The 115343-nt window shown below is 70.8% G+C and carries 91 protein-coding genes and 1 riboswitch (2 of these 92 cut by a window edge); of the genes, 38 read left to right on the top strand and 53 right to left on the bottom strand.

From position 1 onward, the window contains the following. Positions 1-1639, top strand: the 3' portion of a protein-coding gene (gene icmA, locus AB0E24_RS01025; protein ID WP_359374188.1) for a coenzyme B12-dependent isobutyryl-CoA mutase large subunit. It extends 62 nt beyond the left edge of the window; 1639 of the gene's 1701 nt are visible here — the last part of the coding sequence; its start codon lies beyond the left edge, outside the window; it ends in the stop codon at positions 1637-1639. Here the strand turns inward: icmA and AB0E24_RS01020 are convergent. After that, a complete protein-coding gene (locus AB0E24_RS01020) occupies positions 1615-2292 on the bottom strand; it encodes a TetR/AcrR family transcriptional regulator (RefSeq protein ID WP_069866752.1) in 678 nt (225 codons plus the stop codon). The two genes, icmA and AB0E24_RS01020, sit on opposite strands and share 25 nt — an antisense overlap. Before the next feature lie 138 nt (positions 2293-2430). Between AB0E24_RS01020 and AB0E24_RS01015 the strand changes: the two genes are divergently transcribed. The 4 genes from AB0E24_RS01015 to AB0E24_RS01000 all read left to right on the top strand — a co-directional run bounded on the left by AB0E24_RS01015 (position 2431) and on the right by AB0E24_RS01000 (position 6587). Then, positions 2431-3402 carry a tetratricopeptide repeat protein gene (locus tag AB0E24_RS01015; protein WP_069866750.1) on the top strand — a complete coding sequence of 324 codons (972 nt, stop codon included), beginning with the start codon at positions 2431-2433 and terminating at the stop codon, positions 3400-3402. Between the two features lie 563 nt (positions 3403-3965). Further along, positions 3966-4583, top strand: a complete 618-nt coding sequence (locus AB0E24_RS01010; protein ID WP_069866748.1) for a DUF6230 family protein — start codon at positions 3966-3968, stop codon at positions 4581-4583. A gap of 137 nt (positions 4584-4720) precedes the next feature. Then, positions 4721-5251 carry a DUF6114 domain-containing protein gene (locus AB0E24_RS01005; RefSeq protein ID WP_069866746.1) on the top strand — a complete coding sequence of 177 codons (531 nt, stop codon included), beginning with the start codon at positions 4721-4723 and terminating at the stop codon, positions 5249-5251. Beyond that, positions 5229-6587 (top strand): hydrogenase expression protein HypF, encoded by a 1359-nt coding sequence (locus AB0E24_RS01000; RefSeq protein ID WP_359374183.1) that lies wholly within the window; start codon positions 5229-5231, stop codon positions 6585-6587. Before AB0E24_RS01005 ends, AB0E24_RS01000 begins: the two co-directional genes overlap by 23 nt. A 111-nt stretch (positions 6588-6698) precedes the next feature. Here AB0E24_RS01000 and pyk read toward each other — a convergent pair whose 3' ends face one another. The 3 genes from pyk to pta all read right to left on the bottom strand — a co-directional run bounded on the left by pyk (position 6699) and on the right by pta (position 11446). Further along, positions 6699-8126: a pyruvate kinase gene (gene pyk, locus AB0E24_RS00995; RefSeq protein ID WP_069866742.1), complete on the bottom strand. Its 1428-nt coding sequence runs from the start codon at positions 8124-8126 to the stop codon at positions 6699-6701. Between the two features lie 72 nt (positions 8127-8198). Then, positions 8199-9344, bottom strand: a complete 1146-nt coding sequence (locus tag AB0E24_RS00990) for an acetate kinase (protein ID WP_099014988.1) — start codon at positions 9342-9344, stop codon at positions 8199-8201. Then, a complete protein-coding gene (pta, locus tag AB0E24_RS00985) occupies positions 9341-11446 on the bottom strand; it encodes a phosphate acetyltransferase (protein ID WP_079259026.1) in 2106 nt (701 codons plus the stop codon). The genes AB0E24_RS00990 and pta overlap by 4 nt, the downstream gene beginning before the upstream one ends. A gap of 224 nt (positions 11447-11670) precedes the next feature. On the opposite strand from pta, the gene AB0E24_RS00980 reads away from it, so the two are divergent. From AB0E24_RS00980 to AB0E24_RS00965, 4 genes are all read left to right on the top strand, one after another. Next, positions 11671-12696, top strand: a complete 1026-nt coding sequence (locus AB0E24_RS00980) for an ATP-dependent 6-phosphofructokinase (protein ID WP_069866736.1) — start codon at positions 11671-11673, stop codon at positions 12694-12696. Between the two features lie 244 nt (positions 12697-12940). Beyond that, positions 12941-14161, top strand: coding sequence for a helix-turn-helix transcriptional regulator (locus AB0E24_RS00975; protein WP_359374177.1), 1221 nt, complete (start codon positions 12941-12943; stop codon positions 14159-14161). 91 nt (positions 14162-14252) lie between these two features. After that, positions 14253-15584 (top strand): hypothetical protein, encoded by a 1332-nt coding sequence (locus AB0E24_RS00970; protein WP_359374174.1) that lies wholly within the window; start codon positions 14253-14255, stop codon positions 15582-15584. Next, on the top strand, positions 15575-16738 hold the full coding sequence (locus AB0E24_RS00965; RefSeq protein ID WP_359374171.1) for a hypothetical protein: 1164 nt from the start codon (positions 15575-15577) through the stop codon (positions 16736-16738). The genes AB0E24_RS00970 and AB0E24_RS00965 overlap by 10 nt, the downstream gene beginning before the upstream one ends. Positions 16739-16861: 123 nt before the next feature. Here AB0E24_RS00965 and AB0E24_RS00960 read toward each other — a convergent pair whose 3' ends face one another. The 3 genes from AB0E24_RS00960 to AB0E24_RS00950 all read right to left on the bottom strand — a co-directional run bounded on the left by AB0E24_RS00960 (position 16862) and on the right by AB0E24_RS00950 (position 21369). Next, a complete protein-coding gene (locus AB0E24_RS00960; protein ID WP_371351290.1) occupies positions 16862-17755 on the bottom strand; it encodes a carbohydrate ABC transporter permease in 894 nt (297 codons plus the stop codon). A gap of 130 nt (positions 17756-17885) precedes the next feature. Next, the gene (locus AB0E24_RS00955) at positions 17886-19115 is read right to left on the bottom strand and encodes an LCP family protein (protein WP_359374168.1); all 1230 of its coding nucleotides are present in this window, start codon (positions 19113-19115) and stop codon (positions 17886-17888) included. A 121-nt stretch (positions 19116-19236) separates the two neighbouring features. Next, complete coding sequence (locus AB0E24_RS00950; RefSeq protein WP_359374166.1) at positions 19237-21369, bottom strand: bifunctional polysaccharide deacetylase/glycosyltransferase family 2 protein; 2133 nt, start codon at positions 21367-21369, stop codon at positions 19237-19239. 157 nt (positions 21370-21526) lie between these two features. Here AB0E24_RS00950 and AB0E24_RS00945 point away from each other — a divergent pair, with 157 nt between their 5' ends. Continuing rightward, complete coding sequence (locus AB0E24_RS00945) at positions 21527-22312, top strand: methyltransferase domain-containing protein (RefSeq protein WP_359374163.1); 786 nt, start codon at positions 21527-21529, stop codon at positions 22310-22312. 156 nt (positions 22313-22468) lie between these two features. Continuing rightward, positions 22469-23581 carry an ABC transporter substrate-binding protein gene (locus tag AB0E24_RS00940; RefSeq protein ID WP_359374160.1) on the top strand — a complete coding sequence of 371 codons (1113 nt, stop codon included), beginning with the start codon at positions 22469-22471 and terminating at the stop codon, positions 23579-23581. 80 nt (positions 23582-23661) lie between these two features. On the opposite strand, the gene AB0E24_RS00935 is transcribed toward AB0E24_RS00940, so the two are convergent. Genes AB0E24_RS00935 through AB0E24_RS00925 form a run of 3 tightly spaced genes read right to left on the bottom strand, consistent with a single transcriptional unit; the run spans position 23662 to position 26258 of the window. Continuing rightward, positions 23662-25125, bottom strand: a complete 1464-nt coding sequence (locus tag AB0E24_RS00935; RefSeq protein ID WP_359374158.1) for an FAD-dependent monooxygenase — start codon at positions 25123-25125, stop codon at positions 23662-23664. A gap of 32 nt (positions 25126-25157) precedes the next feature. Next, positions 25158-25766, bottom strand: a complete 609-nt coding sequence (locus AB0E24_RS00930) for an acyl-CoA-like ligand-binding transcription factor (protein WP_359374155.1) — start codon at positions 25764-25766, stop codon at positions 25158-25160. 54 nt (positions 25767-25820) lie between these two features. Further along, the gene (locus AB0E24_RS00925; RefSeq protein ID WP_359374153.1) at positions 25821-26258 is read right to left on the bottom strand and encodes an ATP-binding protein; all 438 of its coding nucleotides are present in this window, start codon (positions 26256-26258) and stop codon (positions 25821-25823) included. Positions 26259-26429: 171 nt separating this feature from the next. On the opposite strand from AB0E24_RS00925, the gene AB0E24_RS00920 reads away from it, so the two are divergent. The 4 genes from AB0E24_RS00920 (at position 26430) to AB0E24_RS00905 (ending at position 29073) form a co-directional block, all read left to right on the top strand. Further along, complete coding sequence (locus tag AB0E24_RS00920; protein WP_359374150.1) at positions 26430-27305, top strand: helix-turn-helix domain-containing protein; 876 nt, start codon at positions 26430-26432, stop codon at positions 27303-27305. A gap of 5 nt (positions 27306-27310) precedes the next feature. Continuing rightward, positions 27311-27517: a DUF397 domain-containing protein gene (locus AB0E24_RS00915; protein WP_079259037.1), complete on the top strand. Its 207-nt coding sequence runs from the start codon at positions 27311-27313 to the stop codon at positions 27515-27517. Positions 27518-27596: 79 nt separating this feature from the next. After that, positions 27597-27818, top strand: a complete 222-nt coding sequence (locus AB0E24_RS00910; protein ID WP_158525936.1) for a hypothetical protein — start codon at positions 27597-27599, stop codon at positions 27816-27818. A gap of 76 nt (positions 27819-27894) precedes the next feature. Continuing rightward, positions 27895-29073, top strand: coding sequence for an RNA polymerase sigma factor (locus AB0E24_RS00905; RefSeq protein WP_359374147.1), 1179 nt, complete (start codon positions 27895-27897; stop codon positions 29071-29073). A 119-nt stretch (positions 29074-29192) separates the two neighbouring features. Here AB0E24_RS00905 and AB0E24_RS00900 read toward each other — a convergent pair whose 3' ends face one another. The 8 genes from AB0E24_RS00900 to AB0E24_RS00865 form a co-directional block, all read right to left on the bottom strand. After that, positions 29193-31394, bottom strand: coding sequence for an ATP-binding protein (locus tag AB0E24_RS00900; RefSeq protein ID WP_359374144.1), 2202 nt, complete (start codon positions 31392-31394; stop codon positions 29193-29195). 237 nt (positions 31395-31631) lie between these two features. Then, on the bottom strand, positions 31632-32255 hold the full coding sequence (locus tag AB0E24_RS00895) for a DUF6879 family protein (RefSeq protein ID WP_359374142.1): 624 nt from the start codon (positions 32253-32255) through the stop codon (positions 31632-31634). Continuing rightward, positions 32248-32514: a hypothetical protein gene (locus AB0E24_RS00890; RefSeq protein WP_079259040.1), complete on the bottom strand. Its 267-nt coding sequence runs from the start codon at positions 32512-32514 to the stop codon at positions 32248-32250. Before AB0E24_RS00890 ends, AB0E24_RS00895 begins: the two co-directional genes overlap by 8 nt. A 150-nt stretch (positions 32515-32664) precedes the next feature. Further along, positions 32665-33582 (bottom strand): carbohydrate ABC transporter permease, encoded by a 918-nt coding sequence (locus AB0E24_RS00885; RefSeq protein WP_079259041.1) that lies wholly within the window; start codon positions 33580-33582, stop codon positions 32665-32667. Positions 33583-33595: 13 nt separating this feature from the next. Next, on the bottom strand, positions 33596-34972 hold the full coding sequence (locus AB0E24_RS00880; protein ID WP_359374137.1) for an extracellular solute-binding protein: 1377 nt from the start codon (positions 34970-34972) through the stop codon (positions 33596-33598). A gap of 153 nt (positions 34973-35125) precedes the next feature. Beyond that, complete coding sequence (locus AB0E24_RS00875; protein WP_359374134.1) at positions 35126-36127, bottom strand: chitinase; 1002 nt, start codon at positions 36125-36127, stop codon at positions 35126-35128. 184 nt (positions 36128-36311) lie between these two features. Further along, positions 36312-37022, bottom strand: coding sequence for a response regulator (locus tag AB0E24_RS00870; RefSeq protein WP_069866701.1), 711 nt, complete (start codon positions 37020-37022; stop codon positions 36312-36314). Positions 37023-37401: 379 nt separating this feature from the next. Then, positions 37402-39024, bottom strand: a complete 1623-nt coding sequence (locus tag AB0E24_RS00865) for a sensor histidine kinase (protein WP_069866921.1) — start codon at positions 39022-39024, stop codon at positions 37402-37404. 163 nt (positions 39025-39187) lie between these two features. Here AB0E24_RS00865 and AB0E24_RS00860 point away from each other — a divergent pair, with 163 nt between their 5' ends. Continuing rightward, entirely contained in the window at positions 39188-40627 is a 1440-nt protein-coding gene (locus AB0E24_RS00860; protein ID WP_069866699.1) for a cation:dicarboxylate symporter family transporter, read from the top strand. Between the two features lie 297 nt (positions 40628-40924). On the opposite strand, the gene AB0E24_RS00855 is transcribed toward AB0E24_RS00860, so the two are convergent. Further along, positions 40925-41119 (bottom strand): hypothetical protein, encoded by a 195-nt coding sequence (locus AB0E24_RS00855; protein ID WP_020868332.1) that lies wholly within the window; start codon positions 41117-41119, stop codon positions 40925-40927. Positions 41120-41374: 255 nt separating this feature from the next. Here AB0E24_RS00855 and AB0E24_RS00850 point away from each other — a divergent pair, with 255 nt between their 5' ends. Further along, positions 41375-44458 (top strand): AfsR/SARP family transcriptional regulator, encoded by a 3084-nt coding sequence (locus tag AB0E24_RS00850; RefSeq protein WP_359374128.1) that lies wholly within the window; start codon positions 41375-41377, stop codon positions 44456-44458. A 57-nt stretch (positions 44459-44515) separates the two neighbouring features. On the opposite strand, the gene glgB is transcribed toward AB0E24_RS00850, so the two are convergent. The 8 genes from glgB to AB0E24_RS00810 all read right to left on the bottom strand — a co-directional run bounded on the left by glgB (position 44516) and on the right by AB0E24_RS00810 (position 58327). Beyond that, on the bottom strand, positions 44516-46708 hold the full coding sequence (glgB, locus tag AB0E24_RS00845; RefSeq protein WP_359374763.1) for a 1,4-alpha-glucan branching enzyme: 2193 nt from the start codon (positions 46706-46708) through the stop codon (positions 44516-44518). A 629-nt stretch (positions 46709-47337) separates the two neighbouring features. Further along, complete coding sequence (locus AB0E24_RS00840; RefSeq protein WP_079259043.1) at positions 47338-48885, bottom strand: maltokinase N-terminal cap-like domain-containing protein; 1548 nt, start codon at positions 48883-48885, stop codon at positions 47338-47340. A gap of 516 nt (positions 48886-49401) precedes the next feature. Further along, entirely contained in the window at positions 49402-51138 is a 1737-nt protein-coding gene (gene treS / locus AB0E24_RS00835; protein WP_079259044.1) for a maltose alpha-D-glucosyltransferase, read from the bottom strand. Further along, positions 51135-53129: an alpha-1,4-glucan--maltose-1-phosphate maltosyltransferase gene (locus AB0E24_RS00830; protein WP_359374124.1), complete on the bottom strand. Its 1995-nt coding sequence runs from the start codon at positions 53127-53129 to the stop codon at positions 51135-51137. Before AB0E24_RS00830 ends, treS begins: the two co-directional genes overlap by 4 nt. Positions 53130-53408: 279 nt before the next feature. Then, a complete protein-coding gene (locus tag AB0E24_RS00825) occupies positions 53409-54644 on the bottom strand; it encodes a S8 family peptidase (protein ID WP_206333349.1) in 1236 nt (411 codons plus the stop codon). 68 nt (positions 54645-54712) lie between these two features. After that, the gene (locus tag AB0E24_RS00820; RefSeq protein ID WP_359374121.1) at positions 54713-55576 is read right to left on the bottom strand and encodes a helix-turn-helix domain-containing protein; all 864 of its coding nucleotides are present in this window, start codon (positions 55574-55576) and stop codon (positions 54713-54715) included. A gap of 94 nt (positions 55577-55670) precedes the next feature. Continuing rightward, positions 55671-56465: a pectate lyase gene (locus AB0E24_RS00815; RefSeq protein WP_069866685.1), complete on the bottom strand. Its 795-nt coding sequence runs from the start codon at positions 56463-56465 to the stop codon at positions 55671-55673. A gap of 26 nt (positions 56466-56491) precedes the next feature. Continuing rightward, a complete protein-coding gene (locus AB0E24_RS00810) occupies positions 56492-58327 on the bottom strand; it encodes a rhamnogalacturonan lyase (RefSeq protein WP_359374762.1) in 1836 nt (611 codons plus the stop codon). 234 nt (positions 58328-58561) lie between these two features. On the opposite strand from AB0E24_RS00810, the gene glgP reads away from it, so the two are divergent. Together glgP and AB0E24_RS00800 are read left to right on the top strand one after the other, a co-directional pair. After that, positions 58562-61240, top strand: coding sequence for an alpha-glucan family phosphorylase (gene glgP, locus AB0E24_RS00805; RefSeq protein WP_359374117.1), 2679 nt, complete (start codon positions 58562-58564; stop codon positions 61238-61240). A 265-nt stretch (positions 61241-61505) separates the two neighbouring features. Continuing rightward, positions 61506-61658, top strand: coding sequence for a hypothetical protein (locus AB0E24_RS00800; RefSeq protein ID WP_167459939.1), 153 nt, complete (start codon positions 61506-61508; stop codon positions 61656-61658). Positions 61659-61908: 250 nt separating this feature from the next. On the opposite strand, the gene AB0E24_RS00795 is transcribed toward AB0E24_RS00800, so the two are convergent. Genes AB0E24_RS00795 through AB0E24_RS00785 form a run of 3 tightly spaced genes read right to left on the bottom strand, consistent with a single transcriptional unit; the run spans position 61909 to position 64073 of the window. Further along, complete coding sequence (locus AB0E24_RS00795) at positions 61909-62649, bottom strand: class I SAM-dependent methyltransferase (protein WP_359374114.1); 741 nt, start codon at positions 62647-62649, stop codon at positions 61909-61911. A 48-nt stretch (positions 62650-62697) separates the two neighbouring features. Further along, entirely contained in the window at positions 62698-63540 is an 843-nt protein-coding gene (relB, locus tag AB0E24_RS00790; RefSeq protein WP_359374111.1) for a type II toxin-antitoxin system RelB family anti-toxin, read from the bottom strand. Between the two features lie 14 nt (positions 63541-63554). After that, positions 63555-64073 (bottom strand): DUF6879 family protein, encoded by a 519-nt coding sequence (locus AB0E24_RS00785; RefSeq protein ID WP_102937239.1) that lies wholly within the window; start codon positions 64071-64073, stop codon positions 63555-63557. A gap of 483 nt (positions 64074-64556) precedes the next feature. On the opposite strand from AB0E24_RS00785, the gene AB0E24_RS00780 reads away from it, so the two are divergent. Then, a complete protein-coding gene (locus AB0E24_RS00780) occupies positions 64557-64838 on the top strand; it encodes a hypothetical protein (RefSeq protein WP_069866673.1) in 282 nt (93 codons plus the stop codon). Positions 64839-65147: 309 nt separating this feature from the next. After that, positions 65148-65597 (top strand): hypothetical protein, encoded by a 450-nt coding sequence (locus AB0E24_RS00775; RefSeq protein ID WP_359374106.1) that lies wholly within the window; start codon positions 65148-65150, stop codon positions 65595-65597. Here the strand turns inward: AB0E24_RS00775 and AB0E24_RS00770 are convergent. Next, on the bottom strand, positions 65566-66096 hold the full coding sequence (locus AB0E24_RS00770; RefSeq protein ID WP_359374103.1) for a hypothetical protein: 531 nt from the start codon (positions 66094-66096) through the stop codon (positions 65566-65568). The two genes, AB0E24_RS00775 and AB0E24_RS00770, sit on opposite strands and share 32 nt — an antisense overlap. A 282-nt stretch (positions 66097-66378) precedes the next feature. On the opposite strand from AB0E24_RS00770, the gene AB0E24_RS00765 reads away from it, so the two are divergent. Together AB0E24_RS00765 and AB0E24_RS00760 are read left to right on the top strand one after the other, a co-directional pair. Further along, on the top strand, positions 66379-66516 hold the full coding sequence (locus AB0E24_RS00765) for a hypothetical protein (protein ID WP_285903937.1): 138 nt from the start codon (positions 66379-66381) through the stop codon (positions 66514-66516). A gap of 198 nt (positions 66517-66714) precedes the next feature. After that, positions 66715-68268: a phosphate ABC transporter substrate-binding protein gene (locus AB0E24_RS00760; protein ID WP_359374099.1), complete on the top strand. Its 1554-nt coding sequence runs from the start codon at positions 66715-66717 to the stop codon at positions 68266-68268. A gap of 88 nt (positions 68269-68356) precedes the next feature. Here the strand turns inward: AB0E24_RS00760 and AB0E24_RS00755 are convergent, their stop codons facing one another. The 5 genes from AB0E24_RS00755 to AB0E24_RS00735 form a co-directional block, all read right to left on the bottom strand. Continuing rightward, positions 68357-70039, bottom strand: a complete 1683-nt coding sequence (locus AB0E24_RS00755) for a M4 family metallopeptidase (protein ID WP_359374096.1) — start codon at positions 70037-70039, stop codon at positions 68357-68359. A gap of 144 nt (positions 70040-70183) precedes the next feature. After that, complete coding sequence (locus tag AB0E24_RS00750; RefSeq protein WP_069866917.1) at positions 70184-71818, bottom strand: M4 family metallopeptidase; 1635 nt, start codon at positions 71816-71818, stop codon at positions 70184-70186. Positions 71819-72119: 301 nt separating this feature from the next. After that, positions 72120-74348 carry a M4 family metallopeptidase gene (locus tag AB0E24_RS00745; protein WP_283888736.1) on the bottom strand — a complete coding sequence of 743 codons (2229 nt, stop codon included), beginning with the start codon at positions 74346-74348 and terminating at the stop codon, positions 72120-72122. Positions 74349-74870: 522 nt separating this feature from the next. Beyond that, positions 74871-75602, bottom strand: coding sequence for a dipeptidase PepE (gene pepE / locus AB0E24_RS00740; RefSeq protein WP_359374093.1), 732 nt, complete (start codon positions 75600-75602; stop codon positions 74871-74873). A 127-nt stretch (positions 75603-75729) separates the two neighbouring features. After that, complete coding sequence (locus tag AB0E24_RS00735; protein ID WP_079259057.1) at positions 75730-76542, bottom strand: IclR family transcriptional regulator; 813 nt, start codon at positions 76540-76542, stop codon at positions 75730-75732. A gap of 178 nt (positions 76543-76720) precedes the next feature. Between AB0E24_RS00735 and AB0E24_RS00730 the strand changes: the two genes are divergently transcribed. The 4 genes from AB0E24_RS00730 (at position 76721) to AB0E24_RS00715 (ending at position 81417) form a co-directional block, all read left to right on the top strand. After that, the gene (locus AB0E24_RS00730; RefSeq protein WP_069866658.1) at positions 76721-77683 is read left to right on the top strand and encodes a DUF1177 domain-containing protein; all 963 of its coding nucleotides are present in this window, start codon (positions 76721-76723) and stop codon (positions 77681-77683) included. Between the two features lie 35 nt (positions 77684-77718). Beyond that, complete coding sequence (locus AB0E24_RS00725; protein ID WP_079259058.1) at positions 77719-79398, top strand: OPT family oligopeptide transporter; 1680 nt, start codon at positions 77719-77721, stop codon at positions 79396-79398. Between the two features lie 178 nt (positions 79399-79576). Next, positions 79577-80353 (top strand): AroM family protein, encoded by a 777-nt coding sequence (locus AB0E24_RS00720; RefSeq protein WP_272482325.1) that lies wholly within the window; start codon positions 79577-79579, stop codon positions 80351-80353. A gap of 395 nt (positions 80354-80748) precedes the next feature. After that, positions 80749-81417 (top strand): aspartate/glutamate racemase family protein, encoded by a 669-nt coding sequence (locus AB0E24_RS00715; RefSeq protein ID WP_359374087.1) that lies wholly within the window; start codon positions 80749-80751, stop codon positions 81415-81417. Positions 81418-81464: 47 nt separating this feature from the next. On the opposite strand, the gene AB0E24_RS00710 is transcribed toward AB0E24_RS00715, so the two are convergent. From AB0E24_RS00710 to glgX, 3 genes are read right to left on the bottom strand one after another with little or no spacing between them, the layout of a single operon-like run. Continuing rightward, entirely contained in the window at positions 81465-83348 is a 1884-nt protein-coding gene (locus tag AB0E24_RS00710; protein WP_099015022.1) for an ABC transporter ATP-binding protein, read from the bottom strand. Continuing rightward, complete coding sequence (locus AB0E24_RS00705; RefSeq protein WP_359374083.1) at positions 83345-85351, bottom strand: ABC transporter ATP-binding protein; 2007 nt, start codon at positions 85349-85351, stop codon at positions 83345-83347. The genes AB0E24_RS00710 and AB0E24_RS00705 overlap by 4 nt, the downstream gene beginning before the upstream one ends. 34 nt (positions 85352-85385) lie before the next feature. Continuing rightward, positions 85386-87764: a glycogen debranching protein GlgX gene (glgX, locus tag AB0E24_RS00700; RefSeq protein WP_430541509.1), complete on the bottom strand. Its 2379-nt coding sequence runs from the start codon at positions 87762-87764 to the stop codon at positions 85386-85388. Positions 87765-88093: 329 nt separating this feature from the next. Between glgX and AB0E24_RS00695 the strand changes: the two genes are divergently transcribed. From AB0E24_RS00695 to AB0E24_RS00675, 5 genes are all read left to right on the top strand, one after another. Further along, positions 88094-89308, top strand: coding sequence for a L,D-transpeptidase (locus AB0E24_RS00695; protein WP_231981282.1), 1215 nt, complete (start codon positions 88094-88096; stop codon positions 89306-89308). 156 nt (positions 89309-89464) lie between these two features. After that, complete coding sequence (locus tag AB0E24_RS00690; protein WP_069866647.1) at positions 89465-90232, top strand: enoyl-CoA hydratase/isomerase family protein; 768 nt, start codon at positions 89465-89467, stop codon at positions 90230-90232. A gap of 277 nt (positions 90233-90509) precedes the next feature. Further along, on the top strand, positions 90510-91013 hold the full coding sequence (locus AB0E24_RS00685) for an ATP-binding protein (RefSeq protein WP_069866645.1): 504 nt from the start codon (positions 90510-90512) through the stop codon (positions 91011-91013). 534 nt (positions 91014-91547) lie between these two features. Next, a complete protein-coding gene (locus tag AB0E24_RS00680; RefSeq protein WP_232639162.1) occupies positions 91548-92174 on the top strand; it encodes an N-acetylmuramoyl-L-alanine amidase in 627 nt (208 codons plus the stop codon). A 207-nt stretch (positions 92175-92381) separates the two neighbouring features. Further along, positions 92382-92612 carry an EF-hand domain-containing protein gene (locus AB0E24_RS00675; RefSeq protein WP_069866641.1) on the top strand — a complete coding sequence of 77 codons (231 nt, stop codon included), beginning with the start codon at positions 92382-92384 and terminating at the stop codon, positions 92610-92612. Between the two features lie 92 nt (positions 92613-92704). On the opposite strand, the gene AB0E24_RS00670 is transcribed toward AB0E24_RS00675, so the two are convergent. The 4 genes from AB0E24_RS00670 to AB0E24_RS00660 form a co-directional block, all read right to left on the bottom strand. After that, on the bottom strand, positions 92705-93013 hold the full coding sequence (locus AB0E24_RS00670; RefSeq protein WP_099015029.1) for a hypothetical protein: 309 nt from the start codon (positions 93011-93013) through the stop codon (positions 92705-92707). A gap of 45 nt (positions 93014-93058) precedes the next feature. Beyond that, positions 93059-93700, bottom strand: coding sequence for a glycoside hydrolase family 25 protein (locus AB0E24_RS00665; RefSeq protein WP_069866637.1), 642 nt, complete (start codon positions 93698-93700; stop codon positions 93059-93061). A 40-nt stretch (positions 93701-93740) separates the two neighbouring features. Then, a complete protein-coding gene (locus tag AB0E24_RS46160; protein WP_443043152.1) occupies positions 93741-93905 on the bottom strand; it encodes a DUF7873 family protein in 165 nt (54 codons plus the stop codon). A 327-nt stretch (positions 93906-94232) separates the two neighbouring features. Continuing rightward, positions 94233-95648: a hypothetical protein gene (locus AB0E24_RS00660; RefSeq protein ID WP_359374076.1), complete on the bottom strand. Its 1416-nt coding sequence runs from the start codon at positions 95646-95648 to the stop codon at positions 94233-94235. A 305-nt stretch (positions 95649-95953) separates the two neighbouring features. Here AB0E24_RS00660 and AB0E24_RS00655 point away from each other — a divergent pair, with 305 nt between their 5' ends. Continuing rightward, the gene (locus AB0E24_RS00655; protein ID WP_359374074.1) at positions 95954-97300 is read left to right on the top strand and encodes a diacylglycerol/lipid kinase family protein; all 1347 of its coding nucleotides are present in this window, start codon (positions 95954-95956) and stop codon (positions 97298-97300) included. A gap of 94 nt (positions 97301-97394) precedes the next feature. Here the strand turns inward: AB0E24_RS00655 and AB0E24_RS00650 are convergent, their stop codons facing one another. The 4 genes from AB0E24_RS00650 to AB0E24_RS00635 all read right to left on the bottom strand — a co-directional run bounded on the left by AB0E24_RS00650 (position 97395) and on the right by AB0E24_RS00635 (position 104464). Beyond that, positions 97395-97850, bottom strand: a complete 456-nt coding sequence (locus tag AB0E24_RS00650; protein WP_283884067.1) for a hypothetical protein — start codon at positions 97848-97850, stop codon at positions 97395-97397. 77 nt (positions 97851-97927) lie between these two features. After that, on the bottom strand, positions 97928-98347 hold the full coding sequence (locus AB0E24_RS00645; RefSeq protein ID WP_359374070.1) for a hypothetical protein: 420 nt from the start codon (positions 98345-98347) through the stop codon (positions 97928-97930). A gap of 5 nt (positions 98348-98352) precedes the next feature. After that, a complete protein-coding gene (locus AB0E24_RS00640; RefSeq protein WP_359374068.1) occupies positions 98353-103563 on the bottom strand; it encodes a DUF6531 domain-containing protein in 5211 nt (1736 codons plus the stop codon). Between the two features lie 178 nt (positions 103564-103741). Then, positions 103742-104464, bottom strand: a complete 723-nt coding sequence (locus AB0E24_RS00635) for a DUF4386 domain-containing protein (protein ID WP_351377180.1) — start codon at positions 104462-104464, stop codon at positions 103742-103744. A gap of 88 nt (positions 104465-104552) precedes the next feature. On the opposite strand from AB0E24_RS00635, the gene AB0E24_RS00630 reads away from it, so the two are divergent. Further along, the gene (locus AB0E24_RS00630; protein WP_250850935.1) at positions 104553-105086 is read left to right on the top strand and encodes a MarR family winged helix-turn-helix transcriptional regulator; all 534 of its coding nucleotides are present in this window, start codon (positions 104553-104555) and stop codon (positions 105084-105086) included. Positions 105087-105196: 110 nt separating this feature from the next. Here AB0E24_RS00630 and AB0E24_RS00625 read toward each other — a convergent pair whose 3' ends face one another. The 6 genes from AB0E24_RS00625 to gcvT form a co-directional block, all read right to left on the bottom strand. Then, complete coding sequence (locus tag AB0E24_RS00625; RefSeq protein ID WP_359374063.1) at positions 105197-106051, bottom strand: RNA polymerase sigma-70 factor; 855 nt, start codon at positions 106049-106051, stop codon at positions 105197-105199. Then, positions 106048-106605, bottom strand: coding sequence for a carboxymuconolactone decarboxylase family protein (locus AB0E24_RS00620; protein WP_079259073.1), 558 nt, complete (start codon positions 106603-106605; stop codon positions 106048-106050). The genes AB0E24_RS00625 and AB0E24_RS00620 overlap by 4 nt, the downstream gene beginning before the upstream one ends. Positions 106606-106752: 147 nt before the next feature. Next, on the bottom strand, positions 106753-108135 hold the full coding sequence (locus tag AB0E24_RS00615) for an L-serine ammonia-lyase (RefSeq protein ID WP_069866621.1): 1383 nt from the start codon (positions 108133-108135) through the stop codon (positions 106753-106755). A 189-nt stretch (positions 108136-108324) separates the two neighbouring features. Next, positions 108325-109590, bottom strand: a complete 1266-nt coding sequence (gene glyA / locus AB0E24_RS00610) for a serine hydroxymethyltransferase (protein WP_069866619.1) — start codon at positions 109588-109590, stop codon at positions 108325-108327. Positions 109591-109615: 25 nt separating this feature from the next. Next, positions 109616-109996: a glycine cleavage system protein GcvH gene (gcvH, locus tag AB0E24_RS00605; protein WP_069866618.1), complete on the bottom strand. Its 381-nt coding sequence runs from the start codon at positions 109994-109996 to the stop codon at positions 109616-109618. A 172-nt stretch (positions 109997-110168) separates the two neighbouring features. Then, positions 110169-111296, bottom strand: coding sequence for a glycine cleavage system aminomethyltransferase GcvT (gene gcvT / locus AB0E24_RS00600; RefSeq protein ID WP_102937219.1), 1128 nt, complete (start codon positions 111294-111296; stop codon positions 110169-110171). Positions 111297-111467: 171 nt separating this feature from the next. Further along, a riboswitch (glycine riboswitch) is annotated at positions 111468-111579 on the bottom strand. A 168-nt stretch (positions 111580-111747) separates the two neighbouring features. Here gcvT and AB0E24_RS00595 point away from each other — a divergent pair. The 4 genes from AB0E24_RS00595 to AB0E24_RS00580 form a co-directional block, all read left to right on the top strand. Continuing rightward, the gene (locus AB0E24_RS00595; RefSeq protein WP_383124994.1) at positions 111748-112446 is read left to right on the top strand and encodes an AAA family ATPase; all 699 of its coding nucleotides are present in this window, start codon (positions 111748-111750) and stop codon (positions 112444-112446) included. Positions 112447-112722: 276 nt separating this feature from the next. Further along, on the top strand, positions 112723-113529 hold the full coding sequence (locus AB0E24_RS00590) for an enhanced serine sensitivity protein SseB (RefSeq protein ID WP_371351254.1): 807 nt from the start codon (positions 112723-112725) through the stop codon (positions 113527-113529). Positions 113530-113640: 111 nt separating this feature from the next. Continuing rightward, positions 113641-114438 carry an enhanced serine sensitivity protein SseB C-terminal domain-containing protein gene (locus AB0E24_RS00585; protein WP_069866612.1) on the top strand — a complete coding sequence of 266 codons (798 nt, stop codon included), beginning with the start codon at positions 113641-113643 and terminating at the stop codon, positions 114436-114438. Between the two features lie 516 nt (positions 114439-114954). Further along, a protein-coding gene (locus tag AB0E24_RS00580; RefSeq protein ID WP_069866610.1) for an ABC transporter permease crosses the window boundary here: on the top strand, positions 114955-115343 show its start. Its footprint extends 616 nt past the window's final position; only the first 389 of its 1005 coding nucleotides appear in the window; it begins with the start codon at positions 114955-114957; its stop codon lies beyond the right edge, outside the window.

Raw genomic sequence — 115343 nt, 5'->3', positions numbered from 1 at the left:
CAAGCGCGACGCGGACTTCAGCACGCTGTCGGGGGACCCCGTCGAGCCGGTCTACGGGCCCGCCCCGGGCGACACCGTGGAGGGGTTCGAGCGGATCGGCTGGCCCGGCGAGTTCCCGTTCACCCGTGGCCTCTACGCCACCGGATACCGGGGCCGGGCCTGGACCATCCGCCAGTTCGCCGGGTTCGGCAATGCCGAGCAGACCAATGAGCGCTACAAGATGATCCTGAAGGCGGGCGGCGGCGGGCTCTCGGTCGCCTTCGACATGCCGACCCTGATGGGCCGCGACTCCGACGACCCGCGCTCGCTCGGCGAGGTCGGCCACTGCGGTGTCGCCATCGACTCCGCCGCCGATATGGAGGTCCTCTTCAAGGACATCCCGCTCGGCGACGTCACCACCTCGATGACCATCAGCGGCCCGGCCGTCCCCGTCTTCTGTATGTACCTGGTCGCCGCCGAGCGCCAGGGCGTGGACATCTCGCGACTCAACGGCACCCTCCAGACGGACATCTTCAAGGAGTACATCGCACAGAAGGAGTGGCTCTTCCCGCCCGAGCCGCATCTGAAGCTCATCGGCGACCTGATGGAGTACTGCTCCGAGGGCATCCCGGCGTACAAGCCGCTGTCCGTCTCCGGCTACCACATCCGCGAGGCCGGTTCGACGGCCGCGCAGGAGCTCGCGTACACCCTCGCCGACGGCTTCGGCTATGTGGAGCTCGGCCTCTCCCGGGGGCTGGACGTCGACACCTTCGCCCCCGGGCTGTCCTTCTTCTTCGACGCGCATGTGGACTTCTTCGAGGAGATCGCCAAGTTCCGCGCCGCCCGCCGGATCTGGGCCCGCTGGATGCGCGATGTCTACGGGGCGACCACCGAGAAGGCGCAGTGGCTGCGGTTCCACACCCAGACCGCCGGGGTCTCGCTCACCGCCCAGCAGCCGTACAACAACGTCGTACGCACCGCGGTGGAGGCCCTCGCGGCCATTCTCGGCGGCACCAACTCCCTGCACACCAACGCCCTGGACGAGACCCTCGCCCTGCCCAGCGAGCAGGCCGCCGAGATCGCCCTGCGCACCCAGCAGGTGCTGATGGAGGAGACCGGGGTCCTCAATGTGGCCGATCCGCTGGGCGGTTCCTGGTACATCGAGGCGCTGACCGACCGGATCGAGGCCGACGCCGAGAAGATCTTCGAGCAGATCAAGGAGCGCGGCCGCCGTACGGTGCCGGCCGGGCAGGAGCCGCGGTGGCCGATCACCGCCGGCATCCTCCAGGGCATCGAGGACGGCTGGTTCACCGGTGAGATCGCCGAATCCGCCTTCCGCTACCAGCGGGCCCTGGAGAAGGGGGACAAGAAGGTCGTCGGCGTCAACTGCCACGAGGGTTCGGTCACCGGCGATCTGGAGATCCTGCGGGTCAGCCATGAGGTCGAGCGCGAGCAGGTGCGGGTGCTGGGCGCCCGTAAGTCCGGCCGCGACGAGGCCGAGATCGCCAAGGGGCTCGAGGCGATGATCGCCGCCGCCCGCGAGGGCTCCAACATGATCGGGCCGATGCTGGCCGCGGTGCGCGCCGAGGCGACGCTCGGCGAGATCTGCGACGCCCTCCGCGACGAATGGGGTGTCTACACGGAGCCGGCCGGCTTCTGAGCCCCCTCCGGGGCGGGTCCGGTGGCCGCCGTGCCGCCGGATTCCGCCCCGGTCAGCCCGTACAGCAGCAGATCCGTGAAGTCCCGCGCCCAGCGCGGGTCCACCGGTTCCGCGCTGACCAGCAGCCGGTGGAGCACCGTCCCGGCCACCGCGTCGAAGATCAGATCCGCGTTGCGGGCGGCCGCCTCCGGGTCCTCCTCGTACGGCAGCTCACCGCGCAGCCGGGCCCGCTCCCGGCCGACCGTGACCAGCCGCTTCTGCCGGTCCACGATGGCCGAGCGCACCCGGCACCGCAGCGCCTCGTCATGCATGGCCTCGGCGATGACGGCCATCAGCGCGGTGCCCGTCTCGGGGCGCTCCAGCAGGGTCCCCAGCCGGATCACCGCGGCCTCCACATCGGCGTGCAGACTGCCGTGGTCGGCCGCTTCCAGATGTTCGTCGAAGACCGCCGCGACCGCGTCCACCACCAGCTCGCACTTGCTCGCCCAGCGGCGGTAGAGCGTGGTCTTGGCGACTCCCGCACGGGCCGCCACATCGCTCAGCGTCAGCTTGGCCCAGCCCAGTTCCATCAGGGCGGCACGCGTGGCGCCCAGGATGGCGCGGTCGGCCTCGGCGCTGCGCGGGCGCCCGGTGCGGCGTGCGGACGGGCTCATGCGCGGCACCCTACCCGCCAGTACCGCACATCGTCCCGGGTGAGTTACGCTACGGCTCGTAGCGTAAGGGTGTGCCACGGCCGGGCCATCGGCCGGTGCGCTTTTCCCTTCGCCGTGGGAAGAGGGGAGGATGGGACCATGCAGCCACGGAACATGTCCATGAGTGGAGTGGTCGACCTCGCCGCGGTGAAGGCGGCCGGAGAAGCGAAGCAGAAGGCGGAGCGGGCACGGGCCGAGGCGGCCCGTACCGGGGGCGGAGTCACGCCCGGCCGTCTGATCTTCAATGTCGACGAGGCGGGTTTTCAGCAGGACGTCCTCCAGCGCTCCACCGAAGTGCCGGTCGTGATCGACTTCTGGGCCGAGTGGTGCGAGCCGTGCAAGCAGCTCGGCCCCGTCCTGGAGCGGCTGGCCACGGAGTACGCGGGGCGGTTCGTCCTCGCGAAGATCGACGTCGACGCCAACCAGATGCTCTTCCAGCAGTTCGGTGTCCAGGGCATCCCCGCGGTCTTCGCGGTGATCGCGGGCCAGCCGGTGCCGCTCTTCCAGGGCGCCGCGCCCGAGGCACAGATCCGCCAGGTGCTGGACCAGCTGATCCAGGCCGCGGAGCAGCAGTTCGGCATCGTGGGTACACCTGTCGAACCGGGCGCCGAGGCCGAGGCCGACGAGCAGGTCGAGCAGGCCGTGCCCGAGTCGCCGCGGGACATCGCGCTCGCCGCGGCCCATCAGGCGCTGGACGCCGGTGACCTGAGCGGTGCGGTGCGCGCGTACCAGAACGTGCTCGCCGACGACCCCGCCGACGAGGAGGCCAGGCTGGGCCTGGCCCAGGCCCAGTTGCTGGAGCGCGTTCAGGGTGTGGACGCCGCCCAGGTGCGCAAGGCGGCCGCGGAGAGCCCCGCCGATGTCAAGGCCCAGATCGCCGCGGCCGACCTCGACCTGGTGGGCGGTCATGTGGAGGACGCCTTCGGGCGGTTGGTGGAGGCGGTGCGCCGTACGGCGGGTGAGGACCGGAACGCGGCCCGCGTTCATCTCCTGAGTCTGTTCGATGTGATCGGCGGTGAGGACCCCCGAGTGGTGGCGGCGCGCGGCGCGTTGGCGCGGGTGCTGTTCTGACCTCCGGCTCCTCAAACAACACAGCGACCGCTCTTTACCAAAACTTGGTAAACGCGGTCGCTGTTACTGCCAGTAAATGCGGACCGGGCCTTTGTCCGGTCTTGGAGTAAATCTCCCTCTCTTTCCGGTCACCGTCCGGCAACCCTGTGTGCCCGATCTCGACCGTCCTGCCGCAGTTCGGTTATCCGTCCGTTACTCGCTAGTAACGAACCCCTTGTGCCCAAGCCGCGAATGGACCACGATCGGCCAAGCTCGGTCCATCCCCCCGGTAGCTCGGCATCCGGTCGGCGCGTCGGTGTGGTTGGGTCCCCACCGGGCAGGTCGGCGGCAGTGGCGCCGACCGTGGACAGGGGGGTCTCTGCCCACAAGGCAGGGCCTGTCCAGGAGGTTGCGCGAGATTGCGTGGCCAGTGGTTGTCGCTCGGGGGTGATCGCCGGTGTTGCGGGTGCGGTGTGCGCCTGTGAGACGTGGGCGCTCTCCTTCCCGAGGACGTAGCACTTCTCCCATCCCAGGTCCGGGGCCTCGCCCCGGCCGGAGATGTACGTCCGAGAAGGAGGAAAGTCATGGAGTCCGTGGCTCGTGGCGGCACCAGATGGAAGCGGTTCGCCGTTGTCATGGTGCCGAGCGTTGCTGCCACGGCCGCGATCGGCGTCGCCCTGTCCCAGGGTGCGCTCGCGGCCTCGTTCAACGTGTCCGGTCAGCAGTTCAAGGTCTCGGTCGACCGGCTCGACGGCACCGGGTTCGCGCAGTACGGCGCGCTTGACACCCAGCACGGGGGCAAGAACGTCCCGGTGGCGGTGTCGGCGTTCAAGAGCGCGAAGCTCAAGGGCCTTTGCCAGTCCGTCGTGATCCCGGTCCCGCTCTTCGGCGATGTGTCGCTGAAGCTGTCGGCCGGCAACGGCAGCAAGCAGGTCGAGGCCAAGAACCTCTTCATCGATCTCGACCAGCTCGATGCGGACGCGACGTTCCGCGGGATCGACATCGGCGTCGCGGCCGGTGACATCAACAAGGGTCCCAGCATCAAGAAGGGCGACAAGGCCGATCCCGGTTCCTTCGCCCAGCAGGCCGATTCCGCGACGCTTGTCGGTGTGAAGCAGACCGCCTGGGCCACCAGCGCGGGCACGTTCAAGCTCTCCGGCCTTTCGATGAAGGTCAGCAAGGGCAAGAACGAGTGCTTCTGATCCGCTGAGCTGAAGGGTGGGGGGCCGCGGCGCTGCCCCTCACCCGGGCATCGACCAGCAGCGCGTATGCGCCACGCTAGTACTGCTGTAGAACAACCGCGATCACACCGATCGCCAGCCCCAGGGAGCTGTTTTCGATGAGTGCCGAGTCGCCGGGGGCGAGTGACCGCATCAGCCGTTGGCGGGAGTCCTTCAGGGCATGGCGCTGGCAGCGCCCGTTCTGGGCCGGGCTGTTGAGCCTGCTGGCGGGTGTACCGATCATGTACTTCCCGTACAACAACGTCAACGCGGGCGGATTCACCATCAACATGTCCACCACCGCCGGATCAGCCTCGCTGATCATCGGGGTGCTGTTGGTGGTCCTGGGCCTGACCATGTGGTTCCAGCCCATGGTGCGGGTGTTCGCCGGAGTCGCCACGATCCTGCTCGGCCTGGTGTCGATCCCCGTCTCGAACATCGGCGGCTTCCTGATGGGATTCCTGCTCGCGCTGTTCGGCGGCGGCATGAGCATCGCCTGGGCACCCGGTGAGGCGCCCTCCGCGCAGCCGGCCCAGGGGCCGGGGGCCGCACCAGAGGACGACGGGAACGGTGAGAGCGTGCCGGAGCCGGCCGGGGCCGGGTCCGCACCGGACCAGGAAGCCAGGAATGGGAGGCACCGTGCGGGGTGAAGACCGACCCGAGCAGCCGGAGGGAGTGAGCCCACGCCGGGTCAGAACCGGGCCGCGGCACGCGGCACCGAAGAAGTCGGTACTCACCCGCCTTCAGGTGCCCGCCGGCAAGGCCATAGCGCTGGCCGCCATGCCGACGGCCGTGCTGATGGGCATGGGGCTCACTCCGCAGCTCGCCTCGGCCAGCCCTAGGCCCGAGGACCGGTACAAGGCCGGGCCGTGTGTGTCCCAGCCGGACGAGGCGGACAAGGAAGACGCCAAGGGCGAGAAGGACGCTTCGGAGTCCAAGCCCGAAGAGAAGGACGCCAAGGACGGCAAGGACGCCGCGGGTTCGAAGGGCTCGTCCGAGAAGGGCTCCAAGGGCTCCGAGGAGTCCTCGGACGGCCAGGGGACGTCCCGGGACGACAAGGCCGCCCCCACGACGTCTCCGTCCGGTTCCCCCTCCGCGCCGTCGTCCGACGCCGGGGAGGAGCCGAAGGAGCCCTCGGCCTCGCCGAGCCCCTCCAAGTCCAAGAACCCCTTGGACCCGCTGGGACTCGGGGACGCGCTCCACGACATCCTCACGCCCGAGGAGAAGGCCGAGCAGGAGTCGGCCGAGCCGAGCGGCTCGCCGAGCCCCTCGTCGAGCGCCTCGCCCAGTTCGTCGCCGTCCCCGTCCCGGTCCTCCGGGTCCAAGTCTTCCGACCAGCCCGCCGATCCGGTCAAGGACACGGTGGACAAGGTGGGCAAGGGCGTCAAGGACACCGTGGACGAGGTGGGCAAGACCGTCGACGACGCCAAGGACAAGGCGGACAAGGCGCTTCCCAAGCCCTCACCGTCCGCCTCGAAGGGCGAGGGCGGCAAGGAGGCGTTCCCCTGCCCGGAGTTCGACGCCGACGCGTACGACAACGCCGAGACCGACCCGACCGCGAACCTGCTGCCCGAGGACCCCTGGACCCTCAAGAGCACGCTGCTCACCCTGCACGGCCTGGACTACGCGGGCATCGTGGAGGTCAAGACGCAGGGCGGGCAGATCAAGAAGGTCCTGAAGTTCACCGCCTCGGCCGTGGACATCAAGGATCTGCACCAGCTGGTGGTGGGCCCGGCCGGGACCACCACACATGTGCAGGCGCGCGAGGGGTCCACCTCGACCATTCGCAACGGCACGGTGACCATGTACACCGAGGAGCTGAAGGGGAACCTTCTGGGGCTCATCCCGATCACCTTCAGCCCCAAGAGCCCGCCGCCGGTGAACATCCCCGAGGTGTTCTTCACCGATGTCACGGTCAAGCAGGCCGGTCAGTTCGGCGGCGATCTGACCGTACCGGGTATGCATCTGTTCAAGACCGGGGAGTGACCCGGGAGCGTACGGACCCGTTCGGGAGCCGCACACCCTCCGCGAGGAGGGAACCGCCTGCGGGCACCGCCTCCATTCGGAGACGGTGCCCGCAGGCGCGTTTCGGCGCTCCTACTGGCTCGCGCCGCCCAGGTGGTGCACCCGGACCATGTTGGTGGTGCCGGGGACGCCGGGCGGCGAACCGGCGGTGATGATCATGGTGTCGCCCTCGGCGTAGCGGCCCAGCTTCGACAGCTCGGCGTCGACCAGGTCGACCATCGCGTCGGTGTGCTCGACATACGGCACCACGAAGGACTCCACGCCCCAGCTCAGCGTGAGCTGGTTGCGGGTGGCCACATCGGTGGTGAAGGCCAGGATCGGCTGCTGGGCGCGGTAGCGGGAGAGCCGGCGGGCGGTGTCGCCGGACTGGGTGAAGGCCACCAGCGACCTGGCGCCCAGGAAGTCGGCGATCTCGGCGGCCGCGCGGGCCACCGAACCGCCCTGGGTGCGCGGCTTCTTGCCGGGCACCAGCGGCTGGAGACCGCGCGAGAGCAGCTCCTGCTCCGCGGCCTGGACGATCCGGGACATCACCTTGACGGTCTCGACCGGGTAGGCGCCGACCGAGGACTCGGCGGAGAGCATCACCGCGTCGGCGCCGTCCAGGATCGCGTTGGCGACGTCGGACGCCTCGGCCCGGGTCGGCCGGGAGTTGGTGATCATCGACTCCATCATCTGGGTCGCGACGATCACCGGCTTGGCGTTGCGGCGGCAGAGCTCGATCAGCCGCTTCTGCACCATCGGGACCTTCTCCAGCGGATACTCCACCGCGAGGTCACCACGGGCCACCATCACCCCGTCGAAGGCCGCGACGACCTCCGTCATATTGGCGACCGCCTGCGGCTTCTCCACCTTGGCGATCACCGGCACCCGGCGGCCCACCTCGTCCATCACCCGGTGGACGTCCCGGACGTCGCCCGCGTCCCGGACGAAGGACAGGGCGACCATGTCGCAGCCCATCCGCAGGGCGAACCTCAGGTCCTCGATGTCCTTCTCGGACAGCGCGGGCACATTGACCGCCGCACCCGGCAGGTTGATCCCCTTGTGGTCGGAGATCACCCCGCCCTCGATGACGATGGTCCGCACCCGGGGGCCCTCGACCGAGGTGACCCGCAGCTCGACATTGCCGTCGTTGATCAGGACCTGGTCGCCCTTGGACACATCGCCCGGCAGACCCTTGTAGGTGGTGCCGCAGATGGTCCGGTCGCCCTCCACGTCCTCGGTGGTGATGACGAACTCATCACCGCGGACCAGCTCCACCGGCCCGTCCTTGAAGGTCTCCAGACGGATCTTGGGGCCCTGGAGGTCGGCGAGGACGCCGACCGCGTGGCCGGTCTCCTCCGATGCCTTGCGGACGCGGTGATACCGCTCCTCGTGCTCCGGGTGGCTTCCGTGGCTCATGTTGAACCGGGCCACGTTCATCCCGGCCTCGATGAGGGACTTCAGCTGGTCGTAGGAGTCGACGGCGGGGCCCAGAGTGCAGACGATTTTGGAACGGCGCATGAGGCAGATCCTATCGGTTTGTTTCGGAGCGGAATATTTCAGTCATGGGCATAGCGGAGCGGATGGCGGAGACTACGCGCTGACCAGGTCGAACGTCTGGCTGGCGATCTCCAGCTCCTCATCGGTGGGCACCACGGCCACCGCGACCCGGCTGGACTCGGTGGAGATCAGCCGTGCCGTGGCGGAGCGCAGTGTGTTGCGGACGCCGTCCACCTCGATGCCCAACGCGGTGAGGCCGCGCATCGACGCCTCCCGCACCGCCGCGGAGTTCTCCCCCACACCGGCGGTGAACGCGATGGCGTCCACCCGTCCGAGCACCGCGGTGTACGCGCCCACATACTTGCGCAGCCGGTGGATGTAGATGTCGAAGGCGAGCTGGGCGGCCTGATCGCCCTCGCCCATCCGGCGGCCGATCTCGCGCATGTCGTTGTCCCCGCACAGCCCGGCCAGCCCGCTGCGCTTGTTGAGCAGCGTGTCGATCTCATCGGTCGACATGCCGCCCACCCGGGACAGATGGAAGATCGCCGCCGGGTCGATATCCCCCGAACGGGTGCCCATCACCAGCCCCTCCAGCGGGGTCAGCCCCATCGAGGTCTCCACACAGCGGCCGCCGCGCACCGCCGAGGCGCTGGCCCCGTTGCCCAGGTGCAGCACGATCGTGTTGACCTCCGCGGGGTCCTTGCCCAGCAGCGCGGCGGTGGCCCGGGAGACATAGGCGTGCGAGGTGCCGTGGAAGCCGTAGCGCCGCACCCCCCAGCGGTCGGCGGTCCGTACGTCGATCGCGTAGCGCGCCGCCGCCTCCGGGATGGTCGAGTGGAACGCGGTGTCGAAGACCGCGACCTGCGGCAGGTCCGGGCGCAGCGAGCGGGCCACCTTGATCCCGGTGACATTGGCCGGGTTGTGCAGCGGGGCCAGCGGGATCAGCTTCTCGATCTCCTCGACCACCTCATCGGTGATCAGGGTCGGCTCGGTGAACCGGGTGCCGCCGTGCACCACCCGGTGGCCGACCGCCGCCAGCTCGGGCGAATCCAGGCCCAGGCCCTTCGCGGCCAGCTCGTCGGCCACCTGCTTGAGGGCCGCCGCATGGTCGGCGACGGGCCCCTCACCGATCCGCTCCACGATGCCGGAGGCCGGACGGGACCCGTCGGCCATGTCCAGCAGCTGGTACTTCACGGACGAGGAGCCGGAGTTGAGGACGAGCACTCGGGAGCCGTTCACGCGGACTGCGCTTTCTGTGTCGGGGACGCCGTTGCGGTGGACTGGGCCTGGATGGCGGTGATCGAGACGGTGTTGACGATGTCCTGTACGAGTGCCCCGCGGGACAGGTCGTTCACCGGCTTGCGCAGACCCTGGAGCACCGGGCCGACCGCGACGGCGCCCGCCGAGCGCTGGACGGCCTTGTAGGTGTTGTTGCCGGTGTTGAGGTCCGGGAAGATCAGCACGGTGGCCTTGCCCGCCACCTCGGACTCGGGCAGCTTGGTCGCCGCGACCGCGGCGTCCACCGCCGCGTCGTACTGGATCGGGCCCTCGACCAGCAGATCGGGGCGGCGCTCGCGGACCAGCTCGGTCGCCTTGCGGACCTTGTCCACATCCGCGCCGGAGCCCGAGGTGCCGGTGGAGTACGACAGCATCGCGATCCTCGGCTCCACCCCGAACCGGGCGGCGGTCGTCGCCGACTGGATGGCGATGTCCGCGAGCTGTTCGGCGCCCGGGTCGGGGTTGACCGCGCAGTCGCCGTACACCAGCACCCGGTCGGCCAGGCACATGAAGAAGACCGAGGAGACGATCTGGGCGCCCGGGGCGGTCTTGATGATCTCGAAGGCGGGCCGGATGGTGGCGGCGGTGGAGTGCACCGCGCCCGAGACCATGCCGTCGGCCAGCCCCTCCTGGACCATCAGGGTGCCGAAGTAGGAGACATCGGCCACCACGTCGTACGCCAGCTCGTAGGAGACGCCCTTGTGGGCGCGGAGCTTGGCGTAGCCCTCGGCGAAGCGCTCCCGCAGCGGCGAGGTCTGCGGATCGATGATCTGGGCCTCGGCGAGCTGGATGCCGAGCTCGGCGGCGCGCTTGCGGATCGCCTCCTCCTCGCCCAGCAGTGTGAGATCACACACATCGCGGCGGAGCAGTACGTCGGCGGCGCGCAGCACCCGCTCCTCGGCGCCCTCGGGCAGCACCACCCGGCGGCGGTCGGACCGGGACCGCTCGATCAGCTCGCGCTCGAACATCATCGGGGTGACCCGGCCGGAGCGGCCCACCGAGATCCGCTCGGTCAGCGCGGCGGTGTCCACATGCCGTTCGAAGAGGCCCAGCGCGGTCTCCGCCTTGCGCGGTGAGCTCGCCGTGAGCTTGCCCTCGATGGCGAACAGCTCGGCCGCGGTCGGGAAGGACCCGCCCGCCACCGACACCACCGGGGTCCCCGGAGCCAGCCGCGAGGCCAGCGCCAGGATGTCCGGACCCGGCCGCTCGGCCAGGGTGAGCAGCACCCCGGCGATCGGCGGGGAGCCCGCGCTGTGCGCCGCGAGCGCGCCGACGATCAGATCCGCGCGGTCCCCGGGCGTCACCACCAGACAGCCCTCGGTCAGCGCGGGCAGGAAGGTCGGCAGCATCGCGCCGCCGAAGACGAAGTCCCGCACATCCCGGGAGAGCCCGGTGTGATCGCCGAGCAGCACCTCGGCGCCCAGGGTGCGGACGATCTGGGAGACGGTGGGCGCCGACAGGGACCCGTCCTCGGGCAGCACATAGCTGGGCACCGGCAGCTTGGCGGCCAGCCGCTCGGCGATGGCCCCGCGGTCCCCGGGCGTCACCCGGTTGACGACCACGGCGACCACATCGCAGCCCTGCGCCTCATAGGCGAGGTAGGCGTTGTGCGCCTCGGCGCCGGCCGATTCCGCGGTCTGCTTCTGGCCGCCGACGACCGCGATCACCGAGGCGCCGAACTCATTGGCCAGCCGCGCGTTCAGCCCCAGCTCGTCGGGGAGGCTGGTGGCCGCGTAGTCGCTGCCCAGCACCAGGACGTAGTCATACGCGTCGGCGACCTCGTGGAAGCGGCCGACCAGCTGCGAGACCAGTTCGTCGGTGCCGCGCTCGGCCTGGAGTGTGGCCGCGTCGTCGTACGTCATACCGAAGACGGACTCCGATGACTGGCCGAGCCGGTAGCGCGCCCGCAGCAGCTCGAAGAGACGGTCGGGATCGTCGTGCACCAGGGGGCGGAAGACGCCGACCCGGTCGACATGGCGGGTCAGGAGCTCCATGACTCCCAGCTCGACGACCTGGCGTCCGTCGCCACGCTCGACCCCCGTCACGTACACGCTGCGTGTCACGCGTGCTCTCCGTTCCTCTGGCGTTCGTTCGTCGGTCGTTGGTCGGTGTTTGCGTTGTGTGCGCATCACGGACACAAATTGGCCACATTGGATGGCCCGGTCCTCTTGACAATACCTGCGACCCTGATTAAGGCGCTTGTCGCTCGGGGGATACAGCACCACCCGGCCCATGAAACAATCGGACTGGCTCACATCTACCCGTAGGGAGCAGGAGACACAGCACGATGCGCATCGGAGTTCTCACCGCAGGCGGCGACTGCCCCGGTCTCAACGCTGTGATCCGGTCGGTGGTGCACCGCGCGGTCGCCGGCCACGGAGACGAGGTGATCGGATTCGAGGACGGTTTCAAGGGGCTCCTCGACGGCCGTCACCGCAAGCTGGACCTCGACGCCGTCAGCGGCATCCTCGCCCGCGGCGGCACCATCCTCGGTTCCTCCCGACTGGAGCGCGCCCGGCTGCGCGAGGCGTGCGAGACCTCGAAGGACCACGCCCGGGACTACGGGATAGATGTGCTGATCCCGATCGGCGGTGAAGGCACGCTCACCGCGGCGCGGATGCTCTCCGACGCGGGGCTGCCGATCGTCGGCGTCCCGAAGACGATCGACAACGACATCTCCTCCACCGACCGCACCTTCGGCTTCGACACCGCCGTCGGCGTCGCCACCGAGGCCATGGACCGGCTCAAGACCACCGCCGAATCCCATCAGCGGGTCATGGTCGTCGAGGTCATGGGGCGCCACGCGGGCTGGATCGCGCTGGAGTCCGGAATGGCGGGCGGCGCCCACGGCATCTGCCTGCCGGAGCGGCCCTTCGAGGTCGACGGGCTGGTGAAGATGGTCGAGGAGCGGTTCGCCCGCGGCAAGAAGTTCGCCGTCATCTGCGTGGCCGAGGGCGCGCATCCGGCCGAGGGCGCCATGGACTACCAGAAGGGCGAGATCGACCAGTACGGCCATGAGCGGTTCACCGGTATCGGCAACCGCCTCGCGGCCGAGCTCGAGCGGCGCCTGGGCAAGGAGGCCCGCCCGGTCATCCTGGGCCATGTGCAGCGCGGTGGCACGCCCACCGCGTACGATCGCGTGCTGGCCACCCGCTTCGGCTGGCACGCCGTCGAGGCGGCGCACCGCGGCGACTTCGGCATGATGACCGCGCTGCGCGGCACCGACATCACGATGGTGCCGATCGCCGAGGCGGTCACCGAGCTCAAGACCGTTCCGGTCGACCGCATGGACGAGGCCGAGTCGGTCTTCTGATCCGGCACGGCCCCGCTCTCCCCTCGCTCTCCGTCTTCTCCGTTCTTCACCGGCCGTGGCGGCCTTGACCATCCCCCCGTGGAAGGTCAAGGCCGCCACGGCCGTATGCCGTTGGCGAGGTTCAGCCTTGAACAGGCGGCCGGAGTGAACAAGGCTGTTCCGTGTCCGGGACATGTTCCGGAGCAGTCCCGGACAGGGCCGGGACACCTGGGTGGGGACACAACGGCGGGGGAGACAACCACAGATGGCCGATGCCGACAGAGCTCCGGATCCACGGCGGGCGCGGAGCGCGAACGAGTTCATCACCGCGCTGCAAGCGCTCAAGGACTGGTCCCGGCTGACCTATCGGGAACTCTCCGCGCGGGCCGACGCGGTGGGGGACGTACTGCCGCGCAGCACGGTCGCCAATATGCTCGGGCGCGCCACGCTGCCCCGCGAGGAGCTGGTCGCGGCCTTCGTGCGGGCCTGCGGTGTGGGACCCGCGGAGCTCACCGTCTGGCTGGCCGTCCGCAAGGACCTCGCGACCCGGGCCGGCGAACCGGGCGCGGGCCCCCTCCCGGACGCCGCCGCGCCGCCCGCCTCCGGCCCTGGCGGGGCGCCGGATGTCGGTCAGGTCGGGTCGTTGGATGTCGGCCAGGTCGGGTCGTTGGATTCGTTGGAGCCGCGCGAGCACGGTGAGCCCGTGTCGGCCGCCGCCTCCGCCTCCCCTACGGCCGAGGCAGGTGCCCGGCGCTCCCGGATGCCGATGCTGAGCGCCGCGCTCGGGCTGACCGTCGTCGTGGCCGCCATCGCGGCGGTGCTCGCCTGGCGGGCGCATGACGGCGGCGGTGGAGGCGGTGAGGGGCGCGGCGGACGGGTCGACAAGGGCGGGTCCGTGGCGGTCTCCCCGGACGGCGCGGCGCCCGCGCCCGGGAAGTACCGGATTCGGGCCGTCCACTCCTCGCTGTGCCTGTCCGAACGCCGCCAGGACAAGACCGCCTGGGTCTATCAGGCGCCGTGCGCGGAGGTCTTCCCCTCGTTCTCGCTCCAGCGCCTGGACGACGGGCTGTGGCGGATCGCCACCCTGCACCCCGAGCACGGCCCCGGCTGCTCCGGGATCATGGGCCAGAGCAAGGCCGAGGGCGCCTGGCTGGGTGACGACTACTGCGAAACCCGGGGCGCGGGCGAGGAGTTCCGGCTGGAGGCCGTCGACCGGCCCGCCGAGGGGTTCCGGCTGCGGCCCGCGCACACCGACGAGTGTCTGGGGCTGCCCGACGGCACGACCCGGCGCTGGGCCCATGTGGTCATGCTGCCGTGCCGGTCCGGCGCCCCGGGGCAGGTCTTCCGCTTCGACCCGGTGGACTCAGGGGCGAAGGAGCGGCCTTCCGGGGCGGAGGAGCGGCCTTCCGGGGCGGAGGAGCGGCCCTCCGGGGCGGAGGAGCGGCCCTCCGGCGGGAGGGAGCGGTCTTCCGGGGCGGAGGGGTAGCCCGCGCCGCCTGGTCCGTTCCGCTCCTCTGGTACTGTCCCCGCCTGATCAAGGGGGAACTGGTCAGGTTATGTGAGGAGTTACGGGCGGGATGCGTGGTTTATGGGGCCGTGTGTGGCAGCGCCGCACGCCCTTTGTCGTACTGATGGCGGTGGTGGGGATCGCGGGAGCCGTCCTCGTGACCGGGGACAGCGGCGGCGGTCATCTCGCCGCCAACCGGGCCCAGTTGCGGAAGGCGTGCGACGGCACCCTGCCGTACCGGGACCTCGAACGGCTGGTGCGTGACGAGCGGCCGGGCGAGCTCGCACAGCACGGCACGGTGCTCGCCCCCGGTCGGCAGAGCCGCTCGCTGCTGGACTGCTCGCTGTCGTGGGGAGACGGCCACGGGGTCACGGTCCACGCCGAGGCGCTGGTCTCCGATGTGCCCCAGCCCGTGCGGACCCGGGACCTCCTGGAACCGGCCGGTGGCCACGGCACGTTCGTGGCGCCGGGCACCACCGGCCAGTACGGCAAGTGGGGAGCCTGGCTGGTGGCCGACTGCCTGGGCGGGCTCGGCGGCCGGGTCCGGCCCACCACCGATCTGTATGTGACGGCCCGGGTGACCGATGGGACTGACAGGGCCGACGGGGCAGATGGGACTGACGGGGCTGATAGGACTGACGGGGCGACGGCGGCGAGTGGCAAACCGGGCCGCGCCACCGCGCTCCTCGGCTTCCGTACCGCCGTTCATGTGGCCAACGCCCTCACCAAGGCCCAGCACTGCGGCTCCGGCCCGCTCATGACGCCGACCGCCGTGCTGGACACGGACGAGACCCACGGCGCGCCCGGCCGGGGCCTGCGCAAATGCGAGTGGATCGACGGCTCCTCGCTCCCCGGTGTCGCCTCCGGCACCTGGACCACCCTCGGCGATCTCCAGGAGTCCACCGGTCTGAGCGCGTGCGCCGGGGAATGGGACGCGGAGAAGAACGCCGGAGAGCGCCCGCGCCCGAAGGAGTGGCAGATCACCGAGGTCGACGCGGCCAGCTGGTCGGGCGTCCTCGGCCGGTCGGCCTACAACTCCTACGAACGCGAGGGCCATGTGCCCGGGTGGGGCGCGCAGCAGGACAAGCGCCCCTCCGAGGCGGACGCGGGCTCCGATACGCGGCAGGAGGACCGCGTCTCCGCCTACTCCGGACGCCCCCAACTCGCCCTGTGGGCACGCTCGGTGTGCGGCGGCCGCACCACCTACCACCGGGTCGCCGTCTTCCCCGAGATCCGGCTCGAGGACGGCGAGACGGCCGTCATCAGCGGCAAGGACCGTGCCAGGCTGTCGACCGCCGCGCGTACGGTCCTCGACCGCTATCTCGACGCCGAGGACGGCTGGCCCGCCTCCGCGGACTGCCGCGACACCACGGTGCTCGGGGAGGTGGAGCAGTGGCACTGACCCGACCCGCCCTCACCCGGCGCCAGGTCCGGGCCCTGGTGGCCGTCGCGGTGGCGCTGGCCACTCTCACCGGGGCGTTCGTCTGGTTCTCGGGCAGCGAGGACCGGGCGCTGGACGGCGCCTGCGACGGGGTGCTCCCCACCGGCGAGGTCCGCGCGCTGCTCGGCGGCGACGAGGCCGGACTGGATGTGACCAACCGCACCGAGGGCACCTTCGGCGGGAAGGCCGCCAAGACCGGGCAGGGCGGCGGCAAGCGGGCCAACACCCTCTCCGTACACTGCCGGATCGCCGCCGAGGGCACCGGCCACATCGCCGTCTCCATCGCGGGCTCGCCCCGCCCCCGCGCCGAGTACGGATACGGTGAGCTCTACACCGCCGTACCCGCCCGGCGCACGCTTCCCGTCCCCCTCGGCCACGGCTGGTCCGGTCTGTTCGCCACCGAGACCGCACGCCTGGACGACGCCGAGGACGGCACGGCCACCACCGCCGTGCTGCTCGACTGCGCCCGGCGCGGCGACAGCCTGCTGATCACCGTCGAGACCGCGCTGCGCGGCGCCACCACCCTCGACGACCCCGCCGTACGCCCCGACTTCGTCCGCACCGCCACGGCCACCGCCGAGGCGGCCAACGACCACTGGGGCTGCGGTGCGCGCCTGGGCAAACCGGTCCGCACGGTCGGCCTGCCGGTGAACGAGGACGAGTACGAGCCGCTGCTCGACGCGGGCGGCACCTGCGCGGCCGTCCCCACCGCCGCGCGCTCGGCCGTCTCCACCGCCCGTGAGACCGCCCGCGACCGCGCACCGCTCGAGAGCTGCGTGCTCGGCACGCGCGACGGCTCACCGCTCTACCGGCTGGAGGCGTACTACGGCCCCTACGCGGAGGACGCCCGCTCCCAGTACACCCGGGACTACGACTACGAGAACGTGACCCCCGCCGAGAAGCCCGCCGGACGGCTCGGCCGCAGCGCCTACTGGGCCGGTGCCACCTGCCCCCACGGCGCCGAGTCCGCCCTCTACCTCATCCGCGCCGACGCCGCCGACGGCGAGACCCGCCGCCGCCCCGACCTCGCCTATGAACGCGCCGCGCTGGCGGCCTTCGCCGCCGCCTCGGCCGAACACCACGGCTGCGCGGCGCCGACGTTGCCCAAGGGCTGAACCACCGGCCGAACGAGGGGTTGTCCGCCGGATCCTGACGCCTGCGGCGGACTGCTCCCCTCCCTGCCCCTGAAGGGGTGGGGAGGGGAAAGACCGGCCGGGCACCCCGTGGGGACCGCGCCGTCATCCCTTGACGGCGCCGCCCAGGGCGAAGCCGCCGCCCAGGCGGCGGGAGATCAGCACATAGAGCAGGAGCACGGGCGTGGAGTAGAGGATCGAGAAGGCGGCCAGCTGGCCGTAGACCACCTGGCCGTAGTTGCCGAAGAAGGTGAAGATCGAGACGGACGCGGGGAGCTGCTCGGGGGAGAGCAGCAGCATGAAGGGGACGAAGAAGTTTCCCCACATCATGATGAAGCTGTAGATCATCACCACTGTGATGCCCGGCCCCATCAAGGGCAGGATGACCCGGGTCAGGCTCTGGAGCCAGGACGCGCCGTCGGTCCACGCCGCCTCCTCCAGGATCACCGGCACACCGTCCATGAAGTTCTTCATCAGCCAGATGGCGAACGGGAGTTGGGAGGCGGCGAGGAAGAGCGCCGTGCCGTACATGGTGTCCACGAGGTCCACCTGGACGAAGAGCCCATAGACCGGAACCATGATCGCGGTGATCGGCAGACAGGTGGTGAAGAGCACCGTCAGCAGATACGGGCGCACGATCCGGGAGCGGAAGCGGGAGAGGGGATACGCGGCGAGGGCCGCGCAGGCGACGGTCAGGACGGTGGCGCCGCCGCACAGGAGCAGGCTGTTGAGCATGGGCGTGAAGGTGATCTCGTCCGTCCACACCGCCGAGAAGTTCTCCATCGTGGGCGAGCCGGGAGCCGAGACCCGCAGGGTGGCGTCGCTGTCGATGGAGGCCAGGACCAGCCAGGCGAGCGGGAGCAGAAACGCGGCCGCGACCACCAGCAGCGCGGCGTCGGCGGCCAGCCGGCGGCGCAGCCGCGGGGACCAGGCGGGCCGGGGGCGGGACTTGGCGGAGCGGGGCCAGGTGCGGGCGGGGCGGGCGGAGAGCGCGGACAACCTCGGACCTCCTCGCGCGCTTGCGAGCGCAGTCGATCAGCGTCCGTCCATGAAACCGGTTGCTATGCGCCTGGGGGAAGACGCGTGCGCGGAAGACGCGTGCGCGGATGGCGTGCGCGCGGTTCGCGCCCTACGGCGTCGGTGGGGTGGGCGTCACCGGCTGGTCGTTCCGCAGCTGGTCGAAGAGGCGCCGCGCCTGAGTCACGTTCCACTGCACGGCGCTGCCCTTGGAGGTCCGGAGGTTGGGGTTGGACACCGGGACGTTGAGCTGTTCGCCGTTGCCCGAGGTGACGCCCTTCACCGCGTCGAACAGGGACATCAGGTCGGGCAGCCCCATGTCCTTGTCCACGATGAGCGTGTCGAGGCCCGCGCGCACCGTCGGGAAGGCCGCGAACGGATTGGCCAGGACGCCCGGAGTGGCGGCCTTGTCGGCGAGCGCGGCCAGGAACTTCTGCTGGTTGCGGGTGCGGCCCAGGTCGCCGTCGGCCTCCTGCTTGCGCTGGCGGACGAACGCGAGCGCCTTGGCGCCGTCGAGCGTGTGGCAGCCCTTTTGCAGGTCCAGCCCGGACTTGGGGTCCTTGATGTTCCGGTCCACGCACATCCGCACCCCGCCGACCGCGTCCACGACGTCCACGAACCCCGAGAAGCCGATCTCCGCGTAGTGGTCGATGCGCAGCCCCGTGTTGCGCTCGATGGCCGCGACGAGCAGATCGGCACCGCCCATCGAATAGGCCGCGTTCAGCTTGTTCAAGGACGGGTTGTAGCGCCTGCCGGTCTCGGGGCGGACGAAACCGGGGATGGTCACCCAGGAGTCGCGCGGCAGGCTCAGCATCGTGGTGCCGCCCGAGCCGGTGTGCAGCACCATCATCGAGTCGGTGCGGCGGCCCTCGGCCGAGCCGGTGCGCAGGTTCTTCCTGGCCCGCTCGGAGAGGCCATCCCGGCTGTCGGAGCCCACGATGAGGTAGTTGGTGCCCTTACCGGCCGGTGGGCGGTCCGGTGACCTGCCGAGGTCGACCTCGCGGTTGAGCTGGGTGTCGGCCCAGACGTAGGCGCTGCCGGAGGCGAGGAGCAGCGCGGAGACCACCACGATGGCCAGCCGGACGATCCGGCGGCGCCGGCTGAGGGGCTCCTTGGGGGCGCGGCGCCGGACGGTGGGGGCGGGGGCCGGGGCGGGTGTGGGCGCACGTGCGGGCGGGGGTGCCGGGGTGCTGGTCTCCTGGCCGGTCCGGTAGGGGGCTGGTCTGGTGGGGACGCCCTGGGTCGTGGACGCGGGGATGCTCTGCGTCTGTGCCGTGGAGATCTCCCAGGCTCGCCCCGACGGCCGGTTCGCGGCGGCCCACCCGTCCAACCGATCGCTCATGGGCGGCAGTCTGCCCAGGGGGCGGAGGGGGCCGCCGTCCGTTCATAGAGGTATGACAACTTCGCCCCGGCGTTGAACGCCGACCCGGTCTCCATCCGTCATGCCGTCACGCCGCCATCCCTCACCGGGATGTCAGGCTCCGGTACGCGGGCGCCTCGCCGAGCGTCTGGGCGGCCGTCCCGGAGCGTCGGCCGCGGTGCCACCGCAGCCGCGTCCCGAGCAGGAGGGCGACCACGGACTGGATGACCACCAGATACATCAGCTGCCGGTAGACGAAGAGCTGGAACGGCAGCGACCACAGTGCCCGTATCCGCTCACCGTCCAGCCGCAGCGCGTATCCGGCGCACGCCGTCTGGACGGCGAGATAGCCGAACCACACCCCGGCCGCCTCCGCCGGGTCCCGGAAGAGTGCCCCGTACAGCGCGAAGAGGTCGATCACGGGCGCCAGCAGCGGCAGCAGCACCTGGAAGAGCGTGAGATAGCTGAGGCCCCGGCGGCCGAACCGCCCCACCGAGCCCAGCGAGATCACCGCGCGGCGGTGCTTCCACATGGCCTGGAGCGTGCCGTAGCCCCAGCGGTAGCGCTGGCGCCACAGCTGGCGCAGGGAGGTGGGCACCTCGGTCCAGGCGATGGCGGTCTCCTCGTAGACCACCCGCCAGCCGGCCCGCCACAGTGCCATCGTGAGGTCGGTGTCCTCGGCGAGGGTGTCCTCGCTGACCCCGCCGACGCCCATCACCGCGTCCCGGCGGAAGGCCCCGATGGCGCCGGGCACGGTCGGCATGCACTCCAGCACCTCGAACATCCGGCGGTCGAGGTTGAACCCGAAGACGTACTCCAGGTGCTGCCACCTGCCCAGCAGACTGCGCCGGTTGCCGACCTTGGTGTTGCCGCTCACCGCGCCGATGGCCGGGTGGGCGAGCGGCTGGATGAGCTGGTGGACGGCGTCGGGTTCGAAGACGGTGTCGGCGTCGACCATCACCACGATGTCGTGGCGGGTGTGCGCCAGGCCGGTGTTGAGGGCTGCGGCCTTGCCCGCGTTGGGCCGGCGGACCACCAGCACCCGCGGGTCGTCGACGCTCGCGGCGATATCGGCCGTCCGGTCCGTCGAGCCGTCGTCGATCACGACGACCTGGAGGCGCTGATGGGTGGAGGCGAGCAGCGAGCGGATGGTGGCCTCGATACCCGCCTCCTCGTTGTACGCGGGGATGAGCACCGTCACCGGCTCGTTCACCTGCCGCAGCCAGGGCGCGCCGGGCCGGAAGCGGGTCAGCCGCCGGACATGGGCGCGGGCGAACAGCACGAGCATCAGCAGCCGCAGCACCCCCAGCGCCCCCGCGATCCCCAGCACCCAGACCATGGTGGACACAAAGCCCCGGCCGATGGCCGCGACCCAGATCAGCGCCTTGCCCTCCCAGCGTTCGAGGCCGGAGACCGGGACGTCGACCGGGGGCACGCCGAGCCCGCCGGTCACGGTGGTGAACTTCCTGGCCCGCGGGTCCTTGAGCAGCTTCTCCGTCTCCTGGTACGCGGTGTCCGTCTGGCTGAACTGCCGGACCACCCCCTGCGAGGGCTTCCGGCCCGACCGGTCGGCGGCGACCAGCGCGTAGCCCTCCGCGGCGACGCGCCGCGCGGCCTGCCACTCGTCGCCGCACAGCGTGTCCACATCGGTGGTCAGCGGCAGCCGCAGCAGCCTCGGCTGGACCCCCACCGAACCCGCGAGCGCCGACTCGGTGAGGGACAGCTCCATCCGGGATCGGGTGGGGGAGGCCGTGCCCATGTCGGCGCCGGTGTAGGTATTCGATCCGATCTCATGGCCCTCGGCGCGGATCCGGCGTACGAGTTCCGGGTGCTGGGCCGCCTTGGCGCCGGAGACGAAGAACGTGGCCCGCGCGTCGTATCGGCGCAGCAGGTCCAGCAGGCGCGGGGTCTGGACCGGATCGGGCCCGCCGTCGTAGGTGAGCGCCACCGTTCCGGCGGGCATGCCCACGGTCCGCACCCGGTCGCCGTTGATCTGCACCACCGGCCCGCCGTCGGCCAGGGCCCGCGGCACCGGGCTGGCGCAGGGCCGCCGTGTCTTCGCCGCGTCGACCTCGTGGTCGGTCCAGCCCTGGAACATCAGCAGGCCGAACATGGCGGGCAGGACGAGGAGCAGGAGCAGCCAGTGCGCGCGCGGGTCACGGGACCGCTTGTGCCGGCCTCCTCGGGTCAGGTGGCTTGGTTCCTGGCGTTTTTTCGACCGGTTGCCCTCAAACATGGTTGGCCGCACCGTAGTTGGGAGGCAGGGAGCGGGGCCGGTGAAGCAGCGGGAATGGATAAGAAATCCCGGGACGCTCCCCGCCGCCTGGCCGGATCGCGTAGTGAGCGCCCGGAAGCGGCCGCCGCCGCGGGGCGGCTCTGCTTGACTGGCGCGCATGAGTTCTGCCGACTCGTCCGTCTTCGAGACCACCAGGCCCGCGTCCGCCGACTACCTCACCCGGCTCGCCGCGAGCGACGCCGGACGCGACTACAAGGGCCGGATGCTGGATGCCCTCGATCTCCGGGCCGGGCTGGCCGTCCTGGACGCGGGGTGCGGCCCCGGCACCGATCTCCCCGCCCTCGCCGAGGCGGTGGCCCCCGGCGGTACGGTCATCGGGGTCGACCGCGATCAGGAGATGCTGGACGGGGCGGCGGCGCGCACCGCCGCGCATCAGTGCGTCGAGCTACGGCGGGGCGATCTCCACGCCCTCCCCCTGGACGACGCCGTGGTGGACCGCGCCCGCACCGACCGGGTGCTCCAGCATGTGGACGATCCGGCGCGGGCCCTCGCCGAGTTCCACCGGGTCCTGCGGCCCGGCGGACGGCTGGTGATGGGCGAGCCCGACTGGGACACCCTTGCCGTCGACCACCCCGACCCGGCGCTCTCCCGTGCCTACACCCGCCACATCACCGAGCGGGTGGTCCGCAACGCCGCCATCGGCCGCCAGCTCGCCCGTCTCGCCACCGGCGCCGGGTTCCGCGTACCGGAGGTCATGCCGGTCACCCAGGTCTTCCGCGATGTCCGCTCGGCGGACCGGGTGTTCGGGTTCGAGCGCACCACCCGTCGCGCCGTCGGGGCCGGGTATCTCACCGAGGCGCAGGCGGCCGAGTGGCTGGATCATCTGGCCCACGGCCCGTTCCTCGCCTCGGCGACGCTGTATGTGGTGGTGGCGGAGGCGTAGCCGACCGTGCCCTCGACGCGGGCCGGTGGGAGCTCGGCGGACGAGTAATCAGTTGCCCGTCGGCGAGGGTGGTGGATGCAATGTCCGGCATCGAGCCGCACAAGGAGTGTCCGGCATCGAGCCGCAGCCGAATCGTCATACGGGGGACGCCCGCGCATGAATACGCCGCCATCGCCACCTGGAGTGGAACGGACCGACGGATCAGCCGTCCGGATCGGCGCTCTCGTTCCGCTGACTCGGCCCGGCTGGGTCGAGGCGGGCCGGCACCTGCTCGCCGGACTCGAGCTGGGCGTGCGCGAGGTCAATGACACCGGCGGGATCGCCGGAAGACCGCTGGAGCTGGTGGTCCGGGACACCGCGGCCGATCCGCGGAGGGCCGCGGCGGCTGTCGATGAAGTGGCCGGACTGGGCGTGGCCGCCCTGGCGGGGGAGTATCACAGCGTCGTCGCTCGTGCCGCCGCCGCCAGGGCCGACGCCCTGGGCCTGCCGTTTCTCTGCTCATCAGCGGTTCTCGACGCGCTCACCGAGCAGCCGACGGAATGGGTCGCGCGGCTCGCCCCGGCGCAGTCCCACGGCTGGCGGATCTACGCGGACTTCCTCCTCGGCGCGGGCCACAGCCGTATCGCCGTGGCGGCCCAGCCGAGTGTCTACTGGGCGTCCGGGACCCGCGTGCTGCGGGACCACCTCGTTCCACGCGGCGGCACCGTCATCGAACTCGACATGGGCGCGCTCAGCCCCACGGCGGTGTGCGATGAACTCGTCGGCCATCGCGCGACTGCCCTCCTTCTGCTGGTCGGCCACCCGGAGCCGGCGGTGCCGATCGTCCGGGCCGTCCGCCGCGATCCGCGTCTCGCCGAGGTCATGATCGGTGCTCCGGCCGGGCAGCCGGAGTTCGCCGGATGGGCGACGTCGCTGGGCGACGACGGCGCCGCGATCCCGTTCCTGCGCTATCTGCCCGAGCGCCTCGGCCCACTCGGCACACGGGTCGGGACGGCCCTGCGCGAGCGGCTGGCCGAAGCGCCCTCCTTCGTCGCCTTCGAGGGCTACGACACGGTGGCCGTCCTCGCCGATGTGCTGCGTTCGCACGGCGTGGACCGGGCGCGTATCGCGGAATCCTGGCCGCGGGTCACGGTCGAGGGCACCCGCGGGCGGATCCGTTTCTCCCGCACACCGGACATCAGCGTGTGGCAGTGGGCTTGGGCGCCGGTCCAGGTCGTTGACCGGGATCCGGCGGAACCCGAGCGCTTTCGGATCCTGCACACCGGCTGAGGGCACACGGAGGTTCCGACCGCCCGGAGCCGTCCGGAGCCGTCCGGAGCCATCCGGAGCCATCCGGAGCCGTCCGAACCTCAGGCGGGCCTGAACCAGGTGGCAAGCGCCTCGTGCAGCCCGTCGCTCGTGGTGCCCTGCCAGGCCACGTAGGCGTCGGGCCGGAGCAGCAGCGCGGTGTCGAGGCCGGGGAAGGTCACGGTGTCGACGTGGGCCGACCAGGGGCCCGGGTCGAGAGTGCCGGTGGGGTCCAGCAGCAGCGTGCGGGCGGTGCGGGTCAGATCGCGCAGACCCGGCAGGTCCGGCGCCCAGTGGCCGACGAGCGGTCCGGTGGCCGGGCCCATGTCGTAGGCGATGTCCGCGCCGGAGAGCATCCGCGCGATGTGCTGCCGTGTCGTGGGCTGGTCGAGCAGTTCGCCGAGCAGTTCGCGCAGCGCTGTCACATCGCCGCCCGGCCGGGTCAGCAGCGACTGCGCCTGGGTGTGCATGGCGACCCGCCGCGCCGCGGGGTGCCGCTCCGAGCCGTACGTGTCCAGCAGCCCCTCCGCCGCGTGGCCGCGCACCTCGGCGGCCAGCTTCCAGCCGAGGTTCACCGCGTCCTGGAGGCCCAGGTTGAGCCCCGGGCCGCCGATCGCCGAGTGCACATGCGCGGCGTCGCCGAGCAGCAGGACACGGCCCGCGCGATACCGCTCGGCGATCCGGGTGTTGCCGCCGAACAGCCGCCTCATCAGATGCGGTCCCGGCCCGGTCGGCGGGCCGAGGGTGATGTCCGCGCCGAGCACCCGGCGGGCGCTGGCCCGCAGTTCGTCCAGCGATGCCTCGCCCTCGGCCGGCTGCCCCCATTCCACGGTGATCAGCTTCGGGTCACCGTCCAGGGACGGCGCCCAGGCGATCAGCCCCCGCTCGGTCCGCAGATGCTGGAACGGCGGTACGACGCCGAAACCGGGCACGGTCAGGCCGCCATCGGCACCGATCGCGTCCGGCGGCACGCTCACATGTCCGGTGCGCGACACCGAGTCGTCCGTCGTCACACCGGGAAACGCGATCCCGGCGAGTTTCCGGACCGCGCTGCGCCCGCCGTCTGCGCCGACCACGAACTCCGCCTCGATCGGGGCCTGTTCGCGCAACTCGACCGTCACCGACTTCTCGCCCTGCGTCAGGCCGACGACCTCGTGGCCACGGCGGATGTCGACGCCCAGCTCGGCGGCGCGCTCGGCGAGCATGCGCTCGATCCGCCGCTGCGGCACCAGGAACGTGTAGAGCGGGTTGTCCGGCAGATCGCCCAGGTGGAGCGGGAACGCGCCGAAGGTGAAACGGTCCGTCGGCTCGGGCGGGGTGGGCGCGGTACCGGGCGCGAGCAGCCGCTCGTACAGCCCGCGCCGGTCGAGCATGCGGATGACCTGGCCCACGAGGCCGTTGGCGCGCTGAGCGTCGTGCGGTTCGGTGAGGCGTTCCAGGACGACCGGGCGCACACCGGCCAGGGCGAGCTCGCAGGCGAGCATCAGCCCGTTGGGCCCCGCGCCCGCGATGACGACGTCAATCATGAATTCCCTTTCGGGGCAGGTTGGTTGAGGGCTTACGGGGTGGACAGCCCCGCCGCGATCCGGGCGAGGGCGTCCGTGATGAGGTCGCGCACCGGAACGCCCGGGTCGGTGCGGAGATGGTGGGCGATGGCGGTGTTGACCGCGCCCATGACCGCGGAGGCGACGAGGTGCGGGTAGAGGTCCCGCTCGGCGTCGCCCCCGGTGCGTTCGGCGACGGCCACGGCGATCTCGGCCTCGGCGACGGCCCCCGCCCGCAGCATCTCGCCCCGCAGGGCGGGCTCCTCCACCATCACCCGCACACCCGCCGTCCACTGCGCCGCGTCGGTGGCGGGCGGATGCGCGATCGCCTCCTCGTCCGGCTCGAACTGCCGCAGCACGGACTGGGTGACCGCGTCCCACAACGGCCCCTCCGGCCGCTCGCGCAGCGACTCCGCGATGCGCAGACAGCGGTCGAGATGGTGGAAGGCGATCGCCTCGGCCTTGCTCGAAAAGTAGTTGTTGAACGTACGCGGCGAGACACCGGCGGCCTCCGCGATGTCCTCCACCTTCACCTTGTCGTACCCACGCTCCACGGCCAGCCGCACCGCGGCCCAACTGAGTGCCGCATGCGTCTGGGCCTTCTTGCGCTCTCGTAGCCCCATGGGCCGAGCGTAACAAAATTTGCGTGCCACGCAAATCTGCGGGTTCCGCAAGTTTTAGGTGGGCGAGGCGGTCAGGTCCAGTTCGGCCCAGATCTCCTTGCCGGTGGTGCGCTCGCGTACGCCCCAGCGGTCCGCGAGGGCGCGGACGATGAGCAGGCCGCGGCCGTGCCTGTCGCGGGGCGATGGGTGGCGGGGCCGGGGGAGTCGCTCGCCCCGGGGGTCGGATACGGCGATGCGCAGACGGGTTTTGGTGAGCGTCAGCTGGACGCGGAAGAGCCGCCCGGGGATGCTGCCGTGCCGCATGGCGTTGGTGGCCAGCTCGGACACGATGAGCGACACATCGTCGGCGAGCGCGGGATGGCCCCAGTCTGCGATCAGCCGCGCGGCGTGCCGGCGGGCCCTGGTCACGCTTATCGCTGTCGGGACGTAGTCGACGCGGCCCTCGTGGACGACGGGGTCCGGGGTCCGGGGGTCTTGGGGCGCGAATGCCATCGCGTACCTCCAGTGGGCAGGGCAGGGCGGAGTGGATCCGCCAACTGACGTCCCTGTGCGAGCGGTTCATCACGGACCGTAGCCTTGTCGCCTTGCGGTGCACAAGTTCCTCTTGGAGGATTTCCCCCGATCTGGTTTGCGGCGGCCGCGCCGGGCGGCCAGACTGTGCGCGTGACGACAAGTCAGCCGATGCAGGGCAATAGCACCTCGACCGTTTTGGGACGCAGGCTCGGTGGTGAGCTGACCAAGCTCCGTACTGCGGCGGGCCTGACGCAGACCCACGCCGCCAAGGTGCTTACCGGTTCCACGACCAAGGTCGCCAAGATGGAGGGCGGCTGGGTCCCGATGCGGGACCCGGACATCCGCGCGCTGTGCGAGCTGTACGGGCTGAGCGACCCAGAGGCGGTGGGCGGGTTGCTGGAGCTGGCTCGGATCGACCGTGAGCGCCGCAAGGCGAAGGGCTGGTGGAACGAGTTCCCGAACCTCGGGGACATGCAGGAATACGTCGCCTTGGAGAACGCGGCCACAGCCATCAAGGCATGGCAACTCACCTTCGTCCCGGGACTCTTGCAGACTCCGGACTACATCCGAGCGCTCCGGAGTGATGCTCCGTCGGCGGGCGGCGACCATGAGGAGTTCGTGGCGGCGAGGCTCGCACGCCAGCGGCGGCTTGATGAGGCTCCGCAGCTCTCACTGCGGGCAGTGGTCTACGAGGCAGCGCTGCGGAACCTCAGCGGTGGCGCGGACGTGATGCGTGGGCAGTTGGCCCATCTGGTCGCCGTGGCCCGGAAGGACAGCGTCAACCTGCGCGTTCTACCGTTCAGCGCGGGGGCCCGCCATGGGATGAACTGCACGTTCAACATCATCTCCTTCGCTGAACCCGGAGCGATGGACGTGGTGTACATGGAGGTTCCGTTCAGGCGGCTCTGGGTCGAAGGCGGAGATGCGGCTGCACAACACGATGAGTTGTTCGAGAGAATCGCCGCGCACGCCCTCGACGAGCACGATTCCCTGGAACTCATCACCAGCCTGAGCGGAGAGCTGTAACCCCGATGCCTGCTTTCGCATTCCGCAAGTCGAGCCACAGCGACCCTGAGCGCGAATGCGTGGAGGTGGCGACGAACGTGCCCGGCGCCGTGGCGGTACGTGATTCCAAGGACCCGGAGGGTCGAATACTCCGGTTCACCCCCGCCGCGTGGCAGACCTTCGCGGCGGCGGTGCGGCGGGGGCCAGACGAAGAAAGTTCGGCGTCGGGGTAACGGATTCGGTGCCCATCGCGCCCGTACCGGTCGTGTGCCGCGTCATCAGGATGCGGCCGTCCGATCGCGAGGCGATGTGATGATCGATCCCTTGTTCCTTCCGGTGCTCGGCGCGGGCTGGTCCGTGCTGGTCCGTTTGGCCGCTGCCGCCGCCGAGGTGTGGGTGTTGCGCGGGCGGGCCCGGCTGACCGCGGCGGCCGCCAGGGCGCCGGAAGGGGTTGAGCTGGGAGGGCGCGGGCGGGACGGCGCGATGTGGTACGTGCGGACGGCCCGGACGGAGGGCGGCGGGCGTGCGCGATAAAGCTGTGGGCGGTCGCCACAGGAGCGGTGGCCTGACGGTGGCTGAGCTGGACCGTGACAACGGGCGGTTTTGGAGGGTGGAGCTTCGCGCCTACGCCAAGCGCCAACTGCGACAACAGGGCGTCCCGTCGGGCCGGTTGGATGCCGACGATGTGGTCCAGTCCACCTGGCTGGAGCTGCACACCGCGAAGGCAGAGATCCGGCGGGCCGATCGGTACGCGTACAGGGTGGCTCGGAACGCGATCCGCAGGGCCGCCCGGGAAGGCCGTCGGACCTCCTCGTCGGCTCTGGCCGCCGCTGACGAGACCGCGCTGAGCGGGGCAGACGCGGCCGCGCGTGAGCAGGAGTGGAACTCCTCCGTCGAGCACCGCGTGTTGCGGCAGGAGACGGCGAGCGAGATCGCCGCGGCCAAGGAGCGGCTGACTCCTTTGCAGCGTGGCGCGGTCGAGGGAACGGTGGAGCACGGGTTGCCGCGCTCCGATGTCGCCGCCGAGCTGCGTGTGCGGACTGGGACGGTGTCGGCCCATCGGGCCCGCGCACTGTCCAAACTCCGCGCCGAGTTGGCAGGGCTCTTCCTGCTGTGGTTGATCTTGCTCGCGTGTGCCGTGTCGATCGCTCTGGTGCATCCACCGGACTCGATGGCCAGTGGGGTGGGCGGACTCGTGGTGTTGATCGTCACCGGCATCGGGAAGCTGGCCCACACGCTGAAGCGAGAGGGCAGGCGGATCAAGACGTACGGGGCGGAATGGTTGGCGGCCGTGACGGCCCTGGGCCTCACCGCATGTGCCGTGGTTGTGATCGTCGTCAGCCGTTCCGCCGACGGCACCCCTGGATTGGATTACGCGTCAGGGGCCAAGCCGACGCTGAGCCGGTCGGACCTGGAGAGTTGCTTGGCAAGGAGCTATCCGCGGTGCCCTGAGAACCAGTGGTGGTGGCGGCTCTCGACCAGTGAGCCGCTGATCACCACGCTCGACCTGGACGGGGCCGGTACTTCCCGGGCCCTGCGTGGCCACCTATGGCTGGACGGCTGCGGCCTCAACGACATCTCCGTACGGTGGTCCATCGTGGCGGGCTCCCGGCAGGTCGTCTCCGGCACCATGACCACCCACAACGCTCTCGAATCCAGGGCGCTGACGGGGAAAGTCCCGCGGCGGGCCCGAGCCCTGACCCTCACCGTGCGGCGCACCGACTCCGATTCCGACTGTCGGGGTGTCTTCACCTGGGACAAGGCCGGCGTGGAGGCAGCGAGACGCTGAGTGAGGATCGCTTGGCGGCGGCGGTGCGGCCGGGTTCAGCGCCCCTGCCGTCTGGGCGGACTTCGGGCTGCCGTTGCTGATGGTCGGCACCCGCCAGGACTGTGAGCAGAGGGCTTGACTTATCGTTGCTCGATTTGGGCGCGCAGACCTTCCGCCCTGGGGTCGTAGTAGCGGGTGAGCAGGCGCAGGGCCTCGGCCCGATGCTGGCGGGATTGGTCGCCGTCGCCTTCGGCGAGGGCAAAGGCCAGGCCGCCGAGAGCCAATGCCTCGTGCCAATGGTCACCGAGTGCGTGGTGGGCCGCCGCTGCACGGCGATGGAACTTGGCAGCTTCGTCCAGGCGGCTCATCGCTCGGTATGTCTCGCCGGTGCCGTGCCAGGCCATGGCTTCGCGGCTGCGGTCGCCGAGGCGGCGGTGGAGCGAAGCCGAGCGTTGGAAGGAGATCAGTGAGTCGGAAAACTCACCAAGGGCTCGCTGAGCGTTGCCCAGTGCGATGAGCCAGTAGCCCTCCAGCACATGGTGCCGCAGGTCCAAAGCGATGTTGACGGCCTCTGAAGCCGTACGCAGTGCCGCATCGAACTCTCCGTGGTCCAGATGGATCGAGCTCAGCAGACGGAGTGCCCTGCCCATATTGGGTCGGTCGTTTCTGGCCCGGTAACCGGCGTACACCAACTCGGCGTTGTGAGCGGCCTCATCGACCCGCCCCGCTTGGTAACAGACATCGGCAAGATTGATCAATGCGATGGACTCCCAATGAGGGAAGCCGAGTTCGCCGAAAGCCGATCGGGCGCGCTGGAAGCACGTCTCGGCATTGGCCAGCTCGCGCAAGCGCAGATGCACCAGGCCCAGCAGGTTCAGGCACTGGGCCTCGCCGTGCCGATCACCCACTTCACGTCGGATCGCCAGTGCGCTCTCGTGGCATTCCCGGCTCTTGATGAGGTCGTTGCCCCTCGTGTAGCTCATGCCCAGGCATTCGAGTAGCCAGGCTTCGCCGAGGGGCTCACCGAGACGGCGTACCGCCTCCAGACCGATCGGAGCCACGGCGAGCCAGTCGTTGACCGAGATGGAGGGGGCCCGCGCGGAGAAGAGAACCGTCGACAGCTGCCAGGCATGCCGGTCCAGACTGGCCGCCCCGGCGGCGCGTACGGCAGCGAGGAGGTTCGCGTGTTCGCGCTCGGACCAATCCACCGCGTGGTCGTACTCGGGGAAGCTGAGTGGCAGCACCCCGGCGGCCGGCGGGGCGAGCGACAGGTGGTCTTCCTCTGGTTCGATCCAGCTCTGAACGGCGTCGGCCGTGTGCACGTACCAGTCCAGGACACGGCACAGAGCCGCTGTGCGGTCCTCTGCGGGCTCCTCCTCCTGTGCCTGCTTGGTGGCGTAGGCACGCAGGAGGTCGTGAAACTCGTACCGGTCCGGTGCGGTCTGCTCCAGCAGATGCGCGCCGACCAGCGTGTCCAGCGCCTGTCGTACCCGGCCCGTGGGGAGTCCGGCGAGTGCGGAGGCCGCGTGCAGGCTGAACTCGGGGCCTGGGTGGATTCCGAGTAGCCGGAAGAGACGGGCAGCAGATGGCGCCAGGGCGCGATAGGACCAGGTGAAGACCGTACGGACGGCTTCGGCTTCGTCCTCATCGCCCGTGCTGAGCACGTCCCACAGGGCGGAATCATCGCGCAGGTCGGTGATCAGGTCGTCCAGCCGCAGGTACGGGTGGGTCGCGGCTCGTTCAGCCGCGATCCGCAGTGCCAGTGGAAGGCAGGCGCAGAGGTGGGCCAACTCGGTCAGCTTCTCCGCGTCGTCCTCCGACCGATAGCCGGCGGTGACCGCTCGCAGCAGGGCCACGGCCTCGGCTTCGGGGAGGGTGCCCAGCGTTATGCGCCGGGCGCCATCTCGTATGGCCAGCCCGGAGAGGCGACTGCGACTGGTCACGACGGCCAAGCTGCCGGTGGAACCCGGCAGTAGCGGGCGGACCTGGCTGACGGTGGCCGCGTTGTCCAGCACCACGAGCATGCGGCGTTCGGCCAGCAGCGAGCGGTAGAGCCCCGCGGCGTCATCGAGGTTGTGCGGAATGGCGTCGGGGCGGACCCCGAGAGCGGTAAGAAATCCGTGTAACACCTGTTGGGCAGTGATCGGTTCGCGAGGGTCGTAGCCGCGCAGGTTGACGTAGAGCTGGCCGTCGGGGAAGCGCTCGCGGACCTGGTGTGCCCAACGCAGTGCGAGCGAGGTCTTACCTGCCCCCGCCGTCCCCGTTATGACATAGACAGAAACGACAAGAGAGCCACCGCGATCGGCGACCATCACAGCGTTCAGCTGGTCCAATTCGTCCACGCGATTGACGAAGCCATGTGGGTCCGCGGGCAGTTGTCGCGGCACTGGAGGGCTCGTGCCACCGCCCTGATGGTGGAAATGGACCCCGCCGTGGACGCTTCTGGCCTGCACCACATCGCGAGACGTCCCGGACAGCTCACTGTGTGTACCATTGCCGGGGTACTCCTGGCCCTGATTCACTTCGGAGTTCTCCCCAGAATCTCAGCCTCGATTGCCGATTGTCCGCTCCGCGGTCTGTCAGTCTCCGGAGGGGGGAGCGAGGTGGGCGACTTCCCGCTCGACATAGGAAGTGATGTCTTCACCGGCGGCGAAGAGGTTGGCGATAAATTTCTCCCACTGCTCAACGGATGCTGGGTCGGTGAACCGGATAGCGCCGCTGGGTGCACTTTCCTCCGTGTACATCACCTGGTAAAGGACATGCCCGCCCAGAACCACCAACTCCGGCAGCGGCCTCTCGCTCTCAAGGTGGCTGACGGCCGCTGCCGGGACGACTCGAACCGGCTCGCCGCTCTCCGACCGTACCCGGAGCGAACGCAACTCCCATTGCAGATATGGTGTGAGCGGCTGCGCCGCGATACGAACGCGACGGAAGACCGAGCCACGGGACGCGGCCTCTTCCGACTCTTCTCGCAGCGCCGGAGCCCGGTCTTTCAAAAGCCGCTGGGCCTCCGCCAGGTCGCCTCGGTGAAATGCGTTCCAGCTCGGGCTGTTGCTCTCTTTGAAATACTGCTTCCGTTCCAGCTTCCAGGAGTCGTGGTTGCGCGTCTGTTCGTAGTGCAGGCCGAAGTCATCCGCATAGTCATTGAGTTCCAGCCAATCGCCCTTCGCCGGGTCGAGAGGGGGAACCGGGATGTCAAGCATCGGGAATATCCTTCTTCGCGTAGCTGAGCACAATGCCGGGGATGACGACCAGCCTTTCCCCTGTGTCCAGCGCGACTCCATCCGGGAGGCGCGTTCGGTAAACCTCAGTAAGGTCTTGGCCGATGACGGCCACGTCACCGTTGGTGAGTCGCCACATATCGGGACAGGTCATCTTGTCGTCGCAGCGGGGATCCCGCTCTTGAGGTGACCGCCCCAGGCGCCTGTCGAATAACGCTGACGGATCCGCCTGCCATGCCATCGTCCACGCTCCCTCCAGCCCTTCGGTGAAAGGCGTATGTGAGCCAGCGTATGGCAGGCCACCTCGTACGCGGGAGGAGCGCGAAGGTCTGTATTGAGTCAGATGATGCGTGGTGACCTGATGATGGGCAAATCGCAACTTTGAGCGGGGTCAGACCTCTTCCTTCATCAGCCGCAGGTACACCACCGAGAACAGGGCCCCCACCAGCAGCAACAGCAGTGCCACCGCCGTGCCGTAGCCGATCAGGGACTTGTTGAACGCCTGGTCGTACATGAAGACCGGGAGCGTCTGGCTGCGGTTTCCCGGGCCGCCTCGGGTCATCGCCCAGATGAGGCCGAACACCGACAGCGTCTGCAAGGTGTTCAGCATCAGATTCGTGCCGATGGAGCGGCGGATCATCGGCAGGGTGATGTGCCAGAAGCGGCGGAGGCCACCGGCGCCGTCGACCTCCGCCGCTTCGGTGATCTCCTTGGGGATCTCGGACAGCGCGGCGGAGTAGACGAGCATCGAGAACGCCGTGCCGCGCCAGACGTTGGCGAAGGACACGGCGAGGATCGGCAGGGTGTAGAGCCAGTTCTGGGACGGCAGGCCCAGCCAGTCCAGCAGTGCGTTGAGCGTGCCCTCGCGGCGGAAGAACGCGTACAGCAGGAAGCCCGCCACGATCTCGGGGACGACCCAGGCCGCGATGACGATCGAGCCGGTGAGCGTCCGTATCGGCCGGGAGGCGCGCTGCATCAGGGCGGCCAGGGCCAGACCGAGGGTGTTCTGGCCGACGATGGAGGAGAGAAGGGTGAAGACGAGGGTGAGGACGACCGCGTTGCGGAAGTCGTCGTCGCCGAAGGCGCGCCGGAAGTTGTCCAGGCCCACGAAGTCCGTGGAGGACGCGCCCGTCAGCTGCATATTGGTGAACGCGATATAGACGCAGTAGGCGATCGGGCCGCCGAGGAAGAGCAGCAGCAGAACGGTGGCGGGGGCGAGCGGGAGCCAGCGCAGGGGGCGGCCGCGACGGGGGCCCGGCCGGGCCGGGGCCTTTGTCGGGGCCGCCGCCACCTTGGTCGCGGTTGCCATCGGCGGCCGGCCCTCAGCCCTGGCCGTCCGCCGCCACGGTGGCGCCGTCGGCGATGGACTTCAGCTGGTCGTCGTACCCCTTCGCGGCCTTCTCCGGTGAGGTGCCACCCGCGGTCGCGGCCTCCATGGCCTCGCCGATCGCCGTGGACACCTGCGGGTAGACGGGGGTGGTCGGGCGGTAGTGGGTGTACTTCACCAGGCCCGTGAAGAAGGTGATCCCGGGCATGGAGGAGGTGTACTTCGGGTCCTGGGCGACGTCCTTGCGGACCGCGATCTGGGCATCGACGATGTCCCAGGTGACCGCGTTGTCCTTGGTCTGGAGCTGCTCGATGAACTTCCAGGCCAGATCGGGGTTCTTGGACTTCGCGCTGATCGCCCACGTCCAGCCGCCGGACATGCTGACCTTGCCGGGCGCCTGCCCGTTCTGGGTGGGCATCGGGGCCTGGCCGAGCGTCTTGGACCACTCGGGCCAGGGCTTGCCGCCGGTCTTCAGCCAGTTCTGGCCGAGCCAGGAGCCGTCGAGGGCGATGGCCAGCTTGCCCTCGGGGAGCCATTCGCTGAAGACGGTGGTGCCGACGTTGGGGTCGAGGGCGTCGGAGATGTCCGGGCCGAGCTTCTCGGAGTAGACGGTCCTGAGGAAGCCGAGCGCGTCGCTGAAGCCCTTGCCGCCGGTGACCCACTTCTTGGCACCGGGGTCGTAGAGCGGGGTCCCGCCCGCCTCGCCCGTGCCGTACAGCAGCATCTCGAAGCCCTGCATCACGGAGGTCTCGCCCGGGGCCTTGCCGGTGTAGACGTTGAGCGGGGTGACGCCGGGGACCATCTTCTTGATCGTGCGCGCCGCCTGGAGGATCTCGTTCCAGTTCTTCGGGGACCAGTCGGCGGGCAGCCCGGCCTTGGCGAAGATCTCCTTGTTGAACCACAGGCCACGGGTGTCGGTGCCGTCCGGGACGCCGTACGTCTTGCCGTCCTCGGCCTTGGCCGCCGCCTTCGCGGTGTCGACGAACTGGTCCCAGGTCTTCCACTTGTCCAGATACTCGTCGAGCGGGCGCAGATAGCCCGCCTTGATATCGGAGTTGACCCGGAAGGTGTCCTCGTAGACCAGATCGGGCGCGGTCTTCGGGGACCGCATCATCTGCTGCACCTTGGTGGCGTAGTCGTTGTCCTGCGCCTGGATCGGGATCAGCTTGACCTTCTTGCCGGGGTTGGCCTTCTCGAACTGCTTCTTGACCTCGGCAAGATGGTTGTCCTTGAAGCGGATCTTGTTGTCGGTGGAGCGGTTGTAGGCGACCTTGACGGTGTCCGGGTCGCTGCCCGAACCGCCACCGCAGGATGTGAGTCCCGCGGTGGCGGCGAGGGTGGCGGCGAGGATCAGTGGGGCGGTGGGGCGCACGGGCACGACCTCCTTGCTGGCCTCTGTGGGCTGCGGGCTGACCGTAAGGTCGGCTTCAACGGAAGGTCAATCCCCGTGACCTGGATGGTCACTTGATCGAGCGGCGCCGCCCGGTGGGGAAGGGGTCGGGCTCAGCCGGTGGCCGTGCCGGTCTCACCCGTTGTAGCCCGCGAGCACCTTGGTGAAGTCGTAGGTGCCCTGGTCGATTCCGCTGCACGCGTCCCCGCCCGTACCGGAGCCGCACTTGCGGTCGCGGTTGAGCGACCAGAAGCTGACACGGGCCAGGTGGTGGCTCTTGGCGTAGGAGACCATGTCCTTGAAGTTGTTCAGGGTTATGGTCTCGCCCTCGACGTCGGTCTTGCCGTTCATCGAGGAGAAGCCGACCTTGCGGTAGGCGGCGTCGGAGGAGAGGCCGTACGCACTGGCCACCGTGTTCTTCAGACCGTCCACCGAGGACTTGGTGGCCGCCGCCATGTCGATGGCGCCCTGGCCGAAGTCGAACGGCATGACCGCCCAGCCGTCCACGTCGATCCCGGCGGTGGCGCCGCGCTTGACCAGGTCCTTGCCGTTGGCGTCGGGGCCGGAGGTGGTCGTGCCGAAGGTGATGTACACCTTGATGCCGCTGTTCTTCTGCTTGACCGTCTTGAGCGCGTCGATCACCCGCTGGCGGACCGTCGCGTTCTCGAACTCGGTCGATTCGATGTCGATGTCGATCGACTTGAGCTGGTAGGCGTCGATGACCTTCTGGTACGCGCCGGCGAGCGCGGAGGCGGACGAGCACTTCTCGCCCAGCTTGTTACCGCTCCAGCCGCCGAACGAGACGGTGACATCGCCGCCCGCGGAGCGGATGGAGTTGATCGTGGACTGGTCGTTGCCGCCGGTGAGCGCGCGGGAGCCGTCCCACTTGGGGTTACAGCCGCCGTCGGAGAGCATGAACGCCATCGTGAACTGGGTGGTGCCGGTCGCCGACATGACGTCCGTGGCGTTGGGCGGGGAGCCCCAACCCAGGTAGAGGTAGGGGCCGTTGAGCCCGCTGGGGGCTGCGGCCGACTGCGGCGCCGCCTGGGCGGTGGCCGCCGCCGTGGTCGCGCCCGCGGCGAGCAGGCCGACGGCGGCGGCGAGGGCGAGCCTGCGGTGAGGCTTGGAGAGAGGCATGGCTGGCTGAGCCTCCTGGGTGGGGGGTGGGAGGAAATCTGGGTTGAGAAGGTGTGAGCGAGGCTGAACCTAGCGAGGCGGCATGGCCGCGACAAGATGTCGGATAGGAAACTTTCCTATCGGGTTCGCCGTCGGCGCCTGGGCGTTGGCCGCTGATGCCTGTTGCGGCGCCTCGGGTCGGCCGCTAATGCCCGCTGAGCCAGCGGTACAGCAGCTCGGGCCGCCCGATCTGCCCGTAGTGCGGGGCGCGGGCGGCGCGCCCGGCCTCCACCAGATGTTCCAGATAGCGGCGGGCGGTGATCCGGGAGATCCCCACGGACTCGGCGGTCGCCGCGGCCGAGATCCCCACCTCCGCCGCGCCGCGCAACGCCTCGGTGACCGCGTGCAGGGTGGCCTGGGTCAGCCCCTTCGGCATCGCCGCCGGCTGCGGTGCCCGCAGCGCGGCCAGCGCCCGGTCCACCTCGTCCTGCCCGCTGGCCTCGCCCGCGGTCGCCCGGAACTCGGCGTAGCGGAGGAGTCGGTCCCGGAGGGTGGAGAAGGTGAACGGTTTCAGCACGTACTGCACGACGCCGAGGGAGACCCCGTCCCGGACCATCGCCAGATCCCGGGCCGAGGTGACCGCGATCACATCGGCCCCGTTCCCGGCCGCGCGCAGCGCCCGTACGAGCTGGAGGCCGTGCCCGTCGGGGAGGTAGAGATCCAGCAGCAGGAGGTCGGCGGGCGTCCGCTCCAGCAGCCGCTGGGCGTCCCCGCCGCTGCGCGCGGTCCCGACGACGGTGAAGCCGGGGACGCGGTCGACATACATCCGGTGCGCGTCCGCCGCGACGGGGTCGTCTTCGACGACGAGAACCCGGATCGCCGCCGGATCCCCCGGTCTCGCCTGCGGCGGGCTCATGGACGGATTCCTCTCGAAATGCGATACGCGCGGAAAGCTCAGGGCTCCAATTTACGGAGGGTAACTGGTGGTGGCCAGATCTCTACGGTGACGATTCCCCTACCGCCGGCGCGGTGGGCGTTTTGCCGCCTGATACGCCGTCCCGGCACGGCCGAGTCCGGCCGCCCGGCGGCGGGCGATGCCCCTGATGACGGGGGCGCCATCCGGCGGGTCCGGCGGTTCCGGTGTGATCTGCTGCCGCTGGTGCCTGGCCGGGTGGGTCGTCCCCGTCGGGGCTCGGACTCCCCGACGCCCATGCTCACGGTTGGCCGGATCCGGCCGCCCGACCACGGGCGGCGCCGCCCGAGGCCGTGCCCGTGCGGGGGTGTCGTCGGGGTGGTCATGGTGTGGGGGTCGGGGTGGTGAGGGGGAGGCGGACGGTGAAGTCGGCGCCGCCGTCTTCCGAGGCCGATACCTCCACCGTGCCCGCGTTCCGGCGGGCCGCCTGCTGGACCAGGGCCAGGCCCAGGCCGCGGCCCGGCGACTTCGTGCTCCAGCCGCGGCGGAAGACGTCCTCGGTCGCCGCCGGGTCGAGTCCGGCGCCGGTGTCCGTGACGCGGAGTGTCAGCTCGCCCGCGTCCGCGCGGGCGGTGACCGTGACCCGGGCGCTGCGGGGGGCCTCGTCGTTGCCGACGCCCTCGGCGGCCGCGTCCGTGGCGTTGTCGATGAGGTTGCCGAGGATGGTCACCAGGTCGCGGGCGGGCAGCCCGGGTGGGAGTACGCCGTCGTCGATGCGGCTGTCGGGGGCGAGGACGAGCTCGACGCCGCGCTCGTTCGCCTGCGCCGCCTTGCCCAGCAGCAGCGCGGCCAGCACTGGTTCGGCGACCGCGCCCACCACCTGGTCGGTGAGCGCCTGGGCCAGCTCCAGATCGGCGGTGGCGAAGTCGACCGCCTCGTCCTCCCGGCCCAGTTCGATCAGGGAGACGACGGCGTGCAGCCGGTTCGCGGCCTCATGGGCCTGGGAGCGCAGCGCCTCGGCGAAGCCGCGCAGCGAGTCCAGCTCGCCCGAGAGCGCCTGGAGCTCGGTGTGGTCGCGCAGGGTGACGACCGTGCCGCGCTGCTCACCGCTGCTCACCGGTGAGGTGTTGACGACCACGACCCGCTCCGCCGTCAGATGCAGCTCGTCCACCCGCGGCTCGGTGGCCAGCAGGGCGCCGGTCAGCGCGGGCGGCAGGCCCAGTTCGGAGACGTCGCGGCCGACGGAGTCCCCGGACAGGCCGAGCAGCTCCCGTCCGCCGTCGTTGATCAGCGCGATCCGCCGCCGCCCGTCGAGCATCAGCAGCCCTTCGCGCACGGCGTGCAGCGCGGCCTCGTGGTAGTCGTGCATCCGGCTCAGCTCGGCCGCGTTCATTCCGTGCGTATGGCGGCGCAGCCGGGCGTTGATGACATACGCGCACAGCCCGCCGAGCGCGAGCGCGGCCGCCGCCACGACGAGCAGCGCGAGCAGTTGGCGGCGCACCTGGGCGCTGATGGTCTCGACCGTGATTCCCGCACTGACCAGCGCGGTGATCCGGCCGCCGGCGCTGTGGTCGCGCACCGGCGCGACCACGCGCACGGAGGAGCCGAGCGTGCCCGTGTAGGTCTCGGCGAAGATCCGGCCGCGCAGCGCGGGCCCGATGTGGCCGAGATAGGTGGCGCCTATCTGGCGCGGATCGGGGTGGGCCCAGCGGACGCCGTGGGTATTCATGATCGTGACGAAGGTGACGCCGGTGTCCCGGCGCACCTTCTCCGCGTACGGCTGGAGCCGGGCGGTGGGGTCCTCGGACCGTACGGCCTCGGCGACCGACGGGGAGTCGGCGACGGCCGCGGCGGTGGCGGTCGCCCGCTGCTGCGCGGCCTCCACCGCCTGCTCGCGGTCGGTGACGTAGGCGAAGACGGCGCATCCGGCCACCAGGGCGGCGACCAGCACGACCTGCATGGCGAACAGCTGGCCGGCCAGGCTCCGGGGGCGGGGGATGCGCATGGCCATCAGTCTGCACACGCATCTTTGTGTGAACGAAATGAACGGAAGGGTGACCCCCGTCACAGCGTGGGGCATAGTCGCCGGGACCGTTCAAGGCGGTGTGCGAGCCGCACACAGTACAGCGCCGGGACAGTTGGACGGCAGAAAAGAAGGAGGCAGCACCGTGGCTGCGGACACCACGCCGCCCGCATCGGGACGTACGGAGCCCGAGCGGACGAAGCCGAAGAAAGAAAGGATTCACTACCTCTACCTCGCCGTGATCGGCGCGGTGGCGCTCGGCATCCTCGTGGGCTTCGCGGCCCCCGATACGGCGGTGGAGCTCAAGCCCATCGGCGAAGGCTTCGTCAACCTGATCAAGATGCTGATCTCGCCGATCATCTTCTGCACGATCGTGCTCGGGGTCGGCTCGGTGCGCAAGGCGGCGAAGGTCGGCGCGGTCGGCGGTCTCGCGCTGGGCTACTTCATGATCATGTCGACCGTGGCCCTCGCCATCGGTCTGGTCGTGGGCAACTTCCTCGAGCCGGGCAGCGGCCTGCACATGAGCCATGAGGCGGCCCAGGCCGGGCAGAGCCAGGCCGACGGCGCCAGCGAGTCCACGGCGGACTTCCTGCTCGGGATCATCCCGGGCACGCTGGTCTCCGCCTTCACCTCGGAGAAGGTGCTCCAGACCCTGTTCGTGGCCCTGCTCGCGGGCTTCGCCCTCCAGGCGATGGGCAAGGCGGGCGAGCCGGTGCTGCGCGGTGTGGGCCACATACAGCAGTTGGTCTTCAAGATCCTGTCGATGGTCATGTGGGCCGCCCCGATCGGTGCCTTCGGCGCGATCGCCGCCGTGGTCGGCGAAACCGGTCTGGACGCGCTCAAGGCGCTCGCGGTCATCATGATCGGCTTCTATGTGACCTGTGCGCTCTTCGTGTTCCTCGTCCTCGGGACGATCCTGCGGCTGGTCGCGGGCGTGAACATCCTGCTGCTGCTGAAGTACCTGGCACGGGAGTTCCTGCTGATCCTGTCGACGTCCTCCTCGGAGTCGGCGCTGCCGCTGCTCATCGCGAAGATGGAGCACGCGGGCGTCAGCAGGCCGGTGGCCGGTATCACCGTCCCCACGGGCTACTCCTTCAACCTGGACGGCACCGCCATCTACCTGACGATGGCCTCGCTGTTCATCGCCGAGGCCATGGGCGACCCGCTCTCCATAGGCCAGCAGATATCCCTCCTCGTCTTCATGATCGTCGCGTCGAAGGGCGCCGCCGGTGTGACCGGCGCGGGCATGGCGACGCTGGCGGGCGGCCTCCAGTCGCACCGGCCGGAACTGGTCGACGGCGTCGGCCTGATCGTCGGCATCGACCGCTTCATGAGCGAGGCCCGCGCCCTCACCAACTTCGCGGGCAACGCGGTCGCCACCGTCCTGGTCGGCACCTGGACGAAGGAGATCGACAAGGAGCGGATGAACGAGGTCCTCGCCGGACGGCTGCCGTTCGACGCGGAGGGCTTCGCCCGCGACGGGGGCGGCCACGGCCCGGCCGCCGACGGCTCCGAGGGGGCCGAGGACAAGTCCCTCCCCGAGCGGCGTGACGGTGACACGGCGAAGGAGCACGCGCCCGCCTGACACCCCACGCGCACCACGGCCCTGCCCTCCTGAATCGGGGCAGGGCCGTTGGCGTGTCACGGACGAGCGCCGACGGGCGGGTTCACGGCGACACGACGTCGGCCAATGTCATGGGCACACGACGACGGCCGTGTCGCGGCCGCACGACGTCAGCCGTGTCGTGGCCGTACGACGACGGCCGTGTCATGGCCACACGCAAATGGCGTCCCGCGTCTTCCCCCCGTTGGAAGACGCGAGACGCCGGCACCGGCCCCGCTGCCGATGCCCCCTTGGTGGTCCTTCGGCGCCGAAGGCGCCTTAGCGCTCGCCGTCCGGTGCGCGGCGCAACTGCTCCGGGAGGGCCGTCCACTCCGGGCCCTCGCGCAGGGGTTTGACCCAGGCGATGTTGCCCCCGGTGTCCACGTAGGCGACCCGGCCCATGGCCTCGCGTTCGAGGTCGTAGACGAGCTCGCCTATCCGAGGTGTGCTGCGTGTTCCTCCAGCGGTGGTCATGAGCCGCCTCCTCGGCACCTCACTGCCATACCGTCCCCCGTTCATCGTCGGAAGAGGGCCCCGGGACCGCGCAGTTCCCGCCGATCGCCGCGAACGACGCGGTGACCGGGGAGAGCTTGTGGTGCCCATGTGACCCTCGATCACCCGTAGGGTCCTACGAGTCGCTGATATCCCGCTGATGCCTCGCTGACCCGAACCCGTGGGTAGGCTTCCAAGTGGTCACAGTGAAATCTCTGGTACCAACGGGGGCAGTGCGTGGATGGGACCGAGTTTCGCCTGTTGGGACCGGTCGGAGTATGGCAGGGCGAACGTCCGCTGGGGCCGACCGCCGCACAACAGCGGTCTGTTCTGGCGATGTTGCTGATGGCCTCCGGCCGGATGGTGTCCGTCGACAGGCTGGTGTTGGCAGTATGGGGCGAAGACCCGCCGGGGTCGGCGCGAAACGCCGTACAGGTACAGATTTCCAAGTTGCGGCGGATCCTTTCCGCCCTGCCCGGGGCCGAGTTGACGACATCGGCGAAGGGCTACTCCCTCACCGTCGCGCGTGAGCAGGTCGATCTCCACCGGTTCCGCGATCTGGTGCGGGCCGCGCGCGAGGCCCCCAAGAACGTCGCGGCCGCCCGGGACCCGGCGGCCGCCGAGGACCACGCCGGGGAACTGCTGCGCTCCGCGCTTCAGTTATGGCGCGGGCCCGCGCTGGCGGATGTCGCGGGCGGCTGGCTTCCCGAGACCCTGGGAACCGGTCTGGAGGAGGAGCGGCGTACGGCGGTCGAGGAGTGCGCCGCGATCGATCTGCGCTCCGGGCGGCATCACGAGGCGGCCGCGGAGCTGTCCGTCCTGGTGGCCGAACACCCTTTGCGGGAGCGCTCGGTGGCGCTGCTGATGGAGGCGCTGCGGCGCTGCGGCCGACGGGCCGACGCGCTCGCGCTGTTCCGCTCCACCCGCCGCAGGTACGTGGAGGAGCTGGGCATCGAACCCGGTGACGAGCTCCAGCGGCTCCACCGGCAGGCGCTCGAGGACAGCCGGGACGGCCGGGAGGGCCTCGACGTCCTGGACGGTCGCGACGGCCGGGCCGGGGACCCGTCGGGCAGGTCCGGCCCGTCCGGCGGGTACGGGAACGCCCCCGCCGCGCCGCCGGCGCCCGACGCCGCACCCCCCGCCGCGGCCCCGGCCCCCGCCGCCGAGGGCGTCCCGGCCCCCGACGAGGCCCCTGGGCCCGCCGCAGGGCTCGTCGACGGACCGGCCGTCGAACCGGTCGCGGGACCCACCCCCGAGCCGGTCTCCGTCGTCACCGCCGTACCGCAGCAACTCCCCTCCGACGTCGCCCACTTCACCGGCCGCGAGCGTGAGCTCGCCGGGCTGGACGCCCTGCTGCGCACGGGCTCGGGCGACGGCGGGAGCGGGGGACGCGCGCCCACGGCCGCGGTGATCGCCGTGATCGCGGGCAGCGGCGGCCTCGGCAAGACGACCCTCGCGGTGCACTGGGCCCACCGCGTCCGCGACCGGTTCCCCGATGGTCAGCTCTATGTGAATCTGCGCGGCTTCGGCCCCACCGACTCGGCCCTGACCGTCCCCGAGGCGGTCCGGAGCTTCCTGGACGCCTTCCAGGTGCCCGCCCACCGGATCCCGGCGACCGTCGAGGCACAGACCGCCCTGTACCGGAGCCTGGTGGCCGACCGCCGGATGCTGATTCTGCTCGACAACGCCCGCGACGCCGAGCAGGCGCGACCCCTGCTGCCCGGCTCTCCCGGCTGTCTGGTGGTGCTGACCAGCCGTAACGAGCTCACCGGCCTGGTCGTCGCCGAACAGGCCCAGCCGCTGCCGCTGGATCTGCTCGACCGCGACGAGGCGCGCGAACTGCTGATCAGCCGGGTCGGCGCCGAGCGGGTGGCCGCCGAGCCCGAGGCGGTGGAGGAGGTGATCACGGTGTGCGCCGGGCTGCCGCTCGCGCTCGCCATCGTGGCCGCCCGCGCCGCCACCCACCCCCGCTTCGGTCTGGAGGCGCTCGCCGCGGAGCTGCGCGACGCCCGCGGCAGCCTCGACGCGTTCGAGGGCGGGGACGCCACCACCGATGTCCGGGCCGTCTTCTCGTGGTCGTACCACACCCTGGGCGGCGACGCCGCCCGGCTGTTCCGGCTGCTGGGCGTCCACGCGGGCCCCGACATCGCGGCTCCCGCGGCCGCCAGCCTGGTGGGGATCCCGGTGCCACAGGCCCGCCGGCTGCTGATCCAGCTCACCCGGGCGCATCTGATCACCGAGCGCGCCCCCGGCCAGTACGGCCTGCACGACCTGCTGCGCGCCTACGCCATGGAGCTCACCCACGCGTACGACACCCGGGAGGAGCGCCGCGCCGCACTGCACCGGGTGCTCGACCACTATCTGCACACCGCCGTGGCCGCCGGGACGGCCTTCACCCCGCACCGGGAGCCGATCGAGGTCAAGCCGGTCCGGCCCGGTGTCGACGTGGGCGAGTTCAGGGGGCACGGACAGGCGCTGCTGTGGTTCATCCTGACCTATCCGGCGCTGATGGCCTCGCTCCAGCAGGCCGCGGAGGCCGGATTCGAGACCCACGCCTGGCAACTGGCCTGGTCGCTCATGGAGTTCCTGGACCAGCGCGGCCACTGGCACGACCAGCGCACCGTGCACCGGATCGCCCTGGGCTCGGCCCACCGCATCCGCGATCTCACCGGCCAGGCCCACTCCTGCCACGGCCTCGGCCTGGCCGATCTGCGGATGGGGCGCTACGACCGGGCCCGCGGCCATCTGGTGCGCGCCATGAACCTGCACCGCGAGACCGGCAGCGCCGTCGGCCAGGCCCTGGCCCATGTCGCGCTCAACCTCGCCAGCGAGCGGGAGGGCCGCCATGACGAGGGGCTGCACCATGCGCTGCGCTCCCTGAAGCTGTACCGGGCGGTCGGCCACCGCAGCGGCGAGGCATACGCCCTGAACAACGTCGGCTGGGCCTACGCCATGCTGGGCGACTACCAGCAGACCCTGGTCCACTGCGAGAAGGCGCTGACCCTGCTGCGCGAGGCGGGGGACCGGCGCGGGGAGTCCGCGGCCTGGGACAGCCTCGGCTACGCCCATCAGCACATCGGCGACCACCAGCAGGCCATCAGCTGCTACCGGCACGCCGTGGAGCTGCGGCGCGGCCGGGGCGAGCGGGTCCGGGAGGCGGAGTCCCTCCACCGGCTCGGCAGCGCACAGCTGGCCGCCGGGGACCGGACCGGGGCCCGCCACAGCTGGCAGCGGGCCCTGACCCGGTTCGACGCCCTCGGCCACCCCGACGCCCACCGGGTCCGCGACGGGCTCGCCCGGCTGGGCGGGCCCGACGGATGAGGGGACGTACGGAACGGGTGGGGCATGTGGAGCAGGCGGACGACCGGGCCGGGCGGCTCAGGCGGGCCGCAGCCAGATCGTGGCCAGCGGTGGCAGCACCGGCAGGATGGAGACCGGCCGCCCGTGCCACCCCGTGGGCTCGGCCTTCAGCGGTTCGGCGTTGACCACACCGCCGCCCCCGTAGCGCCGGTCGTCGGTGTTGAGCACCTCGCGCCACACCGGCACCGACTCCGGTGCCCCGATGCGGTACTCATGCCGGACCACCGGTGAGAAGTTGCTGATGGCGAGCAGCGGTGAGCCCTCGGCGTCGAAGCGGAGGAAGGCGAAGACATTGTCCTCGCGGGCGTCGCCCTCGATCCAGGAGAAGCCCTCGGGGTCGGTGTCCCGCTGCCACAGCGCGGGCGTGGCCGCGTACACCCCGTTGAGGTCGCGGACCAGATCGCGGACGCCCCGGTGGTCGGGCTCGGCGGAGTACGACGGGTCCAGCAGCCACCAATCCGGGCCGTGCGCCTCCGACCACTCCGCGCCCTGGGCGAACTCCTGCCCCATGAAGAGCAGTTGCTTCCCCGGATGGGCCCACATGAAGCCGAGGTACGCGCGGTGGTCGGCGCGCCGCTGCCACCAGTCGCCGGGCATCTTCGACACCAGGGCCCGCTTGCCGTGCACCACCTCGTCGTGCGAGATCGGCAGCACGTAGTTCTCGCTGTACGCGTACACCATCGAGAAGGTCATCTCATGGTGGTGGTGGGCGCGGTGCACCGGCTCATGCGCGAGATAGGCCAGCGAGTCGTGCATCCACCCCATGTTCCACTTCAGCCCGAAGCCCAGGCCGCCGAAGCCGCTGGGGCCCACATGGTGGGTGGCGCGGGTGACCCCGTCCCACGCGGTGGACTCCTCGGCGACGGTGACCACACCCGGGCAGCGGCGGTAGACGGTCGCGTTCATCTCCTGGAGGAAGGCGACCGCGTCCAGGTTCTCCCGGCCGCCGCGGGCGTTGGGCGTCCACTGGCCGGGCTCGCGGGAGTAGTCGAGATAGAGCATGGAGGCGACGGCGTCCACCCGCAGACCGTCGATATGGAACTCCTCGCACCAGTAGACGGCGTTCGCCACCAGGAAGTTGCGCACCTCGTTGCGCCCGTAGTCGAACTCCAGCGTGCCCCAGTCGGGATGCGCGGCCCGCAGCGGGTCCGCGGGCTCGTACAGCGGACGGCCGTCGAACTCCGCCAGCGCCCAGGCGTCCTTGGGGAAGTGCGCGGGCACCCAGTCCACCAGGACCCCGATCCCCGCCTGGTGCAACGCGTCCACCAGGTGCTTGAAGTCGTCCGGGCTGCCCAGCCGGGCCGTGGGCGCGTAGAAACCGGTGACCTGGTAGCCCCAGGAGCCGCCGAAGGGGTGCTCGGCCACCGGCATCAGCTCGACATGGGTGAAGCCGAGGTCCTTGACGTACGCCGGGAGCTGCTCCGCCAGCTGGCGGTAGGTCAGCCCCGGCCGCCAGGACGGCAGATGCACCTCGTAGACGGAGAACGGCAGCTCATGGACGCGCCCACCCTCCCGGCGCGCCATCCACGCGTCGTCGCCCCAGCGGTGGTGCGAGCCATGGACGACGGAGGCGGTGGCGGGCGGGCACTCGGTGCGCCGCGCCATCGGGTCGGCGCGCAGGGAGTGGCCGCCGTCGGGCCGGGCGATCTCGAACTTGTAGAGCGCGCCCTCCCCGACGCCCGGCAGGAACAGCTCCCACACACCGCTGCCGCCCAGCGAGCGCATCGGCAGCGCGGTGCCGTCCCAGTAGCTGAAGTCGCCGGTCAGCCGCACCCCGAGGGCATTGGGCGCCCAGACGGTGAAGCGGGTGCCGGACACGCCCTGATGGGTCATCGGATGCGCGCCGAGCGCCCGCCACAACTCCTCGTGACGGCCCTCGCCGATCAGGTGCAGATCGAGTTCGCCGAGCGCGGGCAGGAAGCGGTACGGGTCGTGCAGCTCCAGCTCCGCGTCCTCGTACGTCACCAGCAGCCGGTAGTCCGGGATCTCCCGCAGCGGCAGCACCCCGGAGAACAGCCCGTCCCCCTCCGCCCGCAGCCGGGCGCGCAGCCCCGCGGCGGCGACGGTCACCGACCGGGCGTACGGGCGCAGGGTCCGGAACAGCACCCCGCCGCGCACCGGGTGGGCGCCGAGCAGGGCGTGCGGGTCGTGGTGCGCCCCGGCCAGCAGCCGCCGCCGCTCGTCGTCCCCCAGCGCGGGCGCGGCCCGCACCCCCCGCTCGTCGTACGCCTCGTCCCGGGGCTCCGCGGGCTCGCCGCCACCGGCCACGGGCCGCCCGGCGACCCGCGAAGGCCCGGCCGCGCCACCGGACTCCTCGTGCCGCTCCCCGTGCCGCTCCTCGTCCACGCGTGGGGCACGCGGCACGGGCGCCGAGCCATACGACACTCGGGCGGGGGCTCGCCGGTCCGGCGCGGGCTCGATGCCCGCCGACTCGACGGACGCGGGGTCCTGGCGGACGGCCGGTGCCGGGGTGTTCTCGGGGCCCGGGTGTGCTGCGCGGGGCTCGGGCCATGGGCGGGGGCGGCCGGGGAGAAACGTGGAGGGGACTGCCGGGGCCGCCGGGGCCGCCGGGCCGGTCGGGGCGCCGGGGGCGGCGGGCGGATGGCCCGGTCCCTTGTCGGACGGGTGCTGGCCGGACGGCGGTCGTGCGGTCACGGGGTGGTCCTCCCGGGGGTGTCGGGGGTCGGGGGTCGGACGGGACAGTCAGAAGCGGGCGAGCGGGTAAGCGGGGAGCGGGCGGGGCGGTGGGGCCGCGGTCCGGGGAGCCGGGGCCCGGGGGAACCCGGTTCGGGGCCGGACCGGCTCCGGGGCACGGTCCGGAGTCGTCCGCGGCCCCTGGGTCAGGCGCGGGGCGCGGCCAGGCGGCGGATGGCGGTCATCGGGACCGAAAGCCAGTCGGGGCGGTGCCGCGCCTCGTACAGCACCTCGTACACGGCCTTGTCGGTCTCATGCGCACGCAGCAGCTCCGGCTCGTCGCGCGGATCGGCGCCGGACGCCTCCGCATAGCCCGCGCAGTACGCGGCGCGGGTGCGGCCGGCCCATTCCTGCGGGCGTTCATGGCGTCCCACGGCCGCCGCGTAGTCGAAGGACCGCAGCATGCCCGCGATGTCGCGCACCGGCGGCTGCGGACGGCGGCGCTCGGCCAGCGGGCGGGACGGCTCGCCCTCGAAGTCGATCAGCGACCACCGCCCGCCTCCGCTCCCGGCCTCGCCGTCGTCCCCGCTCAGCAGCGCCTGCCCCAGGTGCAGATCGCCGTGGATGCGCTGGGCGGGCCAGGTGCGGCCCGCGTGCCCCAGCGCGGCCAGGTCCTCGTACGCGCCGTGCAGCGCCGCGCGGTACGGCTGGAGGGCGGGCACCGCGGCGGCGGCCGAGTCGAGCCGCTCGCTCATGGCCGCGGCGAGGTGTTCGATCTGCGGGCGGCGCAGTACGGAGGTGGGCAGCGCACGGGCCATCGCCAGATGCACCTCGGCGGTCGCGTGCCCCAGCGCGCGGGCGGCGTCGGTGAAGTCGCCCCGGGCGGCGAGGGCGTCCAGCGCGAGCTGCCAGCCGTCCCGGGAACCGGCCAGGAAGGGCTGGAGCACCCCGAGGGTGAAGGGTTCGGGCCGTGGCCCGGCGCCCTCGGCCGGGGGTTCGGCCTCGAACCACGCGGCGGGCGCGGGCACCCGGGCGCAGCCGGTGTGGGCGAGCGCGAGGGGAAGTTCCAGGTCGGGGTTGGTGCCGGGGCTGACCCGTCGGAAGAGCTTGAGAATGTACGTATCGCCGTAGACCACCGAGGAGTTGGACTGCTCGGCGGTCATCACCCGGGGCGTGAGCGCGGAGGGGATCGCGCTGGACGGCTCCCGTACGAAGCGCAGCGGGCCGAGCCGTCCGGGCATCCGCAGCCGCTCCAGCAGCAGGGTGGTGAGCCGGGGGTCGAGCAGCGCCTCGTACACCGTCTGTCCGTCCAGCGGCCCGCCGCTGGGCCTGCCGATGAGCGCGGGGGCGAGCGGCGGCGGAAGGGCGGGGCGCGCCCCGAGCAGGATCTGGTAGCAGTCGCTGGCCGCCGTCCCGCGCCGGTGGCCGCAGCCGGAGCCGTGCCGGTGGCCGGGCGGCTCCGGCTGCTGGGCGCGGATCAGCAGATGGAGCAGACCGGGCGTGGTGCCGCCCGACCGCCACGGCAGCAGCTCGGTCGCGGAGACCAGCGCGAAGCCGGTGACGGGACGGCCCTTGCCCGCGAACCAGCGCTGCCGGGGCAGCCACTCGGCGAGCAGTGGCGCGAGCGAGGCGAGCAGCCCGGACGGGCCCGCGGTGGCGGCCGCGGCCGTGCGGGCGGCCGACGTCGGGGGCTGGTCCCGCGGTACGGCGGTCGGCGGGTGGTGTGCCCCCCGGGAGAGCGGAGCTTCCGGCATGGCGTCGCGTCCTTTCCCCGGGCACACGACAGATCAGGGCAAAGTGTCCCGGATTGCGGCATTGACTGTGCGACGGTGCGGGACGTGTCGGGCGAGGATCGTCCGTACGGCGAGCTCGGTGTACGCGATCCGGTCCGCCGGAGGCGGATGTGAGTATCAGGGTGCCCATGACGGGGGGTCGAAAACGCCCGTACGCGCCCGAGATGGGCGCGTACGGAGGGGCTGCCCGGAGCGGGGGCCGTGCGCCGGCCGAAACCACACGGCGGACGTGGCGCCTGCGGCGGGCTGTTCCCCTACCCGCCCCTTCCCGAACCATGGGGCTCCGCCCCTGGACCCCGGACGCCCTTCGGGCGTGTCCTCAATCTCCCCCAGCTACCGCTGGGAGGTGCCCCCCCTGACGGGCTGAAAATCAGCCCCTCCGGCGATTGAGGAGCGGGGTCTGGGGCGGAGCCCCCCACGCGGCGGAGCCGCATATCGTCAGGTGTCGGGAAGGGGCGGGGAGGGGAAAGGCATCGCTCAGTCGACCCAGTGCCCCACCGCTTCGCTGCGCCGCAGCCGGAACCAGTAGAAGCCGTGCCCGGCCAGGGTCAGCAGATACGGCAGCTCGCCGATGGCCGGGAAGCGGACCCCGCCGATCAGCTCGACCGGATGGCGCCCGGCGAAGGACTGGAGATCGAGCTCGGTGGGCTGGGCGAAGCGCGAGAAGTTGTTCACGCACAGCACCAGGTCGTCCTCGCCGTCCCGGGTGGAGGGGGCCTCGCGGAGGAAGGCGAGGACGGCCGGGTTGGAGGACGGCAGCTCGGTGTAGGAGCCGAGCCCGAAGGCGGGGTTCTGCTTACGGATCTCGATCATCCGGCGGGTCCAGTGCAGCAGCGAGGACGGGCTGCTCATGGCCGCCTCGACATTGGTGACCTGATAGCCGTAGACCGGGTCCATGATGGTCGGCAGGAACAGCCGCCCCGGATCGCAGGAGGAGAAGCCCGCGTTGCGGTCGGGGGTCCACTGCATGGGGGTGCGCACGGCGTCGCGGTCGCCGAGCCAGATGTTGTCGCCCATGCCGATCTCGTCGCCGTAGTACAGGATCGGCGAACCGGGCAGCGACAGCAGCAGCGCGGTGAACAGCTCGATCTGATTGCGGTCGTTGTCCAGCAGGGGCGCCAGCCGTCTGCGGATGCCGATGTTGGCCCGCATCCTGGGGTCCTTGGCGTACTCCGCGTACATGTAGTCGCGCTCTTCGTCGGTGACCATCTCGAGCGTCAGCTCGTCGTGGTTGCGCAGGAAGATGCCCCACTGGCAGCCGGAGGGGATAGCGGGGGTCTTGGCGAGGATCTCCGAGACCGGATAGCGGGACTCGCGCCGCACCGCCATGAAGATGCGCGGCATCACCGGGAAGTGGAAGGCCATATGGCATTCGTCGCCGCCCGCCTCGTAGTCGCCGAAGTAGTCGACGACGTCTTCCGGCCATTGATTGGCCTCGGCCAGCAGCACGGTGTCCGGGTAGTGGGCGTCGATCTCGGCCCGCACGCGCTTGAGCAGCTGATGGGTGCGCGGGAGGTTCTCGCAGTTGGTGCCCTCCTCGGCATACAGATATGGGACGGCGTCGAGCCGGAATCCGTCGATGCCCAGGTCCAGCCAGAAGCGCAGGGCGGCCAGTACCTCCTCCTGGACGGCCGGGTTCTCGAAGTTGAGGTCCGGCTGGTGCGAGAAGAAGCGGTGCCAGTAGTACTGCTTGCGTACTGGATCAAAGGTCCAGTTGGACGCCTCGGTGTCGACGAAGATGATCCGCGCGTCCTGGTACTGCTTGTCGTCGTCGGCCCAGACGTAGTAGTCGCCGTACGGTCCGTCCGGGTCGCCGCGGGACTCCTGGAACCACGGGTGCTGATCACTCGTGTGGTTCATGACAAAGTCAATGATCACGCGCATCCCGCGCTGATGAGCGGCGTCGACGAACTCCACGAAGTCCGCGAGGTCCCCGAACTCCGGCAGTACGGCGGTGTAGTCCGAGACGTCGTAGCCGCCGTCGCGCAGCGGTGAGGCGAAGAACGGGGGCAGCCACAGGCAGTCCACGCCCAGCCACTGCAAATAGTCCAGCTTGGCCGTCAGGCCCTTGAGGTCGCCGACGCCGTCGCCGTTGCTGTCCTGGAAGGAGCGGACCAGGACCTCGTAGAAGACCGCGCGCTTGAACCAGTCGGGATCGCGGTCGCCCGCGGGCGTGTCCTCGAAGGTGTCCGGTACGGGCTCGTTGACGATCATGTTGTGGGTGACCCTCCGATCGGTGAGGACGGTCGCAGGGACAGCACATGTGCCGGAGCCATATCCCGCCCCGGCTCCAGGCGCACGTAGTTGTCCCTGCCCCAGTGATAGGTCTCGCCGGTGAGCTCGTCGCGCACCGGGACGGACTCATGCCACTCGAGGCCGAGTTCCGGCATGTTCAACGAGACCGTGGCCTCCTGGGTGTGGTGAGGGTCGAGGTTGACGACCGTGACCACACACGAGTCGCCCGCACGCTTGGAGTAGACGATGACGGAATCGTTGTCGGCGTGGTGGAATCTGAGGTTGCGCAGCCGGCGCAGGGCGGGATGGCGGCGGCGCACCCGGTTCAGCCGGGTGAGCAGCGGGGTGATCGATCTGCCGTCGCGCTCGGCGGCCGCCCAGTCGCGCGGCCGCAGCTGGTACTTCTCCGAGTCCAGGTACTCCTCGCTGCCGGGGCGTACCGGGGTGTTCTCGCACAGCTCGTAGCCCGCGTAGACGCCCCAGGAGGGGGAGAGGGTGGCGGCGAGCACGGCGCGCACCGCGAAGGCGGGCCGGCCGCCCTCCTGGAGGTAGGCGTGCAGGATGTCGGGGGTGTTGACGAAGAAGTTGGGCCGCATCCAGGCGGCCGCGTCCCCGGACAGCCCGGTGAGGTAGTCGGTGAGCTCCTGCTTGGTGTTCCGCCAGGTGAAGTAGGTGTACGACTGGTGGAAGCCGACCGCGCCGAGGGTGTTCAGCATCGCCGGGCGGGTGAACGCCTCGGAGAGGAAGAGCACATCGGGGGCGGTGCGGTGGATGTCGCCGAGCACCTTCTCCCAGAAGACCACCGGTTTGGTGTGCGGATTGTCCACCCGGAAGATCCGCACCCCGTGCGCCATCCAGAAGCGCAGCACCCGCTCGGTCTCCCGGACCAGACCGTGGAAGTCCCGGTCGAAGGCGAGCGGATAGATGTCCTGGTACTTCTTGGGCGGGTTCTCGGCGTACGCGATGGTGCCGTCGGCGCGCTGGTGGAACCACTCGGGGTGCTGGGCGACCCAGGGGTGGTCCGGTGAGCACTGGAGCGCGAAGTCCAGCGCGACCTCCATGCGCAGCTCACGGGCGCGCGCCACGAAGTGGTCGAAGTCCTCCAGGGTGCCGAGGTCGGGGTGGATCGCGTCGTGGCCGCCGTCGGCCGAGCCGATGGCCCAGGGCGAGCCCACGTCGAAGGGGCCCGCGGAGAGGGTGTTGTTGGGGCCCTTGCGGAAGGCGGTGCCGATGGGGTGGATCGGCGGCAGATAGACCACGTCGAAGCCCGCGGCGGCGATCGCGGGCAGCCGTTCGGCGGCGGTGCGCAGGGTGCCGCTGAGCGGCCGCCGCCCCTCGGTCACCCTGGCGCCTTCCGAGCGTGGGAAGAGCTCGTACCAGGAGCCGAACAGCGCACGCTCCCGGTCCACCTGGAGCGGCATGGGGCGCGAGGAGGTGACCAACTCCCGCAGGGGGTGGCGGTCGAGGGCGTCGGTCACATCGGGCGCGAGCGCCGCGGCGAGCCGGTCGGCCACCGGGCGGCGCTCGTCGCGCAGCCCGTCGACGGCGGCCAGCACCGCCTCCCGGCCGTCGTTCTTGGGCACTCCGGCGGCGGCCCGCTCATGCAGCAGGGCGCCCTCCTCCAGGACCAGATCGGTGTCCATCCCGGCCGGGACCTTGATCCGGGCGTGATGGCGCCAGGTGGCGATCGGATCGCTCCACGCCTCGACCGTGTACGTCCAGCGGCCGGGCGCGCCGGGCGTGATCTCGGCGCCCCAGCGGTCGGTGCCGGGGGCGAGTTGACGCATCGGGGTCCAGGGGCCCGAGCGGCCGGACGGATCGCGGAGGACCACATTGGCGCTGACCGCGTCATGGCCCTCCCGGAACACGGTGGCGCTGACCTCGAAGGTCTCGTCCACCACCGCTTTGGCGGGGCGGCGGCCGCAGTCGATCAGCGGGCGGATATCCAGAATGGGAATGCGACCGATCATAGGATCACCTGACGGCGTTGCGGATGGAGGTGCTGGGGCGGCTTTTGTCCTTTGTATCGGTTTTGCCGCCGGGCGATGGGTTGCGGGCATGACAGCTCCTGTCCGCGTTCACTCTGGTGGGCGGATGGGGTCGGCCATGGGGGGCGCGCGTGGAAAGCCTTCCCCTGTGGAACGGGGAGACAATCCGGGTTCCCGTGAACGACCGGTTCGTAACGCCGGGTACATGAATCGGCCCCGCCCGTAGGCGGGGCCGTCCACATGACACGTGCCGGCGCTACGTCAGTTGGCTATCCGCAGCAGACGGTTGGGTGAGCCCGCGCCCGCGCCGCGCACCCGGCCCCTGCTCGCCCCGGCCGTCAGCGCCGCCCCGACCTCGGCCGGAGTGGCGAGGCGATGGCCGGCCAGGTACAGCGCGGCGGCGCCCGCGACATGCGGGGCCGCCATCGAGGTGCCGGACAGCGTCCTGGTCGCCGTATCGCTCGCGTCCGACGCCGAGACGATCCGGTCACCCGGTGCGAACAGGTCAATTCCCGGGCCCCAGTTGGAGAACCCCGAGCGCCGGTCGGCGCGGTCGGTCGAGCCCACCGTGAGCGCCCCGGCCACCCGGCCCGGGGAGAAGGACCCGGCCGGCCGGTCCTGATTGCCCGCCGCCACGGTGAAGACCAGACCGGCGGCGATCCCCGTCCGCACCGCCGCGTCCCACTCCGGCAGCGGAGTGGCGGACGCCGAGCCCAGGCTCAGATTGACCACCGCGGGCCGCCTGGCGTGTCGCAGCACCCAGTCCATACCGGCCAGCACCTGCGCGATGGTGCCCTCGCCCCGGTCGTCCAGCACCCGGACCGCCACGATCGCCGCCTTCTTCGCCACCCCGTAGCGGCTGCCCGCCGCCGTGGCGGCCACATGGGTGCCATGGCCGTTGCCGTCCTCGGCCACCGGATCGTCGTCCACGAAGTCCCAGCCGGAGCGGGCCCGGCCGCCGAAGTCCTCGTGCGAGACGCGGACCCCGGAGTCGATGACGTAGATCGTGGTCCCGCGCCCGCCGCCGCTGGGCGCGGTGTACGCCCCGTCCAGCCGCCGGCCTGGCTGGTCGATCCGGTCCAGGCCCCACGGCGGCCGCGCCCGCCCGTGCGGCGGGGTGGACGGCGGATGTGCCCGGGTCCACCGCAGGGACACCCGCCCGTCCCGGGTCACCGAGGCGATACGCGGATCGGCCGCGAGACGCCGGGCCTGTGCCGCGCTCGCCCGTACCGCATAGCCGTTGAGCGCGCTGCGGTAGACCCGGCCCACCCGCGCCCCGTACCGCTCGACCAGCGCCCGGCCCGTCCCGGAGGCCGCCGCGGGCACTCCCGCGCCCCGCTTGAGGGCGACGATATAGCCGTGGGTGCCCGACCCGCCCGTGGCCTGGACCCCCTGTGCGGGAACGGTCTGAGCGGGCGACAAGACCACCAGGACCACCGCGACGACGGCGGCCGGAGCCGCCACCTTCCGACGGCGGCCCGAGGATGCGCATGCCATGGAACGATCCCCTCCCCAACTCGACGGCGCAAGCCTGGCGTGGGACGAAAGATCCCGACAAGGGCGCATCAGGGGGCGTGGAACGCGCCGGTCTCCCTCGACAGCAGCCGCAGCGCCGCCTCCGCCGGCGACCCCGGCTCCGCCCCGTACATCAGCAGGCACTGGCCCCCCGAGTCCGGCAGCCGGGTCATCTCGAAGTCCAGCTCCAGCGACCCCACCAGGGGGTGGTGGAAGGACTTGGTGCCGAAGGCGCACCGGCGCACCGGGTGGCGCGCCCACAGCGCCGCGAACTCCCCGCTCTTCATGGTCAGTTCGCCGACCAGCTCGGCCAGCCGCCGGTCGTCCGGGTGCGCCCCCGCCACCACCCGCAGCGAGGAGACCGCGCGCCGCGCCTCGCCCTTCCGGTCCGGATACAGCTCCCGGGTGTGCGGATCGAGGAACAGCATCCGCTGGGTGTTGGGCCGGGCCCCGGGGCGCTCGGGCGCGTCGGCGGGCAGATGCCCGGCGATCAGGGCGTGCCCCAGCGGATTCCACGCCAGGACGTCGAAGCGGAGGTCCAGGACCACGGCCGGTACGCCGTCCATCGCGGCGATCAGCCGCCGGGTCGCCGGGCGCGCCGACGGGGGCCGTGGCGCGGGGCGGCGGCCGGTGCGCGGCGGACGGGCCAGATTGCCCAGATGCGTCCGCTCGTCCGGGGTCAGCCGCAGCGCACGGGCGATGGCGTCCAGCACCCCGTCCGAGGCGCCGGTGGACTGGCCCTGTTCCAGCCGGGTGTAGTACGCCGCGCTCACCCCGGCCAGCTGCGCCAGCTCCTCGCGGCGCAGCCCCGGGACCCGGCGCCGGGTCCCGTACGCGACCAGGCCGACGTCCTCGGGGCGCAGCCCGGCGCGGCGGGTGCGCAGAAAACTTCCCAGCTCGGCTGGTATGTCCATACCCACCAGTGTCCGGCACGGGCACGCGCCGTGCCTGTCCCTGTGAGGGTCAGGCACGGCGCGCGGTCATCCGGACGTCACTTGTAGGTGATCGTCACTTGTAGGTGATGTCCGACGAGCTGTACTTGCAGTAGGTGCCGTCCGGGCCGCTGCCGTTCTCGGTGGGCTCCTTGCCCGTGTTGTTCCCGATGTACTTCTGGCACGGGACGATCTTCTTGCTGCTGTCCCCGATGATCGTGATGCCGCGCAGGGTCAGCGAATCGCCGTAGTTGGTGTTGATCCCGCCGATGGCCTTGCCCGGGGCGGTGACCTCGGTGTCGCTCACATTGATGGTGCGCTTGTACTGCGACGAGCAGTTGCCGCAGGAGCGGACCAGCTTGCCGAAGTCCTGGACCGCGAAGCCCGAGATGTTGAGCGTGCCGCCGCCGTTGAACTGGAACACCTTGTCCGAAGCCTTGCGGGCGCCGCCGCCGATCACGTTGTACGTCTTGCCGGTGCCCCGGAAGGTGGCGGCGTCCTCGCCGACGTCCTCCCACCACACGTTCTGGAGCGTGCAGCTGCCCTTGCAGTGCACGCCGTCGGCGGCCGGGGAGCCGAGGATGACGTTCTTCAGGGTGGCGCCGTCCGCGAGCTCGAACAGCGGGTCCTGGCCCTCGTCCTGGCCGCCGGAGCCGAGGTCGCCCGAGCCGTAGTAGCGCTTCATCCCACCGTCCGTGGTCCCGCTGACGCTGATGGTCTTGGTGACCGCCTGCGGGCTGCCGCTGGGGGTGGGCCAGGTGGCGGCGGATGCCGTGGGCAGCGTCAGACCGGTGGTGATCGCGCCCGCGGTGAGTGCGATAGCGCCGAGGGCGCCGACTGCCGCCCGGTGCCTGATGCGTTGTCCAGCCATGCTGATCTCCTTCTTGGTGGGGGGTTTCACGGGGTGGTGATGGCGGGCCGCGGCGGGGTCGCCATCTTGTTGCCGATGAAGAAGCTGGGGTGCGGGGGCTGGTTGTAGGCCGTGTTCTGCCAGGCCAGCGCCTCGCGGTACTGCCGGTCATGGAGCAGCGTGGTGATCTTCCGGTCGGTTTCGTACGGCGTGGAGTAGATCCGCAGCGCCCTGTTGTCGCTCGTCGGCCAGACCACCTCCTCGCGCCAGTCGCCGAGGATGTCGCCGGACAGCGCCGGGGTGGCCTTGGTGCCGTTGCCGGAGTGCACCCCGGAGCCGGTGAGCAGCCGGGTGTCACCGGAGGTGCCGTACTTGTCGATATGCGTGCCGTCCAGCAGCTCGCGCACCGGATCGCCGTCCCACCAGGCCAGGAAGTTGATCGAGGAGGGCTTACGGCCCTTGGCGCCGCCGCCCTCGTCGCGGATCTGGTCGTCCCGCGCGGACCACATCTCGGCGCCGTCGCTGCCCGCCCAGATGTCGCCGGCCACGCCGCGCCCGTTGTCGCCGCCCGAAGCGGTGGACCACAGCACCTGGCCGGTGCGGGCGTCGGCGAAGTACGAGCCCGGCTTGGCGGAGTCCTCGTCCACCTTGAAGTACTCCAGGCCCGGCCGTGAGGGGTCGAGATCGCCGAGGTGGGCGGCGTCGCCGTGGCCGTTCTTCGTGGTCCACAGCCCCGCGCCGTTGTCGTCCACGGCCATCGAGCCGTAGACGATCTCGTCCCGGCCGTCGCCGTCCACGTCCCCGGTGGCCAGCGCGTGGTTGCCCTGGCCGTCGTAGCCCTTGCCGGTGTTGGTGGAGCTGTTGGTGTCGAACGTCCACTGACGGGTGAGCTGCCCACCGCTGAACCGCCAGGCGGAGATCACGGTGCGGGTGTAGTAGCCGCGCGCCTCGATCAGCGAGGGGGTGGAGCCGTTGAGATACGCCGTCCCGGCCAGGAAGCGGTCCACGCGGTTGCCGTAGGAGTCGCCCCAGGAGGAGACGGTGCCGCGCGGCGGGACATAGTCCACCGTGCTCATCGCGGCGCCGGTACGGCCGTTGAACATCGTCAGGTATTCCGGCCCGTCGAGCACATAGCCGCTGGAGTTGCGGTGGTCGGCGGATGCGCTGCCGATGGTCTTCCCGGCGCCGTCGACCGTGCCGTCCGCGGTCTTCATCGCGATCTCGGCCTGGCCGTCGCCGTCGTAGTCGTACACCTGGAACTGGGTGTAGTGGGCGCCGGAGCGGATGTTGCGGCCCAGGTCGATCCGCCACAGCCGCTGCCCCTGAAGGGTGTAGCCGTCGACGACGGTGTTGCCGGTGACGCCCGACTGGGAGTTGTCCTTGGCGTTGGTCGGCTGCCATTTGAGGACGAAGTCCAGGTCGCCGTCGCCGTCGAGGTCGCCCACCGAGGCGTCGTTGGCCTCGTAGGTGTAGTCCGAGCCGCCCGCCGGCGGCGAGATCGGCACGTCGTAGTACCCCGGGCGGAACTGGATCGCGCTCGGTGAGGCGGGCTGCTCCACCCCGCCCACGACGGCCCGCACGGTGTAGTCCGCGCTGTTCGGGGCGTCCTTGTGGAGGTAGTTGGCCGTGGTGATGGGGGAGGAGTTGACCTTGACCGTGCCCCGGTAGAGGTTGAACGTCACATCGTTCGGATCGGTGGCCAGCCAGCGCCAGCTGACCAGGTTGTCATTGCCGGTGTGCACGCTCACCAGCCCCCGGTCCAGCCGCTCCAGCTGGGCCGCGGCGGCCGCCTTCGGCGTGGTCCCCTTGTCCTCGGCGGCCTCCGAGACGCTCACCAGCGAGGTGACGGTCAGCGCGCCCGCCGCACAGGCGGCGGCCAGCATCCGGCCGCGGGCCGCCCCCGTCCGGCCCCTGGGCGGGGCGGATCCGGGCGGATGATCAGGGGGCGGAATGTGCGAACTGTCCCGAGAGCGCACGTGGTCCTCCAAGGCATGGGGGGGGGAAGGTGTGCCCCCTAGTCGTCCCCTTGGCCGGAAAGGTTGCCGCCTTCGGGCCGACTTCTCGGGAGCCGGGCGAAACAGTCGAAACGGGGACTCCTCGCCCGCTACCGTCGAGGGGTGAAGGCCATTCGTCGATTCAGCGTGCGCCCCGTCCTTCCGGAGCCCCTGCGACCGCTCAACCGGCTGGCGCGCAATCTGCGCTGGTCCTGGCATCCCGAGACCCGCGAGCTCTTCGAGTCCGTGGACCCCGAGGGATGGCGGGAGTCGGGCGGCGACCCGGTGCGGCTGCTGGGCGCCGTGCCCGTCTCCCGGCTCGCGGACCTCGCCGAGGACCGCCCCTTCCTGCGCCGTCTCACGGCGGCCGCGGATGATCTGGACGACTATCTGACCGGCCCCCGCTGGTACCAGGGGCGGGTCGCCGCCGAGGACCGCGCCGGGCCGCGCCCCGGCGGGCCCGTACCTTCCGTATCTTCCGCACCCTCCGGACCTCCCGTGTCTTCCGCGCCCTCCGGATCTTCCGCACCCGCCGGACTGCCCGCCGCGATCGCCTACTTCTCGCCGGAGTTCGGGATCACCGCCGCCCTGCCCCAGTACTCCGGCGGCCTCGGCATCCTCGCCGGTGACCACCTCAAGGCCGCGAGCGACCTCGGCGTGCCCCTGATGGGCGTCGGACTGCTCTACCGCCACGGCTACTTCCGGCAGTCGCTCTCCCGCGAGGGCTGGCAGCAGGAGCACTATCCGGTCCTGGACCCCGATGAACTGCCGCTCACCCAGCTGTGCGAGGCGGACGGCCGGCCCGTCCGGATCCCGCTCACCCTGCCCGGCGGCCGCCACCTCCACGCACGCGTCTGGCAGGCCCAGGTGGGCAGGGTGCCGCTGCTGCTGCTCGACTCCGACGTGGAGGAGAACGGCCACGGCGAGCGCGAGGTCACCGACCGGCTCTACGGCGGCGGCAGCGAGCACCGGCTGCTCCAGGAGATGCTGCTGGGCATCGGCGGCGTGCGCGCCGTGCGCGCGTACTGCCGGCTCACCGGCCACCCCGGCCCCGAGGTGTTCCACACCAACGAGGGCCACGCCGGATTCCAGGGCCTGGAGCGCATCCGGGAACTGATCGCCGCCGGAACCGGCTTCGACGCCGCCCATGAGGCGGTCCGGGCCGGGACCGTCTTCACCACCCACACTCCCGTCCCCGCCGGAATCGACCGCTTCGACCGCGAGCTGGTCGCCCGCCACTTCGGCGACGGCGCCGAGCTGCCCGGGATCGAGGTCGAGCGGATCCTCGCGCTCGGCATGGAGACCTACCCCGGCGGTGAGCCCAACCTCTTCAACATGGCCGTCATGGGGCTGCGCCTGGCCCAGCGCGCCAACGGGGTCTCCACCCTGCACGGCCGCGTCAGCCGGGAGATGTTCGCCGGGCTCTGGCCCGGCTTCGACCCCGAGGAGGTGCCCATCACCTCCGTCACCAACGGGGTGCACGCACCCACCTGGACGGCCCCCGAGGTCACCCGGCTCGGCGCCCGGCAGTTCGGCCACCTCGCCGACGGCGAGCTCTGGGAGCTGCGCCGCACCCTGCGCAAGCGGCTGGTCGCCGAGGTCCGGCGGCGGCTGTACGACTCCTGGCGGCAGCGCGGCGCGGGCACCGCGGAGCTCGGCTGGATCGACGGGGTGCTCGACCCCGACATCCTCACCATCGGCTTCGCCCGCCGCGTCCCCTCCTACAAGCGGCTCACCCTGATGCTGCGCGACCAGGACCGGCTGATGGAGCTGCTGCTCCACCCCGAGCGGCCGATCCAGATCGTCGTGGCAGGCAAGGCCCACCCGGCCGACGACGGCGGCAAGCGGCTGGTCCAGGAGCTGGTGCGGTTCGCCGACGACCCCCGAGTGCGCCACCGCCTGGTCTTCCTGCCCGACTACGGCATGGGCATGGCCCAGAACCTCTACCCCGGCTGCGACGTCTGGCTCAACAATCCGCTGCGCCCGCTGGAGGCATGCGGCACCAGCGGGATGAAGGCCGCCCTGAACGGCTGCCTCAACCTCTCCGTCCTCGACGGCTGGTGGGACGAGTGGTACGACCCGGACTTCGGCTGGGCCGTCCCCACCGCCGACGGCGACGCCATCGACGAGACCCGCCGCGACGACATCGAGGCCGCCGCCCTCTACGACCTGCTGGAACAGCGCGTCGCCCCGCGCTTCTACGACCGCGGCCCGGACGGCATCCCCGGCCGCTGGGTCGCCATGGTCCGGCGCACCCTCACCACCCTCGGCCCCAAGGTGCTCGCGGGCCGCATGGTCCGCGAGTACGTCGAGCGGCTCTACGCCCCCGCCGCCCGCTCCCACCGCGCCCTGGACCCCGCGGCCGCCGCCGAACTGGCCACCTGGAAGGCCCGCCTCCGCGCCGCCTGGCCGGACGTCGCCGTCGACCATGTCGAGGCCCAGCTCACCCCGCCCGCCCCCGGCGGCGCCGCCGAACTGGGCTCGACGCTCTCCCTACGAGTACGGGTGCGCCTGGGCGCCCTGGACCCGGCGGACGTGGAGGTCCAGGCGGTCGCGGGCCGGGTCGACGACACCGACCGCATCACCGGCGCCACCCATGTCCCCCTCAAACCCACCACGGGCCCCGACCCCGAGGGCCGCCACCTCTACGAAGGCCCCCTGGCCCTCAACCGCACCGGCCCCTTCGGCTACACCGTCCGCATCCTCCCCACCCACCGCCTCCTGGCGGGCCCCGCCGAACCAGGACTCGTCGCCCTGCCCTCGGAGGCCACGGCCGAAGCGGCGGGAGTCCTGATGCGCTGAGCCTCCGGCGGCTAAGCTGGTGACGGACCGTCCGGCACGGGGGAAAGTGCCACCTCATGTCCGACGTCTCGGGGTGCACGAAAAAAGCCGGCCGCCGCCCGCGTGGCGGCCGGAATTGCCGACGGTCCCGGAGAGCGGTGCTCTCCGGCTGTTCGTATTGAGATCTTGGACGTCGGCAGGACCTCAGCTGACCACCGTACGAGGTGGTCGGGCTGAGCCTGCCGGGCCATCGGTTCGACCACCCGACCGAGGGGTGTGAGAACTGGTGGACTGGGACACCGTCACCCTGCTCGTGCTGGCCGCCTTCGGCCTGGCCGGGCTGATACTGACCCTGGCAGCCGAGCTCCTGTCCAAAGTCCCCGCCGTCATCGAGGCATGGCGCCGGGTCCGGGCCACATGGCGCGGAGGCGACGACTAAGCGCTCCGCTGGAAGTGCCGCGATGTGTCGTTGGCCGTCCGCGGCGCCGTCGTGGCTGGTCGCGCCCACGCGGCGGAGCCGCACATCGACACAGCCCCGCGCCCCTTCGGGGCGCTGCCGAACCGTAGCGGATTTCGCCCGACCCGCTTAGGACGACCAGTGGGAGGACTGGAAGAACCGGAAGGACTGGAAGAACCGGAAGGACTGGAAGGACCGGGAGGACCGGGAGGGCCGCCCACCGGACTCGCCGTCAGAGCGATTCGAGCTCAGCCCGATAACCTTCGGTCACATAGGGCATTTCCGTCGGCCGCTCCGCGTCCAGCAGCCCGCGGACCCGCCCCAGTAGCTCCTCCCGTGTCGCGTGCTCCAGAGTGATCACGTAGCTGCGGGAGGCGACCATGTCCAGGATCTCTTCAGCCGTCATCGGATGGCTCCAGCGAAAGTCCTGCCGCTCGACGGGGCCGAACGGGGCGCCCACGCGGTCCACTTGCCGGTCTTCCGTCGGCGCCGCGGCGTAGTCGCGCAGAATCCGCTCCAGCCCCGCCACCCAGGGCGCCGACAGATCACGGGAGTTCCACACCAGCCCCAGCCGCCCGCCCGTGCGCAACACCCGGGCGATCTCCGGGACCGCCCGCCGCGGGTCCACCCAGTGCCAGGCTTGTGCGCAGACCACTGTGTCCACGCTCGAGTCCGGCAGGGGGATCGACTCCCCTGTCCCCTCCAGAACGCGGACACCAGGGAGCACCTGGGAGAACCGCTCGCGCATCCCGGCCGAGGGCTCCACCGCGATGACCTCCCGACCCGGGGCCCGCAGCGCACGGGTCAGCTTGCCGGTGCCCGCTCCCAGATCGACGACGCCCTGTGCCCGCTCAGGCACCAGCCAGGCCACCGCCTCCGGCGGATAGGGCGGGCGACCACGCTCATAGGCATCCGCCGCGGCCCCGAACGAGCCCGCCTGACGTTGTCTCTCCCGCTCCTCGGCTGTCGCCATGCCAAGCATCCTGCCAGGCGGCCCACTCGGCGCAACCATGCGGACGCGCTACGAGCGACTCAGGCAGGCCCTTGCACGTGCGATGAGACGGTGCGCCTGGGCTCCGTAGACGGCGGTCTCGCTCAGGTTTTCCCAAACGCGCTTGTACAGGGTGACATCAGCTGCCGACTCAAGATGCAGCTCAGTGTTGATCGTCTCGACGATCACGCGCTCGTCGTCGAAGATCCAGAAACCATGCTTGGGTGTGAGCTTGAGAGGTGCGCCAAGGGGAATGACGCCGAATGAGACGCTGCTCATCCCGATAAGGCCGACGAGGCGGTCAAGCTGTGCCGCCATCACGTCGTGGGGACAGATCAGGGCGTGCATTACGCCCTCCCAGATGAGGATGTCAAAGCGCTTGCCCGGTTCGTAGAGAACCTGCTGGCGCTTGACCCGTGCGCGTACCGCCTCCTCGGTGTCCCGAGGCGTCCGCATCAGCTCGGCGTTCTGTAGCAACAGGCACCGTGCGTACTCCGGAATCTGGAACAAGCCCGGGATGACGGTGGCCTCATAGCCCCGAACGGTCGACGTCCGGTGGTACTCGACGACGTATTTCTCTTGTACGCCGCGATGGCCGGAAGCGAGCTGGCGCCGCCACGATCGCTGCTGTGATTCGAGGCCGCGGAGGCGTGCCTTCAGGTCCTCGGCTTGGGATGGAGCGCCAACCGCATCGACCCACGCTTCAAGGTCTATGACGGTAGCAGTCTGTTTGCCGTTCTCCAGCCTTGAGACCTTCGAACGTTGCCAGCCGAGTCGGGCCGCCAGCTCCTTGCCATTGAGGCCGGCCTCGGTGCGCAGCTCACGCAGCCGCGCACCAAGGGCGATACGGCCGGCCTGAAAGTCAGTGGTCACACGGACGACGGTACCTATGCCTGAAACTCCCTGGTGGGTACAGCATGGTGCCATGCGGCGTCACGGACCTGACAGGCGTGGACCACTGATTCCGAGTCCTCCAGGACGTGCACGCCCAGGGTCCTTCCCGCGTTGTCGATGACGAACTTGACGACGGAGCGGGAATCGAACAGCCAGAAGTCATACTCCGGCAGACCCATACGCTCCGCGTCCGACCGGTAGAGATTCCGGACGTCCTCTCCGGCCTCGACGTTGCCGAGCCCGGATGCCAGCAGGAACCGTTGCCCCTCCGTGGGAGGCTGATCCACCAGGCGCACTCGCTCGAAGCGCTTGCCCTGCATCGTCTGCTCGCGGACATTGACGTGCCAGGGGCTGTCTGGGCTGTAGCCGAAGGTCTCCCCGCGCTGGAAGCGCGGCCAGTTGGGGCTGGCGAGGTCGGAGGCGTAAGCCCGCTGTGTCTCCAGCCGCCAGGCAGTGTGCTTGAAGTTCTCGAAGAAGTGGGAGACATCTTCGAAGGAAACGAGGTTGGGCACGTTTTGTACTCCTTGGGTGCGTAACGAGTCAGCAACTCGCGTGGGATGACGACGAATGCCTCTGACTCCTTGACGTCCCGGAGTTGAGCAAGGTGCCTGGGGTCGGTGAGAAGATCTCCCTGGACGATAAGATCGCCGGTTTCTTCGTTTTCGTAGAGCGTTGGGCAGTTGCCGTTCTCGGACGTCGTGCCGAGGAACCTCAACGCCATAGCGTTTCCCCTCCACTGGGTGATCGATCGGGTCATCAGAATGTCGTGGATAACGTCGAAGGGACAGGCGATTGCGCGGGATTGCGACGGTCATTCACCCATGCGTGTTGCTCTGCGCTCCCTTGAAGGGAAGTCAACTCCGGCTCGCGTGAGATCGTCGAGCAACTTCGAGCAATCACGTTGAGCAGCCGAGAGTGCGCTCCGTAGCGTCTCCGTCACCTACTCGTGCGGAGAAGTTGGCAGCCATGAGAATCACCGAAGAAGCATCGATGCCATGCGTTCCGAGCGTCACCGAGCGGCCGAAGAAGACGGAAGGCCGGTCGCCGAACTGCTGCGCGAGGCACTGGGCTGTCTCGGCTTCACTCCGGACGTAGCCATGCCCCACGGCGAAAAGGACGAGGCCCTGTTCTGGCCGGTTCTGCGAGGCGAGGTGACGGTCTCGGGACATCCGATGGTCGCCCTGGGACGTATTCCGCGCGACAGCGCGAATCGGCTCGCGGAAATCCTCATGCGTGCCGCTCTGGAAGAGCAGACCAAGAAGGCCGCCCCTCGGTGAGCCGTCCCTGAGACCCCCGTCCCGGCTGGACCGGAGCCCTGGCAGGTCGAGCCCAGCGCGGAACGGGTGCATGTGCACGACGGCGCGAGGAAAGTCCCCGCGCTGACAGCACCGAAGGGAATCTTCCCGATGCGCTTACGCGGATTCAAGGACGTCGTCCGACAGGACCCGGAGGACGACGGGCCGACCGAGGACGGTCAGCAGGGCGGATGCGGTGACGGTGACGGCTGCGGTCGGCAGTAGTCGCGTGACGTAGACGGGCGGCCCTCGCGCCTCGTGGGGGCCGCTTCTCCTGAGGAAAGCGGGCACATGCACCATCACGGCTACACCTGGCTCGGGTCCGCACATGAGTTGTTCAAGGACGGTCCCCGGCGTCCCCTTCACCCGGAGTTCAGATCTAGTGGGGTTGTTCCCCTGGAATGCGCTCACTGGCTGCTCAAGCCGACCGCCTTCATCCAGGGGACCTGGAGCGATGCGGAGCAGGCAGCGGCATGGTTCTGGCGGCGAGTGCGGGCTTCCGCAGCGGCGTTCGCTTCGGAACGCGACCGGGACACTACTCGGCTCGTCGATGCGACCCGTCGCGTGGTCGAACGGGTGGCGAGCGGTGAGGATGTGGTCGGCGGCTGGTATCTCACGGGACGGAGATTCCTGTCCGTGTGCCTCATCGCGTGCAGTCCGCACCGTCTGCGCCCCGAGATTCCCTGCCCCGTCGGCACTGCCGAAGGGATCAACCCGGTGACAGGTACTCCCACCGTTTGACGTGTGCGCAGCTGTGCAAACCGGCCTTCTTGGCTGCCGCCCCGGTCTCCTCCGCGCTGTCCTTGACGATGTTGGCGGTCAGGGCGAGTAGCAGGTCCATGCCGGGCTTGAGGTTCTGGATGGTGCTGTGCATCGTGTACAGCTCTTTCGCGTATGCGTCCAGCTTGCCCAGCCAGGTGTTCAACGCGGCTCGGTCGGATGCGGAATCGGGTTGGGGTAGCTCTTTGATGTCCTTCCGCAGGTCTCTGATCAGAGCGTTCCGCTTCTGGATCTTCGTCAGGTCGTCCGGGCCGAGTCCCTGGCCGTAGGCCAGGTCCCCGGTGAACCGGTCGGTGATGGTGTCGCACTTTTTGTCGGCACTCTCGACCAGCCCGGGAGGCGACGACGAGCAACTTCCCAGTGTGGCCACGCCGAGCAGCACGACCCCGACGAGCCCGCTCGCCCGCAAGGGGGCGAGGCGTCGGCGTGGCCGATGGCGATAGGTGCTCTCGTCGTGCATGTCATCCCGTTTCCGCCGTGGGTCATGGGGGCCGGGACACCCCGGCCACTGGCCGGGATGGTCCCGCGCCTGCCTCGGGACCCCTCTCCGGGGCGTGAGCCGCGCGCCGGGGCGGGGTGAGTTGTCCGGTTGGGTACTGTCCGTTCCCCAACGCGGCTCCTAGGCTTCAAGGTTGGCTATCCGACCGTTTCGGGAGGTGTTGTGCGAGACCAGAAGATGTACTGCTGCCCCTGTGGAACTGACGAGCCGCATCGTCGTCTCACTGCCGCCGAGAAGGCTTGGGTGAAGAACGAGACGCACCGGAAGAGCGTCGAGGACATCTTCATGTGCAAGGCGCCGAACTGCCGCAATCTACGGACCGGTTTCCAGAAGCGTCCCTTCGACCCGATCCTCCGCCTGCCTTTGCCTGAAGACCTCTGACCGCGCATGAGGTCGCGGCGCCGTGCGGCAGACCGAGGTTGGTCGCACGGCGCCGCCGTGCCTCCGCTCGCGCCCCTGCGAAGGTCGTGGTTGAACGCGGGACGAACATTGGATGAGAGGTGGGCCACACCGGCCACTTAAGCGATCTCGGAGCGTACATTCGCCCCCCTGAAGCCATTGCATGCACGGGGGGCAACCATGAAGTGGCTGGAGCAGTTGACCGCGCCCGAGAATCTGCTGGCGCTTCTCGGTGTCGTGGTGACGGTCGGAGGACTGTCGTACGAGCGGCTGATTCCGGGCCGGAAGCGTATCGGCTATCGCGTGCAGATGGACACGCTGATAGATGACAGTACCCAGGACGGGCCGATTCATCAGCGGTTGCGGATGCTGGAGAACACCCCGGATCTGGCCGGGGCCTCGCTCGTCCTGCTGCGGATCGAGAACGACGGGTTCCGGAGCATCGACGCCGATGACTACATCACGGCCCCGGCGACGAATCACCGCGGGCTGACCGCGACCTTCCCCAATCGCACCGTGCGGGATGTGGCGGTCACCGAGCCCAGCCATCCTGATCTGCTGCGGCACCTTCCGCAGCGCGGAACCCCGGCGAACCCCGGTCTGGTCTGTGCGGGCAATGAGATCTCGCTGCCCCGGGTGCCGCTGAACAAGGGGGATCACTTCAAGCTGCTGGTGCTGCTGACGGGGGCCGGGACCGATAAGCCGCCGCATGTGGGCGGGCGGATCCGGGAAGGCAAGATCCGGAACAATGAGAAGTTCCGGCGGCCCAGCAATCGGATGCTCGGGCTCATCGGCAGTCTGCTGGCCCTGCTGATTCTCCAGCCGTTCGGTACGCAGCTGTTGCGGGACGATCCGCTGCCGCGTGGATGTGCCGAGGGAAATCTGACGATTGTCGGCTCGACCGCGTTCAAGCCGGTGTCCCAGGATGTGGGCAAGGCGTATCAGGGCGACTGCCGTGGTGCCGTGGTCACCGTGGAGGCGCAGGGCAGCGGGCGCGGCACGAAGACACTGATCGACGAGGGGGAGGCGGCGAAGGGCGGATTCCCGTCGTATGTCGCCTTCTCCGACGGCCCGGACGGGGATGGGAACCCCAAGCTCAAGGAGCATCTGGTGGCGCTGTCCGTCTTCAGCGTGGTGGTGAACAAGGACGTCCGGGTCACGGATCTCTCGCTCCAGGATCTCCGCGACCTTTATTCGGGCCGGATCACCAATTGGAATCAGCTGTCCGGCGGTCCCGATCTGCCGGTACGGCTGGTGAGCCGGGACGCGAAGTCCGGGACGCGCGGGGTGTTCGAGAACCGGGTGCTGCACGGCAATGAGATCTTCCGGACCTCCGACAACTGCCGGACCCCGAAGTTCGACAGGGACCGTGTCATCCGCTGTGAACTCGACAGCACGAGTGAGGTGTTGAAGACGGTGGCGGCCACCCCCGGCGCGATCGGCTATGCCGAACTGCACTCCGCGGAGGAGAGCGCCCGGCAGGGGCATCTCCATCTGTTGGCCGTGGAGGGACGCAAGCCCTCCATCGACGCGGTGCGGGAGCGGACGTACTCCTTCTGGGAGCCGGAGTACGCGTATACCTACACCGCTCCGCCCCCGAACTCCCTGACCTCGAAGTTCCTCGACTATCTGGCCGGGGACACCGGGCGGAACCTCATCGAGCAGCACGGTCATCTGCCCTGCTCCGCCGCGGAGAACCAGCGGGCGTGTCAGCTGGCGGCCGGCGGGCGGTAGGCCGGCGGTAGGTCGGCGGCAGAGCCCCGGCGGAGAGCGCGCCCGGCCGGGTGGGCGGGTACGGACCCGCCCACCCAGCCGGACGGGGTCACTTCACGTTGACGCCGCCCCAGGCGTTGTCGACCGCCTTGTACTCGGCGCTGCTCGCGCCGTACAGGGCCTTCGCGGCCTTGAGGGTCGCGGTGCGGGCCTTGGCGTAGTTGGTGGTCGAAGTCATGTACGAGGTCAGGGCCTTGTACCAGATCTTCTCGGCCTTGGCGCGGCCGATGCCCTTGACCGTGCGGCCGTCCTTGGTCGGGCTGTTGTAGGTCACCCCGCCGATGACCTTACGGCCGCTGCCCTCGGACAGCAGGTAGAAGAAGTGGTTGGCGATACCGGAGGTGAAGTGCGGGTCGTCGTTGCCCACACCGCTCTTCCAGTAGTCGTAGGACAGACCGTCCTTGCTGGGCTTGTCCATGTAGCGCAGCGGAGTGCCGTCGCCATTGATGTCGATCTTCTCGCCGATGAGGTAGTCACCGGGGTCCTTGGCGTTCTTGGCGTAGAACTCCACGGCGGTGCCGAAGATGTCGGAGGTCGCCTCGTTGAGCCCGCCGGACTCGCCGCTGTACTCCAGGTTGGCGGTGGCCGAGGTGAGCCCGTGGCTCATCTCGTGGCCCGCGACGTCGAGCGAGGTGAGGGGCTTCTTGTTGCCCGCGCCGTCGCCGTAGGTCATGCAGAAGCAGTCGTCGTCCCAGAAGGCGTTCTCGTACGCGTCGCCGAAGTGGACCCGGGAGTACGCGGCCTTGCCGTTGCCCTTGATGCCGTTCCGGCCGAGGACCTTCTTGTAGTAGTCCCAGGTCATGGCGGCGCCGTAGTGGGCGTCCACGGCGGCGGTCTGGGCGATGGTGGGCTTGCCGTTGCCCCAGACGTTGTCGGCGTCGTAGAACGCCGACCCCTTCTTGGTCTCGTCCCACGAGTGCTTGAGGTTGTACGTCCGGTGGCCGCCGCGCGCGGAGTCCTTCAGCAGCCACTGGCTGCCGCTCCTGACGCTGCCGACGGTGACCTTGCCGTTGTGCTGACCGGTGCCGGTGCCGTTCTGGACGGCCTGGAACTCGTACAGCTTCCGGCCGCTGTCGGCGTCGGTGATGACGTGCAGCTTGCTGGGCGTACCGTCCTTCCGCACCCCGGTGACGACGGTCTCGTAGGCGAGCACGGGCTTGCCGGTGGCGGCCCAGATCACCTTGCGCGGGGCGTCCTCGGCGCCGGTCTTCCTGTCGCCCGCGGCCTGCGCGGCGCTCAGCGCGGACCGCTCGGCGCCGGAGGGGGCGATGGCGGCGCTGGTGTCGGTGACCTCGATATCGGCGTCGGTCGCCTTGTCGACACTCCGGGAGGCGCCGCTCGCGGACTCATGGACGATCAGGTCGCCGCCGAGGACGGGGAGTCCGGCGTAGGTGCGCTCGTAGCGGGTGTGGGTGGTGCCGTCGGCGTCCTTCACGACATCCTTGACGATCAGCTTCTCCTCGGCCCCGAGCCTCAGCGACTTCGCGGTGGAGACCGTGGTCGCCCCCGCCTCGCGCAGCAACTCGGCGCGGGCCGAGGGGGAGAGGGAGACGGCGGAGGCGCCCGAGGCGCTGGCCGAAGGGGCCGGAGGAGCTGCCGCGTTCGCGGATCCGGCGGTGGCGCCGGCGGCGAGCAGGGAGGCGGCCAGGGTCGCCGCTCCGGCGGCGAGGGCGGTACGCGAGTGTCTGAGACGGGATATGCCGGATATCGCTGACGTCGAACGTGAATCCACGCGTATCTCCAGTTGTGATGGGGAGTTGGGCGAAGCTCCGCCCAACGCGACAAAGATGTCGCTTTGCCGTGGATAAAACATACCGGTGCCCGGGGTCTCGGACCCCGGGCACCGGCGTGGTGTCGTGCGGTAACTCAGCTGGTTTTACTTGACGTTGACCCCGGCCCAGGCGGCGTCCACGCCCTTGGCCTCGGCGCTGTCGGCGCCGAAGAGGTCCGTGGCGGCCTTCTGCGTGGCCTCACGGGCGGCGTGGTAGTCGGTGTTGGAGGTCATGTACGTGGTCAGGGCCTTGTACCAGATCTTCTCGGCCTTGTCCCGCCCGATGCCCTCGACCTTGGAGCCGTCGGAGGTCGGGCTGTCGTACTTCACACCGTTGATCTCCTTCGCGCCGCTGCCCTCGGACAGCAGGTAGAAGAAGTGGTTGGCGACGCCGGAGGAGTAGTGCACATCCATGTCGCCCACGCCGTCGGACCACTCGTCCGCGGACTGGCCGTCCTTGCTCGGCTTGTCCATGTAGCGCAGCGGGCTGCCGTCACCGTTGATGTCGATCTCCTCGCCGATGAGGTAGTCACCGACGTCGGTGGAATTGTCGGCGCTGAACTCCACGGAGGTGCCGAAGATGTCGGAGGTGGCCTCGTTCAGGCCGCCCGACTCGCCGCTGTACTCCAGGCCCGCGGTCGCGGAGGTGACGCCGTGGCTCATCTCGTGCGCCGCCACGTCGATCGCGGTCAGCGGGGCCTTGTTGCCCTCGCCGTCGCCGTAGGTCATGCAGAAGCAGCTGTCGTCCCAGAAGGCGTTGACGTAGCTGTCGCCGTAGTGCACGCGGGAGTAGGCGCCCTTGCCGTCGTCGGCGATGCCGTTGCGGCCGTGCACGTTCTTGTAGTAGTCCCAGGTGACGGCGGCGCCGTAGTGGGCGTCGACGGCGGCGGTCTGGGGGTCGTCCGGCTTGCCGGTGCCCCAGTTGTCGTCGTCGTCGGTGAACGCCTTGCCCTCGCCGCTCTCCCCGTTCTCCAGGTTGGTGGTCTTGTGGCCGCCGCGGTCGGCGTCGGTCAGGGTGTAACCGCTGCCTTCCTTGCTGGTGCCGAGCTCCACCGAGCCGCTGTACTCGCTCTCGCCCTTGCCGGTCTCGATGCCCTGGCGCTCGAAGAGCTTCTTGCCGGTGGCGGCGTCGGTGATGACGTGCAGCTCGTTCGGGGTGCCGTCCTTCTGCACCCCGCCGACGACGGTCTCGTAGGCGAGCACGGGCTTGCCGTCGGCGGCCCAGATCACCTTGCGCGGGGCCTGGTCGGCCGCCGCCTGGGTGGTGTCGTCGGCCTTGGCCAGCTTGACGGCGGCCTTCGCCGCGGTGGTCGGGGCGATCCCGGCGGTGGTGGAGGCGACCTTGACGGTGGCCTTGGTGGCCTTGGTGACGCCCTTGACGTCACCGCCCTTGGCACGGTGGACGATCAGATCGCCACCGAGGACGGGCAGGCCGTCGTAGGTGCGGTCGTAGCGGGTGTGGGTGGTGCCGTCGGCGTCCTTGATGACGTCCTTGACGACCAGCTTCTCCTTGGCTCCGAGGCCGAGCGACGAGGCGGTGTCCACCTTGGTCGCGTTGGCCTCGCGGAGCAGCTCGGCACGGGCCGAGGCGGAGAGCGCCGTGGGCTGGGCCCCGGACTTGGCGCTCGGGGCGGCACCGGCGGTGCCGGTGGTCAGTCCCGAGACGAGCAGGGCCGCCGCGGCGACCACGGTACCGGCCGCGATCGCCGAACGCCGCTTGCCGGCACCGGATATGGGCATGCTGAAGGTCTTGCTCACGCGGACTCCTCGTTGCTGTGGGGGGTCAACGCCGGGCAGCGGGGAAGTGCGGCCCGGTGTTGAACAAGAGGTGCAGATGCGTAATGCGTGGGCAGACTGTCATACAAGTCCGGGACATGTCACGGGTTTCATGGCAGGTTGAAGGGAAAATGTTCGTTGAATGCTGATCAACCTTCGGATTCCGGACAGCTGGAAGCGTGAATAAGGCACCAAAAGAGGCGCCGCCAGGGGGAGTCGGGTCGACCCCTGGCGGCGCCTGTCCGGTGAGAGCGTTACCGCTCCGTCAGAAGGTCAGCTTCCAGCTGTTGATGTAGCCGGTGTCCTGTGCGTACAGGTCCTGGACCCTCAGCTTCCAGGTGCCGACCGCGGTTTCGGAGGACGCGTCCACGGTGTACGTGGTCCGCACGTCGTCCGCCGAGTCGAAGAGGCTCGCGCTCTTGAGCAGGTAGGCCGTACCGTCCGGGGCGATCAGGTCGATCACCAGGTCGCCGCGGTAGGTGTGCACGATGTCCACGCCCACCTGGAGGTTGGCGGGCGCGTTGCCGGCCCGGCTCACCGTGATCGGTGAGGTGATCGGCTCACCCGCGTCCGGGATGGCGATGTCCGCGGTGTTCTCGAAGACATTGCCGCCGCTGGTGTTCACCACCCAGGTGAAGGACGCCGTGCCGGTCTCGCCGGCCGAGTCGGTCACCGTGACCGTCACCGGGCTGGATCCGACGGTGGTCGGGGTGCCGGAGATCAGGCCGGTGGTGGAGTCGATGGACAGGCCCGCGGGCAGCCCGTCGGCCGCGTAGCCGAGCGCGCCCGGGTTGGAGCTGGTCGCGGTGATCTGGAGGCTGGTGGCCTGGTTGACGATGCTGGTCTGGTCGCCGGGCGGGGTGACGGTGACGCCGTCGGCGATCCGGCTGCCGACATTGACCCCGGCCCAGGCGTTGGCCACCGCGTTGTACTGCGCGCTGCCCTGGCCGAACAGCTCGCCCGCCGCCCACAGCGTGGCGTCGCGGGCGCCCGCGTAGTTGGTGCTCGAGGTCATCCGCTGGCTCAGCGCCTTGAACCAGATCTGCTCGGCGTTGTCCCGGCCGATGCCGGTGACCGGGAGGTTGTCATACGTCGGGCTGTCGTAGCTCACACCGTTGATGACCTTGGTGCCGCTGCCCTCGGAGAGCAGGTAGAAGAAGTGGTTGGCGATGCCGGACGAGTAGTGGACGTCCACATTGCCGACACCGGAGTACCAGTTGTCCTTGGAGGCCCCGTCCTTGCTGGGCTTGTCCATGTAGCGCAGCGGGGTGCCGTTGCCATTGATGTCGATCTTCTCGCCGACGAGGTAGTCACCGGGGTCGTTGGCGTTGCCGGCGTAGAACTCGACGGCGGCGGCGAAGATGTCGGAGGTGGCCTCGTTGAGCCCGCCGGACTCACCGCTGTAGGTGAGGTTCGCGGTGGCCGAGGTGACGCCGTGGCTCATTTCGTGCGCCGCGACATCGAGGGAGGTCAGCGGCTTGGCGTTGCCCGAGCCGTCGCCATAGGTCATGCAGAAGCAGGCGTCCTGCCAGAAGGCGTTGACATAGCCGCTGCTGTAGTGGACCCGGGAGTACGCCCCCACACCGTCGCCCCTGATGCCGGTGCGGCCATGGACGTTCTTGTAGTAGTCCCAGGTCTCGGCGGCGCCGTAGTGCGCGTCCACACCCGCGGTCGCGGCGTCGGAGGTGGAGCCGTTGCCCCAGACGTCGTCGGCGTCGGTGAAGAGCGTGCCGGTGCCCGAGGTGGAGCGGTTGAGGTTGTACGTCTTGTGGTCGCCGCGACCGGAGTCGGTGAGGTTGTACGAGCCCGCGCTGCCCGAGGTGCCGAGTGTCACCTGGCCGCTGTACTGGCTGTTCCCGGTGCCCGTCTTGACGCCCTGGAACTCGAACAGCTTCTTGCCGGTGGCGGCGTCGGTGATGACGTGCAGCTCGTTCGGGGTGCCGTCCTCCTGGAGGCCGCCGACGACCGTCTCATAGGCGAGGGCCGGCGTGCCCTTGGCGGCCCAGATCACCTTGCGGGGCGCCCGCTCGGCCGAGGTCTTCCGCGAACCCTGCGCGTTCGCCGCCTTCACCGCGGCCTTCTCGGCGGTGGCGGGCGCGACGGCGGCGGTGGTGGTCGGCACCGTCAGCCGGGCCTTGCTGGCCTTGGCGACGGTCAGCGGCGCACCGCTCTTCGACCGGTCGACGACCAGATCGCCGCCGAGGACGGGGAGTCCGGCGTAGGTGCGCTCATAGCGGGTGTGGGTGGTGCCGTCGGCGTCCTTGATGACGTCCTTGACGACCAGCTTCTCCTTGGCCCCGAGCCCGAGGTCCTCGGCGGCCTCGCCCTTGGCGGCGTCGGCCTTGCGGATCAACTCGGCGCGCTGGGCGGGGGACAGCTCGGCGGGGAGGGCGCCGGGGTCGGGGGCGCCGGAAATCGTGCGGGCGGCGGGGCGGTCGGCGGAGCCGTCCTGGCGGGCGGCGGCGGTCCCGCTCTGGAAGCCGACGCCGATCATCGCCGCCGCGACGACCAGCGCACCGGTCGCGATGGCGCGATGACCTGGGGTGCGACCGGGTCTCTGGCTGCCGGGTCTGAGATGCGGTTGGGGGAGGGGTCGTCTCACGCTGACTCCTTCTGCGCTGGCCGCGCGGTGGCACGGCCGGGACGACCGGGCGGCTGGGTCGCCGTCCGGGCAGGGCAGGGCAGAACGCGTGCGTTTTCCGGTGTCACCGGGTGCGCCCGGCCGCGGACGAACGACTGGGTGCGGCCGCGGTGCGACCGGGGGGCGTGGGGGGATTTGGCTTCGGGCGTAGCTTCACGCTGGGGAACTGCTGCGCCTCGGCCGAGGGAAGAGTGGCACCAATGGACTCGACCTGTCAGGATCGCGACAAGAAGTTGTCCGGAAAGCGTCCGTTGACAGGTGTGCCGTGTTCACATGACGGTGATTTACAGTCAATTTCGGCAATGCGCACGGCGTTGACCGTGCGCTGGGTGGCCAGTTCGCTGCTGGGACGCGTGAGACGAGAGAGCTCTGCCGTCAGCGCACCGCGGAGTCGAAGCGCGGCTCCTCACGCAGCAGTGCGCTCAGATCGGCGCCCGGTCGCAGCTCGGCCGGGTCCTCGCCCCTGCGGAAGAGGATCGCCCCGGCGTCGATGCCGCCCAGCGTCAGCCGCTCCGCGTCCCGGCGCAGCCAGGTGCCCTCGCGCAGTCCCACCACGGGGACGTCGTTCTCCTCCAGGAGCTGCTCGAGCCGCTGGGCCCGGCTCTCGCCCATATGCGCGGTGTCCGGCTTGGCGTCGAGGTAGTGCGGGTTGATCTGGAACGGCAGCAGGCCCAGCGCCTCGAAGGTGGGCGGCTGGACGATGGGCATGTCATTGGTGGTGCGCAGGGTCGGGCAGGCCATGTTGGTGCCCGCGCTGGAGCCCATGTAGACCGCGCCCGCGGCCACCCGTTCCCGTATCGACCGGACAAGATCGCGCTCGTGCAACGCCTTGAGCAGCCGGAAGCTGTTGCCGCCGCCGACGAACACCGCCTGCGCCCCGCGCACCAGCTCCGCCGGATCGTCGGCGGTGTGCGCACCGGTGACCTCCACGCCCAGCGGCTCCAGGGCCGAGGCCACCTGGGCGGTGTAGCCGTCGTGGTCGGCCAGCGCGTAAGGCACGAAGACGAGCCGGCGCGCACCGTCCAGCGCCGAGGCGATCTCCTCGCGGGCGTGCTCCAGATAGCCACGGCCGGGCGCGGCGGAGTTCGACAGCAGCAGCAACTGCATGAGGGGGCCTTTCTGGGGAGGAACCGAGGGGCTGAAGGGGCTGGAAGGGGCTGGAAGGGTTCGAGGGCTGTGGGGCCGACTGGGTCGCGCGGGGACGCGGGGCGGGAACGGCGGAACGCCGCGCCGCTCAGCGCCGCTCGCGGTGCGGGGTACGCCGCAGCCGGGCGGGCGTCAGCGCCCTGCCCAGTTCGGCGGCACCCTGAAGCAGCGGCGCGACCAGCTGCTCCCGGCGCGGACGCAGCACCTCTGGCGTGGCGGCCAGCGTCAGGGTGCCCACCGGACGTCTGCCCACCAGAACCGGCGCCGCGAGCGCCGCGGTGTCCGGATCGTACTCGCCCTCGGAGTATGCGTAGCCGACGCGCCGCACCTCGGAGAAGCGCTCCTCCAGCCGCACCGGATCGGTGAGGGTGTGCTCGCCGAAGCGCGCCATGGGGCGGCCGTACAGCAGCACGGCCCGGTCACCGGGCGGGAGCATACCGAAGTAGGCGCGGGAGGTGGCCCCGGCGTGCGCCGGGTACAGCTCGCCCGCCAGCACGTAGTAGCGCAGCGGGCCGGTGGCCCCGTCCACCGCCGCCACGCAGCGCATGTGCACTCCGTCCGGGACCGCGAACAGCGCGTTCACCCCGACCGCCTCGGCCAGCGTCTCCAGGGTGGGCCGGGCCAGGCTGGCCATGCCGCCGCCCCGCTCCCACACCCAGGACAGATGCCATACCGCGGGGCCCAGCCGGTAGCGGCGTGAGCGCTTGTCGGAGACCAGGAAGCCCCGGTAGGCCAGCGCGGCCAGCAGCCGCTGGGCCACCGACTTGTCCAGCCCGAACTCCTCGGCGATCTCGGTGACGCCCCACTCCGGGCGCTCCCGGTCGAAGGAGAGCAGCACATTCAGGACACGGTCGGCGGTCTGGAGGGGCGGGGCACCGGTTACGGGGGTCTGGTCGGCCATGACGAAAGAGTAAACATTCTCGGATATCGAGAAAACATTGCGCACTGCGCGACGCCGGGCGGACCCTGGCGAAGCCGGCGCCCGGTGGCAGTGCCCGCCACCCGCGCCGCTTCCCCGCTCGTGTCCGGTCGGGCCATCGGCGTCACCGACCGCACCACCCCGCCGTGAGAGGCCAACTGTGCTCAAACACGTCCTTGACATCATCGAACTCCTCGACCGCCCGCAGACCAGCGGCGCCCTCCTCGCCGACCATCTGCGCGCGGTCCAGGCCGCGGCCGGAGCCGACCCGCAGACGGCGCCCGAGATCGAGGTGCGCACGGTCGAGGGCGACAAGGGCAGCACGGACTTCGTCTCCGTCACCGTCCCGGGCCGCCGCGGCAAGCTGAGCGGCGGCGACGCCCCGACCCTGGGCGTCCTCGGCCGGCTCGGCGGCGTCGGGGCCCGTCCGGAGCGGATCGGGCTGGTCTCGGACGCCGACGGGGCGGTGGCGGCGCTGTCCGCCGCGGCCAAGCTGCTGGACATGCACGCCCGCGGCGACGTCCTGGACGGCGATGTCACGCTCTCCACCCACGTCTCCGGCTGGGCCCCCACCCAGCCGCACGACCCGGTGCCGTTCATGGACTCCCCGGTGGACACCCTGGTCTGCAACCGCGAGGAGATCTCGCCCGCGATGGACGCGGTGGTCTCCATCGACACCACCAAGGGCAACCGGCTGCTCAACCACCGCGGCGTCGCCCTGTCGCCCACGGTCTGCCAGGGCTGGATCCTGCGGGTCAGCGAGGATCTGGTGTCCGTCGTGGAGAGCGTGACCGGCGAGTCGGCGCACATCCTGCCGATCACCACCCAGGACATCACCCCGTACGGCAACGGGGTGCACCACCTCAACTCCATCCTCCAGCCCGCCGTCGCCACCACCGCCCCCGTCGTCGGCCTCGCGATCACGGCGGGCACGGCGGTGGCCGGATGTGCCACCGGCGCCAGCCATGAGACCGACATCGCCGTCGCGGCCCGCTTCGCCGTCGAGACCGCCAAGGAGTTCGGACGCGGGGTCGCCCGCTTCATGGACCCCGAGGAGTTCGCCCGCCTGGTCGAGCTGTACGGACCCATGACCCACCTCCAGGCCCTCACCCCGGCGGGGTGACCGACCCGTCCCCATCGGACCCCGCAGGAGTCCCCATGAACCCGAACACCCAGGCCACCGCAGAGGCCGCGGACGCCCCACCGCGGTCGCACCCCAGAGCCTTCGAACCCGTCACCCTCGTCCTCACCATCGTCCTGTCGGTCCTCGGCGCGCTGATCGGCATCGTGCTGATCACCTCGCTCGGGGTGTCCCCCAACACCGCGGTGATCGGCGCCCTGGTGGCGATGCTCATCGGCCGCATCCCCATCGGCGTGCTGACCCGGATGCGCTCCCAGCACCGGCAGAACCTGGTGCAGTCGGCGATCTCCGGCTCCACCTTCGCCGCGGCCAACTCCCTGCTCACCCCGATCGCCGTGCCCTTCGCCCTGGGCCGGAACGACCTGGTGTGGCCCATGCTCGGCGGGGCCGTCATCGGCCTGGCCGTGGACAGCTGGGTGCTGTTCCGGGTGTTCGACTCCAAGCTGCTGCCCGCCACCGGGTCCTGGCCCGCCGGTATCGCTGCGGCCGAGACCATCAAGGCCGGGGACACCGGCGGGCGCAAGGCCGCGATCCTGGGCGTGGGCGCGGTGGTCGGCTTCGTCGGCGCGCTGTTCAAGCTGCCGACCAGCGCCGCGGGTGTGGGCTTCCTGGGCAACATCTGGGCGCTCGCCATGTTCGGCATCGGGCTGACCGTGGGCCAGTACGCCCCCGACTTCGGCTTTGACCTGGGCGCACGCCATGTGCCGCACGGGCTGATGATCGGCGCGGGGCTGGTCGCCCTGGTCCAGGCGCTGCTGCTGATGCGGACGCGGAAGGGCGGGGCCGACCAGGCCGAGCGGTCCGAGGGCGTCGCCGACGCCCCCGAGGCCGATGGCGGTCCCACGGTCCAGGCCCCTCAGCTGCGGCGGGGACTGCTGGAGGGCATGGCACTCTTCGTCTGCGGCGCGGTCGTGGTCGCGATCGCGGGCGGCGTGGTCGGCGGGCTGTCGCTGCCCGCCCTGGTCGGCTGGGTGCTGCTGGCCGGTGTCGCCGCCATCGTCCACCAGCTGATCGTGGGGCTCGCGGCGATGCACTCCGGCTGGTTCCCGGCCTTCGCCGTCACCCTGATCTTCCTGATCATCGGTCTGGTGCTGCACATCCCGACCGTCCCGCTCGCCCTGCTGGTCGGCTACACGGCCTCCACCGGCCCTGCCTTCGCCGACCTCGGCTACGACTTCAAGGCGGGCTGGCTGCTGCGCCGGGACGCCACGCCCTGGCGGGCCTTCGAGCTCGAGGGGCGGCGCCAGCAGTACCTCGCCCAGCTCGTCGGCTTCGGCGTCGCGCTGGTCGTCGTCGCCGTCGCCTGGAAGACCTTCTTCTCCGACGGCAAGGTGCCGCCGGTCGCCGAGGTCTACGTCACCACCATCAAGACCGGCCTCGAACCCGGAACCATGACCACCATGCTGCTGTGGGCGATCCCCGGCGCGCTGGTCCAGTTCCTCGGCGGACCTTCCCGGCAGATGGGCGTCCTGCTGGCCACCGGACTCCTGGTGGCCACGCCCCAGGCCGGATGGATGGTCCTGGGCGCCCTGGTGGCCCGCCAGCTCTACACCATGTGGCGACGGCGCGGAATCGCCGACGCGCAGGCGCGCAAGGAGTCGGACACGCAGGCCGAGAACGACCTGTCGCTGGTCGGCGCCGGCCTCGTCGCCGGAAGCTCCCTCAACGACGTCGGCCAGCTCACGAAGGCGCTGTGAGAACGCGCTGTGAACGTGCTGTGGGGCGGGCCCTGTGAGGGAGGTCCTGTGGGGCGGGCCCTGTGAGACGGGCCCCTGAGGGAGGCCCCGTGAGGGAGACCCCGTGAGCGGGCCCCGCGAGGCAGGCCCCGTGAGGAGCCCTTTGATGAGTCCTGTGAGAAAGGAGGAAGGAGGCCCCGTGAGCGAGAACACGCACGCTGTGGACACGACGGAGACCGTGGCCCCCGAACCACCCCCGGCGGGCGTCGCCCCGGCCCTCGGCCTGGTCACCATCGGCCAGGCCCCGCGCGCCGACCTCCGCCCCGACGCCGAACCACTGCTGCCCGGGGTGCGCCTGGTCGAACACGGCGCGCTCGACGCCGACCGGTTCGACGGCGACGCCGAGGCCGCGACCCGCCGTCGGCTGGCCCCCGAGGACGGCGAGGCACCGCTGGTCTCCCGGCTGCGCGACGGCCGTTCGGTGCTGCTGGGGCACGGGGCGATCGTCCCGCGCATCGCGGACGCGGTGGCCCGCGCGGAGCGGGACGGCGCGGCCGCGACCCTGCTGCTGTGCACCGGCCGCTTCCCGGCGGTACGGGCCCGGCGGCCCCTGCTGTTCGCCGAACCGCTGGTGCAACAGGCCGTCGCCGCGACCGTGGGCACGGACCCCGTGGGCATCATCTGCCCGCACCCCGACCAGGCTGAGGATGTCTCCCGGCGCTGGTCGGAACTGCTGCCCGGCCGGGTACAGGCCGCGGTAGCCGATCCGTACGGCCCCGCCGAACGTGTCCTGGACGACGTGGCCGCCGCCGCACGCACCCTGGCCGACCGCGGCAGCGCCTGGCTCGTCCTGGACTGCATCGGGTACACCGAACAGATGCGCACGGCCGCCCTGCGGTCCGCGGACCGCCCCGTGCTACTGGCCCGCGCCATCGCGGTCCGCATGGCGGCGGAGGTGGTCGCGGCCTCGGCCTAACGAACGCGAGGCGCTACCGCGCCCCCACCCACCACCACGGCCGCCCGGCGCCGCCACGCATCCACCGCCGGGACGCGACGGCCACGCGGCCGCGCACCCACCCGCAACCTGGGCGTGACGGCCACGCGGTCCGGCACCCCTCGGTTGCCACCGCCCATCCACCCGCCCACACGACGTGGCGGCCACACGGACGCCGCCACGCAGCCACCCGCCCCGGAACGCGACGGCCATACGGCGCCGCCACGCATCCATCGGCCCCGGGACATGACGGCCACACGCCCCCTCCGCACATCCACCCGCATCCTCGGCCCGACCGGCACGCAGCCCTTCCGCTCCGCGCACCCACCCGCAACCCTCCGCCTGCCCCGCGGCGCCTCATCCACCGGAGGTCCACCATGTCCGAGTCCTCGTCCACCGCCCACGCCCGGCCCATCGGGGTGATCCGCGTCCTCACCAGCGAGGACCCCGCGGTCGTCGCCACCCACGGCAAGGTCATCGAGGAGCGCTACGGCCTGCCGACCGTCTCGCGGTGCATCCCCGGCCAGCCCCATGGCATCCATGACGATGAGTCCGAGGCCCGCGCCGAGCCCAAAATCGTCGACCTCGCACGGGAGTTGGCGGATGCCGGGGCGCATGCGCTGATCATCAGCTGCGCCGCCGATCCGGCGCTCAAGGAGACCCGCCGGGCCGTGGGCATCCCGGTCATCGGGGCGGGGTCGGCGGCCGCCGCGGTCGCCCTGGGCCTCGGCCGCCGGATCGGGGTGCTGGGCATCCGGGACGAGGCACCGCCCGCCGTGCGCGCCCTGCTCGGCGACCGCTTCACCGCTTCCGCCCGCCCCCACGGCGTCCACCGCACCACCGACCTCCTAGCCCCGGAGGGGCCGGCGGCGGTACTGGAGGCCGCGACCGGGCTCGTCGCGTCGGGCGCGGACACCCTGCTCCTCGCCTGCACGGGCCTGAACACCATCGGAATCCGCCCACTCCTGGAGGAGCGGCTGGGCGTCCCGGTCGTGGACCCGGTACTAGCCGCCGGACTGCTGGCCTCGTATGGCCACGGCGGCTGAACGGCCGTAACGAAGAACCCTCGCCCGTAAGGAAGAACCGTCGCCCGTCACACCAAGCTGTCCCGCCACGCCTGGTGCAGTGCGGCGAAGCGGCCCTCGCCCGCGATCAGGCGGGCCGGTGGGCCGTCCTCGACGATTCGGCCGTCGGCCATGACCAGCACGCGGTCGGCCGTCTCCACGGTCGACAGCCGGTGGGCGATGACGACCGCCGTACGGCCGCGCAGCACCGTGTCCATGGCGCGCTGTACCGCGCGTTCGCCCGGGATGTCGAGGGAGGAGGTGGCCTCGTCGAGGATGAGGACGGACGGGTCGGCGAGCAACGCGCGGGCGAAGGCGACCAGTTGGCGCTGGCCGGCGGAGATCCGGCCGCCGCGCTTGCGCACGTCCGTGTCGTAGCGGTCGGGCAGGGCGGCGATGAAGTCATGTGCGCCGATCGCCTTGGCCGCCTGTTCGATCTCGGCGCGGGTGGCGTCGGGGCGGCCGATGGAGATGTTGTCGGCGATGGTGCCGGAGAACAGGAACGGCTCCTGCGTCACCATGACCACACCGCGCCGCAGTTCGGGCGTGGCCAGGTCGCGCAGATCGACGCCGTCGAGCAGAACCCGGCCCTCGCTGGGGTCGTAGAAGCGGGCCAGCAACTTGGCGAGGGTGGACTTGCCCGCGCCGGTCGCCCCGACCACGGCGACCGTCTGACCCGCGGGCAGTGTGAGGTCGAAGCGGGGCAGCACCTCGCCGCCGGTGCGATAGGCGAAGCGCACCCCGTCGAAGACCACCTCCCGGCCGGGGGCCTTCGCGGGGCGCGGCGGCAGGGGCTTGGGGTCGGCGGGATCGGGGACGGAGGGGCGCTGGGCCAGCAGGCCCGCGATCTTCTCCAGCGAGGCGGCCGCCGACTGGTAGGAGTTGAGGAACATCCCCAGCCGGTCGATCGGGTCGTACAGCCTGCGCAGATACAGCGCGGCCGCGGCGAGCACCCCCAGCGCGAGCGAACCGGAGGCCACCCGGTAGGCGCCCCAGAGCACGATGGCGGCCATCGCGGCGTTGGCCACCAGCCGGGAGCTGACCACATAGCGGGCCATCTCCAGGATCGCGTCCCCGTTGGCGCGCTCATGGCGGTGGTTCTGCTCGCCGAAGCGCGTGTCGTTCGCGCGCTCGCGGCGGAACGCCTGCACGGGACGGATGCCGTTCATGGTCTCGGTGAACGTCACGATCACCGCGGCGATCGCCGTCGACCGCTTGCGGTACACCCGCATGGAGCGGCGCTGGAAGGAGCGGATCAGCAGATACAGCGGCCAGAAGGAGAGCACGGCCGCCCCGCCCAGCCCCCAGTCCAGATACAGCAGCGTGATGGAGATGTAGACGACCGACAGCGCGACGCCGAGCAGCTCCTCCAGACCCTCGGTGAGCAGCTCGCGCAGCGACTCGACGTCCGTCGTGGCGCGGGAGATCAGCCGGCCGGAGGTGTAGCGCTCGTGGAAGTCCACGCTCAGCGCCTGGGCATGGCGGAAGATCCGGCCGCGCAGATCCAGCAGCACGTCCTGGCTGATCCGGGCGGAGGCGCGGATGAACGCGTACTGCAACGCCCCGGAGGCCAGCGCACAGCCCAGATAGCCCGCGCCGACGGCGATCAGCGGGCCATGGGAGCCGTCGCGGAGGGCGGGCACGCCACGGTCGATGGCGTACGCGACGAGCAGCGGACCCGCCTGGACGGCGGCCTGCTGGAGCAGCAGCAGAACGGTCGCCACCCAGACCCGCCGGCTGCGCGGGGAGAGCAGCGAACGCAGCAGGGCCAGCGACGCGCCCTTGGGCACCGGCAGGACATCGCGGTCGAACCGGTCGGACGACGTCCCCCGGCCCCGGTCCTCGTCCCCGTTCCACTCCCCGGAGCTCTCCCAGTCGTCGGCGCTCTCCCGCTCCTCCTCGACCGTCGTCATGGACTTCTCTCCCCCTCCTCGGCTTCCTGCCCGGACATCAGCGACCGGTATTCCGCGCTCTCCCACAGCAGCCGCTGATGGGTGCCGACGGCGGCGATCCGGCCTCCTGACAGCAGCGCGACCCGGTCGGCGAGCAGCACGGTGGACGGCCGGTGGGCGACGACCAGCGCGGTCGTGGACGCCAGCACCTCCCGCAGCGCCGCCTCCACCAGCGCCTCGGTGTGCACATCGAGGGCGGACAGCGGATCGTCGAGCACCAGGAACCGGGGGCCGCCCACGACGGCCCGCGCCAGCGCGAGCCGCTGCCGCTGGCCTCCGGACAGGCTGAGCCCCTGCTCGCCGACCTCGGTGCCGGTGCCCTCGGGCAGGGCGTGTACGAAGTCCGCCTGCGCCACCTTCAGGGCCCGCAGCAGCTCCTCCCGCCCGGCGTCGGCGGCGCCCATGAGGACGTTCTCACCGGCGGTGGCGGAGAACAGCGTGGGCTCCTCGAACGCCACGGCCACCAGGGCGCGCAGCTCCTCCCGGGGGAGGGCGGTGATGTCCCGGCCGTCGACGGTGATCCGCCCGCGGGTGGCCTCGTGGAGCCGGGGGACAAGGGCGGTGAGGGTGGTCTTCCCGGATCCGGTGGCCCCGACCAGCGCCATGGTCTCACCGGACCGGATATGGAGATCGACCCCGCGCAGCACGGGCGGCTCCTCCGCCGGCGCGTCCGCGTAGGCGAACTCCACCCCCTCGAACCGGAGCCCGTCCGCGGCGCCCTCACCGTTTGTGCCGTCCCGGCCGCCCGCGCCGTACTTGCTGGCCGGGCCGTCCCGGCCGCCCGTGCGGACCTCGCCTCCCGTGAGGACCTTGCCGCCGGTGCGGACCTCGCCGCCGGTGCCGTCCTCACCTTCCGTGCCGTCCTCACCGTCCGTGTCGTCCTTACCGCTCGCGCCCTCCTCGCCGCGCCCCCGCGTCCGCGCGGGCCGGGGCCGGTCGGCCGCGGTGGCCGGCTCCGCGTCCATCACGTCGAAATAGCGGTCGGTGGCCGTGGCCGCGTCCTGGCTCATCGCGAGGAGGAAGCCCAGGGACTCCACCGGCCAGCGCAGCGTCATGGCGGTGGAGAGGAAGGCGACCAGCGTGCCCGCCGACAGATCCCCGTCGGCGACCCGCACCGTGCCGAGCACCAGCGCCGCGCCGATCGCCAGCTCCGGCAGGGTCATGATCAGCGCCCAGAGCGTGGCCAGCAGCCGCGCCTTGTGCAGCTCGGTGGAGCGGACCTGATCGGACAGCGCGCGGAAGGCGCGGGCCTGGCTGCGGTGGCGGCCGAAGCCCTTGACGATCCGGACGCCCAGCACGCCCTCCTCCACGACCGTCGTCAGATCGCCGGTCTGGTCCTGCACGGTGCGGGCCACCGTCGCGTACCGCGTCTCGAAGAGCGAGCACAGGATCACCAGCGGCACCGCCGGGACCACCAGGACCAGGCCCAGCGTCCACTCCTGCGACAGCAGAATGGCGAACCCGGCCAGGATGGTGACCCCGTTGACCACCAGGAAGGTGAGCGGGAAGGCCAGGAACATCCGCAGCAGCATCAGATCGGTCGTGGCCCGCGACAGCAGCTGGCCGGAGGGCCAGCGGTCGTGGAAGGAGACCGGCAGCCGCTGGAGATGGCGGTAGAGATCGGCGCGCATCGCGGCCTCGACGGAGGCCAGCGGACGCCCCACCAGCCAGCGGCGCAGCCCGAACAGCGCGGCCTCGGCCGAGCCGAGGGCGAGCAGCAGCGCACCGCCCAGCCAGACCCCGCCCGGGTCCCGGTGCGCCACCGGCCCGTCCACCATCCACTTCAGGACCAGCGGGATGACCAGCCCCAGACAGGAGGCGACGACCGCCACGGCTGCCGCGCTGAACAGCCGCGCCCGCACCGGGCGCACATATGGCCACAGTCGCAGGAGCGAACGCGTGGCGGAGCGGTGCCGCGGGGCGGCTCCGCCTTCCTGGGCGCGGGGTTCACTCGTCACAGCCATCAGTGGGGAGACTACGGTCCGCCACTGACAGTGCTCACTCGGTTTTTTGGCGTAGGTCCGTGGCGGTGAGGGCGCGCAGCAGCAGAACCGAGCGTTCCGGAAGCTGGATGGGCGCGCCCGCCGCGAGGTGTGAGCCCGGGGGTGCGCCCTGGTCCTCGCGGGAGGTGTCCAGCAGGAGTTCGTACCCCCGGGCCCAGGGCGGGCCGGGCAGGGTGAAGGAGAGCGGCCGCGGGCCCGCGTGCAGCAGCGCCAGGAAGCTGTCGTCCGTGACCGGGGCGCCCCGCGCATCGCGCTGGGGCAGATCGAGGCCCGAGAGATACGCCCCGAGGGCGGTCGTCGGCGCGTACCAGTCGGATTCGGTCATCTCGGTGCCGTGCGGAGTGAACCACGCCAGGTCGCGCAGCCCCTCCGGGGGCCGGGCCAGACCGGAGAAGAAGGCCGGGCGGCGCAGCACCGGATGGGCTCGGCGCAGCCGTATCAGCCGCGCGGTGAGCTCGGTGAGGGCGCGCCAGCCGGGGTCCTCGAGCAGCGACCAGTCGAGCCAGCCGGTCTCGTTGTCCTGGCAGTACGCGTTGTTGTTGCCGCTCTGGGTGCGGCCCAGCTCATCGCCCGCGACCAGCATCGGCACCCCGGTGGACAGCAGCAGGGTGGCCAGCAGATTGCGCAGCTGGCGGCGGCGCAGCGCGCGTATCCCCGGGTCGTCGGTCTCGCCCTCGGCGCCGCAGTTCCAGGCGCGGTTGTCGGGGGTGCCGTCGCGGTTGCCCTCGCCATTGGCCTCGTTGTGCTTGCGCTCGTAGGAGACCAGGTCGCGCAGGGTGAAACCGTCGTGCGCGGTGATGAAGTTGACCGAGGCGTACGGGCGGCGGCCGCCGCGCTCGTACAGATCGCTGGAGCCCGAGAGCCGGTAGCCCAGATCGCGGGCGTCGGGCAGCGCCCCGCGCCAGAAGTCCCGCACCGCGTCGCGGTAGCGGTCGTTCCACTCCGCCCACAGCGGTGGGAACGCGCCCACCTGATAGCCGCCGGAACCCACGTCCCACGGCTCCGCGATCAGCTTGACCCGGCGCAGCACGGGATCCTGCGCGATCACGGCCAGGAACGGGGAGAGCATGTCCACGCCGTGCGCGGCGCGGGCGAGCGCGCTGGCCAGGTCGAAGCGGAAGCCGTCCACCCCCATCTCGGTGACCCAGTAGCGCAGCGAATCGGTGATCAGCCGCAGCACCTGCGGCTGGAGCACATGCAGGGTGTTGCCGCAGCCGGTGAAGTCGGCGTAGCGGCGGGGGTCCTGCTGGAGCCGGTAGTAGCCGCGGTTGTCCACACCGCGCAGCGAGAGGGTGGGGCCCAGCTCATCGGCCTCGGCGGTGTGGTTGTAGACGACGTCGAGGATCACCTCGATCCCGGCGGTGTGCAGGGCGCGCACCATCCGCCGGAACTCCCCGACCTGCTGGCCCCGGGTGCCGCCGGCCGCGTATCCGGCGTGTGGCGCGAAGTAGCCGATGGAGTTGTAGCCCCAGTAGTTGCGTAAGCCCCGTCGCAGCAGATGGTCCTCATGGGCGAACTGATGCACCGGCAGGAGCTCGACCGCCGTGACCCCGAGCCGGGTCAGATGCTCGATCGCGGCCGGATGCGCCAGCCCCGCGTAGGTGCCGCGCAGCTCGGGCGGCACGGCGGGGTGGCGCATGGTGAAGCCGCGCACATGGAGTTCGTAGATCACCGACTCGGCCCAGGGCGTCTTGGGCCGCCGGTCGTCGGTCCACTCGTCGGGCGCGCCGGCCACCGCGTCATCGCCGACGACCACCCCCTTGGGGACGTACGGGGCGGAGTCGCGGTCGTCCCTCACGGTGTCCGCCACATGCTGCTGCGGCCAGTCCCGCATATGTCCGTAGACCTCCGCGGGCAGCGCGAACTCCCCGTCCACGGCGCGGGCGTACGGATCCAGCAGCAGCTTCGCCGGATTCCAGCGGGCGCCGGTCCAGGGGTCCCAGCGGCCGTGCACGCGGTAGCCGTACCGCCGGCCGGGCAGCACCCCGGGGACGAAGCCGTGCCAGACCTCATGGGTGAGCTCGGTGAGCCCACAGCGGGACTCGCGGCCGTCCTCGTCGAACAGACACAGCTCGACGGCCTCCGCACCGCCCGCCCACAGCGCGAAGTTGGTCCCCCGGACCCCGTCGGGCCCCCGGCAGGGACGGGCGCCGAGCGGCTCCGGGCTGCCCGGGTGCACGGCGGGGCCCGCCGCCGGGGCCGCGCTCCGGTCGCGCCGCGGGGCGACCGCCGTGGAGCGGTGGCCGATGAGCCGCCCCACCGCCGTCGCCGAGGGACGTCCGGGGACGCCGTCGTGCGTCTCGCGCTGGTCCGCACGCGTCTGGTGCCGGGCGTGCTCGGCCGCACGCGCCTCCTGCTCGGCTGCACTGGACACATCGGCCTCCGCGGCTCGCGGCCAACCGCCTCCGCCCGGCGGAGGGGAGGCGGGCGGCACCTCATGGTGGGCCGGCGGGCCCCGCGGTGTCCCGTACCGCACGGCTCCGGCCCACGCTCTCCAACCTGTTCTGCCCCCAAACCCGCCGACTCGCACGTTTCCTGGTGCCCGGCACCGGCCGATCACCCTGCGACCGCCGCGGCCCGGGACTGAAACGTGACCATCGGGGGGAGTTCACTGTCAGCGGCGTGTGATTACCTATCGCCAGGCGCGCCTGCGCGTGATCGGGGTTGCCGCGGGGGCGGGGCCCGGGGGAGGGGAGAGCTGTTGTGACGGTCCGGCGGATTTCGGGGGCGGTGCGGGGCGGCCGCGGTGGACTTCTCGCGCCGCTGCTCGGGGCGATGCTGATGGCGGTGGCCGCGTGCGGCGGAGGCGGCGGCTCCGACGACGGCGGCAAGAAGGACGACGCGCGGCCCAGGACCCCGCGTGCCGTGGTGACGATCGCGCCCAAGGACGGCGCCAAGGGCGTCGACACCGACGGCGCGCTGAAGGTCACCTCGGCCAAGGGCACCCTCTCCTCGGTCAAGGTCAAGGACGCGAAGGGCACCGCGGTCGAGGGGAAGATCGCCCAGGGCGGCAAGAGCTGGCGGCCCGACGCCCATCTCCGCTCCGACACCACCTACACCGTGGACGCGGTCGCCAAGGACGCCCATGGCCTGACCACGACCGAGCACGCGACCTTCACCACCCTGCGCCCCAAGGAGACCTTCGTGGGTATCTACACCCCCGAGGACGGCTCCACGGTCGGCGTCGGCATGCCCGTCTCGCTCAACTTCAACCGCGGCATCACCCACCCGGAGGCCGTGGAGAAGGGGATCAAGGTCAGCGCCTCGCCCTCGGTGCCCATCGTCGGCCACTGGTTCGGCAACGACCGGCTGGACTTCCGGCCGGAGAAGTACTGGAAGCCCGGCACCAAGGTGACGCTCAGTCTGGATCTGGACGGGGTCGAGGGCAGGCCGGGGGTGTACGGCGAGCAGCGGAAGTCCGTGACGTTCACCATCGGCCGCAGCCAGATCTCCGTCGTGGACGCCAAGTCCAAGAAGATGACGGTCAAGCGGGACGGCAAGACCATCAAGACCGTCCCGATAACCTCGGGCGCGCCCGGCCATGAGACCTACAACGGCAAGATGGTGATCAGCGAGAAGCACCCGGTGACCCGGATGGACGGCGCCACGGTCGGCTTCGGCGGGGAGTACGACATCAAGGACGTGCCGCATGCGATGCGCCTGTCGACCTCCGGCACCTTCATACACGGCAACTACTGGGCGGGCCGGCCCACCTTCGGATCGGCCAATGTCAGCCATGGCTGTGTGGGACTGTTCGACCAGCGTGGCGGCGGGGACTCCTCCACCCCGGCGTCCTGGTTCTTCCGCAAGTCGATCCTCGGCGATGTGGTCATCGTGAAGAACTCCCATGACGAGACGATCCAGCCGGACAACGGGCTCAATGGCTGGAACATGTCCTGGGAGAAGTGGAAGGCGTGACGCCATGCGGGGCGCTTGACCCTGTGCCGGGGCGCATGACCCCGCGCGGGGCCCGGCGCCCCGGCGGCTCGCCCTCCGGCCGTTGACACCGTCCCCCGGCGTCCCCGCCCCGCCCCGGCCCTCCGCTTCCGTGTTAGCGGGCGCTAACCTGCGCTCATGACTGTGAACCTCGAGGTCGCCGACGGCGTTGCCACCTTCCGCCTTGACCGCCCCCCGATGAACGCGCTCGACGTCGCCACCCAGGACCGGCTGCGGGAGCTCGCGGCCGAGGTGACCCGCCGCGACGATGTGCGCGCCGTGGTCATCTGGGGCGGTGAGAAGGTGTTCGCGGCCGGCGCGGACATCAAGGAGATGCGGGAGATGGACCACGCCGCGATGGTGGCCCGCTCCGGTGACCTTCAGGAGTCCTTCACCGCCGTGGCGCGGATCCCCAAGCCCGTGGTGGCCGCCGTCACCGGCTACGCCCTCGGCGGCGGCTGCGAGTTGGCGCTGTGCGCCGACTTCCGGATCGCCGCGGAGAACGCCAAGCTGGGCCAGCCCGAGATCCTGCTCGGCCTGATCCCGGGCGCGGGCGGCACCCAGCGGCTGGCCCGGCTGGTCGGCCCGGCCAAGGCCAAGGACCTCATCTTCACGGGCCGTCAGGTCAAGGCCGACGAGGCGCTCGCCATCGGCCTGGTGGACCGGGTGGTACCGGCCGAGGAGGTCTACGACCAGGCCCACGCATGGGCGGCGCGGCTGGCCCGGGGCCCGGCGATCGCGCTGCGCGCGGCCAAGGAGTCGGTGGACCGGGGGCTGGAGACGGACCTGGACAGCGGCCTCGCCATCGAACGGACCTGGTTCGCCGGGCTGTTCGCCACCGAGGACCGGGAGATCGGGATGCGCAGCTTTGTCGAGGAGGGGCCGGGCAAGGCCACGTTCCGCTGACACCCGACCGGTTCCGATCGTGTCGGGCGGGGTTGCGGACCCGCCTATGCCCCGTGCGAGCGAATTTTCTTCGCCATCGGTCGGCTCTTGGCCGACCCGGTCCGGTACGCTGGGTGATCACGCGTACGCGCGGTGACATCGCTGGTCAGGCGGGGTGTTTGGGTACCCCAACTGCCTTTGGCATATGTCGGATCGGGTTTATGGGGCCTGGGGCTCCGGTGGTCGGAATCCCATGGTTCCGCCCCGGATGGCCTTTTGGGCGGCCATGATGGGGGGCATGGCGGGCTTGGAGGGAATGGAGCAGCCGCAGCAGCGCACTGGTACGGCTGCGGTGCGGGGGGCGCCGTCCATCGAGGACGACCGGGCCCTCAGAGCGCTTGACCTCTTCGGGAACCCCGCATGCGAGGAGGTGCGGCTGCCCTCCCGCCCCGAATCCGCCGCGACCGCCCGCCGGATGGCCGAATTCGTGGTGGCGCGGGACTGGGGGCTGGGCCATCAGCTCGCCGAGCACACCGTTCTGCTGGTCTCCGAGCTGGTGGGGAACGCCGTACGGCACACCGGCGCCCGCACCTTCGGACTGCGGATGCTGCGGCGGCGCGGCTGGATCCGGGTCGAGGTCCGGGACCCCTCGCGGGGGCTGCCGTGTCTGATGCCGGTGGGGGAGCTCGACACCAGTGGGCGCGGGCTGATGCTGGTCGACCAGCTCTCCCAGCGGTGGGGGGTTGATCTGCTGCCGTGCGGCAAGACGACCTGGTTCGAGATGCGCGTGGCCGAAAGCTGATCAGGGAATCGATCTGAAGACCGATCTGAAAACCGATCTGAAAACCGATCTTACGAGCGTCGGTGCGGATCTCGGCGCGGTGTATGAAGCGCGTTGTGAAGCATGTTGTGAAGCACGTTGTGAAGCGTGTGAAAGGGGTCCCCGTGCCGTCGCGTGCCGACGGTATGGGGACCCCTTTCGCCCCGGGCCATGGCGCGAAAGGGGTGTGGGCCGTGGCATTCGGGGGAAGCGACCTCGCTCGGGTCAATGGGGCCGCGGCCCCGACTATCGCAGAGGTGACAGAGCACTTCCAAGCCAATCCAAGGTGAGGTGTAACACTTGCCTTGTTAATGCCAGGTCGAGGGTTAATTTTCCTTCGTTGTCGACCTCCCGCTATCAAAACTCCAGTGGTCCAGACCGTGACGCGAAATCTTTCTTTGCGTGGCGGTTCTTGGCATGGCCCTGCCGAGGATTCACCATGGAACGACGCTACGCGCGTCACACCCCCCACGCGTCACCCCCTTTGTCCCCGCTACGACATTCGGGAGACCCCCCATGGAAGCGCACGGCCGCACCCCCACCCGGCGGGCCCTGCTCCGCTCGGGCGCCTACCTCGCCACCGCCACCACCGGACTCGCCGCAACCGCCGCGACCGCGACCACCGCTCACGCCGACGACAGACGCGGCCGCCGGGCGGCCGCCTATCCGCCCACCCACTGGATCCCCGCCTCCCCCTCCAACTACCGCGTCTCCAGCCGCCCGACCGCGTATCCGATCGACTTCATCGTCATCCATGTGACGCAGGAGACCTTCCCGGACGCGATGAAGATCTTCCAGGACCCGGCCAAGCAGGTCTCCACGCACTACATGGTCGCCTCGGCCGACGGCTACATCGGGCAGTTCGTCCGGGAGAAGGACGTCGCCTGGCACGCGGGCAACAAGGACTACAACAACCGCAGCATCGGCATCGAGCACGAGGGCTGGGTGGACGACCCCAAGTGGTTCACGGACGAGATGTACGCCTCGTCCGCCGCCCTGGCCGCGGCCGTCTGCGACCGCTTCGGCATCCCCAAGACCCGCGACCACATCATCGGCCATGTGGAGGTCCCCGGGGCCGACCACACCGACCCCGGCCCACTGTGGGACTGGGACCGCTATATGCGGCTGGTCAACGGAGGCTGAGCCGTGTGGCCCCGGGGCCCGAGCGGTGTGGCCCCGGGGCCCGAGCCGCGTGGGCTGCGGGGCCTTGAGCCGCGCGGACTCCGGGGCCCGAGCCGCGTGGGCCGCGGGGCCCTGAGCCGCGAACTCCACGATGCCGCCGAGACGAACCGGCCACCGCCGACCGCTAATCTGTGCGGGTCAAGCACACGCACGGAAGGGGCGGAACAGGTGGCGGACATCGAGGCGGCGCGCAAGGCGTTCGAGCGGTATGACCTCAACGGTGACGGCCAGATCACCGCGGCCGAGTACAAGAGCGTGATGGCGCAGCTGGGGGACCCGTATGTCACGGAGCCCGTCGCCCAGGCCGTCATCAACGCCCACGACGCCAACGGTGATGGGCTGCTCACCTTCGACGAGTTCTGGGCGGCCCAGAACAAGGACGGTGAAAAGACAGGCTGAAACGGGTCTGCGGGCCTACGGGTCTGCGGGCCTGCCGGTCTCTCTACGGGCCGCACAGTAGCAACGGGCCGTACGGCGGCGCGGCCGGCGCCTCAGCGCCAGCCGCGCCGCTGTGCGCTCGCCCGCCGTCTGCGGTCGTTGCACAGCAGACAGCGGCCGTAGCCGGGCGGCAGTGGGTCGTCCGGATCCCCGTACAGCGGATCGACGGCCCCGCGCGGATGCTCCGGACAGCCCGTGGAGCCGTGCTCGGCGGTCAGCGACCCCGCGGCGGCGAGCGCCCGGCGCAGGGCGTCGGTGAGCAGCTCGGTCTCCGGCCCGGAGGGTGCGGCATCCAGCGAGAAGGCGATGTCCGATGCGGTGGTGAGCGCGCTGCGGAGTTCGCGCAGGTCTGCGTAACTCATACCGGGCAGCGTAGGCGCACCCACCGACAACGCCCCGGGGACGGGTCAGGCCCCGCCTTCCACCTCATCCGCCGCCCGGACGTCCGCCACGTCCGCCACGTCCTCCGTCTCCTCGTCGGCGGTGAGCGCCGCCCGGCTGGGGTCGGCCCACGCTTGCAGAGCGGCCTTGCTGGAGAAGTTCGCCACGTCCTTGTCCAGCGGACGGTCGGTGTACTGGTGGATCCGCCACTTCGCCTTGATCCGCGGCTTACCCGCCGTCACGTAGTCCGCTATCCACAGACCGTCTCCGGCGTAGGACGTGGTGTCGTAGTTGAGCCAGAAGTTCCGGTTGCAGTAGAGCATCACGCGGTGCGTGGGGCGCAGCTTCTTGACCTCGCGGATGAACCGGTCCTTCTCGGCGTTGCTGGCACGGGTGCCGGAACCGGTGGTCTCCCAGTCCACGGCGAGCAGGTCGTGCTTCTGGGACGCACACTTCTCCACGAAGTAGCTCGCCTGCGCCGAGATGTTGCCCGGCCACAGGAAGTGGTAGAAGCCGACGACGCATCCCGCCTTGCGCGCCCGGGACGCCTGCGAGGTCTGCTTCGGGTTGATGTACGACCGGCCTTCGGTGGCCTTGATGAAGACGAAGGCCAGCCCGTCCGCGTCGAACGTGGACTGGTGCGAACTCACGTCGATGCCGTGCAGCATGGCGCCTACCTCGGGTCAAGAACGGGTGCATACATGGGTGTTATTCCCCCTCTCGTACGGAGGACCCTACTGGGACGGGAACGCGTCCGCAGGCATTCGAACCCACCCACAGAGAGAGCACCTTCTCGGTGCGGACGGTCCGCACGGCCCCGGTCTTCCAGCAGTCCGCCGACGGGTCGAGCGACCACGACTCGGCGGCGTCCAGGGTCGGCAGCCTGCGGATGAGGGCGGAAGGGCCGCGCTCGAACGATATTCGAGGCGGCCTTCAGGGGCGTTCCCGTCCCCGCGGCAGGCGGATTGTCCGTGCGTACCAAGGCGACGAGGCCGCCACGGCCATCGGCAGGGGGAGGCGGCGAAGAACGTCTGGGCCGCCGGCCGGGTGGCGGCTTCCAGCACGTTCACGGTCGCATGACGCTCCAGAACCGGGCGGCCGGGCCGCCGCCGGTCGCGGTCGTGACGGGCTCCCGCGGCGTACGTAGCTCCGGCAGTGTCCGTAGCTCCCGGGGCATCCGCACGGCGTCCCACCCGGCCGTCAGGGACTTCCGTGACGACCACCCGTCGTGGGACCGTCGGCGGCCGGGCCGGACCCCGTGGGACCGTCGGCGGCGGGGTCGGACCCCCGGGGACCGTCGGCGGCGGGGCCGTTCGCCGTGGGGCCGGACGCCCCGGCGAGGATGCCGAGCAGCGCCAGGATCCCCACCACGATGCCGAGGACGAGCCCCACGGACGCCGGAGTGGGATGGTTCCACAGCACCAGGGCCAGCGCGCCGCCCGTGATCACCACGCCGGTGGTCCAGGCCCGCTGGACGTCCAGCCAGCGGCCGAAGCCCCCGGTGCGGGCTCCGCCACGGGCCAGGCCCCGGCCGATGGCGCCGGTGCCGCGTGCGGCGGCCGAGCGGACGGCGCGAGCCCCGCGCCCGGGGCCGTACAGATACGTGGCGAACGCGGTGACGATCGCGACGACGAGAAGGGTGCGGGTGCTTTCGCGCAGGAAGCGTACGAGCGTGTCGAAGATGAAGGCCGCCGGGTCCCGTGGCAGGGCGCTGGGCGGGACGGAGTCCAGATAGACGCCGCGCACCACGGCCAGGCCGACCAGCAGCGCGACCATCATCACCGCCGTGCCGACCCCGGCGGCCAGCAGCGTGAGCCGATGCGCGGGGGAGATCCACACGGCGAGGGCGGCGAGCACGATCGTCACGGCGGCCAGCCAGGTGCCGAGGATGTCGAGGAGGCGCATCGCGCCTTGCGCCTCGTCCAGCTTGTCCGTCCGCACCAGCGTGAACTGCCGGTCGATATGGGGGATCTTGGCGGCCTTCTCGTAGCCCGCCCGGACGAGGTGCTGTTTGACGTTGTCGACAAGGGTGCCGATGTCCAGGACGATCGCGTTCCCACGGGCCTGGACCGCGCTGGTGCCCTCACCGGTGAGGACCTTGACGACGGCGGCGTGGGCGCGGCGGTTGGCCGCGTCCCACACCAACGGGAACTGATCGCTGGCGATCACCTTGTGGACCACGCGGTGCACGGCGTTGGTGAGCGCGCTCTCCAGCGGCCCGCCGAGCATCCGGGTGCCGTTCACTACGAAGGACGGGGCTCCGGTCTTGTTCAGGTTCCTGGCGAGATGGGCGGTGATGGCGGGCACGTCGACCTGGTCGACCACGCGTTTGGTGAGGCGGTTGGTGACGGTGGACTGGACGGAGGGGTTCCTGGCGATCGGGGCGACGGTCTGGACATACCGGTGAGGGTCGGTGATCTCTTCGTGCAGCCAGGTGGCGACGACGGCGAGCGGGGAGAGCAGGACCGCCAGCACGAGCAGCACACACGCGGCCGCGTGGCGAAGCCGCCGGTGACGTACGGCCGCGGCCCCGCGCAGCCGCTCGTACTCCTGTCGTTCGTTTCCGCTCAGCGGCTGGGGCTCGGCGGGGCCGGAGGCGTCGGCGGACGGATCCATGGGTCCTCCCTCGCGCGGGACGGAGGGAAGTGCCACCGGACGGAGGCGCCACCGGAGAGTGGCGGCGTCACGGCGCTGGTCACCGTGGTGGGCGGCGTATCTCCTCGATCCGCGGTCCGAGGTACTGGGAACGCGACGACGGGCCGTTTCGATTCGCGGTGGGAGCCGGGAGCCGGGAGCCGACGTGGTGGTGAGTGGGGAAAAAGTGGCGGCGTGGTGGCGAGCCCGGCGCGGGGTACCCGTGGGACCGCCCCTCCCGGCGCTCACGCCCTCTGACCGGGAGGTCACCGCCCCGGGGAGGTCACATGACCATGACGTCGGCGGCACCCTGGACGGCACGCCTGGCCCTGGTGGCGGGCGCCACGGCGGTGGTGATCCTGCTCCTGTTCGCCGGGGCGCGGAGCGTAGTGCTGGTCGCGGTGGGGGCGAGCGGGACGGCGGTCGCGCTGGCGGGCGTGTGGTGGACGCTCGTCCACAGAGGGCCGGCCAGGGTGTTGGCCGCCGTGCTGGCGGTGGCGGCGCCGGTCGCCGTTCTGGTCCTGTACGCGCTGGCCGGGCTGTTGTGGGTGGTGCTGGTCTCCCTCGCGCTCTGGACGCTGGCGGTCGCCTCGGGGCGGTTCGCGCTGGCGTTCGCGCTGGCGGAGGGGATCGGGCACCGGAGCCGCGGGGAACGCCGCGTCGGACCGCCGGAACGGCCGTTCTTGATCATGAATCCGCGTTCCGGCGGCGGGAAGGCCGACCGATTGGGGCTGCCGGGGAAGGCGGAGGCGCTGGGCGCACGGGTGGCCGTCCTGGACCCGGACCGCCCCGTCGATGTGGCCGGGCTCGCACGCCGCGCCGTCGAGGAGGGCGCCGATCTGCTGGGCGTGGCGGGCGGCGACGGCACCCAGGCGCTGGTGGCGGGGGTGGCGGCCGAGCGCGGAGTCCCCTTCGTGGTGATCCCCGCCGGGACCCGCAACCACTTCGCACTGGACCTCGGACTGGACCGGGACGACCCGTCGGCCTGTCTGGACGCGCTCACCGACGGTGTCGAGCTCCGCGTGGACCTGGGCTTCATCGGCGAGCGCGTGTTCGTGAACAACGCCTCGTTCGGTGCCTACGCGGCCGTCGTCCAGAGCCCCGCCTACCGCGACGACAAGGTCCGCACCACCCTTGAGCTCCTCCCCGACCTGCTGACCCACGAGACGGGGCCCGATCTCGTGGTCAGGGCGGGAGAGCTCGTCATGGACAGGCCACAGGCCGTCCTGGTGAGCAACAACCCGTACCGCACGGGGGATCCGGCGGGCCTGGGGCGGCGCTCGCGGCTGGACTCCGGAGTCCTCGGCGTGCTGGCCGTCACGGTCGACTCGGCGGCACAGGCGGCCGGGCTGCTGCGCGGCCGCAACGCGCCCGGACTGGTCTCCGCGACCGCCGGGGACGTGGTCGTCGACACACAGGAGCCGGCCGTCCCGGTCGGCGTGGACGGCGAACCCCTCACCCTGCGGACTCCCCTCCACTGCCACATCGCACCGGGCGCCCTTCGCGTACGGGTCCCGAGACACCGCCCGGGGGTACCGGCCGACAGACCGGCCATGGACTGGCGCGGAGTGCGACGACTTGCGCTGACCACGGTCAGGACGGCGGCGGGGCACGGACCGCGCCGATCACACTGACCGGCCGGGCGCCTGCCGCGCGCCTCCCTCCCCATCCGCCGCAAAACGGAGGGCCCCGGCTTTCCCGGCCGCCCCGATGTGTCAAGAAGTGTCGTCAAGGGGTGTCGGAGTGCCGGCGTGAGGTGTGTCGAAGACCCAGTCTCTTGGGTCTGCCCCAGGAAGCCGTAAGGAGATAGATCCACCACACCGGGTTGATGAAATTGAACCAGTTCTTCCTGCTCTTCAGGTGCTTTTCCCAGTAAGCATCCTGCTCTTCCGGTGAACCGGTGAGTTCGGCTGGGCAGTAGCCGAAGGTCGGAACAAGGTCCCGTACGGTGGGCGGCCGCCACAGGTGGAGAACGTAGACCATCCAAGCGCCATGCGAAGCCGAAAGCCCGGACGGCCTCACATCAACCCGTGCGCCATGACAGCAGACCGCCACCCCTTTTGACGTAAGACCGGGCCGCATGGCTCGCAATGCCTCGAATACATTGTCGCCCGTGGCCGTGGCTTCAACACCATCCGATGACTCCAGGCGCAACCGCCATGGACCGTCTCCCTCGACTGTCATCTTCCACCGCAACTCCTGCCCATCGCGTTGCACATAGAGTGGAACGTTATTCCCGCCCATTCTCTTGGTGGTCTTATTCAGATTGAATAGTAGCCTCGCGGAAAGACGGAGACTCCGTGAACCTCTTCGTCTGGATCATCCGGGGCGGGGGTGAAGAGTGCAAAACCGAGCTCGGTGAACTCGACCCCCTGGTCATCCTCTGTTCCCTCGATACCTTGTTCTCGCAGGTCGCCGAGAACATGCCTGTAAGGGCGGCCGAAGAGTGCGATCCCTTGATGTGTCACCTGTGCTTCTGGTGTCACCTCGATAAACTCCAGTGCTTCCCCGCTGTCGAAGGACAGGAGCAGTCCCTTCTCTGTGAAATGGTCGGTGGGGTTCTCCGAATCACCTCGCTGAAATGACGTGAAGGAGCCGAGCCTCTCGCGTAGGTCAGTCCTGGATTCACCGAATCGGATGGAGTCGAGCCCTTCGTTCGGGACGATTGTGTACTGAGTCATTTCGTTCACCAACCCTTGGGCAGAAAGTAGATCATTTCTTTGATCGCGTCGTCGTACTTATTCCCGAATTGCCGCCTGATATCGGCAATATCCATGTCGATGGCATCGCGGCGGCGGTGCTGGCTAATGAGATCTCGCTGTCGCGCTCGATGTGACATTGCGGCTCTGCTGCGCCCCCAGCTGGCCGTCCTGTAATGATCCACCTTGTCCATTTGAATTGCGGGCCCGCGATCACGGGGGATGCCATTGATCGAATCTGGGGGCATGTGATTGATCTCGGTACCCGGAATGTTCCTCTTGTAGTCGGTGGCCGGGTCCTTGAGTTGTTTGTATCTGCCTCCTCGGTATACATGGCCTGGTGGGGCGTAATCCGGGGCCAGGCCGGAGAGGTCGGTCCAAGTATGGGGGTTGTGAACGTAGGTGACCGGGTTGGGGGCTGGGGCGAGGCCGAGGGGGTCGGGGGTGAGGTAGCGGGCGGTTTCGGGGTCGTAGTGGCGGTGGAGGTTGTAATGGTGGCCGGTTTCCAGGTCGTGGTACTGGCCGGGGAAGCGAAGGGGAGTGTAGGCGGTTGCGTCGGTCTTCCAGGTGGTGGTGCCCCAGAGGGTCGTGCGGGACTGCCAGGCGGTGTGGCCGGTGTCGTCGACGAGGTGGGTGGGCGTGCCGATCAGGTCGGTGATGATCGCGTAGAAGCGGGTGTCGATCTCGTCCTGGGGCGCGTTGGCGGTTGGGGCGTAGCGGGTTGTCTGGGCGAGTGGGGTCAGCCCGGTCTCGTCGTGGTCCCAGGTGAGGCTCTGCCGACCGGTCCAGTCGGTTGAGGTCGTGCTCTGTTCGATGAGGGTGGCGTCGTACCAGGTGAAGTGGGATTCCTCGATGACCGCGCCATCAGGGGACAGACGTTGTTTGGCGGTTCGCCGGCCGAGGGGGTCGTAGCGGTACCGCCAAGTGGCGCCGTCGGGGGTGATCAGGTGGGTGAGGCGGTTTTCGGCGTCCCAGGTGTAGCGCCAGATGTCGGGCTTCCTCGACAGGCGGGTCTTCCGACGCAGGGTGGTGCGGCCTGCGGCGTCGTATTCGTAGCGGGTGGTACCCGCCGTCCGTATTCGGGTGCCGGTATAAGCACGTTCACCCGTCGCGTCCGCGCCGGGGTGCTGCTGCGGCCAGGTGGCGCGGGTCTGGTTCCCCGCCGGGTCGTAGGCGTAGGTTTCCTGCCATGCGGTGGCCTGTACCTGGGTGACGCGGCCGGCTGGGTCCAGGGTGTAGCGGCTGGGTCCGGTTGTGGTGTCATCGAGGCCGGTGAGGTAGCCGTCGTGGCGCCAGGTGTATGTGCGCTGGAGCAGGGTCTGCGGACCCACTGTGTAGGACTGGCCGATGAGGCGGTCGGCCGGGTCCCAAGCCTGGCTCAGGGACAGTCCTCCGGCCCAACTCCGTTGGGTTTCACGGCCTGATGCGTCATGGGCAACGATCAGGTCCCTGCCCTCGATGGTCAGCGTGGTGCGGTTGCCTGCCGCGTCATACGCGTAGGTGGTCTCCGCCCCCGCCGGGGTACGGCGGGAGACGAGTTGCCCTGCTGCGTCGTAGGCCAGGCGGAGGGTACGGCCGCTCACTGTCTCGGACAGCATGCGACCGGCGGGGTCGTAGTCCCGGGTCAGCTTGATGTCCGGGGCCACGGCCTCGAGTAGTTCTCCGGCCGGGGTCCAGCGGAAGGTCGATACCTGCCCGCCGGCATCCTGGGCCACTAGGCGGCCCAGCGCATCGTAGATGTAGCCGGTGTGCTGGCCAAGTGGGTCGGTACGCGAGACGAGTTGGCCCGCCGCATCATGGCCGTAGACCATCCTACGGCCGTCGAAGTCCGTCTCCGCTATCAGACGGCCTGCCGGATCATAGGCGTAATCCCAGGTCAGGCCCTGTGGATTGGTGACCTTCGTCAGCCGCAGCGCCGCGTCGTGCTCGAATTCGTAGCGGACGCCGTCCGGGCCGGTGCGGGCGGCCAGCAGGTCGAAGTGGGTGTATTCATATGCGGTCGTGCCGCCGGCGGGGTCGGTGTGGGTGGTGGGGTTGCCCTCGCCGTCGTACGTCCAGGACTCCGTCGACCCATCCGGACCGGTGCGGCGCAGGAGGTTGCCCTCCGGGCTCCATTCGTAGCGGGTCACCGCGCCCAGCGGGTCCGTCTCGGCCACGGTGCGGCCGAACGCGTCCCGCTCGTAGCGCGTGGTGGCTCCCAGCGGGTCGGTGATCTCGATCGGGAGCCCGGCCCCGTCGCAGCGCACCCGGGTCGTCGCTCCCAGCGGGTCGGTGACGGCGAGCAGACCTCCGTGCGTGTCGTAGAGGTAGCGGGTGGTGGCGGCGAGCGGGTCGGTGAGTGCGGTGCGGTTGCCCGCGGCGTCGAAGGTCTGCCGCCACACCGCGCCGCCCGGATCGGTGATCTGCACCGGGTTGCCCTGTGCGTCGAGCACCGCGCTGATCTCGCTGCCGTCCGGCCGGATCACGGCCGCCAGATGCCCGTGCTCGTCGTAGCGGAATCCCGTGGTGCGGCCCAGCGGATCGGTTTCGGCGACCGTACGGCCGGCCTGGTCGTACGCCGTGCGGCTGACCGCACCGCATGCGTCGATCTCCCCGACGACCTGGTGCGCCTCGTCGATCAGATAGCGGGTGACCGCACCATCCGGTGAGGTCAGGGTGGTGACCTTCACCCCGGGGAAGTCCGGGTCCACCCCGTCGTAGCCGATGCGGAAGGTGTAGTGGCCGCCTTCCCCGCCCTCGGCGATGACCCGGTCCCGCTCGTCGTAGGCGTAGGAGTACCAGCGGTTGTTGGTGTCGGTCCAGGAGGTGATCCGCCCGGCCCGGTCGTAGGCGAAACGCAGCGGCAGCCCCGAGGAGCCCGTCACTTCGGTGAGATGGCCGTCGGTGTAGCCGTAGCCCATCACCTGGACCTCTCCGACGTACAGGCCGGTGATCCGCTGATGCTCCGACGTCAACCGCAGGCGGTGGCCACCACTGTGGAGGATCTCGAGCGGTGTGCCGGAAGCGTCGTAAGTGAAGGTGACGCGGTTGCCGTTGCGGTCGGCGACCTCCCGCAGAAGCGCCAGCGGCTCGTCGCCGTACGGGGTGAAGGTGCGGACGAGCCCGGCTTCCGGGTCGGTGAGGGTGTACGTACCGCCGTCCGCCGTCCGTGCCAGCGGCCACCGCGGCCCCTCGGCGGGCATGACCGCGGTGCCGCCCGGCGCCGGGTGCGGATAGGCCAGCAGCAGACCGTCCTCGGTGAAGAAGACCACGCCCCGCTCGTCGAACTCCAGGCGCTGGTCGGCCGTTGAGGCCCAGGTCGGGCCGAACCACCGCCCGGCGCGGTATCCGGAGTCCACCCGGCGGGAGAACACCAGCGGCAGCACGCCCGGCAGCTCCACATCCGTCTGCGGCAGGAACATCCGCCCGGTCGCCAGATCCACCGGATCGGTACGGCCGTGCCGCACCCGGTCCCAGGTACGGGAGAACGCGCCCCGGGCACGGCTCCGGAGCGCGCCGCGCGCCCATTGCGTCGCCTCACGCGCCGCCAGCCTGGCTCCGACGCGCGAGGCGATCGGGGCCAGGGCGCGCGGGGCGAGACCCATCAGCAGGGTCTCCGCCAGCCCTCCGCCCATGGCGAGTTCCAGCGGCAGCGCGTAAGGCATGGCGAACATGGCGAGGGTGAGGAGGAGCGGAAGGCCGACCTCGAGGAGCTTCTCCAGGAGAAAGCCGTCGGTGCCCAGGATGTCGTAGCCGGCGAGAGGGGCCTCGCCCCCGGCGATGGCCGACCAGCGGGACAGCAGCAGCACGCCGACGACGAGCGTGCCCGCGCAGACGGCGATGCGGAACTGGACCAGGGCGAGGGTCTCGCCCAGCGGGGACGCTCCCGCGGCCCGGTAGCCGCGTACGGCGGAGATCAGGCGCGACAGGGTGAGGGCCAGCCCGGCGAGGCCGACGCCGATCAGGACGCGCAGCCCGGTGCCTTCGGTGAAGTTCTCCTGCAAACCCTTCGTGGACGGGAAGGATCCCACCGCCAGATACAGCAGGGAGGGAACGGCCAGCAACAGGCTGAGCACCAGCAGAACCTTCTCGTGCCGCGGCCGGCGGGGCCGCCGCTCCTGAGCTGCGCGCCACAGCCGCCGGAGGGTGACGCCACGCCAAGCCTCCTGGCTGTGGGTGGCGTCCATACGTCGGGTCTGCTGGGCGACCGACTCGCGCAGCGGCGCCAGCTTCTCCGCCCGGGTACGGGGGTGGGCCGTGGCGTACAGCAGCGCTCTGCGCCGCCGGGCATAGCCCAGGGCGATGATCCAGGTGGCGGGGAGGCGCAGCAGGGCGTACCCGAAGAGGGCTTCGGGGCCGGTCCGGCCCTGGCGCTCGGCGGTCAGCGCGACATCCGGTTCACGCCGCCGGCCCAGGCGGGACCGGCGCAGATCCCAGATCCAGGCGGTGGCGAGACAACCGAGGATGATCCACAACCCCCAGTCCCCGGCCAGCCGCTCGCGCCACTCCATCGCGCTGTCGTCGCCCGGGAAGGCCGCGGCGTAATTGGTCACCCAGTGGATCGCCACCGCCCCGGCCAGCGGTACCGGTGCCGCGACCCGGGTCGGTACGCGGGCACCGCACCACAGCAGGCCCACCGCCAGCCCGCCGAGCGCGCTGGTGATGATGTGTGCCTCGTAGGGGAGTACCGGCCCCCCGACTTCGACGGTGCCGGTCGCGGAGGGAAACCAGCTGCCGAGAATCTGTCCGAGGCCGGGAACGTACGGGGGGTCGACCAGCCCCTCCGCGATCTGCCAGCCTCCCTCGTCCAAGGGGGCGGCCTTGCCCGCGGACTCGGCGTACATCAGCAGCTTTTCCAGCAGACCGAACCCCGCCCCGGCAGCGCCGCCCAGCACCACGAAGTCCGCCAGACCCCACTGCATCCGCCCGCGCAGCGCCCACCCGGCGACCAGGAGCGGTGTGACCTTGACCAGCTCCTCCACCACCGGAGCGGTCGTCCACGACACCACGTCCATGACGGCCGCCAGCGACTCCTCCCTTGCGGTCGCCAACTGACGTGCCACCACAAGCTCCAGCACCATCGAGAGCACACCGCAGCCGTACGCACCCACCCCGAAGGCGAGCAGCACCGTCGGCCACCGCACCGTCCGCACCGGCCAGGACAGCAGCAACAGCTGCATCACAGCCCATACCGACGCGAGCGCCATCCAGAACGCCACGCCCCGTGACCCCCTCCGACGTTGTCAGTGATCAGTCACGCTAAGTGGAACGGCGGTCACGTACAAGGGACTTCATGGGTACGCGGCACCGGCACCCCCGAGCACATGTCGGCACGGACGTCGTCGAGTGCGCCGCCCCGCGAGGGCGGCGCACTCGGCATGTCCAGGTGTCCGACGCTCACTGGTGCCGCGACGGGCGGGTGCGGGGCAGCAGGATCGCCGTGATGACCAGCCAGATCAGTCCGCCGAAGCGGACGACCGGCAGCAGGTAGCCGAACGGGTCGGCGATCAGCGTGAGCATGGAGACCATGCCCGCGGCGGCCAGTGCCAGTCCGGTCCAGGTCAGCGGGCGGGGCAGCAGGCGGGCCATCAGCCCGGTCACCGAGATGCCGGAGACGAGCATCGCGAACGACGCCGAGTAGGCGACGCCGCCGGACAGGAACGACAGGTCGGCCAGTGCGCGGGCCAGGGCCGGATCGGCGTCCATGGGCAGGCGGCCACCGGCCCAGCCGAACAGCGCGCTGCCGCTCAGCGCCGCGGCCGCCAGCACCCCGCCCACCAGGGTGATCGCCGAGCCGGGTGCGGTGATGCCGAGCGCTCGCAGCCTCCGGTAGAGCACCGCCGCGAGGAGCGCCAGCGGCGTGGCCGCGGCGAACAGCAGCAGCGAGCCCAGCTCGATGGTGGAGCCGTTGTCCCGCGCGTAGGTCAGGACCTCCTTCCCCGAGGCGTCGGGGTGCGGAGTCGAGCTGTTGACGACGACGTAGCCGACGGTCAGGACGGCGAACGCCAGCACGGGCGCCAGCAGCGGAGGCCCGCCCTGTGGGCGACGGCCGGGGGCGCGCTCACCGGGGGCCGTCCGGGTGGCAGGGGTGGGGGACGTCCGGGGGGTCGTGGTGGGCATGGCTTCTCCTCCGTTGGTCGGCCAGACAACCGATACGGAAGATAATGATTACAACTCGAAACGATTGTCAAGCGAGTATGATGCCCGCATGGGAATGACCAATGAGGGCGAACGGCCACCAGGTCCGCCCCCGACCGGTGCCGCCTTCCTGCTTGCCCAGCTCGGCGCCCACGCCGCCGACCTGTTCGCCGAACGCCTCGCGACGCTGGACCTGACCCCGGCCCAGAGCGGCCTGCTACGGCTGCTGGCCGGCTCCCCGGGGCGCAGCCAGCGCGAGCTCGCCGACGACCTGGGTATGCCGCCGAGCCGATTTGTCGCGTTCGCCGACGAACTGGAACAGCGCGGGCTGATCGAGCGCCGAAGAAACCCTGTCGACCGGCGCCTGTACGCGGTCCATCTGACCGATGAGGGCGGGACGTTGCTGGCGCAGCTGCGGCAGGTGGGCGCGGAGCACGAGCGTCTGATGACCGAGGGCCTGTCCGAGCCGGAGCGGGAGCAACTGACCGGGTTGCTGCGTCGGCTGGCGGAACGACAGGGCCTCAGCCCCGGCGTCCACCCCGGCTTCCGCTCGATGCGAGCCGAGCGCACCGGCCGCCGGAAAGGGGTGCCGGGGAATCGCTGACCGACGTCGGTCTGGGTCAGCTCTGACCGCTCGGCGCACCGCGTAGCCGACCTCGGGCGGCCGCGAGGACGGCCTGTTCGCCGGTGTGCGTCGCCGGCGGCGTCCGCGGGCTACGGCAGCAGGTGGCGCAGCTTGTCCGGGTTGCGGATGATGCGGATTTCGGTGATCCGGGCGTTCTCGACCTCCGCGCGGGCGACCGTGTCCGGGCGGCCCGCGACCGTGAGGAGCAGTCCTGGCCGGCCGTTGACGTCGACCGCGTGCACCTGCGGGTCGTCCATCGGCTGGGCCAGGACGGCGGCGAGGAAACGGGCGACCTTTTGCGCGCCGTGCTGTGGGCGGATGGCGGCCTTCACCTTGCCGCCGCCATCGCTCCACGCCGTCACATCGGGGGCGAGCAGCTCCATCATCCGGTTGAGGTCGCCGCCGAGACAGGCGGCCAGGAACTCATCGGTGACCCGTCGCCGCACCTCGGCGGGGGCGTCGTAACGCGGCCGGCGGGCCTGGACATGTGCCCTGGCCCGGCGGCCCACCTGCCGTACCGCCGCCTCGCCGCGCTCCAGCATTCCGGCGATCTCCCGGAAGGAGAAGCCGAAGACCTCCTTGAGCACGAAGACCGCTCGCTCCAGCGGGGAGAGGCTTTCGAGCACGACGAGCAGGGCGAGCGAGACCGACTCGGCCAGCTCCACCTCCTCGCCGATGTCCGGCCGGGTGACCAGCGGCTCGGGCAGCCAGGGCCCGACGTATCGCTCGCGGGTGGCGGTGGCCGAGGTGAGCCGGTTGAGGGCGAGGTTGGTGACCGTACGGGCCAGATAGCCGGCCGGGTTGTCCACCGGCGTGGACACCTGACTGCAACGCAGCCAGGCGTCCTGCACCACGTCCTCGGCATCGGTGACGGAACCCAGCATGCGGTAGGCGATGCCGAACAGCATCCGCCGGTGTTCTTCGAAGCCGGTCGCGTCGATCACGCCCGCGACGGTACCGCGCAGCTGTCGGAAAAGCCTTGGCTGGTCAGGCCGAAGGCGCTGTTGACGCGTGAGCGGTAGTTCTCCAGGCCGACCATGGCGGTGAGTTCCACGAAGGCCGCCTCACCGAGCCGCTCGATCAGGGCCGCCGCGAGCTCGTCGGTGACCCGGGGCTCGGTCTCGGTCATCGCTTCGGCGTAGTCCAGGACGAGCAGCTCAAGATCGGTGAAGGCGTCCCGGTGGTCGCGCCACCGCGGGACCCTGGAGATCTTGTCCATCGGGAGCCCGAGGGCGTCGGCCTCCCAGTGGCCGAAGTCCATGCACCACGAGCAGTTGATCCTGGCCGCCGCGGCCATGACCGCGAGGTGCTTGAGGCCCGGGTCGAGGCGGTTCCACTTGGCGGCACCGCGTTCGGTGCGCACGTAGGTGAGCAGCACCCGCGGATTGTGGCCGACGGCCAGACCGGGGTCGAGCACCTTGCCGTAGGTGCGCCGGGAGTACCAGGCGCCCAGGCGGTTGAGCAGAGTGCTGGGCGGGGTGAGCGGGATACGGGCCATGGCGGGTCTCTCCTCGTGTCGCGCCTGTGGTGGCAATGGCTTCCGCAGGTGCGACAGAACAGCCCGCCGGAGTGTGACATCCGGCGGGCCGCTCCGTCGCGACGGACCCGGCCGGAGCCGGTTGCCCTCAGCGCTCGACGGGGTGTTTCAGCACTCGATGACGTTCACCGCGAGCCCGCCCCGGGCCGTCTCCTTGTATTTGACCTTCATATCGGCGCCCGTCTGCTTCATCGTCTTGATGACCTTGTCGAGGGAGACATGGTGGCGCCCGTCGCCGCGGAGGGACATACGGGCGGCGGTGACGGCCTTGACCCCGGCCATGCCGTTGCGCTCGATGCAGGGGATCTGGACCAGGCCGCCGACCGGGTCGCAGGTGAGGCCGAGGTTGTGTTCCATACCGATCTCGGCGGCGTTCTCGACCTGTTCCGGGGAGCCGCCGAGGACCTCGGCCAGGCCGCCGGCGGCCATGGAGCAGGCGGAGCCGACCTCGCCCTGGCAGCCGACCTCGGCGCCGGAGATCGAGGCGTTCTCCTTGAAGAGCATGCCGATGGCGCCCGCGGCGAGGAGGAAGCGGATGACGCCGTCCTCGTCGGCGCCGGGGACGAAGCGGGTGTAGTAGTGCAGGACGGCGGGGATGATGCCCGCCGCGCCGTTGGTGGGGGCGGTGACCACCCGGCCGCCGGCCGCGTTCTCCTCGTTGACCGCCATGGCGTAGAGGGTCACCCACTCCATGGCGCGGGGGGCCGGGTCGCCCTCGGAGCGCAGGGCGCGGGCGGCGGTGGCGGCGCGGCGGCGGACCTTGAGGCCGCCGGGCAGGATGCCCTCCCGGGACATGCCGCGGGCCACGCACTTCTCCATGACGTGCCAGATCTCCAGCAGGCCCGCGCGGATCTCCTGCTCCGTGCGCCACGCCTTCTCGTTCTCCAGCATCAGGGCGGAGATGGACAGCCCCGTCTCCTGGGAGAGCCGCAGCAGCTCGTCGCCGGTGCGGAAGGGGTGGGTGAGGACGGTGTCGTCGAGTTTGATGCGGTCCTCGCCGACCGCGTCCTCGTCCACCACGAAGCCGCCGCCGACCGAGTAGTACGTCTTCTCCAGCAGCGGATGGCCCTCGGCGTCGTACGCGCACAGCGTCATGCCGTTGGCGTGGTACGGCAGGGAGCGGCGGCGGTGCAGGATCAGCTGGGCCGACGGATCGAAGTCGATCTCCTGGCCGGGGCCGATCTCGGCGCCGAGCAGCCGCAGTCGCTTGGTGGAGCGGATGCGCTCCACCTCGTCGTCGGCGGTCTCGACGTCGACGGTGCGCGGGGAGTGGCCCTCCAGGCCCAGCAGCACGGCCTTCGGGGTGCCATGGCCATGGCCGGTGGCGCCCAGCGAGCCGAAGAGTTCGGCACGGACGGAGGTGGTGTGGGCCAGCAGGCCCTCGTTCTTCAGCCGGCGGACGAACATCCGCGAGGCCCGCATCGGGCCGACGGTGTGCGAACTGGACGGGCCGATGCCGATCGAGAAGAGGTCGAATACGGAAATGGCCACTGGGGACTCCTTCATCTGCACGCCGGGGAAGCGTGTGCCCGCCGGGAAGCGTGCGGGCCGTGCGTGCGGGCCGTGCGTGCGGGCCGTGCGTATGCGCCGTGCCTATGCGCCGTGTCGGGCTGGTGCGGCGGGGGCGCGCCGGCGCGGGCGCGCCCCCCGTGTCCGGGTCACGTCGGGGGTTACTCCGGGTTACTTGGACAGGTGCGCGTACAGCGGGTGCTTGTCGGCCAGGGCGGTGACCCGGGCCTTCAGCGCCTCCGCGTCGTGGGACGGCTTGAGCGTCTGCGCGATCACGTCGGCGACCTCGCGGAAGTCGTCCGCGGTGAAGCCGCGCGTGGCCAGCGCCGGGGTGCCGATCCGCAGACCCGAGGTGACCATCGGGGGCCGCGGATCGTTCGGGATCGCGTTGCGGTTGACCGTGATGCCGACCTCGTGGAGCCGGTCCTCGGCCTGCCGCCCGTCCAGCTCGGAGTCGCGCAGATCGACCAGGACCAGATGGACGTCGGTGCCGCCGGAGAGCACGGCGACGCCCGCCTCGCGCACATCCGGCTGGGTCAGGCGCTCGGCGAGGATCTTCGCGCCCTCCAGGGTGCGCTCCTGACGCTCCTTGAAGGCCGAGCTCGCCGCGACCTTGAAGGACACCGCCTTCGCCGCGATCACATGCTCCAGCGGGCCGCCCTGCTGACCGGGGAAGACCGCCGAGTTGATCTTCTTGGCCAGCTCGGCGGTGGAGAGGATCACGCCACCGCGCGGACCGCCCAGGGTCTTGTGCGTGGTGGTGGTCACCACATGGGCGTGCGGTACGGGCGAGGGGTGCAGCCCGGCCGCCACCAGACCCGCGAAGTGGGCCATGTCGACCATCAGATACGCGCCGACCTCGTCCGCGATCCGGCGGAAGGCCGCGAAGTCCAGCTGGCGGGGGTAGGCCGACCAGCCCGCGATCACCAGCTTGGGGCGGTGCTCCTTGGCCAGCCGCTCGACCTCGTCCATGTCGACCAGACCGGTCTCGGCGTCCACGTGGTAGGGCACCACGTTGTAGAGCTTGCCGGAGAAGTTGATCTTCATGCCATGGGTCAAATGGCCGCCGTGCGCCAGGTTCAGCCCCAGGATGGTGTCGCCGGGGGAGAGCAGGGCGAACATCGCGGCCGCGTTGGCCTGTGCGCCCGAATGCGGCTGGACGTTCGCCGCCTCGGCGCCGAAGAGCTCCTTGACCCGGTCGATGGCGATCTGCTCGACCACATCGACATGCTCACAGCCGCCGTAGTAGCGGCGGCCGGGGTAGCCCTCGGCGTACTTGTTGGTCAGGACCGAGCCCTGGGCCTCCATCACCGCCGCCGGAGCGAAGTTCTCCGAGGCGATCATCTCCAGGGTGGACTGCTGGCGGTGGAGTTCGGCGTCGACAGCAGCGGCGACGTCCGGGTCGAGCTCGTGCAGGGAGCTGTTGAGAAGCGACATCGAGGTCCCGATCGAAAGAGGAGGGTCAGTTTTCGGCGAAGGCGGTGTACTCGTCGGCGGAGAGCAGCTCCTCCGGCTCGTTCGCCACCCGCACCTTGAACAGCCAGCCGCCCTCGAAGGGGGCGGAATTCACCAGCGCCGGATCGTTCACCACGTCCTCGTTGATCTCGGTGACCTCACCGGAGACGGGCGCGTACAGGTCGCTGACCGACTTGGTGGACTCCAGCTCTCCGCAGGTTTCACCGGCGGTGACGGCAGAGCCGACGTCCGGGAGCTGGACATAGACGACATCGCCGAGCGCGTTGGCCGCGAATTCGGTGATGCCGATCGTCGACACGCCGTCCTCGTCGGCGGCCGACAGCCACTCGTGCTCCTTGCTGTAGCGCAGCTGCTGGGGGTTGCTCATGGTCCGATTCTCCTGGATACGGGGGAGTGTTTGGGAAACGGGTCTTAGCTGGTGGGACGAGACGCCGGGGACACCGATGGGGTCACGGCGCCGAGGGGACGCGGCGGGCCGGAAGACGTCGATGGGACGCGGTGGGCCGGAGGACGCCGAGAGGACACGGGCCGGGGCCCGCTCAGCGCTCGCGCCGGTAGAAGGGGAGCGCCACGACCTCGTACGGCTCCCGGGTGCCCCGGATGTCCACCGAGACCCCCTCGGTGCCGGGCTTGGCGTACTCCACGTCCACATACGCCATCGCGATCGGCTTGCCCAGCGTCGGCGAGGGCGCGCCCGAGGTGACCTGGCCGATCCGTGAGCCGTCGGCGGCCACCACCGCGTATCCGGCGCGCGGCACCCGGCGGCCCTCGGCGATCAGGCCGACCAGGGTGCGCGGGCTGACGGTGTCCGCCTGGCGGGACGCGGCCTCCAGGGCCTGGCGGCCGACGAAGTCGCCCGGCTTGTCCAGCTTCACCACCCGGCCGAGCCCCGCGTCGAAGGGGGTGGTGTCGCTGGTCAGCTCATGCCCGTACAGCGGCATGCCCGCCTCCAGCCGCAGGGTGTCCCGGCAGGACAGCCCGCAGGGCACCAGGCCCACCGGCGCCCCGGCCTCGGTCAGTGCGTCCCAGACCCGCTCGGCGTCGTCCGGCGCCAGGAACAGCTCGAAGCCGTCCTCGCCCGTGTAGCCGGTGCGGGCGATCATGGCGGGGACGCCCGCGACGGTGCCGGGCAGCCCGGCGTAGTACTTCAGCCCGTCCAGGTCGGCGTCGGTCAGGCGCTTCAGGATCCCCGGGGACTCGGGCCCCTGGACGGCGATCAGCGCATACGCGTCGCGGTCGTCCCTCACGGCCGTCTCGAAGCCGCTCGCCCGCTCGGTCAGCGCGTCCAGCACCACCTGGGCGTTGGCGGCGTTGGCCACCACCAGGAACTCCTCGTCGCCGAGGCGGTAGACGATCAGGTCGTCCAGGATGCCGCCCTCGGTGTCGCAGATCATGGTGTAGCGGGCCCGGCCGACGGCGAGCGCGGACAGCCGGCCCACCAGCGCGTGGTCCAGGGCCTGCCCGGCCTGCGGGCCGATGAGAGAGATCTCACCCATGTGGGAGAGGTCGAAGAGCCCGGCGCGGGTGCGCACCGCGGTGTGCTCATCGCGCTCACTGCCGTAGCGCAGCGGCATCTCCCAGCCGGCGAAGTCGGTCATGGTGGCGCCGAGCGCACGGTGCCGCGCGTCCAGCGCGGTGCGGCGTGGGGTGGGCGGGGCGTCGGTCACGATTCAGGCTCCAGAAGGTCGGGGTCGCGCTACGGCGTGGACGGACGGCAAGGACGCGTGCGTCCTCCCCATCTGTCATCGGAACCTGAGAGGTTCGCCGTGACGCCCGTAAGGGGCCCGGCTTGCACCTTGGGTGGAGCCGCGCCCGCGCGGCCCGCTTTTCAGATCTGCCTCGTCCGCGCGGTATCAGGGGCCTGAGAGATTCAAGGGAGGGCTTGCTCCTTCGGCGCCCTGGACGCCCGGCATGGATGCCGGTGACCAAGGACTCTCCCGCGCGGATTCAAACGGCCGGTATGGAGTTGCGGCCACATCATCGCATGTATGGCCGAGAAGGGAAGCCCCGAACCGAGCGGGCTGAGGGCGCCCGGCGGAGGCAGCCTTGATGGACATTACCTTTTCTTGACACTCTGCGGGTACGAGCAGCGTTGACCGACCTGGGAGGACGATCACGGTGCATGGGCAGGAAACGCACGCGACAACACGGAGGCTCCTGCCGGCGCGGCGTGGCCGCACCCCCTCCGGGTCGACGGCGCGCCCCGGCCGAAGAGCCCCGGTGCACGATCTGCGCGACGAGGCGCGGGACGGCGGCGCGGGCACGCGGGAGCTCCGCTTTCCGGCGGGGGACGTGCTGGTCGCCTCCGGGCTGCCGGGCAGTGGCAAGAGCACGCTGATCAACCGGACCGTGCCGCTCCTGGACGAGACGGGCTCGGTCGTCATCAGGGTGGACTCGCAGAACACCCGCGAGGCGTGGGAGCGCCGGCTGCCCGGCTGGCTGCCGTACGCGCTCTACCGCCCGCTGGTCCGGTACACCCACTACGCCGGGCTGCGCCGGGCGCTGCGCTCGAACGTGAGCGTCGTGGTCCACGACTGCGGTGCGCTGCCATGGGTCCGCCGCTGGCTGGCCCGGGACGTACGGCGCCGGGGCCGCAGCCTCCATATGGTGCTGCTGGACGTGGACGGCGCGGTGGCCCTGGAGGGCCAGGCCGCCCGCGGCCGCGGGGTCTCCGGCTATGCCTTCGGCCGCCATCTGCGCGCCATGCGGGGGCTGATCACCGGGATCGAGGAGGGGCGGCCGCCGGAGGGGTGCGCCTCCGCGGTGCTGCTGGACCGGTCGACCGCGAGCGCGCTGCGCTGCATCTCCTTCGAATGAGCCCCGGCCCCGGGGCGAGTGGGGCCGGTCTCCCAGGCGGACCCCGGGGGAGCCCGAGCGGACCCCGGGCGGCTCGCCGGGCGGCTCCCCGGTGAGGTGAGGGAGCGTCAGACGCCCCGTGGCCGGAAATCGGCCACGGGGCGTCACTCGCCGTCACGGCGGCCCGGCCGGGCGAGGTGGGGAAGTGCTGTGGAGATGCCGTCGCCCCGCTGGCCCTGGGCCATCCAGCCGTTAGGGTGCTTTGGGCAGGTCGGACGAGATGGCGGTTGGACGAAGATGAGCTTCCCGGAGCAGTACGGTATGGCCCCGGATCACGGAGGATTCCCCGGCGGTGCGTATGCCGCGCATCCGGCGTTTCCCGGCAATGAGCTCGAAGAGGTGATGGCCGCCTCGATCGACGTCCCCGGAGCCGGGGCGCGCATCGTCGAGACGCTCTCCCGCAGCCATATCTGGGTGCCGCTGCCCAACGGCGGGGGCCCGGACAGCCCGAGCCTCGATCTGCCCACGATGGAGATCGAGGGCGGCGCGTATGTCCCGGTGTTCAGCTCCGAGCAGCAGTTCCTCCAGCTCGTCGGCTCCCATATGTCCTTCACCGTCGCCCCGGCCGTGGAGTTCGCCCGCGGGCTGCCGCCCCAGCTCGGCATCGCGGTGAACCCCGGGGGCGCGGTGGTCGTACCGCTGCCGCCGCCCGCGGTCCGGGAGCTGTGCCGCGCCGGGCGCACCGAGCTCGACGGCCTGGCGCCCGGTGGCCGGGTGCGGCTCTTCGAACCGGACTGGCAGGACGAGCCGGTGGACTTCCTGGCCGCCGCCGGGATCGAGTTCGCCAAGGACACCGGGGTGCGGACCGCCCGGCGCGCCCTGGCCAGCGTCGAGGGCGGCGAGCCGGCGCTCTTCGTCGGGGTGCAGGTCGACGCCCCGGGCCCGGAGGGGCAGGCGCTCGCGGTGGACGCGCTGGGCCGGGCCCTCGGCTCGGTGCCGGTGCCGTGGAAGGTTCAGCTGGTGCTGCTGGACGTGGCGCAGGGGGATCCGGTGGCCGACTGGATGGTGTCGCGCGTACGGCCGTTCTACGACCGTGACCTCTGACGCGCCCCAGGGTCCGCTGCCGGGGCCCGTAAGCTGGTTTGATGACCAGGCGGGGCGCGGGCACGCGCCCCGGGGAGGTGCGGGCAAGGCCGAGAGAAGGGGCGGACCCAGGTGAGCGCGGGCGCGGATTGGGGGGCGGTGGCCGGCCAGGTCGAGCGAGCGTTGCAGCAGGTCGCTCCCGGCCGGTACGACGCCTATGAGGCGCTGCTCCGCGCCATCGGCGAGGGCCAGGTCTGGATGTTGCTGTGGCACGGTGCGCCCGGCTCGCCCGATGCCCAGTACGGGAACATGGATGTGGACGGCCTCGGTTACGCCCCGTGCGTGACCTCCGCCCAGGAGCTGGCCGCCAGTGGCTGGAACCGTGCGCATGAGGTGGTCGACGGGCGCCTCATCGCCGACTCCCTCTACCGCGATCGCTATGGCCTCTGGCTCAATCCGCACGCCCCCGGCGGCGGAGTGGGCATCCCCTGGCCGGATCTGCGCCGGATCGCGGGCGGTCTCGACCGGCTGCCCGCCGGGCCGCTGCGGCTGAGCGACCCCAGCATCGACCTGCCCCAGTTCTACGCGCTGTTGGGGCAGAACGCGCATCGCACCGCCGCGGTGCGGTCGCTGCGCCGCGCCTGGGTGCAGCCCGCGCTGGGCGCCCCGTATCTGGCGATCGGCCTGGATCTGTACGACACCGGGGCGGCGGCGGTGCAGTCGGTGCGGGTGATGATGGAGCAGTCGATCACCGCCGTGCCGGACGGGCTGCCGGTCTCCACGGTCGCGCTCTCCGACGAGTACGACCCCGTCGCCATGTGGATGCGGGCCAATGCCCGCCCCTTCTTCGACCGCGATGCCTATGGCACCGCGCCCGCCGCGCCGCCGTCCTACGGCTACGGCTATCCGCCGCCGCGCCCGGCGTACTGATCGCCGCCTCGCGTACTGATCCCGCCTCGCGCGCCGATCCCTGCCTCGCGCGCCGATCCCCGCCTCGCGCGCTGAGCCGCGCCCGCGTACCGTTTGCCGTCCCGCGTGCTGAATCTCGCGTACCGCGTCTCGCCCACTGATCGCCTCGCGCACCGATCCGAGTCCCGTGCACCGCTCCGCGCACCGATTGACGGGATTGCCCGTCCGGCCTTCCGGTCCTATGGGGCCGAATACCCCATAGCGGGCAGGATGTTACTGCTGCGTTCTCGTGTCGCGACCGTCCGTATAGCGGAGGGGTACTCCTCACATCACGGTTAGGCATCCATTGCCCGGGAGTACTGGCGGGTGATCACAAACGCGTTGAAGACTCCCGCTCCAAGGGGTGCGGTTCCTGCGTACGACCCCTTCCAGAAAGGTTCCGTACCAGAACGCGACTTTCACCCAGGTTGTGAACAAAGCCGCCACAGCGGCGAGTCGTGGGCCGGTCACCACCGGTCGAGAGGGGTCTCCACCACGATGACGGCACCATTGCACGGCACGAGCACGGACAGCGATCCGGTCGCGACTGCCGATGTAGCGGCGGATGTGGTCAAAGCGTCCGTAGAAGGCAGATCGCTGCGGCAGATCGCCTGGTCACGCCTGAAGCGGGACAAGCTCGCCCTGGCGGGTGGCATCGTTGTCGTGTTCCTGGTTCTGGTGGCGATCTTCGCCCCGCTGATCGTGGGTCTGCTCGGGCATCCGCCCAATGAGTTCCACCAGGAGGAGATCGACCCGCTGTTCGGCACCCCGAAGGGGTCCCTGGGCGGTATGAGCTCGGACTTCCTCTTCGGCGTGGAGCCGTCCAACGGCCGCGACGTCTTCAGCCGCGTCGTCTACGGCGCCCGGATCTCGCTGCTGGTGGCCTT

The sequence above is a fragment of the Streptomyces malaysiensis subsp. malaysiensis genome (assembly GCF_040653035.1).
Taxonomy (GTDB): Bacteria; Actinomycetota; Actinomycetes; order Streptomycetales; family Streptomycetaceae; genus Streptomyces; species Streptomyces malaysiensis.
The sequence above is the reverse complement of the archived record's forward strand: the minus strand, read 5'-3'. Positions and strand labels throughout refer to the sequence as shown.

What these genes read in the sequence shown, in the direction of transcription:
- AB0E24_RS01020 (WP_069866752.1), bottom strand. Translation starts at nt 2,292, where the DNA reads ATGAGCCCGTCCGCACGCCGCACCGGGCGCCCGCGCAGCGCCGAGGCC.
- AB0E24_RS01015 (WP_069866750.1), top strand. Translation starts at nt 2,431, where the DNA reads ATGCAGCCACGGAACATGTCCATGAGTGGAGTGGTCGACCTCGCCGCG.
- AB0E24_RS01010 (WP_069866748.1), top strand. Translation starts at nt 3,966, where the DNA reads ATGGAGTCCGTGGCTCGTGGCGGCACCAGATGGAAGCGGTTCGCCGTT.
- AB0E24_RS01005 (WP_069866746.1), top strand. Translation starts at nt 4,721, where the DNA reads ATGAGTGCCGAGTCGCCGGGGGCGAGTGACCGCATCAGCCGTTGGCGG.
- AB0E24_RS01000 (WP_359374183.1), top strand. Translation starts at nt 5,229, where the DNA reads ATGGGAGGCACCGTGCGGGGTGAAGACCGACCCGAGCAGCCGGAGGGA.
- pyk (WP_069866742.1), bottom strand. Translation starts at nt 8,126, where the DNA reads ATGCGCCGTTCCAAAATCGTCTGCACTCTGGGCCCCGCCGTCGACTCC.
- AB0E24_RS00980 (WP_069866736.1), top strand. Translation starts at nt 11,671, where the DNA reads ATGCGCATCGGAGTTCTCACCGCAGGCGGCGACTGCCCCGGTCTCAAC.
- AB0E24_RS00975 (WP_359374177.1), top strand. Translation starts at nt 12,941, where the DNA reads ATGGCCGATGCCGACAGAGCTCCGGATCCACGGCGGGCGCGGAGCGCG.
- AB0E24_RS00970 (WP_359374174.1), top strand. Translation starts at nt 14,253, where the DNA reads ATGCGTGGTTTATGGGGCCGTGTGTGGCAGCGCCGCACGCCCTTTGTC.
- AB0E24_RS00955 (WP_359374168.1), bottom strand. Translation starts at nt 19,115, where the DNA reads ATGAGCGATCGGTTGGACGGGTGGGCCGCCGCGAACCGGCCGTCGGGG.
- AB0E24_RS00950 (WP_359374166.1), bottom strand. Translation starts at nt 21,369, where the DNA reads ATGTTTGAGGGCAACCGGTCGAAAAAACGCCAGGAACCAAGCCACCTG.
- AB0E24_RS00945 (WP_359374163.1), top strand. Translation starts at nt 21,527, where the DNA reads ATGAGTTCTGCCGACTCGTCCGTCTTCGAGACCACCAGGCCCGCGTCC.
- AB0E24_RS00940 (WP_359374160.1), top strand. Translation starts at nt 22,469, where the DNA reads ATGAATACGCCGCCATCGCCACCTGGAGTGGAACGGACCGACGGATCA.
- AB0E24_RS00935 (WP_359374158.1), bottom strand. Translation starts at nt 25,125, where the DNA reads ATGATTGACGTCGTCATCGCGGGCGCGGGGCCCAACGGGCTGATGCTC.
- AB0E24_RS00930 (WP_359374155.1), bottom strand. Translation starts at nt 25,766, where the DNA reads ATGGGGCTACGAGAGCGCAAGAAGGCCCAGACGCATGCGGCACTCAGT.
- AB0E24_RS00925 (WP_359374153.1), bottom strand. Translation starts at nt 26,258, where the DNA reads ATGGCATTCGCGCCCCAAGACCCCCGGACCCCGGACCCCGTCGTCCAC.
- AB0E24_RS00915 (WP_079259037.1), top strand. Translation starts at nt 27,311, where the DNA reads ATGCCTGCTTTCGCATTCCGCAAGTCGAGCCACAGCGACCCTGAGCGC.
- AB0E24_RS00910 (WP_158525936.1), top strand. Translation starts at nt 27,597, where the DNA reads ATGATCGATCCCTTGTTCCTTCCGGTGCTCGGCGCGGGCTGGTCCGTG.
- AB0E24_RS00895 (WP_359374142.1), bottom strand. Translation starts at nt 32,255, where the DNA reads ATGCTTGACATCCCGGTTCCCCCTCTCGACCCGGCGAAGGGCGATTGG.
- AB0E24_RS00890 (WP_079259040.1), bottom strand. Translation starts at nt 32,514, where the DNA reads ATGGCATGGCAGGCGGATCCGTCAGCGTTATTCGACAGGCGCCTGGGG.
- AB0E24_RS00885 (WP_079259041.1), bottom strand. Translation starts at nt 33,582, where the DNA reads ATGGCAACCGCGACCAAGGTGGCGGCGGCCCCGACAAAGGCCCCGGCC.
- AB0E24_RS00875 (WP_359374134.1), bottom strand. Translation starts at nt 36,127, where the DNA reads ATGCCTCTCTCCAAGCCTCACCGCAGGCTCGCCCTCGCCGCCGCCGTC.
- AB0E24_RS00870 (WP_069866701.1), bottom strand. Translation starts at nt 37,022, where the DNA reads ATGAGCCCGCCGCAGGCGAGACCGGGGGATCCGGCGGCGATCCGGGTT.
- AB0E24_RS00865 (WP_069866921.1), bottom strand. Translation starts at nt 39,024, where the DNA reads ATGCGCATCCCCCGCCCCCGGAGCCTGGCCGGCCAGCTGTTCGCCATG.
- AB0E24_RS00855 (WP_020868332.1), bottom strand. Translation starts at nt 41,119, where the DNA reads ATGACCACCGCTGGAGGAACACGCAGCACACCTCGGATAGGCGAGCTC.
- AB0E24_RS00840 (WP_079259043.1), bottom strand. Translation starts at nt 48,885, where the DNA reads ATGCCGGAAGCTCCGCTCTCCCGGGGGGCACACCACCCGCCGACCGCC.
- treS (WP_079259044.1), bottom strand. Translation starts at nt 51,138, where the DNA reads ATGATCGTCAACGAGCCCGTACCGGACACCTTCGAGGACACGCCCGCG.
- AB0E24_RS00830 (WP_359374124.1), bottom strand. Translation starts at nt 53,129, where the DNA reads ATGATCGGTCGCATTCCCATTCTGGATATCCGCCCGCTGATCGACTGC.
- AB0E24_RS00825 (WP_206333349.1), bottom strand. Translation starts at nt 54,644, where the DNA reads ATGGCATGCGCATCCTCGGGCCGCCGTCGGAAGGTGGCGGCTCCGGCC.
- AB0E24_RS00820 (WP_359374121.1), bottom strand. Translation starts at nt 55,576, where the DNA reads ATGGACATACCAGCCGAGCTGGGAAGTTTTCTGCGCACCCGCCGCGCC.
- AB0E24_RS00815 (WP_069866685.1), bottom strand. Translation starts at nt 56,465, where the DNA reads ATGGCTGGACAACGCATCAGGCACCGGGCGGCAGTCGGCGCCCTCGGC.
- AB0E24_RS00810 (WP_359374762.1), bottom strand. Translation starts at nt 58,327, where the DNA reads ATGCTGGCCGCCGCCTGTGCGGCGGGCGCGCTGACCGTCACCTCGCTG.
- AB0E24_RS00795 (WP_359374114.1), bottom strand. Translation starts at nt 62,649, where the DNA reads ATGGCGACAGCCGAGGAGCGGGAGAGACAACGTCAGGCGGGCTCGTTC.
- AB0E24_RS00780 (WP_069866673.1), top strand. Translation starts at nt 64,557, where the DNA reads ATGCGTTCCGAGCGTCACCGAGCGGCCGAAGAAGACGGAAGGCCGGTC.
- AB0E24_RS00775 (WP_359374106.1), top strand. Translation starts at nt 65,148, where the DNA reads ATGCACCATCACGGCTACACCTGGCTCGGGTCCGCACATGAGTTGTTC.
- AB0E24_RS00770 (WP_359374103.1), bottom strand. Translation starts at nt 66,096, where the DNA reads ATGCACGACGAGAGCACCTATCGCCATCGGCCACGCCGACGCCTCGCC.
- AB0E24_RS00760 (WP_359374099.1), top strand. Translation starts at nt 66,715, where the DNA reads ATGAAGTGGCTGGAGCAGTTGACCGCGCCCGAGAATCTGCTGGCGCTT.
- AB0E24_RS00750 (WP_069866917.1), bottom strand. Translation starts at nt 71,818, where the DNA reads ATGCCCATATCCGGTGCCGGCAAGCGGCGTTCGGCGATCGCGGCCGGT.
- AB0E24_RS00745 (WP_283888736.1), bottom strand. Translation starts at nt 74,348, where the DNA reads ATGATCGGCGTCGGCTTCCAGAGCGGGACCGCCGCCGCCCGCCAGGAC.
- pepE (WP_359374093.1), bottom strand. Translation starts at nt 75,602, where the DNA reads ATGCAGTTGCTGCTGCTGTCGAACTCCGCCGCGCCCGGCCGTGGCTAT.
- AB0E24_RS00735 (WP_079259057.1), bottom strand. Translation starts at nt 76,542, where the DNA reads ATGGCCGACCAGACCCCCGTAACCGGTGCCCCGCCCCTCCAGACCGCC.
- AB0E24_RS00725 (WP_079259058.1), top strand. Translation starts at nt 77,719, where the DNA reads ATGAACCCGAACACCCAGGCCACCGCAGAGGCCGCGGACGCCCCACCG.
- AB0E24_RS00715 (WP_359374087.1), top strand. Translation starts at nt 80,749, where the DNA reads ATGTCCGAGTCCTCGTCCACCGCCCACGCCCGGCCCATCGGGGTGATC.
- AB0E24_RS00710 (WP_099015022.1), bottom strand. Translation starts at nt 83,348, where the DNA reads ATGACGACGGTCGAGGAGGAGCGGGAGAGCGCCGACGACTGGGAGAGC.
- AB0E24_RS00705 (WP_359374083.1), bottom strand. Translation starts at nt 85,351, where the DNA reads ATGGCTGTGACGAGTGAACCCCGCGCCCAGGAAGGCGGAGCCGCCCCG.
- AB0E24_RS00690 (WP_069866647.1), top strand. Translation starts at nt 89,465, where the DNA reads ATGACTGTGAACCTCGAGGTCGCCGACGGCGTTGCCACCTTCCGCCTT.
- AB0E24_RS00685 (WP_069866645.1), top strand. Translation starts at nt 90,510, where the DNA reads ATGGCGGGCTTGGAGGGAATGGAGCAGCCGCAGCAGCGCACTGGTACG.
- AB0E24_RS00680 (WP_232639162.1), top strand. Translation starts at nt 91,548, where the DNA reads ATGGAAGCGCACGGCCGCACCCCCACCCGGCGGGCCCTGCTCCGCTCG.
- AB0E24_RS00670 (WP_099015029.1), bottom strand. Translation starts at nt 93,013, where the DNA reads ATGAGTTACGCAGACCTGCGCGAACTCCGCAGCGCGCTCACCACCGCA.
- AB0E24_RS00665 (WP_069866637.1), bottom strand. Translation starts at nt 93,700, where the DNA reads ATGCTGCACGGCATCGACGTGAGTTCGCACCAGTCCACGTTCGACGCG.
- AB0E24_RS00660 (WP_359374076.1), bottom strand. Translation starts at nt 95,648, where the DNA reads ATGGATCCGTCCGCCGACGCCTCCGGCCCCGCCGAGCCCCAGCCGCTG.
- AB0E24_RS00655 (WP_359374074.1), top strand. Translation starts at nt 95,954, where the DNA reads ATGACCATGACGTCGGCGGCACCCTGGACGGCACGCCTGGCCCTGGTG.
- AB0E24_RS00650 (WP_283884067.1), bottom strand. Translation starts at nt 97,850, where the DNA reads ATGACAGTCGAGGGAGACGGTCCATGGCGGTTGCGCCTGGAGTCATCG.
- AB0E24_RS00645 (WP_359374070.1), bottom strand. Translation starts at nt 98,347, where the DNA reads ATGACTCAGTACACAATCGTCCCGAACGAAGGGCTCGACTCCATCCGA.
- AB0E24_RS00635 (WP_351377180.1), bottom strand. Translation starts at nt 104,464, where the DNA reads ATGCCCACCACGACCCCCCGGACGTCCCCCACCCCTGCCACCCGGACG.
- AB0E24_RS00630 (WP_250850935.1), top strand. Translation starts at nt 104,553, where the DNA reads ATGGGAATGACCAATGAGGGCGAACGGCCACCAGGTCCGCCCCCGACC.
- AB0E24_RS00620 (WP_079259073.1), bottom strand. Translation starts at nt 106,605, where the DNA reads ATGGCCCGTATCCCGCTCACCCCGCCCAGCACTCTGCTCAACCGCCTG.
- glyA (WP_069866619.1), bottom strand. Translation starts at nt 109,590, where the DNA reads ATGTCGCTTCTCAACAGCTCCCTGCACGAGCTCGACCCGGACGTCGCC.
- gcvH (WP_069866618.1), bottom strand. Translation starts at nt 109,996, where the DNA reads ATGAGCAACCCCCAGCAGCTGCGCTACAGCAAGGAGCACGAGTGGCTG.
- AB0E24_RS00590 (WP_371351254.1), top strand. Translation starts at nt 112,723, where the DNA reads ATGAGCTTCCCGGAGCAGTACGGTATGGCCCCGGATCACGGAGGATTC.